At 36.5% G+C, this 115,343-nt stretch carries 116 protein-coding genes and 4 tRNA genes (2 of these 120 running past the window's edge); 45 read left to right on the top strand and 75 right to left on the bottom strand.

The window, feature by feature from the left end; genetic code table 11:
- The 8 genes in view from ACSSV9_RS11165 to ACSSV9_RS11130 are tightly spaced (at most 28 nt apart) and all read right to left on the bottom strand, a layout consistent with a single transcriptional unit that may run on beyond the window.
- A protein-coding gene (locus ACSSV9_RS11165) for a GumC family protein (RefSeq protein WP_437347336.1) crosses the window boundary here: on the bottom strand, positions 1 to 751 show its 5' portion. 1,481 nt of this gene lie to the left of the window's left edge; only the first 751 of its 2,232 coding nucleotides appear in the window; its start codon is at positions 749 to 751; its stop codon lies beyond the left edge, outside the window.
- A gap of 10 nt (positions 752 to 761) precedes the next feature.
- A complete protein-coding gene (locus tag ACSSV9_RS11160) occupies positions 762 to 1,280 on the bottom strand; it encodes an SLBB domain-containing protein (protein ID WP_437347335.1) in 519 nt (172 codons plus the stop codon).
- 18 nt (positions 1,281 to 1,298) lie between these two features.
- Positions 1,299 to 2,162: a cell division protein FtsX gene (locus tag ACSSV9_RS11155; RefSeq protein WP_437347334.1), complete on the bottom strand. Its 864-nt coding sequence runs from the start codon at positions 2,160 to 2,162 to the stop codon at positions 1,299 to 1,301.
- A gap of 11 nt (positions 2,163 to 2,173) precedes the next feature.
- Positions 2,174 to 2,632, bottom strand: coding sequence for a nuclear transport factor 2 family protein (locus ACSSV9_RS11150; protein WP_437347333.1), 459 nt, complete (start codon positions 2,630 to 2,632; stop codon positions 2,174 to 2,176).
- Between the two features lie 28 nt (positions 2,633 to 2,660).
- Positions 2,661 to 3,236, bottom strand: a complete 576-nt coding sequence (locus ACSSV9_RS11145) for a hypothetical protein (protein WP_437347332.1) — start codon at positions 3,234 to 3,236, stop codon at positions 2,661 to 2,663.
- On the bottom strand, positions 3,233 to 3,964 hold the full coding sequence (locus ACSSV9_RS11140; protein ID WP_437347331.1) for a class I SAM-dependent methyltransferase: 732 nt from the start codon (positions 3,962 to 3,964) through the stop codon (positions 3,233 to 3,235). Before ACSSV9_RS11140 ends, ACSSV9_RS11145 begins: the two co-directional genes overlap by 4 nt.
- Positions 3,964 to 4,560 carry a recombination mediator RecR gene (recR, locus tag ACSSV9_RS11135; protein WP_437347330.1) on the bottom strand — a complete coding sequence of 199 codons (597 nt, stop codon included), beginning with the start codon at positions 4,558 to 4,560 and terminating at the stop codon, positions 3,964 to 3,966. Before recR ends, ACSSV9_RS11140 begins: the two co-directional genes overlap by 1 nt.
- A 1-nt stretch (position 4,561) precedes the next feature.
- Positions 4,562 to 4,888, bottom strand: coding sequence for a YbaB/EbfC family nucleoid-associated protein (locus ACSSV9_RS11130; protein WP_437347357.1), 327 nt, complete (start codon positions 4,886 to 4,888; stop codon positions 4,562 to 4,564).
- 113 nt (positions 4,889 to 5,001) lie between these two features.
- Here ACSSV9_RS11130 and ACSSV9_RS11125 point away from each other — a divergent pair, with 113 nt between their 5' ends.
- From ACSSV9_RS11125 to ACSSV9_RS11085, 9 genes are all read left to right on the top strand, one after another.
- Positions 5,002 to 5,655, top strand: a complete 654-nt coding sequence (locus ACSSV9_RS11125; protein WP_437347329.1) for a phosphatidylserine decarboxylase family protein — start codon at positions 5,002 to 5,004, stop codon at positions 5,653 to 5,655.
- Entirely contained in the window at positions 5,648 to 6,385 is a 738-nt protein-coding gene (gene pssA / locus ACSSV9_RS11120; protein ID WP_437347328.1) for a CDP-diacylglycerol--serine O-phosphatidyltransferase, read from the top strand. Before ACSSV9_RS11125 ends, pssA begins: the two co-directional genes overlap by 8 nt.
- A 1-nt stretch (position 6,386) precedes the next feature.
- Entirely contained in the window at positions 6,387 to 6,647 is a 261-nt protein-coding gene (purS, locus tag ACSSV9_RS11115; protein WP_437347327.1) for a phosphoribosylformylglycinamidine synthase subunit PurS, read from the top strand.
- Between the two features lies 1 nt (position 6,648).
- Positions 6,649 to 7,344 (top strand): phosphoribosylformylglycinamidine synthase subunit PurQ, encoded by a 696-nt coding sequence (gene purQ, locus ACSSV9_RS11110; RefSeq protein ID WP_437347326.1) that lies wholly within the window; start codon positions 6,649 to 6,651, stop codon positions 7,342 to 7,344.
- A 12-nt stretch (positions 7,345 to 7,356) separates the two neighbouring features.
- Positions 7,357 to 7,575: a Sec-independent protein translocase subunit TatA/TatB gene (locus ACSSV9_RS11105; RefSeq protein ID WP_437347325.1), complete on the top strand. Its 219-nt coding sequence runs from the start codon at positions 7,357 to 7,359 to the stop codon at positions 7,573 to 7,575.
- 14 nt (positions 7,576 to 7,589) lie between these two features.
- Positions 7,590 to 9,020, top strand: a complete 1,431-nt coding sequence (gene gatA / locus ACSSV9_RS11100; RefSeq protein WP_437347324.1) for an Asp-tRNA(Asn)/Glu-tRNA(Gln) amidotransferase subunit GatA — start codon at positions 7,590 to 7,592, stop codon at positions 9,018 to 9,020.
- 80 nt (positions 9,021 to 9,100) lie between these two features.
- Complete coding sequence (gene sucD / locus ACSSV9_RS11095) at positions 9,101 to 9,994, top strand: succinate--CoA ligase subunit alpha (protein ID WP_437347323.1); 894 nt, start codon at positions 9,101 to 9,103, stop codon at positions 9,992 to 9,994.
- 16 nt (positions 9,995 to 10,010) lie between these two features.
- Positions 10,011 to 10,445 carry a nucleoside-diphosphate kinase gene (ndk, locus tag ACSSV9_RS11090; protein ID WP_437347322.1) on the top strand — a complete coding sequence of 145 codons (435 nt, stop codon included), beginning with the start codon at positions 10,011 to 10,013 and terminating at the stop codon, positions 10,443 to 10,445.
- 1 nt (position 10,446) lies between these two features.
- A complete protein-coding gene (locus ACSSV9_RS11085) occupies positions 10,447 to 11,457 on the top strand; it encodes a DUF6263 family protein (RefSeq protein ID WP_437347321.1) in 1,011 nt (336 codons plus the stop codon).
- Positions 11,458 to 11,550: 93 nt separating this feature from the next.
- Here the strand turns inward: ACSSV9_RS11085 and ACSSV9_RS11080 are convergent, their stop codons facing one another.
- The 19 genes from ACSSV9_RS11080 to ACSSV9_RS10990 all read right to left on the bottom strand — a co-directional run bounded on the left by ACSSV9_RS11080 (position 11,551) and on the right by ACSSV9_RS10990 (position 31,675).
- Positions 11,551 to 12,858, bottom strand: a complete 1,308-nt coding sequence (locus tag ACSSV9_RS11080) for an NfeD family protein (RefSeq protein ID WP_437347320.1) — start codon at positions 12,856 to 12,858, stop codon at positions 11,551 to 11,553.
- Positions 12,859 to 12,921: 63 nt separating this feature from the next.
- Entirely contained in the window at positions 12,922 to 13,812 is an 891-nt protein-coding gene (speB, locus tag ACSSV9_RS11075) for an agmatinase (protein WP_437347319.1), read from the bottom strand.
- A gap of 56 nt (positions 13,813 to 13,868) precedes the next feature.
- Complete coding sequence (gene yajC / locus ACSSV9_RS11070) at positions 13,869 to 14,186, bottom strand: preprotein translocase subunit YajC (protein WP_437347318.1); 318 nt, start codon at positions 14,184 to 14,186, stop codon at positions 13,869 to 13,871.
- Positions 14,187 to 15,335: a tRNA guanosine(34) transglycosylase Tgt gene (gene tgt / locus ACSSV9_RS11065; protein WP_437347317.1), complete on the bottom strand. Its 1,149-nt coding sequence runs from the start codon at positions 15,333 to 15,335 to the stop codon at positions 14,187 to 14,189.
- A 775-nt stretch (positions 15,336 to 16,110) separates the two neighbouring features.
- Complete coding sequence (locus ACSSV9_RS11060; protein WP_437347316.1) at positions 16,111 to 17,337, bottom strand: hemolysin family protein; 1,227 nt, start codon at positions 17,335 to 17,337, stop codon at positions 16,111 to 16,113.
- 3 nt (positions 17,338 to 17,340) lie between these two features.
- Positions 17,341 to 18,213, bottom strand: coding sequence for a decaprenyl-phosphate phosphoribosyltransferase (locus ACSSV9_RS11055; RefSeq protein ID WP_437347315.1), 873 nt, complete (start codon positions 18,211 to 18,213; stop codon positions 17,341 to 17,343).
- A 2-nt stretch (positions 18,214 to 18,215) separates the two neighbouring features.
- The gene (locus tag ACSSV9_RS11050) at positions 18,216 to 19,868 is read right to left on the bottom strand and encodes an acyl-CoA mutase large subunit family protein (protein WP_437347314.1); all 1,653 of its coding nucleotides are present in this window, start codon (positions 19,866 to 19,868) and stop codon (positions 18,216 to 18,218) included.
- A 20-nt stretch (positions 19,869 to 19,888) separates the two neighbouring features.
- Positions 19,889 to 21,733, bottom strand: a complete 1,845-nt coding sequence (gene mutL / locus ACSSV9_RS11045) for a DNA mismatch repair endonuclease MutL (RefSeq protein ID WP_437347313.1) — start codon at positions 21,731 to 21,733, stop codon at positions 19,889 to 19,891.
- Between the two features lie 12 nt (positions 21,734 to 21,745).
- Entirely contained in the window at positions 21,746 to 22,216 is a 471-nt protein-coding gene (locus ACSSV9_RS11040) for a dihydrofolate reductase (protein WP_437347312.1), read from the bottom strand.
- 12 nt (positions 22,217 to 22,228) lie between these two features.
- Entirely contained in the window at positions 22,229 to 23,155 is a 927-nt protein-coding gene (gene thyX / locus ACSSV9_RS11035; protein ID WP_437347311.1) for an FAD-dependent thymidylate synthase, read from the bottom strand.
- 11 nt (positions 23,156 to 23,166) lie between these two features.
- Complete coding sequence (locus tag ACSSV9_RS11030; protein WP_437347310.1) at positions 23,167 to 24,321, bottom strand: glycerate kinase family protein; 1,155 nt, start codon at positions 24,319 to 24,321, stop codon at positions 23,167 to 23,169.
- A gap of 9 nt (positions 24,322 to 24,330) precedes the next feature.
- Positions 24,331 to 24,843 (bottom strand): HIT family protein, encoded by a 513-nt coding sequence (locus tag ACSSV9_RS11025; protein WP_437347309.1) that lies wholly within the window; start codon positions 24,841 to 24,843, stop codon positions 24,331 to 24,333.
- A 99-nt stretch (positions 24,844 to 24,942) separates the two neighbouring features.
- Complete coding sequence (gene fusA / locus ACSSV9_RS11020) at positions 24,943 to 27,039, bottom strand: elongation factor G (RefSeq protein ID WP_437347308.1); 2,097 nt, start codon at positions 27,037 to 27,039, stop codon at positions 24,943 to 24,945.
- A gap of 37 nt (positions 27,040 to 27,076) precedes the next feature.
- Positions 27,077 to 27,454, bottom strand: coding sequence for a hypothetical protein (locus ACSSV9_RS11015; protein ID WP_437347307.1), 378 nt, complete (start codon positions 27,452 to 27,454; stop codon positions 27,077 to 27,079).
- Positions 27,455 to 27,463: 9 nt separating this feature from the next.
- Positions 27,464 to 27,886, bottom strand: a complete 423-nt coding sequence (locus ACSSV9_RS11010) for a YtxH domain-containing protein (protein WP_437347306.1) — start codon at positions 27,884 to 27,886, stop codon at positions 27,464 to 27,466.
- Between the two features lie 125 nt (positions 27,887 to 28,011).
- Complete coding sequence (locus tag ACSSV9_RS11005) at positions 28,012 to 28,593, bottom strand: Maf family protein (RefSeq protein ID WP_437347305.1); 582 nt, start codon at positions 28,591 to 28,593, stop codon at positions 28,012 to 28,014.
- 9 nt (positions 28,594 to 28,602) lie between these two features.
- Positions 28,603 to 28,995, bottom strand: coding sequence for a hypothetical protein (locus ACSSV9_RS11000; RefSeq protein WP_437347304.1), 393 nt, complete (start codon positions 28,993 to 28,995; stop codon positions 28,603 to 28,605).
- Between the two features lie 142 nt (positions 28,996 to 29,137).
- On the bottom strand, positions 29,138 to 29,572 hold the full coding sequence (locus ACSSV9_RS10995; protein ID WP_437347303.1) for a zinc ribbon domain-containing protein: 435 nt from the start codon (positions 29,570 to 29,572) through the stop codon (positions 29,138 to 29,140).
- A gap of 750 nt (positions 29,573 to 30,322) precedes the next feature.
- Positions 30,323 to 31,675, bottom strand: a complete 1,353-nt coding sequence (locus tag ACSSV9_RS10990) for an MATE family efflux transporter (RefSeq protein ID WP_437347302.1) — start codon at positions 31,673 to 31,675, stop codon at positions 30,323 to 30,325.
- A 418-nt stretch (positions 31,676 to 32,093) separates the two neighbouring features.
- On the opposite strand from ACSSV9_RS10990, the gene ACSSV9_RS10985 reads away from it, so the two are divergent.
- Positions 32,094 to 32,645, top strand: a complete 552-nt coding sequence (locus ACSSV9_RS10985; RefSeq protein ID WP_437347301.1) for a helix-turn-helix domain-containing protein — start codon at positions 32,094 to 32,096, stop codon at positions 32,643 to 32,645.
- A 1,171-nt stretch (positions 32,646 to 33,816) separates the two neighbouring features.
- On the opposite strand, the gene ACSSV9_RS10980 is transcribed toward ACSSV9_RS10985, so the two are convergent.
- Positions 33,817 to 33,889 (bottom strand) — tRNA-Ala (locus ACSSV9_RS10980).
- A gap of 112 nt (positions 33,890 to 34,001) precedes the next feature.
- Between ACSSV9_RS10980 and ACSSV9_RS10975 the strand changes: the two genes are divergently transcribed.
- Entirely contained in the window at positions 34,002 to 34,406 is a 405-nt protein-coding gene (locus ACSSV9_RS10975) for a c-type cytochrome (protein ID WP_437347300.1), read from the top strand.
- A complete protein-coding gene (locus ACSSV9_RS10970) occupies positions 34,390 to 34,854 on the top strand; it encodes a GIY-YIG nuclease family protein (protein ID WP_437347299.1) in 465 nt (154 codons plus the stop codon). The genes ACSSV9_RS10975 and ACSSV9_RS10970 overlap by 17 nt, the downstream gene beginning before the upstream one ends.
- Here the strand turns inward: ACSSV9_RS10970 and ACSSV9_RS10965 are convergent.
- On the bottom strand, positions 34,785 to 35,777 hold the full coding sequence (locus tag ACSSV9_RS10965; protein ID WP_437347298.1) for an NAD-dependent epimerase/dehydratase family protein: 993 nt from the start codon (positions 35,775 to 35,777) through the stop codon (positions 34,785 to 34,787). The genes ACSSV9_RS10970 and ACSSV9_RS10965 overlap by 70 nt on opposite strands.
- Positions 35,778 to 35,929: 152 nt before the next feature.
- Between ACSSV9_RS10965 and ACSSV9_RS10960 the strand changes: the two genes are divergently transcribed.
- Both ACSSV9_RS10960 and ACSSV9_RS10955 read left to right on the top strand, forming a co-directional pair.
- Complete coding sequence (locus tag ACSSV9_RS10960; RefSeq protein WP_437347356.1) at positions 35,930 to 37,069, top strand: aminotransferase class I/II-fold pyridoxal phosphate-dependent enzyme; 1,140 nt, start codon at positions 35,930 to 35,932, stop codon at positions 37,067 to 37,069.
- Between the two features lie 19 nt (positions 37,070 to 37,088).
- Positions 37,089 to 38,210, top strand: a complete 1,122-nt coding sequence (locus ACSSV9_RS10955; protein ID WP_437347297.1) for a hypothetical protein — start codon at positions 37,089 to 37,091, stop codon at positions 38,208 to 38,210.
- Between the two features lie 6 nt (positions 38,211 to 38,216).
- Here the strand turns inward: ACSSV9_RS10955 and porD are convergent, their stop codons facing one another.
- On the bottom strand, positions 38,217 to 39,113 hold the full coding sequence (gene porD, locus ACSSV9_RS10950; RefSeq protein WP_437347296.1) for a type IX secretion system protein PorD: 897 nt from the start codon (positions 39,111 to 39,113) through the stop codon (positions 38,217 to 38,219).
- A gap of 66 nt (positions 39,114 to 39,179) precedes the next feature.
- On the opposite strand from porD, the gene ACSSV9_RS10945 reads away from it, so the two are divergent.
- Positions 39,180 to 39,983, top strand: coding sequence for a hypothetical protein (locus ACSSV9_RS10945; protein ID WP_437347295.1), 804 nt, complete (start codon positions 39,180 to 39,182; stop codon positions 39,981 to 39,983).
- 13 nt (positions 39,984 to 39,996) lie between these two features.
- The gene (locus tag ACSSV9_RS10940) at positions 39,997 to 41,913 is read left to right on the top strand and encodes a ComEA family DNA-binding protein (protein ID WP_437347294.1); all 1,917 of its coding nucleotides are present in this window, start codon (positions 39,997 to 39,999) and stop codon (positions 41,911 to 41,913) included.
- A 40-nt stretch (positions 41,914 to 41,953) separates the two neighbouring features.
- Here ACSSV9_RS10940 and amaB read toward each other — a convergent pair whose 3' ends face one another.
- Positions 41,954 to 43,483 (bottom strand): L-piperidine-6-carboxylate dehydrogenase, encoded by a 1,530-nt coding sequence (amaB, locus tag ACSSV9_RS10935; protein ID WP_437347293.1) that lies wholly within the window; start codon positions 43,481 to 43,483, stop codon positions 41,954 to 41,956.
- A gap of 493 nt (positions 43,484 to 43,976) precedes the next feature.
- Here amaB and lat point away from each other — a divergent pair, with 493 nt between their 5' ends.
- Positions 43,977 to 45,284, top strand: coding sequence for an L-lysine 6-transaminase (lat, locus tag ACSSV9_RS10930; RefSeq protein ID WP_437347292.1), 1,308 nt, complete (start codon positions 43,977 to 43,979; stop codon positions 45,282 to 45,284).
- 82 nt (positions 45,285 to 45,366) lie between these two features.
- Here the strand turns inward: lat and ACSSV9_RS10925 are convergent, their stop codons facing one another.
- Positions 45,367 to 45,804 (bottom strand): hypothetical protein, encoded by a 438-nt coding sequence (locus tag ACSSV9_RS10925; RefSeq protein ID WP_437347291.1) that lies wholly within the window; start codon positions 45,802 to 45,804, stop codon positions 45,367 to 45,369.
- Between the two features lie 218 nt (positions 45,805 to 46,022).
- Between ACSSV9_RS10925 and rsmI the strand changes: the two genes are divergently transcribed.
- On the top strand, positions 46,023 to 46,733 hold the full coding sequence (gene rsmI, locus ACSSV9_RS10920) for a 16S rRNA (cytidine(1402)-2'-O)-methyltransferase (RefSeq protein ID WP_437347290.1): 711 nt from the start codon (positions 46,023 to 46,025) through the stop codon (positions 46,731 to 46,733).
- Here rsmI and ACSSV9_RS10915 read toward each other — a convergent pair.
- The 7 genes from ACSSV9_RS10915 to ACSSV9_RS10885 all read right to left on the bottom strand — a co-directional run bounded on the left by ACSSV9_RS10915 (position 46,718) and on the right by ACSSV9_RS10885 (position 53,198).
- The gene (locus ACSSV9_RS10915; RefSeq protein ID WP_437347289.1) at positions 46,718 to 47,239 is read right to left on the bottom strand and encodes an adenine phosphoribosyltransferase; all 522 of its coding nucleotides are present in this window, start codon (positions 47,237 to 47,239) and stop codon (positions 46,718 to 46,720) included. The two genes, rsmI and ACSSV9_RS10915, sit on opposite strands and share 16 nt — an antisense overlap.
- Positions 47,240 to 47,257: 18 nt before the next feature.
- A complete protein-coding gene (dusB, locus tag ACSSV9_RS10910; RefSeq protein WP_437347288.1) occupies positions 47,258 to 48,253 on the bottom strand; it encodes a tRNA dihydrouridine synthase DusB in 996 nt (331 codons plus the stop codon).
- A 2-nt stretch (positions 48,254 to 48,255) separates the two neighbouring features.
- Positions 48,256 to 49,425, bottom strand: a complete 1,170-nt coding sequence (locus tag ACSSV9_RS10905; RefSeq protein ID WP_437347287.1) for an MFS transporter — start codon at positions 49,423 to 49,425, stop codon at positions 48,256 to 48,258.
- 126 nt (positions 49,426 to 49,551) lie between these two features.
- Complete coding sequence (locus ACSSV9_RS10900; RefSeq protein ID WP_437347286.1) at positions 49,552 to 49,743, bottom strand: BF3379 family histone-like protein; 192 nt, start codon at positions 49,741 to 49,743, stop codon at positions 49,552 to 49,554.
- A 14-nt stretch (positions 49,744 to 49,757) separates the two neighbouring features.
- Positions 49,758 to 51,764, bottom strand: a complete 2,007-nt coding sequence (locus tag ACSSV9_RS10895; RefSeq protein ID WP_437347285.1) for a (Fe-S)-binding protein — start codon at positions 51,762 to 51,764, stop codon at positions 49,758 to 49,760.
- A 38-nt stretch (positions 51,765 to 51,802) separates the two neighbouring features.
- Positions 51,803 to 52,357: a biotin transporter BioY gene (locus ACSSV9_RS10890; RefSeq protein WP_437347284.1), complete on the bottom strand. Its 555-nt coding sequence runs from the start codon at positions 52,355 to 52,357 to the stop codon at positions 51,803 to 51,805.
- 10 nt (positions 52,358 to 52,367) lie between these two features.
- Entirely contained in the window at positions 52,368 to 53,198 is an 831-nt protein-coding gene (locus ACSSV9_RS10885; RefSeq protein WP_437347283.1) for an alpha/beta hydrolase, read from the bottom strand.
- A 111-nt stretch (positions 53,199 to 53,309) separates the two neighbouring features.
- Between ACSSV9_RS10885 and ACSSV9_RS10880 the strand changes: the two genes are divergently transcribed.
- From ACSSV9_RS10880 to ACSSV9_RS10855, 6 genes are read left to right on the top strand one after another with little or no spacing between them, the layout of a single operon-like run.
- Positions 53,310 to 53,597: a hypothetical protein gene (locus ACSSV9_RS10880; protein WP_437347282.1), complete on the top strand. Its 288-nt coding sequence runs from the start codon at positions 53,310 to 53,312 to the stop codon at positions 53,595 to 53,597.
- A 58-nt stretch (positions 53,598 to 53,655) separates the two neighbouring features.
- Positions 53,656 to 54,807, top strand: coding sequence for an acyl-CoA dehydrogenase family protein (locus ACSSV9_RS10875; RefSeq protein ID WP_437347281.1), 1,152 nt, complete (start codon positions 53,656 to 53,658; stop codon positions 54,805 to 54,807).
- Positions 54,800 to 55,555, top strand: a complete 756-nt coding sequence (locus ACSSV9_RS10870) for a 1-(5-phosphoribosyl)-5-[(5-phosphoribosylamino)methylideneamino]imidazole-4-carboxamide isomerase (protein ID WP_437347280.1) — start codon at positions 54,800 to 54,802, stop codon at positions 55,553 to 55,555. The genes ACSSV9_RS10875 and ACSSV9_RS10870 overlap by 8 nt, the downstream gene beginning before the upstream one ends.
- 8 nt (positions 55,556 to 55,563) lie before the next feature.
- Positions 55,564 to 56,112 (top strand): cyclic nucleotide-binding domain-containing protein, encoded by a 549-nt coding sequence (locus ACSSV9_RS10865; RefSeq protein WP_437347279.1) that lies wholly within the window; start codon positions 55,564 to 55,566, stop codon positions 56,110 to 56,112.
- Complete coding sequence (locus ACSSV9_RS10860; RefSeq protein ID WP_437347278.1) at positions 56,109 to 56,585, top strand: universal stress protein; 477 nt, start codon at positions 56,109 to 56,111, stop codon at positions 56,583 to 56,585. Before ACSSV9_RS10865 ends, ACSSV9_RS10860 begins: the two co-directional genes overlap by 4 nt.
- Before the next feature lie 18 nt (positions 56,586 to 56,603).
- Positions 56,604 to 57,368 carry an eIF2B alpha/beta/delta subunit family protein gene (locus ACSSV9_RS10855; RefSeq protein ID WP_437347277.1) on the top strand — a complete coding sequence of 255 codons (765 nt, stop codon included), beginning with the start codon at positions 56,604 to 56,606 and terminating at the stop codon, positions 57,366 to 57,368.
- Here the strand turns inward: ACSSV9_RS10855 and ACSSV9_RS10850 are convergent.
- Positions 57,358 to 57,957 (bottom strand): tetratricopeptide repeat protein, encoded by a 600-nt coding sequence (locus ACSSV9_RS10850; protein ID WP_437347276.1) that lies wholly within the window; start codon positions 57,955 to 57,957, stop codon positions 57,358 to 57,360. The two genes, ACSSV9_RS10855 and ACSSV9_RS10850, sit on opposite strands and share 11 nt — an antisense overlap.
- A gap of 143 nt (positions 57,958 to 58,100) precedes the next feature.
- On the opposite strand from ACSSV9_RS10850, the gene ACSSV9_RS10845 reads away from it, so the two are divergent.
- From ACSSV9_RS10845 to trpA, 10 genes are all read left to right on the top strand, one after another.
- Positions 58,101 to 58,688, top strand: coding sequence for a sigma-70 family RNA polymerase sigma factor (locus ACSSV9_RS10845; protein WP_437347275.1), 588 nt, complete (start codon positions 58,101 to 58,103; stop codon positions 58,686 to 58,688).
- A gap of 264 nt (positions 58,689 to 58,952) precedes the next feature.
- Positions 58,953 to 59,819, top strand: coding sequence for a sigma-70 family RNA polymerase sigma factor (locus ACSSV9_RS10840; RefSeq protein ID WP_437347355.1), 867 nt, complete (start codon positions 58,953 to 58,955; stop codon positions 59,817 to 59,819).
- Between the two features lie 102 nt (positions 59,820 to 59,921).
- The gene (locus ACSSV9_RS10835; RefSeq protein WP_437347274.1) at positions 59,922 to 61,397 is read left to right on the top strand and encodes an aminotransferase class V-fold PLP-dependent enzyme; all 1,476 of its coding nucleotides are present in this window, start codon (positions 59,922 to 59,924) and stop codon (positions 61,395 to 61,397) included.
- A gap of 900 nt (positions 61,398 to 62,297) precedes the next feature.
- A complete protein-coding gene (gene trpE / locus ACSSV9_RS10830; RefSeq protein WP_437347273.1) occupies positions 62,298 to 63,779 on the top strand; it encodes an anthranilate synthase component I in 1,482 nt (493 codons plus the stop codon).
- Complete coding sequence (locus ACSSV9_RS10825) at positions 63,757 to 64,326, top strand: anthranilate synthase component II (protein WP_437347272.1); 570 nt, start codon at positions 63,757 to 63,759, stop codon at positions 64,324 to 64,326. Before trpE ends, ACSSV9_RS10825 begins: the two co-directional genes overlap by 23 nt.
- Positions 64,320 to 65,333 carry an anthranilate phosphoribosyltransferase gene (trpD, locus tag ACSSV9_RS10820; protein ID WP_437347271.1) on the top strand — a complete coding sequence of 338 codons (1,014 nt, stop codon included), beginning with the start codon at positions 64,320 to 64,322 and terminating at the stop codon, positions 65,331 to 65,333. Before ACSSV9_RS10825 ends, trpD begins: the two co-directional genes overlap by 7 nt.
- 3 nt (positions 65,334 to 65,336) lie before the next feature.
- Complete coding sequence (gene trpC, locus ACSSV9_RS10815) at positions 65,337 to 66,140, top strand: indole-3-glycerol phosphate synthase TrpC (protein WP_437347270.1); 804 nt, start codon at positions 65,337 to 65,339, stop codon at positions 66,138 to 66,140.
- Positions 66,130 to 66,744 carry a phosphoribosylanthranilate isomerase gene (locus ACSSV9_RS10810; RefSeq protein ID WP_437347269.1) on the top strand — a complete coding sequence of 205 codons (615 nt, stop codon included), beginning with the start codon at positions 66,130 to 66,132 and terminating at the stop codon, positions 66,742 to 66,744. Before trpC ends, ACSSV9_RS10810 begins: the two co-directional genes overlap by 11 nt.
- Positions 66,745 to 66,833: 89 nt before the next feature.
- A complete protein-coding gene (trpB, locus tag ACSSV9_RS10805) occupies positions 66,834 to 68,033 on the top strand; it encodes a tryptophan synthase subunit beta (protein ID WP_437347268.1) in 1,200 nt (399 codons plus the stop codon).
- On the top strand, positions 68,030 to 68,809 hold the full coding sequence (gene trpA / locus ACSSV9_RS10800) for a tryptophan synthase subunit alpha (RefSeq protein ID WP_437347267.1): 780 nt from the start codon (positions 68,030 to 68,032) through the stop codon (positions 68,807 to 68,809). Before trpB ends, trpA begins: the two co-directional genes overlap by 4 nt.
- Here the strand turns inward: trpA and ACSSV9_RS10795 are convergent.
- From ACSSV9_RS10795 to hisG, 9 genes are all read right to left on the bottom strand, one after another.
- Positions 68,806 to 69,666: a sulfurtransferase gene (locus ACSSV9_RS10795; protein WP_437347266.1), complete on the bottom strand. Its 861-nt coding sequence runs from the start codon at positions 69,664 to 69,666 to the stop codon at positions 68,806 to 68,808. The genes trpA and ACSSV9_RS10795 overlap by 4 nt on opposite strands.
- Positions 69,667 to 69,751: 85 nt before the next feature.
- Complete coding sequence (gene hisIE, locus ACSSV9_RS10790; RefSeq protein WP_437347265.1) at positions 69,752 to 70,360, bottom strand: bifunctional phosphoribosyl-AMP cyclohydrolase/phosphoribosyl-ATP diphosphatase HisIE; 609 nt, start codon at positions 70,358 to 70,360, stop codon at positions 69,752 to 69,754.
- Positions 70,357 to 71,112, bottom strand: coding sequence for an imidazole glycerol phosphate synthase subunit HisF (gene hisF / locus ACSSV9_RS10785; protein ID WP_437347264.1), 756 nt, complete (start codon positions 71,110 to 71,112; stop codon positions 70,357 to 70,359). The genes hisIE and hisF overlap by 4 nt, the downstream gene beginning before the upstream one ends.
- Entirely contained in the window at positions 71,081 to 71,821 is a 741-nt protein-coding gene (hisA, locus tag ACSSV9_RS10780; protein ID WP_437347263.1) for a 1-(5-phosphoribosyl)-5-[(5-phosphoribosylamino)methylideneamino]imidazole-4-carboxamide isomerase, read from the bottom strand. The genes hisF and hisA overlap by 32 nt, the downstream gene beginning before the upstream one ends.
- Positions 71,815 to 72,402: an imidazole glycerol phosphate synthase subunit HisH gene (hisH, locus tag ACSSV9_RS10775; RefSeq protein ID WP_437347262.1), complete on the bottom strand. Its 588-nt coding sequence runs from the start codon at positions 72,400 to 72,402 to the stop codon at positions 71,815 to 71,817. Before hisH ends, hisA begins: the two co-directional genes overlap by 7 nt.
- Positions 72,399 to 73,277, bottom strand: a complete 879-nt coding sequence (gene hisB / locus ACSSV9_RS10770) for an imidazoleglycerol-phosphate dehydratase HisB (RefSeq protein WP_437347261.1) — start codon at positions 73,275 to 73,277, stop codon at positions 72,399 to 72,401. The genes hisH and hisB overlap by 4 nt, the downstream gene beginning before the upstream one ends.
- The gene (gene hisC, locus ACSSV9_RS10765) at positions 73,274 to 74,323 is read right to left on the bottom strand and encodes a histidinol-phosphate transaminase (RefSeq protein WP_437347260.1); all 1,050 of its coding nucleotides are present in this window, start codon (positions 74,321 to 74,323) and stop codon (positions 73,274 to 73,276) included. Before hisC ends, hisB begins: the two co-directional genes overlap by 4 nt.
- Positions 74,320 to 75,591: a histidinol dehydrogenase gene (gene hisD, locus ACSSV9_RS10760; RefSeq protein WP_437347259.1), complete on the bottom strand. Its 1,272-nt coding sequence runs from the start codon at positions 75,589 to 75,591 to the stop codon at positions 74,320 to 74,322. The genes hisC and hisD overlap by 4 nt, the downstream gene beginning before the upstream one ends.
- The gene (gene hisG / locus ACSSV9_RS10755) at positions 75,588 to 76,457 is read right to left on the bottom strand and encodes an ATP phosphoribosyltransferase (RefSeq protein WP_437347258.1); all 870 of its coding nucleotides are present in this window, start codon (positions 76,455 to 76,457) and stop codon (positions 75,588 to 75,590) included. Before hisG ends, hisD begins: the two co-directional genes overlap by 4 nt.
- Before the next feature lie 210 nt (positions 76,458 to 76,667).
- Between hisG and ACSSV9_RS10750 the strand changes: the two genes are divergently transcribed.
- Positions 76,668 to 77,498: a metallophosphoesterase family protein gene (locus ACSSV9_RS10750; protein ID WP_437347257.1), complete on the top strand. Its 831-nt coding sequence runs from the start codon at positions 76,668 to 76,670 to the stop codon at positions 77,496 to 77,498.
- On the opposite strand, the gene ACSSV9_RS10745 is transcribed toward ACSSV9_RS10750, so the two are convergent.
- Genes ACSSV9_RS10745 through ACSSV9_RS10735 form a run of 3 tightly spaced genes read right to left on the bottom strand, consistent with a single transcriptional unit; the run spans position 77,490 to position 83,719 of the window.
- Positions 77,490 to 80,687: a PEP/pyruvate-binding domain-containing protein gene (locus ACSSV9_RS10745; protein ID WP_437347256.1), complete on the bottom strand. Its 3,198-nt coding sequence runs from the start codon at positions 80,685 to 80,687 to the stop codon at positions 77,490 to 77,492. The two genes, ACSSV9_RS10750 and ACSSV9_RS10745, sit on opposite strands and share 9 nt — an antisense overlap.
- Positions 80,684 to 82,381 carry a PEP/pyruvate-binding domain-containing protein gene (locus ACSSV9_RS10740; protein ID WP_437347255.1) on the bottom strand — a complete coding sequence of 566 codons (1,698 nt, stop codon included), beginning with the start codon at positions 82,379 to 82,381 and terminating at the stop codon, positions 80,684 to 80,686. Before ACSSV9_RS10740 ends, ACSSV9_RS10745 begins: the two co-directional genes overlap by 4 nt.
- Before the next feature lie 51 nt (positions 82,382 to 82,432).
- Complete coding sequence (locus ACSSV9_RS10735; RefSeq protein WP_437347254.1) at positions 82,433 to 83,719, bottom strand: Glu/Leu/Phe/Val family dehydrogenase; 1,287 nt, start codon at positions 83,717 to 83,719, stop codon at positions 82,433 to 82,435.
- 391 nt (positions 83,720 to 84,110) lie between these two features.
- On the opposite strand from ACSSV9_RS10735, the gene ACSSV9_RS10730 reads away from it, so the two are divergent.
- From ACSSV9_RS10730 to ACSSV9_RS10720, 3 genes are read left to right on the top strand one after another with little or no spacing between them, the layout of a single operon-like run.
- Entirely contained in the window at positions 84,111 to 86,216 is a 2,106-nt protein-coding gene (locus ACSSV9_RS10730) for a prolyl oligopeptidase family serine peptidase (protein WP_437347253.1), read from the top strand.
- Between the two features lie 13 nt (positions 86,217 to 86,229).
- Positions 86,230 to 86,466, top strand: coding sequence for a PGPGW domain-containing protein (locus tag ACSSV9_RS10725; protein WP_437347252.1), 237 nt, complete (start codon positions 86,230 to 86,232; stop codon positions 86,464 to 86,466).
- Positions 86,444 to 86,884, top strand: coding sequence for a hypothetical protein (locus tag ACSSV9_RS10720; RefSeq protein WP_437347251.1), 441 nt, complete (start codon positions 86,444 to 86,446; stop codon positions 86,882 to 86,884). The genes ACSSV9_RS10725 and ACSSV9_RS10720 overlap by 23 nt, the downstream gene beginning before the upstream one ends.
- Positions 86,885 to 87,034: 150 nt before the next feature.
- Here the strand turns inward: ACSSV9_RS10720 and ACSSV9_RS10715 are convergent.
- Positions 87,035 to 87,125: transfer RNA gene (locus tag ACSSV9_RS10715), tRNA-Ser, on the bottom strand.
- Between the two features lie 182 nt (positions 87,126 to 87,307).
- Here ACSSV9_RS10715 and ACSSV9_RS10710 point away from each other — a divergent pair.
- Together ACSSV9_RS10710 and ACSSV9_RS10705 are read left to right on the top strand one after the other, a co-directional pair.
- Positions 87,308 to 87,394: transfer RNA gene (locus ACSSV9_RS10710), tRNA-Ser, on the top strand.
- A gap of 20 nt (positions 87,395 to 87,414) precedes the next feature.
- Positions 87,415 to 87,840, top strand: coding sequence for a surface-adhesin E family protein (locus ACSSV9_RS10705; protein WP_437347250.1), 426 nt, complete (start codon positions 87,415 to 87,417; stop codon positions 87,838 to 87,840).
- Here the strand turns inward: ACSSV9_RS10705 and mtgA are convergent.
- Positions 87,818 to 88,525 carry a monofunctional biosynthetic peptidoglycan transglycosylase gene (gene mtgA / locus ACSSV9_RS10700; RefSeq protein WP_437347249.1) on the bottom strand — a complete coding sequence of 236 codons (708 nt, stop codon included), beginning with the start codon at positions 88,523 to 88,525 and terminating at the stop codon, positions 87,818 to 87,820. The two genes, ACSSV9_RS10705 and mtgA, sit on opposite strands and share 23 nt — an antisense overlap.
- An 82-nt stretch (positions 88,526 to 88,607) precedes the next feature.
- Here mtgA and ACSSV9_RS10695 point away from each other — a divergent pair, with 82 nt between their 5' ends.
- The 5 genes from ACSSV9_RS10695 to ACSSV9_RS10675 all read left to right on the top strand — a co-directional run bounded on the left by ACSSV9_RS10695 (position 88,608) and on the right by ACSSV9_RS10675 (position 91,919).
- Positions 88,608 to 89,096 carry a ferritin gene (locus ACSSV9_RS10695; protein WP_437347248.1) on the top strand — a complete coding sequence of 163 codons (489 nt, stop codon included), beginning with the start codon at positions 88,608 to 88,610 and terminating at the stop codon, positions 89,094 to 89,096.
- A 78-nt stretch (positions 89,097 to 89,174) separates the two neighbouring features.
- Complete coding sequence (gene rpmB / locus ACSSV9_RS10690; RefSeq protein ID WP_014857469.1) at positions 89,175 to 89,414, top strand: 50S ribosomal protein L28; 240 nt, start codon at positions 89,175 to 89,177, stop codon at positions 89,412 to 89,414.
- A gap of 157 nt (positions 89,415 to 89,571) precedes the next feature.
- Entirely contained in the window at positions 89,572 to 90,318 is a 747-nt protein-coding gene (locus tag ACSSV9_RS10685; protein ID WP_437347247.1) for an electron transfer flavoprotein subunit beta/FixA family protein, read from the top strand.
- A gap of 9 nt (positions 90,319 to 90,327) precedes the next feature.
- A complete protein-coding gene (locus tag ACSSV9_RS10680) occupies positions 90,328 to 91,299 on the top strand; it encodes an electron transfer flavoprotein subunit alpha/FixB family protein (protein ID WP_437347246.1) in 972 nt (323 codons plus the stop codon).
- A 2-nt stretch (positions 91,300 to 91,301) separates the two neighbouring features.
- Entirely contained in the window at positions 91,302 to 91,919 is a 618-nt protein-coding gene (locus tag ACSSV9_RS10675; RefSeq protein WP_437347245.1) for a bifunctional nuclease family protein, read from the top strand.
- Position 91,920: 1 nt separating this feature from the next.
- Here ACSSV9_RS10675 and ACSSV9_RS10670 read toward each other — a convergent pair whose 3' ends face one another.
- The 21 genes from ACSSV9_RS10670 to ACSSV9_RS10570 all read right to left on the bottom strand — a co-directional run.
- Positions 91,921 to 93,405 carry a DUF2851 family protein gene (locus tag ACSSV9_RS10670; RefSeq protein ID WP_437347244.1) on the bottom strand — a complete coding sequence of 495 codons (1,485 nt, stop codon included), beginning with the start codon at positions 93,403 to 93,405 and terminating at the stop codon, positions 91,921 to 91,923.
- Positions 93,406 to 93,488: 83 nt separating this feature from the next.
- Positions 93,489 to 94,280, bottom strand: coding sequence for an orotidine-5'-phosphate decarboxylase (pyrF, locus tag ACSSV9_RS10665; RefSeq protein ID WP_437347243.1), 792 nt, complete (start codon positions 94,278 to 94,280; stop codon positions 93,489 to 93,491).
- A gap of 12 nt (positions 94,281 to 94,292) precedes the next feature.
- Positions 94,293 to 94,829, bottom strand: a complete 537-nt coding sequence (gene dcd, locus ACSSV9_RS10660; protein ID WP_437347242.1) for a dCTP deaminase — start codon at positions 94,827 to 94,829, stop codon at positions 94,293 to 94,295.
- 7 nt (positions 94,830 to 94,836) lie between these two features.
- Entirely contained in the window at positions 94,837 to 96,066 is a 1,230-nt protein-coding gene (gene rodA, locus ACSSV9_RS10655; protein ID WP_437347241.1) for a rod shape-determining protein RodA, read from the bottom strand.
- Positions 96,056 to 97,864, bottom strand: a complete 1,809-nt coding sequence (gene mrdA / locus ACSSV9_RS10650) for a penicillin-binding protein 2 (protein ID WP_437347240.1) — start codon at positions 97,862 to 97,864, stop codon at positions 96,056 to 96,058. The genes rodA and mrdA overlap by 11 nt, the downstream gene beginning before the upstream one ends.
- Complete coding sequence (mreD, locus tag ACSSV9_RS10645) at positions 97,861 to 98,349, bottom strand: rod shape-determining protein MreD (protein ID WP_437347239.1); 489 nt, start codon at positions 98,347 to 98,349, stop codon at positions 97,861 to 97,863. Before mreD ends, mrdA begins: the two co-directional genes overlap by 4 nt.
- Positions 98,346 to 99,176 carry a rod shape-determining protein MreC gene (gene mreC / locus ACSSV9_RS10640; RefSeq protein ID WP_437347238.1) on the bottom strand — a complete coding sequence of 277 codons (831 nt, stop codon included), beginning with the start codon at positions 99,174 to 99,176 and terminating at the stop codon, positions 98,346 to 98,348. The genes mreD and mreC overlap by 4 nt, the downstream gene beginning before the upstream one ends.
- Entirely contained in the window at positions 99,176 to 100,201 is a 1,026-nt protein-coding gene (locus tag ACSSV9_RS10635; protein WP_437347237.1) for a rod shape-determining protein, read from the bottom strand. Before ACSSV9_RS10635 ends, mreC begins: the two co-directional genes overlap by 1 nt.
- 25 nt (positions 100,202 to 100,226) lie before the next feature.
- Positions 100,227 to 101,744 carry a bifunctional phosphoribosylaminoimidazolecarboxamide formyltransferase/IMP cyclohydrolase gene (gene purH / locus ACSSV9_RS10630; RefSeq protein WP_437347236.1) on the bottom strand — a complete coding sequence of 506 codons (1,518 nt, stop codon included), beginning with the start codon at positions 101,742 to 101,744 and terminating at the stop codon, positions 100,227 to 100,229.
- Positions 101,745 to 101,748: 4 nt separating this feature from the next.
- Complete coding sequence (gene purN, locus ACSSV9_RS10625) at positions 101,749 to 102,360, bottom strand: phosphoribosylglycinamide formyltransferase (protein ID WP_437347235.1); 612 nt, start codon at positions 102,358 to 102,360, stop codon at positions 101,749 to 101,751.
- A gap of 25 nt (positions 102,361 to 102,385) precedes the next feature.
- Positions 102,386 to 103,885, bottom strand: a complete 1,500-nt coding sequence (locus ACSSV9_RS10620; protein ID WP_437347234.1) for a tetratricopeptide repeat protein — start codon at positions 103,883 to 103,885, stop codon at positions 102,386 to 102,388.
- A complete protein-coding gene (pyrG, locus tag ACSSV9_RS10615; protein WP_437347233.1) occupies positions 103,882 to 105,507 on the bottom strand; it encodes a CTP synthase in 1,626 nt (541 codons plus the stop codon). The genes ACSSV9_RS10620 and pyrG overlap by 4 nt, the downstream gene beginning before the upstream one ends.
- Before the next feature lie 94 nt (positions 105,508 to 105,601).
- Positions 105,602 to 106,486 (bottom strand): lytic transglycosylase domain-containing protein, encoded by an 885-nt coding sequence (locus ACSSV9_RS10610; protein WP_437347232.1) that lies wholly within the window; start codon positions 106,484 to 106,486, stop codon positions 105,602 to 105,604.
- Positions 106,487 to 106,640: 154 nt separating this feature from the next.
- Positions 106,641 to 107,951 carry a citrate (Si)-synthase gene (locus ACSSV9_RS10605; RefSeq protein WP_437347231.1) on the bottom strand — a complete coding sequence of 437 codons (1,311 nt, stop codon included), beginning with the start codon at positions 107,949 to 107,951 and terminating at the stop codon, positions 106,641 to 106,643.
- Positions 107,952 to 107,982: 31 nt separating this feature from the next.
- Positions 107,983 to 109,284 carry a hydroxysqualene dehydroxylase HpnE gene (gene hpnE, locus ACSSV9_RS10600; protein WP_437347230.1) on the bottom strand — a complete coding sequence of 434 codons (1,302 nt, stop codon included), beginning with the start codon at positions 109,282 to 109,284 and terminating at the stop codon, positions 107,983 to 107,985.
- A gap of 2 nt (positions 109,285 to 109,286) precedes the next feature.
- Positions 109,287 to 110,129 carry a presqualene diphosphate synthase HpnD gene (gene hpnD, locus ACSSV9_RS10595; RefSeq protein ID WP_437347229.1) on the bottom strand — a complete coding sequence of 281 codons (843 nt, stop codon included), beginning with the start codon at positions 110,127 to 110,129 and terminating at the stop codon, positions 109,287 to 109,289.
- Complete coding sequence (gene hpnC, locus ACSSV9_RS10590) at positions 110,126 to 111,001, bottom strand: squalene synthase HpnC (RefSeq protein WP_437347228.1); 876 nt, start codon at positions 110,999 to 111,001, stop codon at positions 110,126 to 110,128. The genes hpnD and hpnC overlap by 4 nt, the downstream gene beginning before the upstream one ends.
- A 78-nt stretch (positions 111,002 to 111,079) precedes the next feature.
- Positions 111,080 to 111,166 (bottom strand) — tRNA-Leu (locus ACSSV9_RS10585).
- A 28-nt stretch (positions 111,167 to 111,194) separates the two neighbouring features.
- Entirely contained in the window at positions 111,195 to 113,471 is a 2,277-nt protein-coding gene (locus tag ACSSV9_RS10580; protein ID WP_437347227.1) for a penicillin-binding protein 1A, read from the bottom strand.
- Positions 113,472 to 113,474: 3 nt separating this feature from the next.
- The gene (locus ACSSV9_RS10575; RefSeq protein WP_437347226.1) at positions 113,475 to 114,197 is read right to left on the bottom strand and encodes a UDP-2,3-diacylglucosamine diphosphatase; all 723 of its coding nucleotides are present in this window, start codon (positions 114,195 to 114,197) and stop codon (positions 113,475 to 113,477) included.
- Positions 114,190 to 115,343, bottom strand: partial view of a M1 family metallopeptidase gene (locus tag ACSSV9_RS10570; protein WP_437347225.1) — the 3' portion only. 514 nt of this gene lie beyond the right edge of the window; the window shows 1,154 of its 1,668 coding nt (coding positions 515–1,668); its start codon lies beyond the right edge, outside the window; the stop codon is at positions 114,190 to 114,192. Before ACSSV9_RS10570 ends, ACSSV9_RS10575 begins: the two co-directional genes overlap by 8 nt.

Raw genomic sequence — 115,343 nt, 5'->3', positions numbered from 1 at the left:
TAGTGGCATTCATTTTCGATTCGAAATCGGTCGTCTGTTCAATAAGCGCTTTTGCCTGTTCGGGCAGTTCCACAATTCCTTTCTCTTCCTGGTACAATCTCAGCGCTTCTTCTACCGCCGACAATTCCGCCAGCTTTTCCTCACGTTGCCGCGCCAGGAATTCTTTGATCGAAGTCAATTGCTGCCTGTTATATTTTAAATTAGTTTCTCTGTAAATATCCGCATAACAATTAGCAATTAATGACGCTTCATAAGGCGACCTGGATTCGACAGAAATTTCAATTATATCGAGTCCCCTCTTTTGCGATATATCGACATTCGATTCAAGAAGATCAATGATTTCTTCAACAGTAAGAAGGGAGGGTTTACTACTCCTATCCTCTTTACTAACTATAAGGGCAAATTTATTCTTGTCGCGGGATAATTTAAAAGAATCGATAAGAGATTGTGCCACCTGGTTGCGTAAGGAATAACTTTTGAGTATCTCAATTTCGTTTGCGATGAAACGGTCACTTCCAAAATCTTGAAATTCTGGAATTAAAGGAGCATCAAGAATATTGCCCTGAGGTTTTGTAATTTTTAATGCAGTAGTTGATTTATAAACGTTGGGCGCATTTAGAGCATAAACAATGGCTACGATGAGCGCAGTCAAACTTATGACTGTTATACTCCATATATTCAATCGAATCAGGTTAATATAATCTCGAAGCGAATTATTCTCCTGATAAAAATTATTATCGTTGTTATTCACGTTACCCTCACTAATTACCTGTTATATTTAATATAAGAATTGTCAAGGATATTAAAGCACTGAGAACGGAGACAATTATACTCACAGTTTCACGTGTATAAAGTCGTGGAGCGCCTGGAACAACCAGAACATCCCCCGCCTCAAGATGTGGTAGTTGAACCGACCTGGAATCGAGCTCCGATTCGTACATAATATCATTGTAGTTTACTTTAATCAGGCTTTGAGTTGAATCCGGATTAATACGGTATATTCTCAGATCGTCCAGATGAGCCGCATCGGTAGGTCCTCCAGCATACGATAAAAGATCCAAAACTGTCGTATAAACAGGCACAATATACTTCCCCGGATATTTTACGAATCCCCAGACCGCTACTTTAATATTGACAGATTCAGGATCTGATAGGTCAAAATAACCGGTCTGTTGATTATATCTTTGTAACATCGACGAACCTAATTCATAATCTTTAATTTGACTATAGGTATTCGATACAATGAATAACACTGTAATGAAAACAAAAATACTTTTCATGACCCTCACTTTCTTTTTTTAATCTGTTTGAAGGGACAACCGTTTAGATGAAATAAAGCTGCCCAATAATCCAAGAGAAATTCCGAGTATTAATATAAGTAAATAAATTACATTAAAAAACTTGACAAAATTAATATTATTTAAAATTTCATTCAACAGAAGCCCTAACAAATAGAGAATAAAAAGTGCCGATAAAGAAGAAAGAATTCCAACAAGAATGCCATAGAGGATAATCGGTATTTTCAATGTAACCAATTTTGCTCCAACGAGTTTCATCGTTTTATACAATTGATAATTAGCTTCAATCTGAAGCCGGCTATTGGTATAAACCAGATACACAGATAGGATAACAAGAGCCGCCGAAAAAAGATATATCAGAATCTGAAGCGAATCAAGATAATTGAATAGTTTCAGTACAAAATCATAATCGTAAATTACATCTGTCACACCGCTTATTTTTTTTATCCTTTCAATCTCCTTTTCAAAATTCAGTGGATTAATCCTGTCCGGATTAAATTTAACTACAAATGATCGTGGTAGTGGATTATCGCTCAGGATCTCTCTAAAATCTTCGCCCGTCTCCTTAATAAATTCCTCGGCAGCCTCGTCTTTGTCGATAAAACGTACCGAAGAAATTGAAGAGATATCATTCAAGAGCGATTTGATGTCATTTATCTGGCTTTCGTTTAGATAATCGTCGACAAAAACCGATACCTCAATGTTCCTCTTAATTTTATCTGCTAACTTCGATGAAAAATAGATCATACCCGCTGAAAAGCTGCACATGAGCACGGCTATTGTAGTGATTGAAACAATGACGATAGTTGCAAACGGAGAACGTTTGAAAATTTTAAAGGCTTCCTTAAAATAAAAAGAAATCATAATGAAAAATCCTAATAATTCGACTCATCTATCCAGCGATAGATTTGCCATTTGTTATTATTCTTAATGAGCTCAAGATTGACCTTACCATCAATATATTCGATATCAACTGGTGAAAATGCTACAGTCAAATTAAAACTTCTTACGATATGTGTTGAATCGCCGCTAATAATAATTATATTATTCCAGACAAGATCGAGCCTTTGAGTGTTCTGAAAAAGACCGTAAGTTGTTTTCATTTCCTCGTCTCTGCCCCAGCTGATGTCGTAACCTTTATCGTAATCGCGATAGGTAAAAATAAAATCGGGATGAAGCAATTGACTGTAGATCAAAGTATCTTTGAAAGTATATGCGTATTGAAAATTTTTAAATACTCCTTCAATATCGCTCTGGTTACTGATCAGGCGGTCGCCAGTACCGATCGACTCGTCTAATTTGGGTGCAAAAGGATTAACGCATGAGCTAAGCATAAGCAACAATATGTAAGCTATCGACTTATTAATTTGTTATTCTCCCTTTTAATTCGCTCCAACATTGAGAAGATTCACTTTTATAGTCCCGCCATTCAACAATAACCCACTGCTCGCGAGAATCTTTATAAACGCTCAGCTGAGAAGTTCCTTTATATTCTCCTGCGAGGGCTTTATTTGTTGTGTTAATTAGAAGCGTATAATCGAAGACGTAAATTGCGCTGTCGCTGAAACGGTTTTCGTTCAAGTTATTGAGTGATAAACTAATATTTTTCCCTTCGGATAAGTTAGCTTTCAAATTTTCCATAAAAAGGCGTTCGGAATTGAGATCCCAATTTAATAATGCCGGATTCGCTGCAACGGCCTGGCCAGCTGGAACAAATTTGTATTCTTTATCGAGAAAATTTTTGTCGACAAAACATGCCAGATAATTTTCGGTAATCTTTTCTTCAATTGATGATTCGAAATTTTGCAATAAAATTTCGGGTGAGGTAGCAGTTAAAAAACTTGAGCTCGGTTTTATCGGTTCTTCCGCTTCACGTGTAGTAATCAGATCGCATGACGTCAGTAGAATTAATATCGATATATATACGATGTATTTCATTTTTTGAAAAACATTATTAACCGAGGCGAATTGTCGGAGTAAGAACTTCCGTTATAATCGCCATATAAATTAACCAATTTGTACCCAAATTGCTCGAATTTCTTGATCAGTGTGTGTGAGCTGTAAAGTTTAACAGATTCGTAGAACGTTTTGATCTTATTTCCGTTATTAATTTCAATTTTTTTAATAACCCTTTTATTTCTGATCGACCGTTTTTCGGTAATTACCAGGCCGTTTATTTTCCTGATCGTTTCGGCTTCGAGATTTTTTTCAAGATATGTTTTATTTAAATAATCGAAAACGTACCATCCGTCGTTATTAAGAAATTTGTAGGACCTCTCGATAAAAGAAAAATTTTCCTCGTCGCTCTCAAAATATCCAAAACTCGTAAACAAATTCAAGATAAGATCGAATCGGACTTTGAAACAAACATATCTTATGTCTGTGCAAACCAATTTAAGATTCAAGCCCGATTTTACTGCTTGACTTCGGGCTTTGTCGAGGAATAATTTGCTCAGGTCAAATCCGATGACGTTGTATCCTTTCGATGCAAAAAAAAGAGCATGCCTTCCGAAACCGCACGCAGCGTCGAGGATAAGGGCATCTTCTTTCAGTTGTGTCTCTCTTAAAATTAAATTGCAGAGCAGACGCGCGTCATTTAAATCGCGATGATTATAAACGTTAAAGTATTCTTCAGACGAAAACCAATCTTTAAACCAGTTTTTCATTACAATTGAATTCTTCCGCTGAAAGCGCGTCCTATCGTTGCAGGGTCGGCAAACTCCAGATCGCCCCCTATCGGTAAGCCTCTTGCAATTCGACTGACTTTGATGGGATATTCTTTCAAAATTTTGGTTAAATAGAGCGATGTAGCATCTCCTTCGGCGTCGGGATTCAAAGCCAGAATTATTTCGTTTATTCCACCGGCTTCAATCCTTTTAATCAATTCTTCGATGTGGAGTTTGTCGGGTGTTATATCCGATAATGGATTTAACACTCCTCCCAGTACGTGATATACTCCGTTGTATTCGTTTGTCTTTTCAATAGCAATAACGTCACTTATATCTTCGACAACACACACAACAGAATGGTCACGTTTTGTACTTTTACAAATGTCACATTTTTCTTCAACAGAAAGATTGAAGCAAATTTCACAAAATCGGAGTTCTCTTTTTAGAGCGCCTATGGCATCAACAAGCGAGTCAACTGTAGCTTTGTCGCTCTTCAAGAGATGAAGCGCCAATCGTTGAGCAGTCTTCTTTCCAATTGAAGGGAGTTTGCTCAACTCGTCAATTACTCTTTGTAAAGGTTCGGCAATAAGCAATTTAGAATCCCGGTATATTCATTCCTGGTGGAATCATCCCTTTTGTAACGGAAGCTAATTCTTCTTCTGCCATTTTAGAAGCTGATTCCAGTGCTTTGTTGACCGCAGCGATAATCAGGTCTTCAATCATTTCTTTATCGTTGCTTTTAATGATTTCCTCATCTATATCGATCGAAATTATTTCTCTTTTCCCGTTGGCGGTTACTTTTACCATTCCGCCTCCGCTTTCTTCGGTCACGGTTTTATTGCCTAACTCTTCCTGCACTTTAGCCATTTCCGCCTGCATCTTTTGAATTTGCTTTAGCATGTTTTGCATGTTGAAATTCATCATTCCTCCTGTTTATAATATTCTTACCACAAAATTATCAAAAAAAATTAACACAAGAAATTAAGCAGATAAAATATTAGATTAGTATGGTTTATAAAAATCATTCTGATTAAATGATAACTAAATACGGGTTAAATACGTTCATCTTAATGGCGATAATTTCGTTGCTACTAATTATTGCTGGATTATTTGTTAATAATGGATGGATTAAGTACGGATTGATAATATTCGGTCTCTTTTTTTTGATATTCAATTTAAATTTTTTCCGTGACCCTGAGAGGACTCCACCGACCAGGGACGATGTAGTTGTGTCGCCTGCCGATGGAAAAGTATTATTTGTTAAGGAAGTCTACGAAAAAAGATTTATTGAGAGCGAAGCTATTCAGATTTCGATATTTATGTCGCCTCTGGATGTACATGTAAATCGAATCCCGATTGACGGCAAAGTTGAATACCTGAATTATGTTGAAGGAGATTATCTCATGGCATTTTACGATAAATCGGATTCGAGAAATGAACGTACTGAAATTGGGATCCAATCGAAATATGGCAAAGTACTTTTTACACAAGTGGCAGGTTTTATAGCCCGAAGAATCATCTACGAAATCAAAAAGGGCGACACTGTAAAAATGGGCGACCGTTTTGGTATGATTAAATTCGGCAGTCGTTCAGATATAATCGTGCCGAAAAAATTGACCCCTGTTGTAAAGCCAGGAGATAAAGTTAAAGCCGGCGAATCAATTTTATTTGAGTACAAAAATGATTAATTCAAAATCTTTTGTTGCCAATTTTGTGACCTCGCTCAATTTATTTTGTGGTTTCCTGTCGATTGTTAATACTTCGCACGGGAATTTTAAATTAGCTGCAATCTTCATTATTATGGCTGCAATTTTCGACACACTCGATGGAATTATTGCCCGACTTTTGAATACCTCAAGTAGATTTGGAGTAGAACTCGATTCACTTTCGGATGTTGTCAGTTTTGGAGCAGCACCGTCGTTTTTGATTTATAAAGCTTACACATACCAATTCGGACTACCGGGAATAATTGCCGGTTCACTTATACTGATTTTCGGAGCATTCAGGCTGGCGCGTTTTAACATTACAATCGGAGATCTAAACACAAAAGGAGATTTTACTGGATTGCCAATACCTCTTTCGGCATTAACAATTTCTACCTTAGTATTTTCTTATTCTTCCGATTCAGGCATGAACAAACCGTTCAACATTTTCATTATACCTCTGATATTGCTATTGTCATTTTTGATGGTTAGTAAAGTTCGATACAATGCTTTACCAAAATTGAAGGATAAGAAATTAAAAGAAAAACTCATTTTATTTTTCACATTGATTATTTCTTTAATTCTTGCATTTGCAACAAACGGAAGAATTTTGTTCTTCATTTTTCTATCTATAGTTCTCTTTGGTATATTTAGGCATCTTTATTTTTTCTTTTTTTCAAAAAATCAGATTTTAGAAACGACGCAGGAGAAGTAAAGTGTTCAAAGCAACTGTAATTGTTAAAAGAAGACCTACAATATTGGACCCTCAGGGTAAAGCTGTAGAACAGGGCGCCAGGTTACTCGGATTTAATAACGTAAAAAACACTCGCATTGGAAAATATATCGAATTTTATATCGACACAGACGACAGGGAAGCTGCAGAAAAAGAATTGAAAGAATACAGTGAAAAGCTGCTGTCGAATCCCATAATGGAAGATTTTGAATATCATTTAGAACAAGTAAACCTGAAAAATTAAAATGAAGATAAAATTTGGTGTTGTAGTTTTTCCAGGCGCTAATTGCGACCACGATGCTTATTATGCTGCAAAAAAAATACTCGGTTACGATGCCGAATTCTTGTGGCATAAGGAACCCGACTTGAAAGGTTCGAACGTTATACTTTTGCCGGGTGGTTTTTCATACGGCGATTACCTAAGAACCGGCGCAATTGCTCGCTTTTCCCCCATTATGGAAGAAGTGATTAAATTTGCAAAAAGTGGAGGAATAGTAATCGGGATCTGTAATGGATTTCAGATACTGCTGGAATCTGGTCTACTACCTGGCATTATGCAAAAGAATATCAATCTTAAATTTATTTGTAAGGATGTTTATTTAAAAGTAGAAAATAAGAATACTCTCTTTACAAAATTAGTTGACAAAGATGTAATAAAAATACCAATAGCGCATGGCGAAGGTAATTATTATGCCGACGAAAAAACACTGAACGAACTCGAAAAGAATAATCAAGTAGTATTCCGTTATTCCGACCGTAAAGGCGCTGTTACACCGGCGGCAAATCCAAATGGCTCGCTCAATAACATTGCAGGAATAATAAATAAGGAAGGGAATGTGCTCGGCATGATGCCACACCCGGAAAGGGCATGCGATACTGCTTTGTCCAGAACCGATGGAGCTCTAATTTTCAAATCGATTGCTGAAAGTATTTATAAATAAGGAGGAGGAATTATGTTTGGCAATTTAGGTGCATCTGAAATTATATTGATTGTGTTAGCAATACTTATACTTTTCGGCGCAAAAAAAATTCCAGAAGTAGCTCAGGGAATAGGTAAAGGAATGAGAGAATTCAAAAAAGCAATGCGAGAAGTGGAAGAAGATATTAAATCGATCGATAAAATCGATACAAAGAAAGAAACCGAAAAAGGAAAATCTGAAACTTCAAATTAATTACGGTGCTTAAATTGGCTCAATATAGAAATCATTTTGAGAAAATAGAATTAATTAAATCAGGAAAGATTTCCTTAAGAAAAAACATTGAAGAATTTTTGCATAAGGTTGAAGACAAAAAAGAACTCAACGCTTTTAATTTTGTTTTTGATGATGCTTTATTGCAAGCCGAAAAGGTCGAAGAAAAAATTAAGAAAGGTAGTGCAGGCAAACTTGCCGGCATGGTAATATCGATCAAAGACGTGCTCTCTATCAAGGGTCGCCCGATGACGTGTTCGTCGAAGATATTAAAAAATTACGAAGCAGTTTATACAGCCACAGCAGTTCAAAAATTACTTGATGAAGATGCAATAATTATTGGTAAGACAAACTGCGACGAATTTGCTATGGGTTCATCGAACGAGAACTCGGCATTCGGCGTCGTTCGTAATCCACACGATACGATGCGTGTACCCGGGGGCTCGAGTGGAGGTTCAGCCGTTTCGGTAGCTGCGAATTTGTGCGACGCCTCGCTTGGAACCGATACGGGCGGTTCGATACGTCAACCAGCTGCATTCTGCGGCGTATACGGCCTTAAACCTACTTATGGGCGAGTGTCAAGATACGGACTTACTGCATTTGCCTCTTCGTTTGACACTATCGGTCCTTTTGCTAAATCGATCGAGGATATTGCTTTGATAATGAGTGTTATTTCAGGAAAAGATCCGAAAGACTCCACAAGTCATGATATTGAAGTTCCAGAATTTACATTAAATGACGACACTGTAGAAAAATATCGTGTCGGGATACCGAAAGAATATCTCAATCCTTCAAGCGAGGGCGGGCTCGATTCGGAAATTAAAGAAGCCATCGAAAAACAAATCGGTCTTTTGAAAGAAAACGGCTACGAGATTAAGGAAATTTCACTCCCCCACACCGAATATGCAATTGCAACCTACTATATATTGACCACTGCCGAAGCTTCGTCCAATCTATCGCGTTTTGATGGTGCGCATTACGGTTTTCGTTCGGAAAAAGCCAATAACTTGTTCGATATGTACACCGAATCGCGAACCGAAGGATTTGGCAAAGAAGTTAAACGTAGAATTATGCTGGGAACCTATGTTCTTTCAGCTGGTTATTACGATGCTTACTATAGAAAAGCTCAGAAAGTACGTCGCCTGCTTAAAGAAGATTTCGATAAAGCATTTCAACAAGTTGATATTATATTGACTCCCACAACGCCTACAGTCGCTTTTAAAATTGGTGAAAAATCAGCTGACCCTCTTCAAATGTATTTGAGCGACATTTTTACAACGCCGGCCAACCTTGCAGGTATACCCGGAATCAATATTCCAGTTGGTAAGAACTCAGAAGGACTTCCTATTGGTCTACAACTGATGGCCAATCATTTTGAAGAATTAAAACTGCTGCGATTTGCCAAAAAGCTGGAGATGATGCAGTAAATTAAATCAATAAAATTCGGGTATATTTGAATTTCCTTTCTTAATTTTGTAAGAAATATAAACAAAATACGGGTAAAATTATGAGTATCCTTCTCGACAAAAGAACACGCGTTTTAGTACAGGGAATAACCGGTGGTGAAGGTTCGTTTCATACGCGACAAATGCTCGAATACAGAACCAGAGTTGTTGCCGGTGTAACTCCGGGCAAAGGCGGTCAGAAATTCGAAGATACCGACATTCCTATATTCAATACTGTCAAAGAAGCAGTTATCGAAACCAAAGCCACAGCGTCGGCTATTTTTGTACCCCCGGCATTTGCAGCCGATGCAATTTTAGAAGCGGCTGACGCTGGCATTAAATTGATCGTCTGTATAACCGAAGGAATTCCGGCGAGGGATATGGTTCAAGTCTATAATTCTTTGAAAGGAAAAGATGTACGTTTGATCGGTCCTAACTGTCCAGGCATTATATCGCCAGGCAAAGCTAAAATTGGTATTATGCCAGGCTTTATTCATAAAAAAGGAAAAGTTGGTATAGTTTCGAGAAGTGGAACTTTAACATACGAAGCAGTTAAGCAACTATCCGACCTCGGCATTGGTCAATCTACCTGTGTTGGTATTGGAGGCGATCCAGTAATCGGTTCTCGTTTTATCGATATTATTAAACTGATGAACGAAGACGAAGGAACAGAAGGAATTGTTATGATCGGAGAAATTGGAGGCACTGCCGAAGAAGAAGCAGCAGAGTATATCAAAAAATATGTGAAGAAACCTGTTGTCGGTTTTATTGCCGGTCGTACTGCTCCTCCAGGAAGACGGATGGGACATGCAGGAGCAATTATTTCTGGCGGAAAAGGTACAGCAGCCGAAAAAATGGCAGCTCTCAAAAAAGCTGGTATTTTTGTCGTTGAAAGCCCTGCTGAAATTGGAATTACAATGAAAAAGGCTTTAGAAAAAAAATTAAAAAAGAAATAAATAACGGAGGAATAAATTGAGCAGAACATTAGCTATTCTTAAACCGGATTGTGTTCGCAAAGAATTAATCGGAAAAGTAATTAGTCACATTCAAGAAGCAGGATTTAAAATTGCGGCAATGAAAATGGTTAAACTTACTGCTGATGCCGCAAAAGGATTTTATGAGGTACACAAAGACAGACCATTTTTTCAGGAATTAATTGCGTATATGACTTCAGGTCCGTGTGTACCAATTGTACTTGAGAAAGAAAATGCCGTTGAAGACTTCCGTAAATTGATTGGAGCCACCGACCCGTCTAAAGCCGAAGAAGGTACAATCAGAAAAATGTATGCCGAAAACATTCAGGAAAATATAGTACACGGCTCTGATTCAGACGAAAATGCTGCAAAAGAAATTTCTCACTTCTTTTCAAGAAAAGAACTTTTAGAAATTAACGGATGGGAAGAATAAAATGAAAAATATTTTAACCGCTCTGTTTCTCTTTGCACTGATTGCAGGATGTTCGGGCGAAAAGGAAAATAAACAAGAAGAAACAGAACTTAAACAGATCGATCTAAAAGGTCAGAATGTGACTATCGACTATAAATTCTCCAAAGGGGATGAGGTAAAATATAAACTGACTACAATTACAACAGCTAAAGAAACCATTCAAGCCGATACTCTCATTGAATCGCGATCGAATGAAAATACGGTTTACCAATTCGATATTAAAGTTATCGAAGTCGAACCCGACAACACTAGCGAACTGGACATTACAATTTCGTCATTAAAGATCAATGCGGATATCAACGGCCAGAAATTTGTCTACGATGCCAGCGCCAAGAACAATAAGGAACAGAATCAAAAATTCATTCAGTACTATGCAATTCATAATGTGCCATATCGTGCACGGGTTAGCAAAAAAGGTGAAGTGCTTGAAGTTTCACGTCTCGATAAAATGGTCGATAAAATGAATTCTTTACAACCTGAGAATCAGAAACTTACGACAGAACAAAAAGTTCAGCTTTCTAAAAGTATTGGTGATGCAATAATTCGTCCTCTTACTCAATTAATTTTCCGGGAGCTTCCGACTAAAAAACTGGCAAAAGACTCTACCTGGGTTAAGACCTACCCTTCTCAACTGAGTGTTTTTAACATCAACAACAATGTAAGATATAAAGTGGATGGTTTTGTTGAATATGATGGTAATCGTGCCATAAGTGTTAGCGCTAATTTAAAAACTACCTGGACGGGAAACAAAAGCGGCGAGGAAAACGGCATTAAGTACAATTTCGAAGATCCGAAAATTAACGGCGAAGGTAAAATCCTTTTCGATATCGACAGAGGTCTTTTGATTAAGTCGGAGACTGGAACTACAGTTGAATTAAAAGCAAATCTCGAAATGATGAATTCAATGCAAAAGAAAATAAAGACCGTACGAAAAGATATTACGACAAATAAGAATATTATAGAGTTGTTATAAAAAAGGGGCTGTCTAAAAATTAACTTATAAAAAAAGCCACTAATTCACGTATTATGACGAATTATTAATTGAGATTTTTAGACAGCCTTTAATTCAATTCTTTCTTTCCACAATTACTTTCATGCCTTCAACTGCTTTGACGATTATGGGGCTGTCCCGCTGTATATAATCGCCTTCTGAAATAACGTCCACTCTTTTGCCGTCAATTAATGCAGTGCCTGATGGTCTTAAATCGGTATAGGCAATCCCCTCTCGCCCAACTAAGTCTTTCAAAGCTGGCAGAGTTCCGTAGCCGGATTTTTGTTCCACTTTTTTATCCAGTACCAATTTAGTGACAACGCTTGTTTTCGGCAGGAATTTCAACATCAGCGTCATTATAACAAGAGTAGTAAAGAGGGTCAAAGCAAGTTGTATTATCGCAAATGAAATAATATCCCAATCGATCAAAGGGAAATCCGAAACAAGTCCCAGAAAAAGACTAATGATCATAAGAGCAATGCCGCTTACTCCAAAGACGCCGAATCCAGGGACAATAAAAATTTCGATAAGAAGGAGAATTATACCTGCAATAAAAAGAATTATTTCAAGAGCCGAAGCAAGTTCGAGAATATAGCCACTACCGAAAAAGAGAGCTAAGCTAATCAATCCAATTGTCCCAGGCAGTCCCCAGCCAGGAGTTTTAATCTCTGTATAAAGTCCTATTAATCCAATCATAATCAATAACGAAGATACAAGAGGATGGTTGAGAAACCTAATTAAATCCTCGGCCCAGTTCGATTCAACAGTAATTAAACTCACATTTTTATATCCGAAAGCTTCTTTAATTTCCTCGATAGAAGAAAGGATTGTATCAGCCATACCGAATTCAAGAGCTTCTTCAGCAGTTAAAGTGATCAATTTTGTGCTGTCGTCCTGCAGGTCGGCAACTACGATGGTTTCGTCAACCATTCCCTGAGCTATGTCTGTTCGCCTTCCGTTTTTTTCTGCAGTTGCTCTCATTTCCGAACGCATGTAGGACTGATATTTTTCAGATTGTTTTTGGCCAGTTTGATCGACTACTGTAGAAGCACCCATCGAAGCTCCGGGAGTCATTACAATTTTTTCGCACGAGAGGGCTATTAATGCTCCTGCGGAAATTGCTCGCTTGTCGATAAATGCTATAGTTTTCACTTTGCTATTGATAATGGCATCTTTAATTTGAGTGGCTGCATCAACCCTTCCACCGAAAGTATTAATACGGAAGATGATTGCATCTGCCGTATTCTGCTCGGCTTCTTGAACTATTCTTTTTACATAAGGCGCCAGTCCAAGATCGATATCGCCTTCTATATTTCCATAGTAAACTTTTTGTGCAGATATACTTGAAAGAAAAGTAAGAACCAGCAGTAGTATTTTTTTCAATTTACCCTCTCGCTCAAATTTATGTTACTCTTAAATAACCAAATAGAACGATTAATTCAATATCTATCTGCCGGTAAAAGCATAATTAAGTATTTTATAAACAAGTTTGGCTGCCACAAAATTTGATGCAGGATGATATTTCGAGGGCGCCAGTTCAACCACATCGAATCCGACAATATTTTTTTCGGCTCCAACAATTTTCAGTAAATTCATCGTTTCGTCCCAGAAGAGTCCACCAGGTTCCGGTGTACCAGTAGCTGGCAGCAGCGAAGGGTCAAATCCGTCGACGTCAAATGTAATGTAGACGTTTTCGGTTAAGTTATTTACAACCAATTCCTGCCAGTTTTCACCGTACATTCCGGATTTAATTTCTCTGGCGTAGAAAGTTTTTATACCATATTTTTTTCTTAAATCCACTTCTTCTTTGCACTGAGCGCGGATTCCCACCTGAATGATGTTTTTGTTGAATTCGGCAATGCGAGCCATTACAGAGGCATGCGAAAATTTACTGCCATTATAACTATCGCGCAGATCTGAATGCGCATCGATTTGAAGAATCGAAAGATTCGGGAAACGTTCACTAAAAGCCATTACAGGTGCCGAAGAAATTGAATGTTCACCACCCAACAAAACAACAAATTTACCGTTGTCAATTTGACGCGCGGTTTCTTTGTAAATTTTCTTGAGAGAGTTTTCGATCGATAAATTCTTAAATTCTAACGGCTCGAGCGTACAGATACCCTTTTCGAAACAGAGTTCACGCTTCATTTCTTCGTCATAAAATTCAACGTAATGGGAAGCTTTCAGAATCTCTTCTGGTCCAGCAGCAGTACCTCTGCCGTAGCTGACGGTTCTTTCGAAAGGCACCGAAAGGATAACAATTTCAGACTCATCATAATTCGAATATTCTTTTTCGATTGCGAGAAAATTTTTCTTGATGCCTAAAACTTTCATCCATCCTCCGTAAAAGAAATAAGTAAAGCCCCGTTTATATTCGGGGCATTCGATAATTATTTGTCGTCTCGTAATATGGTAGCAATTGCCGCGCGTTCGAATTTCATTTTGACATTATTGCCAACATCGATCAGAACGGTTTTCTCATCCAGGCCGGCAACTGTACCGTAGAGTCCGCTGCTTAAAATCACTTTATCGCCCTTTTGGACAGAGGAGAGTAATTTTTCCCTCTCTTTGGCTCTTTTTTGCTGCGGTCGAATTATCATGAAATAGAAGATTGCAAAGATGGCACCGAACATAATTAAAGTACTGATCAGTCCGCCCGATCCACCTTGTCCATTTGGAGGGGGAGCCATTGCTAATAATAAATCCATTTAATACTCCTTATTTAATTGTACATTTGTAGAAATAATTTCAACAATTTCTTTTTTCCATTCAACAAAACTTCCGTAGAGGATTTTTTCTCTGGCTGTTTTAACCAGATTTAGATAAAATGTCAAATTATGAATAGAAGACAACTCCAAAGCTAATATTTCTTTTGCATTAAATAAATGCCTTAAATATGACTTGCTAAAATTTTTGCACGTATAGCAATTGCATTGAGGGTCAAGCGGTGAAAAGTCGTATTTGTAAGCTGCGTTTCTTATCGACACGATGCCTTGAGAAGTAAAAAGATATGAGTTTCTGGCGTTGCGAGTAGGCATAACGCAGTCGAACATGTCCACGCCTCGTTCAATTGCTTCTAAAATATTTTCAGGACGACCAACGCCCATCAAATATCTCGGTTTATCTTCAGGCAAAAAATCGGTTGTGAAGTCAACCAATTCGTACATCATTTCAGTAGGTTCGCCAACGGCCAGTCCTCCGATAGCGTAACCGTCGAAATCCAATTTTAATAAATCCTTAGCTGACAATTCTCTTAAATCTTTATAAACGCTTCCCTGTATTATACCGAACAAAGACTGTGAATGACCATATAACGGCTGTGTCGATTCGAAAGCTTCCTTATTTAATATCGCCCATTTGCTTGTTAATTCAGTTGACTTTTTCGCATAATCATAGTCGCAAGGATACGGAGTACATTCATCCAGCGGCATCATAATATCCGAACCGATACTTCTTTGTATTTCAATTACTTTTCGCGGCGTAAAGTGGTGAATCGAACCGTCGAGGTGCGATCTGAATTCCACGCCGTCGCCTTTTAATTTTCTCAATTCTGTCAGGCTATAAACCTGGAATCCGCCACTGTCAGTAAGAATCGGCAACTCCCACGACATAAATCGATGCAATCCACCCGCTTGCTCCAATACATCAGTACCTGGACGTAAATATAAATGATATGTATTGGACAATATGATCTTTGCCTGAATTTCTTCTTTTAGAATTTTAGGCGAGACTGCTTTAACTGTGCCTTGAGTACCAACAGGCATAAAAATAGGTGTTTCGATTTCACCGTGCTCCGTGATTATCCTCCCTGCACGTGCTTTTGAGCCTTTATCCTTTTTTTCTAATTTGAAATCCATTATCCTCAAATATTTTTAGAGTCGAAATATATAAATATTTCTACCTCTTTTAATGAAAAATCAAATATAAATTTTGTGCAGATTTCAATTAAAGCCAAACTTAAGTACCCTCAATGAATAACAATTGTTTTTTCATTCATGCATTAACGACTACCTTATTTAATTTTTGCAAAGCAGTCGAAGAATATTCTAAAAAAGTCACTATATATTAACCTGAAATGATTATTAAATAAATCAGCGCAAGTCATTATATTTATTTAAGTTATATTTTCTTTTTTGATAATATTAATATCATTAAACTCATTATAAACTTCGGTCCATTTACTCACCATGACTTTGCAAGTCGATATAACTATGATCCCCAGTTAGGTCTGAAGTCCCCGCAATACTTCATAATTTTACCAGCTCATATAAATTAAACTGACTGAATACTGCTCTAATTTTTCGGAAAGGATTTAAATCAAAAAAATGATAAATATTTTTCAATTGTTGAAGTTATATGAGGTATATTCTTTTGGTATTTTATATAACTTCATTTTCATAGATAATGCCGTGCTCCCTTCGCAATCAAACAGATTTTTAACGTTTTTCTAATTTTCTTCTAAAAACCCTATATTTGAATCGAACGTCACAAATCTTCTTATAATTAAGATGTATGAGTTACATATTTTCTTGTAATATTCTCAATATGGAAGAATCTATAATTAGAATGGTGTCATCGATTAGATTACAAAAGCAAAACTTCACAATAGACTTACAAGTCATTATTATTCAATCAATTAGAATCTTTCACATAAAGTTTAACCAGGTCGATTTTCTTTTTATCCGATTTAAGAATCTGGATTGAAAAATTGTCGATGTTAAACGATTCATCTTTGCGAGGAATGCGACCAAGTTTTGTAGTTATATAACCCGCGAGGGTTTCGTAATCACCTTCTTCGATATTCAAATTAAATTCCTCGTTTAAGTAGTCTATTTCGACTTTCCCGCTCAGGATATAAGTTTGCTCCCCGATTTTTCTGGCAATAATTTCGTCGACGTCGTATTCGTCTCTAATTTCTCCAAAAAGTTCTTCTATCAAATCCTCAACAGTAATTATTCCGGCCGTGCCACCGAATTCATCGACAACCACAGCAAGTGAAAATTGTTTGCTTAAAAATTCATTCAGCATTTCAAGACTTTTTTTTGATTCGGGTACAAATGTCACATCACGCAATACAGACTTCAATTCTTCTGGCATTTTTAAAAAATCTTTAACGAGCACCATTCCTTTTATGTTATCGAGGTTTTCTTCATAAACAATCAATTTTGAATAACCCGATTCGATAAATGTCTCGAGCACTTCGTCAGTTGAAGAATTGATATCGACTCCCACGATATCCGTTCGTGGAGTCATGGCTTCGTAAACTTTCTGGTCACGGATTTCGATTATTTTATTGATTATATCGGACTGTTCTTCGTCTATTTTTTGTGCTTGACTGCTTTCAACAATTAAATTCTGGATATCGTCTCTGTCAATTTCATTAACTGCATCTTCTTCCTCTCTTGCATCAATTCGTTCAACAATTGAAGATATTCTGGAAGTAGCTGCAATGAAAGGAGAAAACAAAATTGACAAAATTCTTATTGGCACTGAGGACATAAGCGTCAGCGCGTCTGCCACTTCCCTACCGATATATTTGGGAATTAATTCACCAAAGAGTAACAAGAACAAAGTAGATATTATCAATATTTGGAATTCATTGTAACCAAAGTAATTCAACAAGAAATAAGATGAAATCGAAGCAAAGGAAATATTAACAATGTTGTCGGAAATTAAGATAGTAGAAAAAAATGCTGCAGGTTTCTGAACAAAATAAAATGCCGTTTTTGCATAATAATTTCCTTTCCTAGCCCGTATTTCAAGCTTAATTTTATTAGCGACGATATATGCAATCTCAGCCGAAGAAAAAAAAGCACTTGCAATTAATAATAAAATCAAAATCAGTAAATCATTTACCATAGATTAACCATAAATTATCACTATTACACATAAAATATACAAAATTGCGTTCAAAATAGTCGGAATATCAGACAATACAAGTTCGGCTGGGTCTTCTCCTCGGTTTTGTTTTATTGCCAGATAGAGATATCGGAAAACTCCATAGATAACGAATAATACTGTATACACGAGAGCTTTTGTGTCGAATTCTCGTAATGTATGTTCTGAAATTGAGTAGAGGGAGTAAGAAATAATTATTCCTCCGCCGGTTATTGCTATCAGTATATTGAAGAGTTCCATCGAATAATCGGCCAGAACTTTCCTCTTTAATTCTATTTTTTCATAAGTAGAATATTCAACCCTTCGCTTTATAACCGCCAGGAAGAGCGATATGAATACGGTAGCAAGTATCAGCCATCCAGACAATTCAACGTTGATTATTACAGCACCACCAGCCACTCTCAATAAAAATCCAAATGCTATTATCATCACATCCAGTATAACCATGTTTTTAAGGTAGAGTGTATATAAAAAATTTATGATAATATAGGTTGCAAGGATAAAAATAAATTGAGTATTAGAAGTGGATAAAATAAAAATCAACAGGATTAAAATTGTAGCTGCTATAAAAAGTGATTCTTTTATAGAGATTTTCCCGCAGGCAATTGGTCTGTCTTTTTTTACGGGATGTGAGCGGTCATATTCGACATCGAAAATGTCGTTTATGATATAAACAAATCCTGAAGCCAGTGAAAAAGAGAAAAATGCCATAAGCGCTAGCAATAAGCTGTTCGGGTCGAGTAAACTTTTCGAAAAAATTAACGGGACAAATACAAACAGATTTTTAATCCAGCTTTTGACCCGAACCAGTCTTAAGTATTGTACAAATTTATCCATAGTTAAAATACAGGTACGTCAGTATAAGTACCGAAATATTTTTTAAGTTCAGCGACCATTTCGCCGAGTGTAACATATTTTTCGGCTGCTTCGATTAACGGTGGCATAAGGTTCCTCCCGTCTTTAGCTGCGTTACCAATATTTTCGAGCGCTTTATTGACATCGTTTTGATTTCTGCTGTTTCTCAATTCTGCCAGTCGTTTCCTTTGCTCAATTTCTACTTCAGGTGGAATTTTGAGTATCGGAATATCGATACTCTCATCGGGATCGACAAATTCATTTACGCCTACAATTATTTTTTCTTTACTCTCGAGTTGAAGCTGATACCGATAAGCGGAATTGGCAATTTCTTTCTGGAAATACCCAGCTTCGATGGCTGGAATAACTCCACCGAGTGCGTCAATTTCTTGAAAAATTTTTTCGGCGCCGGCTTCCATTTCATCTGTAAGTTTTTCGATGAAATAACTGCCACCCAATGGATCAACTGTATTAATTACCCCGGTTTCGTAGGCGAGCATTTGCTGAGTTCTCAGGGCAATTTTCACAGCTTTTTCAGATGGGAGTGCTAAAGTCTCATCCATCGAATTTGTATGGAGTGACTGCGTGCCTCCGAGTACTGCAGCAAGCGCCTGATATGCTGTTCGGACGATATTATTTTCTGGCTGTTGTGCCGTTAATGTACAGCCAGCAGTTTGAGAATGGAATCGCAACCACCAAGAGCGTGGATTTTTGGCTTTATAGACTTCTTTCATACGTCGTGCATAAATTCTACGAGCAGCTCTAAATTTGGCAATCTCTTCAAAAAAGTCGAGGTGAGAATTAAAGAAAAACGAAAGTCTTGGAGCGAACGAATCGATATCCATACCCCGTTCAAGGCAAGCTTCGATATAAGCAAAGCCATCTGCTAAAGTGAAAGCCAATTCCTGAACAGCGGTTGAGCCGGCTTCTCGTATATGATATCCGCTTATTGAAATCGGATTCCATTTCGGTGTTTCTTTGCTACAATATTCGATCATATCGACAATTATTCGCATCGATGGCCGCGGCGGAAAGATAAATTCCTTTTGAGCAATGAATTCTTTCAATATATCGTTTTGAAGCGTGCCGCTGAGCGAGTCGAATCTCAATCCCTGCTTTTTTGCAACTGCAAGATAAAATGCAAATATCATTGCAGCGGGCGAGTTAATAGTCATCGAAGTCGAAACTTTGTCGAGTGGAATATCTTTGAATAGGATTTCCATATCGAGGAGAGATGATACAGAGACGCCACAAATTCCGACTTCTCCCCTGCTCATTTCAGCATCTGCATCCCACCCCATCAAAGTGGGGAGATCGAATGCAACTGACAAGCCCGTTTGACCTTTATCGAGGAGATACTTAAAACGTTGATTTGTATCTTCGGGCGTACCGAAACCAGCAAACTGGCGCATTGTCCAGATTTTACCCCTGTATCCTGTAGTATGAATTCCGCGAGTAAAGGGATACTCACCCGGAAAACCGATATCCGACAAATAATCTTTCCCTTCGATATCGTCGGGAAAGTAACATTCCTTTATGGGAAGGTCGGATACGGTTGAATATCTTCGAGGCACGGTCACCGATTCGGATAACCGGTCAAGATATCTTTCTTTTGCTTTTTTGTATTCGGATTCCATCGAAATCCTTTCTTTTTTTGTTAGGTTCTGCCGAAACGTTTATCGAATTCTTCGATCGGTATTTTAATTATTATCGGTCTGCCGTGTGGACAGACATACGGCATTGAAGTTGCAAAAAGTTTATCGACCAAGATGCGCATCTCTTTTTCATCGAGTTTATCGCCTGCCTTTATAGCTGCCTTACAGGAATATGATTTTGCAAGATTGTCTTTAACGTCGAGTATTTTCTCCTGCTGATTTTTTCTGTATTCGTGAAGAATTTCGAGGAGTGTATCGACTTCGTGTTCAGCTTTAAGATCCGAAGGGATGCCGATTATTTCTACACGATATTTTGGCTTGAATTTGAGTGTAAATCCAAGATTTGATAGATAAGGTTCAAGTTCTTTAGTTAGTTCATAATCCGCCGGATCCATATCAACTACCTGTGGAAAAAGGAGATGTTGTGAAAATGGGATATTTGCGTTAAATGAATTTAATGCCTGTTCGTAAAGGATCCTTTCGTGCGCCACATGCGCATCGATAATCATAAGTCCGCTTTTAATCTGAGAAAGAATATATTTGTTGTGAAGCAATACTATAAAGGGGGTTTCGCTTTCCCTTTCCTGAGTTGATTCGAATCTGTGGGTTATCTCCTTTTGCTGGGGTCTATTTTCAAACGGATGAGGTATCGATTCGGGGGCAGCGGCAGCATTAATCTCGTCGTCCATATGAAAGAGCCGCTTTAAGTCTTCTTCGCTATATTTTTTTGATTCCCTCTCAACTGCCGGTCGATCAGTAAAATCGTATCTTGCAATATTTCTAAAATTCTGAGGTCTTAACCTTTGTTCTAAAGTCCCGGTGTTATCTAAAGTAACCTGAGGCACAAGGTCATAACTACCGATTGTTTTTCTAATAACCGCATGAACGAACGCATAAATTTCTTTTTCGTCGTCAAATTTCACTTCGAGTTTGGAAGGGTGAACATTCACATCAACTTTTTTCGGATCGATTTCCATAAAAAGTACAAAGAAAGGATAGTCTCCTTTTTCGAGTATATTTTCGAATGCCGAAAAGACTGCATGATTAATTGTCTTATTAATCACGTAACGCTTATTCAAGAAAAAGTATTGTTCGCCTTTGCTCTTTCTGAGATAATTCGGTTTTGTAACATAGCCAGTAAGACCGATATAATCTGTAATTTCTTCGACTTCGAGCAGTGCCTCGTCGATATTGTCTGCAAAAACAGCTCTCATTCTGTCTATCAAATTCCCTTTTGGAAAATCAAACAACAGGTCATCATCGTTATAAAACTTGAATGAAATTTCTGGATGACTTAACGAAATGCGTTTAAAGGCCTCTATGATATGTTTCAATTCAGTAGCATTCGATTTTAAAAAATTTCTTCGGGCAGGTACATTGTAAAAAAGATTTTTAACTGTAACCGACGTACCTTTTTGAAATGCAATTTTTTCGACCAGCATTTCGCTGGAATCTGTAAATCTTATATAAGTTGCAAGCTGGTCTTCTTCACGTCTGGTTTTTATTTCGAGCTGGCTAACAGCAGCAATTGAAGCAAGGGCTTCGCCACGGAAACCATAAGTTGTAATTTTTTCGAGGTCGTCGATAGTACTAATTTTGCTGGTAGCATGACGCTGTGCACAAAGCTCAGCATCTTCTTGACTCATCCCATCGCCGTTGTCGATAACCTGAATGAGTGATTTTCCCGCATTTTTAATAATTACCTCAATTTCATTGGCACCTGCATCTATCGAATTTTCGAGCAGTTCTTTAACAACAGATTCGGGTCTGTTTACAACTTCGCCGGCAGCAATTTTATTGGCAATATTTTCCGGCAATATCTTTATTTTTTTAGATTTATTTCCCATTCGATCTTCACTTTAATTAATTCTAATATAATGATAAAGTAGGAAATCGTTAAACTCTTTTTTTGTCGTCGTCCATTCTTCCGGATGAAAAGGTGGGAATTGAGTATCCCCTTCAACATCAAATTTCATCTCCGATATGTACATTTCGCAAGCAATATCGATAAATGCTTCATAAACTTGCCTGCCGCCTATAATATAAATTTTCTCGTAACTATTGCAGTACTCCAAAACTTCATCTACATTATTTAACACAACCGTATTAACTATATTAATTTTATATTCCTTATTACGAGTTAACACAATATTGAGTCTGTTCTCGAGTGGCTTTGTAAGCGATTCCCACGTTTTGCGTCCCATTACAACGGGATGTCCATAAGTAATGTTTTTAAAGTGGTTTAACTCCTCTGAAGAATGCCAGGGTAATTTACCTTTATTGCCAATTATATTATTTCTCGATTTTGCAGTTATAATAATAATTTTCATGAAAAATAAAATTCATGCCCACGGTATTTGGATACCAAGCAAATTCAGTTTTTCTTCGAATTCGATTCTTTCTCTATTCCTTGCAAGACGGTTCTCGATTTTTTTAAGCCAGCCGTATTCTTCGGCCAGGCGTAAGACTTCATCCTTATCGCCTGAATTGATGGCTTTCAGAATGTTTAATTCAAGTGCTGAAAAATTAATACTGTTATAGATATAATCCATAAACGCTTCCCACGTTATTGGGCACCATCGGGCTACAATTTCCTTCCCGATAACCTCGGCATATTGACGGATCTCGTATTGTGCGTGCGAATCCATTCTTAAAGATATGAAGCGTAAAAGGTTGTGAAGGTCAATTTTCCAGTATGCTTCGGTGTATGTAGAAAGAGGCAAATCTTTACGGGCCTGTTCTCTTGCCACTCCTGCTTCTAATCTTTCTTTATAAATTTCACGTGCATAATTCTGAAATTGGATTTCTTTTTCCGAGAGAGTTTTACCAATTTCAGGGCTCAGAAAGCCATCGCTTCCCTGTTTATTATCTTTTGCCTGATATCTCCATTTATCTGGGTCAGTTCTTTGAGAAGCATCGATAGCAATTGAATACCGAGTGGAATATTCGTTAACGTTCGCAGTTCGATGTCGTATCCACTGGCGCCATGTATCCATCGGAACGCGCACGTGAAATTTAATTTCACACATTTCAAAGGGAGTGGTGTGGTGATTTCTTAAAAGATATCGAATTAGACCCCGATCTTCATTCACTTTCTTGGTACCCTTTCCATATGAAACACGAGCAGCCTGTACAATCGATTCGTCCGAACCCATATAATCAACCACTCGAATAAAGCCATCGTCTAAAACCGGGAATTTCTTTCCTAATATCAAATCCAGTTCTTTAACAGAAACTCGCTCTAAAATTTCATCTTTATTTTCCATCATAAATTCCGGTATTAATTTTTAATTGAAAATTGGTGCATAATTTCTTTCGATACAATTTTAGCCGCTATCAAAATCCCCTTCTCAATTTGTTCAATCGACTCTTCAAGAGTTTCGAAATATTCCGCCAGTTCAATTATATGAATATTTTCTTCTTCTGGTAAATCTCCTTCAGCTTCGCCGCACACGATGTAGACCGGAATTCCAGCACCGCTGAATTTATTCATTATTAAATACGCACCTTTTGAGTATTTACTCTGGAAATCGAATTTCCCCTCGCCTGTTAAAACTAAATCATAATGTTTGTCTTCTATATTGAGGTCTTCAAAAATAAAATTTTCAGCAGATTTTAATTTAGTGTCGAAGAACAATTGAAAAGCTGCAACCAGACCTCCACCAGCGCCATTGAGTTTTTCTTTCGTCTGTTCCTCGCAATTGAGTAGTTCAAGTATTTTTTCAAAACCTTTTTCTAAGACATTTAAGTCCCTCTCGGCAGCTCCCTTTTGACGAGCATATACCATCGTTGCACCTTCTTTGCCCAGAAGCGGATTGTTAACGTCGTGAACGATTGTAATTTTAAATGGGAATTCTTGTTTATTGTACTCAATTCTTTCCACTTTAAGAAAATTGGCTGGTATTGCTTCGAGCTTATTGTTATTTATATCGTAGAGTTCAAGTCCCAGGCAATTCATCATGCCAATCCCCATATCGTTCGTGGCAGTTCCACCAATACCAATTATCAATTCGTCTACATCAAGGAAACCATCATTCTTGCTTTCGATCAATTGTTCAATTAACTCGCCCATCCCTTTCGACGTAAGTAAAAGAGGATTCCTTTTATCGGCAGGCACTAAATTAAGTCCGAGAACCTGAGCAGATTCGATATAAACTTTTTTATCGAGAAGAGAATATCCGACGGGGCACAAAAATTTTTCGTCAGAATGAGGGAGTGTAATTTCGAAGTGAAGCAATTCCAGGCTAAAATAATTTTGTGCAACTTCCAAAAAGCCGTCGCCACCATCGCTTATTGGTTTATAATGAAACTCAATAACTTTTTTCAGGTCATCAGGAATAAGTCTATCAAATGCTGTTTGAAATAACGAAGCAATTTCGACGGAGTTAGCGCATTCTTTGAATGAATTGGGTGCAATTAAAATATTTTTTTTCATTTTGATTTCTTATTTCGAATTAGTTTTAAGTTTAGAATATGCTTCAATTAAATTCGACTTTGTATGGAGTAAATCCTGCGAAATTACTTTTACTTCACCGAGTACAGGGATAAAATTTGTATCGCCATTCCATCTTGGTACAATGTGAAAGTGGATATGCTCATCGATACCTGCACCAGCAGCTTTACCAAGATTTGCGCCAAAATTAAAACCATGCGGTTTCATTGCTAAATCGAGAGCTTTCATACTTAATTTAGTTACCTGCATAATGGTTTTCATCTCGTCGTCGGTTAAATCGTCGAAAGACGATAGATGTCGGTTCGGAATTACCATTATGTGTCCACTATTATACGGATACAGATTCAGCATTACATAGCATAAGTCAGTGCTAAAAACTTTCAGGGATTTTTCATCTTCGATTTTTTGATTTACGGCCTCGCAAAAAATGCATCGATTATCTTTCTTTTTATCCTTGAACGACTCGATATATTGCGAACGCCATGGCGACCACAGACGATCCATAAATCTCCTATAAATTTAATATAGAGGGAAAAAATAATTGACCCGTCAATCGGTAAAGTCGAATTGACGGGTCGTGAAATTGAGAACACCTTTGATTTATTATTCAGCCGCTTCTTCTTTATGTTTTTGATATTCTTCTATAATCTTAGCTTCCACTTCTTTTGGCACTTCTTCGTAGTGAGAGAAGCTCATCTTGAACATACCCCTGCCGGAAGTAAGACTGCGCAATTGGGTTGAATATTTATGCAGTTCAGCAAGTGGAACTTTTGCTTTTATAATCTGGAATGGAGATTCTGATTCCATTCCAAGTATTTTACCTCGTCGGCTCGAGATATCGCCCATAACGTCGCCCATATATTCTTCGGGAATTTTAACTTCCACATCATAAATTGGTTCGAGAATAACGGGTTTGGCTTCCATAAATCCTTTTTTGAAGGCCTGAGAAGCTGCAATCTTAAACGAAACTTCGTCGGAGTCTACAGTGTGATATGTGCCGTCGAACAAAGTAACTTTAACATCAACCACCTGGCTTCCTGTCAGAATTCCTTTCGACATAATTTCTTTCAAGCCTTTTTCGACCGCTGGCACAAATCTACCCGGGACCACACCACCTACGATAGCGTCAACAAATTCGAATCCCGCTCCTCGTGGCAGAGGTTCAAGTTTAAGGTGTACGTGACCATACTGACCCCTTCCACCCGATTGCTTTTTGTGTTTATATTCAGCGTCGTTGCAAACACCTTTTATTGTTTCACGGTAAGGAATTCTCGGTTCTACGAGGTCGACGTCAACACCATACCTATCTTTCAACAATTTTACAGCAAGATTTAATTGAAGCTCGCCCTGTCCGGCAATAATTGTCTGCGAAATTTCAGGGTCGTATTTCGAAATCAAAGTCGGTTCTTCTTCGTGTGCCGTATGCAAAGCAGCAGAAATTTTATCTTCATCGCCTTTAGCTTTCGGTTGAACCGCCATTCTTATTACCGGCTCCGGATATTCGATTTCCGGCAGAACAACCGTGAAATTCTTCGAACAAAGAGTGTCACCTGTATGACTGTCTTTCAGTTTAACGACAGCCCCGATATCACCAGCTTTAAGGCTACTTACTTCAGTTCTGTTGTGACCGTTCAAAATAAAGAGCTGCCCGATTCTTTCTGTTTTCTCTTTATGCGTATTAACAAGATCCATACCTTGTGTAACAGTACCTGAATAAACTTTGAAAATTGAAAGCTCGCCCACGTGTTGTTCGGAAAGAGATTTAAAGATAAACAATACTGTTTCGCCTTGCGGGTCGCATTTAATTTCAACCGGGGCACCGCTCTCTTTCATTTTAGCCTGGAATGGTTTTCTATCGGCCGGTGACGGAAAATACTTTTCAACAAAATCGAGGAATGTATTTGCGCCTACCCCTTTTGTAGCAGCCATAGGGAAGGCGGGAATCAGAGTTCCATTTATAATTGCTTTTTTAATTCCAACTACAAGATCTTCTTCGGATAATGTACCTTCCTCAAAAAACTTATTCATCAAATCTTCGTCGGATTCTGCAACTTTTTCGATTAATTCTTCTCTCAGTTTTTCTGCCTGTTCTTTTAGATTTCCAGGAATATCTTCCAGAGTAACCTTTTTCGAACCTGCATCGCCGTAGATGACAAGCTTCATTTTAATTAAATCGACAACAGTATTGAAATTTAGACCTTCGCTTGCTGGAAAAGCAACCACACTTACATCTGGCGAAAGTCTTTTCTTTGCAACTTCAATTGTTTCAAAGAACCTGGAGTGTTCATTATCAACTTTGTTAACAATTATTGCTGATGGAATATTATATTTTCTTGCGTACTCCCATGTCAATTCGGTACCGACTTCAATGCCTTCGGCACTTTTAATTACCGATACGGCAACGTCGGAAACATAAAGACTAGAAATTACCTGACCGATAAAATCGGGAAATCCGGGAGTATCGATCAAATTAATTTTTTTATTGTTCCACTCAATATGGAGTGGTGTAGCATAGATAGAAATTTGTTTTTCAATTTCATTCTGGTTAAAGTCAGATACAGTATTACCTTCTTCAATTTTACCAATTCTATTAATAGCGCCGGATGTAAAAAGGAGTAATTCGGAGATGGAAGTTTTACCGCTTCCGCCGTGTCCAATTAGTGTTATGTTTCGGATTGCATCTGGATTATACTCTTTCAAGATGAAGTCTCCTTATAATATTTATCAATCGAGAAATTTATTTTCGTGTAAGTGTAGACCAAAAAGCCCGAAGACCTTTCACAACGGCTCTTAAATTCGATATGAAATTAGCGGCTTTCTCTTCTTCTTTCAGAATTTTTGTCGTTTTAAATAAACTTACTTTTTCCTTGATCCTCTGAATTGACGAATCAATTTCCATCCAGTAGTCTTCAACATCTGTGATAATTTTTTTAGCTCTATCGACGGTATCGTTTAGATTGTCGACAGCTGGAATAGTCTTATCAATCAGCATCTCAATATCTTTACGAAGGGCTTTGAGATTTTCTGTAATTATCCTCAGATAGATAATCAAAAAAACGCACAAAGATATTGCCGCTAATATTAAAACACTCAATAAAATATCGATTAAAGTCATGATTAGCTATTAAGATTTCTTTTCTGAACGATAAGCATCTACACCTGCTTTAACGGCAGCTTTTAATTTATCGCTTTCTTGTTCCACTTTTTCAATGCCACTATGAACAACTTCGGAGGCTTTGGCTTTAGCGTCTGTCAAAACTTTTTCGGCCTCGTCTAAAAGCGCGTCTACTTTTTGTTTTGCTTCGGCCACCAATTTTTCGGACTTTTTCTTACCTTCATTTATCAACTGATTTGCCTTATCTTTTGCAACAGCCAGATACGATTCTGCGTCGTCCATCAAATCTTTTGACTTAAGGCGAATATCTTCTCTTAATTCTTTCCCACTTTTAGGTGCAAACAACAATCCCAACAATGAACCGATGGCTGCTCCAGCCAAAAGACCGATCAAAACTCCTTTTCCAAAACTTCTTGATTCGTCGTTATGCATATAATCCTCCTGTGTCTGTTTTTAAGTGTTGTAAAATAATAACAGACTTCTCTAAAATCAAGGTTTGAATGAGAATAGGGATCAATAATCAAAAAAAATAGTAATTGTAAAGCTCTATGAAAGCATCATTTAGCAATATCAAGAATTGCCCGATAAACTTTTGCAATTGGTAATCCAACTACATTATAATAACAGCCGTTTATTTTAGAAATAAAGAGGGCGCCGTAATCGTCCTGTATGCCATAAGCCCCAGCTTTATCCATAGGGCTACCACTTTCAATATAATTAATGATCTCTTTACGCTTTAATTTTCGAAACGTAACTCTGGTCTTTTCGTAATCAACAATTATACGTCCATTTGACAAATTCGCCACGACAAAACCTGTATAAACCGTGTGCGTCTTCCCGCTCAATTTCGAAAGTGTTTCAAATGCTTCCTTCTTTGTGCTGGGTTTACCGAGAATCTCTTTATTCAATACCACAATTGTATCTGCAGTAATTACAATTCCCTCATTTACTTTTTTTGAGGCAGCTCTGAATTTATCCAGAGCCAATCTTTTTACCGTTTGAACTGGATGTTCACCGTCTTTAACATTTTCTTTAACATCGACTGAGAACGACTTGAAATTAATATTAAGAAGCTTAAGAATTTTCCGCCTTCGCGGTGATTTTGAGGCAAGGTAAATAGGAATACTTTTAGGAATCATAGTGGACTTTTATCGGAACAATGCTTTAATACTGCCCCACGTACGTTTAACACTCGATACTCTATGAACTACATTATATGGAGCGCTGTAAGCCATTTGACCATCTTTGTCGACAATTTTCAGACGATAAGCATAAACGGCGTCAGTCGATTTAAATGCGGTCTGGTCGATATATTCATAACTCTTGTCGGGTTCTGGTTCAACTCTGGCAAGGAACATAAACTGACCACTTACCGTTCTACGTTCGATTTCGAAATGGCTAAGGTTGACTTCGCTTGAAGTTTTCCATGTAATTAGAACGTTATTATCCTGACTTTCTGCTTTAAATTCAAGGATGGTAGTCGGGGCATAGAGCAGGGTTGCGGAAAGCAATAGGGTCAATATGGTAAATTTTGTCTTCATATTTTCTTGTCAAATATATCGGAAGAGATTAAGATTGTCAAGTATTTATTTTTAATTGATTCTTGAAAGAACCTTTTAATGCTTTGAACTATTCTTCAATCATTATAATTGATCTTTTAATGAATATAAAAAACTACGAAAGTTAACCACGATCTTTAAGTATTTCATCGATAGCTTGCAAAGCTTCTGCTCGCCAGGAGTCACTGCCTCGTCTTTTCATCTTTTTCAGTTTATCTGTCGAATAATTGGAAAATTTATTCCTTAAGGATTCAATATCTTTCTCGTTTAAAATTGCCTTACCAATTTTTTTAGTTGTTTCCTCTTGACTATGAGATTCTCTTTCAATGATTGCGAGTTGAGAATTTATTTCATCCTCAGAAAATCGATGTCTACAAAAGGGGCATACTTTTGCTTCAAGTTTGATTATCTCTACACAATCAGGACACTTCTTAGTATGGAAAGAAATTTCATAGTGTGATTTAGTCCTATCCGATTTTTGGGTACTACATGCTTTGCTAAGTGGTGGTACTGCAATTAAAGATAGCAGAGCTATCAAACTGAAAACGAAACCCGACACAAACCAAGCAAAAGAATCACGTTTTTTTCCTTTTGCAATAAAAGAACAAAATGACCCAATAACTATTCATTGAAGAAAAAAATTATTATGGATTCCATTGTAATTTACTCCCTTTACAATCGTTAATTAGATGCAGCGAAACGCACAAATTGCAGCTTTTAAAAAACTTGTTTGTTAATGCTACTTAAATTCATGTGTCAGTTTAAAAAAACTTAGTTCTAACAGAACTATGATTTAGTAAACCTTGTAAAATCCTCATATTCACACCATTTTCACGCAGAACATTGCAAATGAATCTTCATACACATTGTAATATTTATGTGCTCTCACAGTTCAGGCATAATCTTTTTATTTGTGAAATAGTCAGATATGAAGAATTAATTACTATATAACCCTCCAGATAGATTACCTTATCAAAGGTAATTGATAAAGTTTTTTTTCCACGAAAAGTTTATCAATTTATTTTATTTATGTCAATAGCATAGCTTGATTTATTAAAAAAATTTAACTGCCACGTAATACCTAATATTACAGAAAAAAGCTTCTCATATAAGAAGAACATCTTATGGGTGATTTTGTTAAGGGGGAACCCAAAAAATTGATAGCTTTATGGAGCCTAAACTAATTAACCTCAGAAGAATCAGCAGTAAAATAAATATCAGTGTTAATAATCATAAAAGAGTAGCCGACATATAATGTATTAATAAGCAGCGGCAAAGATATTTTTTTATTGCACAGCTGGATATTCAATCATACTTTTTTATAAGTCTGCCAGTTACCGTACTTAAATTTAATGTAAATTATTCCCGCATACAGGATAACATAGAAAGGTAGAGCAAGCCACGCACCTATCAAACCCAATTTAAATACAACTCCAAGTAGATATGCAATGGGCACAAAGACCAACCAGTTTGAAATTACCTCAGCAACCATAACAAAAAATGTTTTACCTGATGCTTGCAATCCATTTGCAAGTACAACACCAAAAGAATAAAAAATCTGACCGAATCCAGCAATTCGAAGCGCTGGTATTGCGGTTTCAATTACATGGCTGTCATTTGTTGTTAGAATTAGAACTGCTCTTGGAAATGTTATAAATATTATACCCACAATTAAAGTATAAATAGCAGCAAGCTTACTGGTCTCGAAACCATAATGGCGAGAGCGTTCTATATCACCCCGCCCGAGATTATTCCCTACCAAAGTTTGCACTGCTATCCCAAATCCAAAACACGGCATTAACGAAATTAGAAGTGCCGTAAATACAACATTGCTTGCAGCCTGTTCCAGTGTACCAATTAACCCAGTAATCGATATAAAGCTTAAGAAACCGACGAGTATAAAAACGTTTTGAATAGAAACAGGCAACGAAATTTTTATAATCGATTTTGCTATTTGTGGTACAAAACTGAGATTTCTAAAATATTTATACGACCTTCTGTATGAAGGTAAAATTGAAACGCCAAAATAAAATAAGGCGTCGCACACGGTTGCTAATGTTGAGCCAAGCCCTGCGCCAGCCAGTCCCATTCCCTTAATTCCAAACATACCATATATAAAAATATAGTTGAAGATAATATTCAAAAAATTGGCTATAATCCCCGAATACATAAATATTTTCGTTTTGCCTATTCCGAAATAAAACCCTCTATAAGAAATAGTAATCAGGAAAAATGGAATCCCCATAAATCGATAATGAAGATATTCCCCGGCATAAAAAGCCACTTTGTTGTCCACAGCCAAAAAATTTGCAATTGTGTCTGCAAATATTATTACGAGTGAACTGATAAAAATACCAATCATCGTAGAGAGCACAAGCGAAGTATTTAGAACTTTTCCGCAACCCTCATAATTTTTTTCGCCGTATCGCCTGGCAATCATCACGTGTGTTCCTGTGGCAAGACTCGAGAAGAAACTGACTACAGCCCACGTTGCAAAAACTCCAATACCCATAGCTGCCAGATAATATTTGGCGTTAGGGAGTCGCCCTACCATAGCTGTGTCGACCATCGAAACAAGCATCTGAGTAGAAAGCCCAGCAATCGCCGGAAGGGCTATCTTGAGTATATATTTATCGTCTTCTGTAAAAGAAAGTAATTTCATGATTTCTAAAATATCGAAATAAGAATAACATTAAAAATATTTTATTTATTATTCCTTCGACACGGAACGTAAAAATAACCGGACTAATTAACTGGATCTGTACACAATAAGTATCTGAAAGAAAACATATAATAATATCTCGTTCTGGGTTCTCTTTAATATTCTACTATCTCGCAAAAATATCATCTCTTGGAGCTTCTAATTCCACCCGTTTTAAAAAAAGTAGATATAATTACATTACCCTACAAAGGCAAAAGAATCTAATATTCGATTAAATAACATGGGAGTAAGATTAATATCGACTCATAAATTTGATTAATCTCAAGATAGTGACAAATTTAGTATGTTCCCCCTTGCAATTTAAATATTAACTATTGTTGAAAATTTTACTATTTTGCAGACAAAACGATCCATATGAATGGACAGAAGAGAAGAAATATTAAATCTGATGAAGACGCTGGGAATTAGCATTAATAACCTGGCGAGTCAATTAGGTCTTCGAACCAATACACTCAACTATATACTTCACGATTCATCTGCACTTGACGACGAGTTATATACTCAAATCAAAGATGTTCTTAATAATTATCAATATGAATTAAGATTTTTCGACGAGACCGAAGATGATACACTTGATTTGTTCGACGAAGACGAGCAGCATCAATTCATTGGGGAAAGGATACGTTTGTTTGCACGAAGAAAATTTGGAACGTTGAAAAAACTCGCCGCAGCAATGGAAATTTCTCCGCAGCAATTACAGCAGTATATAAGCGGTAAAAGAGAACCTGGCTCCAGAATATTGATGAAATTTCTGAAGCTCGGTTGCGACTTAAACTGGCTGCTTGGCGGCAGAGAATCGAATGAATCTTACAGAATACAAAAACTCGAAACCCGAATTAAAGAATTTACAAAAGCACTTGAAGGGATATCGGAAAAAATCAATGATCTGCTAAGAAATCAAAATAGATAGATGAATTTAAATCCAATTTCCCCGCCATAGGCGTCGATTCGATTCATACAAATTTATACTTCACTAAACCTTATGCCACGCATCATCTTCCCGCCTATTTTATCACATTTAATTGTTAGCGGGATTTCGCTTCGCTCAACAATTCCATGGAGCCTGTCCCGCCGAAGGCGGGAGTTCGATTCATACAAATTTATTCTTCACTAAACCTTATGCCACGCACCATCTTCCCGCCTATTTTATCACATTTAATTGTTAGCGGGATTTCGCTTCGCTCAACAATTCCATGGAGCCTGTCCCGCCGTAGGCGGGAGTTCGATTCATACAAATTTATTCTTCACTAAACCTTTCGCTACGCATCATCTTCCCGCTTATTTTATCACATTTAATTGTTAGCGGGATTTCGCTTCGCTCAACAATTCCATCCCGCCGAAGGCGGGAGCTTGATTCATACAAATTTATTCTTCACTAAACCTTATGCCACGCATCATCTTCCCGCCTATTTTATCACATTTAATTGTTAGCGGGATTTCGCTTCGCTCAACAATTCCATGGAGCCTGTCCCGCCGTAGGCGGGAGTTCGATTCATACAAACAAAAATTAACTGAATAAGTTTCTTTAGTTCTTTGCTCTCAATTCCATTACGGTTCGATTCATACTGTCAAATTTGATGGCAAAATATTGCGATTTTTTATTAAAATCAAATATTTTTTTTCAACTCCACCAAAAAAATTTACGTGAACCTCTTTTTCTTTAAAAACCCTGGGAGGTTCAAGTTTCGATTTTGAGCTATTTTCGCAACTTTTGTGTGATTTGTGTGTCTTTTAACTAAAAAAGACACGAGGTTCACAAATCGAACCTCGTTTTTGGCTCGTTTTCGCACTTTTTAAAATGACATTTTTATGCCTCTTTTTATTGCTTCAAGCTATTTTATATCGACCTTTTGACTTTATTTAAAAGTATGTCAATATAAATTAGGAGTGAATTTGGAAGTGGTAGGTTCTCCTTTGTTTATAAATGCAATTAAAATTTTGAGGCATGTTAAACATAGATTTATAAAATTAGGCTTGACCGTTCTGATTGTCTTAATGTTAAAAACGGAAGAAATCTTTTACAAAGTTGAAATTAAAAAATATCTTTGGAATAATTTAGAAGTGGAGTTAGTGCTTCTTTGTGGAGCTGAGGGGATTCGAACCCCTGACCTTCTGAATGCCATTCAGACGCTCTCCCAACTGAGCTACAGCCCCATATTTCAATACGCAAAGATATAAATCTTTTCCTTTTTCTACAAAGTGTTGGTTTATGGATTTGTTTAATTCTTTTTATAAAAATATTTTTATAAATAAAAAACCAGTGAATATGAAAAGCAAATTAATTTCTTTAATCTTTATTTTGATTTTTGGCTCCACAATTTTTTTCAATTGCGACGATACGATCAATCAAAGCGAACTCGATTCCCGCCCAATACCATTATCAAATATTAGCTATGCCGAACATATACAACCTGTATTTGATGCCAAATGTAACTATTCAGGATGCCACAACGACGCCGATATGGCCGGTGGATTGAGCCTGACATCGCATCAAAATACAACCGCAAATTATTTAATTGTAGCCCAAGGTTATCCAGATAATAGTAGACTTGTGCTTGCAGTTGAAGGTCGCACGGTAAATCCCATGCCCCCCTTAGGCTACTGGCCTTTGACAGATAATCAGATACGCGCAATAAGGACATGGGTGAAAGAAGGTGCTAAAAATAACTGACGCAGTTACTAATTCAGGCATTTATTTACTGGAAATTTTTATTCCTAATCAATTTATCATAGACATAAAAAAATTCAACAGCCAAATTTTTCCCGATGGTTATTATTATTACGCAGGCAGTGCACAGAAAAATATGCGCAAGCGTCTACAAAGGCATCTTAGTAAAAATAAAACCATCTATTGGCACATCGATTATATTACCTGCCGTTTTGATATAAATAAAATTTTTTATTTCAACAATCGAGGTAAGGACTTCGAATGTAAATTGGTTTCTGAATTAGAGGAATATTTCGGATTGAAATCGATAGCACCGGGTTTTGGTAATTCAGACTGTCGAATATGCGAATCGCACTTACTTTATTCTAAATTGCCGATTGACTATAACCAATTCATTTCGCGGTACCATTCAATAGTCCGTTTCATACCTTCTTCCAAAGAAACTTTTTGATGGAAATCCAATTCCTTTACGGCTTTCGAGGCACTGCACGTCCATGCAGGTTGAACAAAGTCCTTTGCTTTTTCGATATTGAACGTTGCAGCCTTCTTGCTGAAGAATGAAAAAAATTCTGCAATTGCTGCCACAGTGTATACCAGAAAGTGAGGTATCTTAATTTTCAAAGCACCTCTTCCAAATGCTTTTTTTATTGCTTCGCTTACTTCATTCCAATCGTAAATTTTTTCGGATGCAATAAAATAAGTTTGCCCTTTTGATTTTTCGCTTACTGCCGCCAGATAAATCCCTTCTACAGCGTCTGCCACATGAATAAGGTTCAACTTTTTGTTGTCGAATCCCACTAAAGTCATCAATCCCATTTTGTATGTTTTAAATACTTGATAAATTTCCGTATCCCTCTCTCCATAGACTGCAGGCAATCTCACAATTGTTATCGGAAGTTTGCCCATATAACTTTTGGCAACTTTTTCCTGTTCAAGTTTGCTTCTACCATATGTGGTAATGGGATGTTCAGGTGTTTCTTCATCAACTGGTTTGCCATCGAGAGATGGGCCACAGGCTGTTTGACTGCTTGAAATAACCACCCTTTTAATCGAAGGATTTACTTTCAAGAGAACATCGAGTAAATTTTTTGTGGTCTCAACGTTACCTTTGAAATATCCTTCTTTTGTTTTCGACTTAACAACGCCGGCAATATGGAATAGGTAATCGGCGTCTTTTAAAACTTCTTCAAGTCCTTCTTTATCAAATAATCCTGTTGAAAAAATTTCTACTGGTTTATTTTCGAGCCAACGTCTTGAGCTTGTTTTTCTTATAATACATTTGACCTTGTGACCTTTAGTCAGTAAGTAATCAACTAAATGGCTCCCGACAAATCCGGAAGCACCCGTAACCACAGAGATAATTTTCGATTCCATAGTGTTGAATAATTCTTTATATTGTTTTAGTTAATTCAAAAAAATTATTTATAAATATAAGAAGATATAAATAACTAATAAAATACGGAGGTATTTTGGTAGATCTATTCAAAAAATGTTTCGATTTCACCCGAGCAGACGATATTAAAGCAATGGGTGTTTATCCATACTTCAGACCAATCGAAGAAAATGAAGGACCTGTAGTTCAAATTGAAGGCAGAAAAATTGTAATGGCAGGTTCCAACAACTATTTAGGTTTAACAGCTCATCCGAAAGTAAAAGAAGCTGCAATTAAGGCAATTGAGAAATATGGCACGGGATGTTCAGGTTCGAGATATTTGACAGGCACGCTCGATCTACACATAGAACTGGAAGAAAGATTAGCAAAGTTTTTTGGAACAGAAGCTGTACTTTTGTACAGTACGGGATATCAAACTGCACAAGGAGTAATAGCAACTTTGGTGCAGCGCGGTGAATATGTAATTTCCGACAAAGACAATCACGCGTGCATAGTTGCCGGCCAGATAATGGCACGTGGTGCTACAGCCGAATTAGTACGTTATAAACACAACGATATGAACGACCTGGAACGCGTTCTTAAAAAAGTACCTATCGAAGCAGGCAAATTAATTGTAAGCGACGGCGTTTTTAGTACGGGCGGTGAAATTGTCGACCTACCAACTTTAGTTGACCTTGCCAGGAAATATAACGCTCGCATTTTAATTGACGATGCACATGCCGTTGGCGTTATTGGAAAAGGTGGAAGAGGAACCGCCAGCGAATTCAACCTTGAAGAAGAAGTTGACCTTACAATGGGTACTTTCAGCAAAACATTCGCATCGCTCGGTGGCTTTGTTGCCGGCAAAGAACGAGTGATTAATTATCTTAAGCACCATTCTTCTGCACTTATATTTAGTGCATCGCCCACTCCAGCTTCGGTTGCTGCAGCGCTTGCAGCTCTTGATATTCTCGAGGCAGAACCATGGCGCGTACAAAAGCTAATTAATAATGCCAATAAAGTACGCACTGAATTAGCTGCAGCTGGATTCAATGTATTAGAAGGTAGAACTGCAATTGTACCTGTTATCGTAGGCGATGATGGCCTGGCATTCAAAATGTGGCGACGTTTATTTGACGAAGGCGTTTTTGTTAATGTCTTTATTTCACCAGGTGTTCCGCAAGGTAGACAAATGATGCGCACAAGCTATATGTCGACTCACGAAGATGAACACCTCGACTTTATTATAGATACATTTAAAAAAGTGGGTAAAGAACTGGGATTAATTTCATAATTTTAATGGAGTATCTTCGATGTCGGATATAACTATAAAAACAGTTAAATCTAAAAAGGATTTAATGAGATTTATAAAATTCCCGTGGGAAATTTATAAAGGTGATCCTTACTGGGTGCCACCATTAATTTATGACAAAAAGAAAATCCTGGATAAGAAAAAGAACCCATTCTTCGAACATGCCGACATTGAACTATTTTTAGCCGAAAGGGATGGTAAAATTCTCGGAAGGATAGCCGCAATCAGCAACCAATTACATAACCAATATCACAACGATAAAGTTGGTTTTTGGGGCTTTTTCGAATCGATTAACGACCAGGCTGTTGCCAATAAACTTTTTGACGCCGCTAAAGAATGGCTCAAAGTTAGAGGTTTCGACACAATGAGAGGGCCAGCCAATCCTTCTTCAAACGATGAATGGGGAATGTTAATAGACGGTTTTGAAGATACTCCAAGAATTTTAATGACTTACAACCCGCGCTATTATTTGACGCTTTGCGACAATTACGGCTTCAAAAAAGTTAAGGACCTTTATGCATACAAACTGGAACATGATAAGGTTGTTTCGTCCGATAAATTGAGAAGGGTTGCAGAGATTGCACGCACTCGCTCGAAAATTAAAATCACTCAGTTGAATATGAAGAACTTCAAAACAGAACTCGACAAAGTCAAATACGTTTATAACAAAGCGTGGGCTCCGAATTGGGGATTCGTTCCTATGACCGAAAAAGAGATAGATGCAATGGCTAAAGATTTGAAGCCTCTGGTTGAACCTTCATTGGTGTTATTTGGTGAAATCGACGATAAACTTGTGGGTTTTGCTCTGGTTATGCTCGATTACAATCAAATAATCAAAGATATGAACGGGAGATTATTGCCCTTCAATTTTATCAAGCTTTTTACACAGAGGAAAAAAATTAACTGGTGTAGAATCATAACACTTGGAATAATACCTGAACATCAAAAAAGGGGTTTAGACTCAGTTTTCTACTGGGAAATTGTAAACCGCGCTGCAGAACTTGGAATTTACCTCGGCGAAGCCAGCTGGATTCTTGAAGATAATGATATGATGAACCGTGGTGCTCACGTTATGAACGGAGAACTTTATAAGAAATACCGTATTTACGAAATGCCAATTTAGTCAGGATTAATCAACTTTCATCGCTTCGTCGTATTTTGAGATGTGAGGTGGATCGATCTTTTTCAAAGCTTCGAAGAGTGGTTTATTGTCTGGGTAATTTTTCAACAGTTCAGCAATTTCACCAGCTTTGGCATCGAAAAATACTTTAAGCAGTGGGCTTCGTGGGTCTAACTGATCCTTCACTTTGTCTAGATTTATTATCAATTTAACAATATTTTTGTAAGCTGCTTCTGGCTCTGAGCTAAGCAAATCCAATCCATTATAATGGTAATCATAAAAATCCATTCTAAACTGCTGATATTTGGCATTCATTAAATTTTCGACCAGACCTCTGCGACTGTAGAGAGTGCTCTTCGATTCCCAGCCTTCCATATACGCAGTGTTTATGCCTCTTATTGCAATATCGAGGGCTTTTGAAAAATAGGGAGTTCCTGTCAACTTGCCATACGAATCGCTGTCAAAACCGATTATTACATAAGCATAGAAATCGAGAAAACTGACTAAAGGATCGAAGTCGGATTGATTAAAATAGAGAGCTTGATTTTTTTCGTAGGTAAAACTCCAGGCATTATCGAATATATTTAACATCAAAGAATTTCTTTCCGAATTTTCTATTGGTCTTTGACTGGTAACAACGACCTGAGCTTTATATGTAGTTTCGTCGTCGGCAGCTTTAAGGAAAAAGATATTGAATCCACATCGAATTTTATAATCGCCCCAATTTTCAGTGGTAAATTTGGTATTGTTTAAGTAAGTTTCTATCTGACTTTGAAAATTAATTAACCTTTCCTTTGCAGCAACGGGCAGCTGTTCATAATTAACCGATACTGTAGCATCTAATTCTTGCGCTCTTATTGTTGATAATAAGAAGAGTGAGACAATTATAAAAATTAGTTTTTTCATTTATCTTCCTGCAAATTTAATGGCAAAATAAATAATTAAACAATTTTATACAATCATGGATGAACGATGAAGAAAATCAGTTTAATCCTTCAACTCCTGATTGTCGTTAATTGTTTCGGTCAATCCGATGCAGGCGCTCGCCGAACAGCCCTCAACTCTTCCGATATCATAAGTTGCAACGACCCATTTGCAATCTTTTATAATCCTGCATCGGCTGCATCGTGCAAGTCAGCTCAAATCGGTTTTTTCTATTCCCCATCCCCTTTTGAAATGAAAGAACTGTCAACATTTTATGCAGCTTTTATTCAACCTACTTCAATTGCTTCATTTTCACTCGGCTTTATGAAATATGGGTTTGAACTCTACAGTGTCAAACAGATTCAAGCTGGAATTGCATTTAACTTTTATGAAAGTTTTTCCGCCGGTATAAATTTTTCGATGCAAAATCTTTTTATCGAAAATTACGGCACACGCAATTTCTTTTTTGCAGATGCCGGATTGACTGTTAAATTAAACGAAAAAATAAGCACGGGAATATTTGTTAAAAATATAACCAGAACCTCAATTGACAATTTCGAAAATCAATTCCCAACAATTTTTAATGCGGGCATTTATTATAAAATTATTGACGAAATTAATCTTTATGCCAGCGCAAGGAAAGAATTAGGATATAAAATTGCTTTACAATACGGCATTGAGTTCAGTATAGTTGAGTACCTTAATTTGCGGGCTGGCATGTCAGACTTCCCCGAAACTTATAGCGGTGGAGTCGGAATCAATTACAAATCGTTCGAATTCGGTTACAGTATAAACTCGCATTTTGAACTCGGGCTCTCACATCAATTCGAAATAATAATTAGACCGTATTAATATGAGATACTTTTTGATAATCATATTTGTTTTGTTCAATGCGTTTATTTTGAAGGCACAAACCGATACTACATTCGAAGAGCTACTTTCTCAATTAATTGAAGATAACTTAGGCGAATTGGAAGAATCTGAAATCTTTGACGATATCGAAGAGTTGCTCGACAACCCGATAGATATTAATACCGCCTCTTTAGATGACCTTCTCAGAATACCAGCGCTCGACAGGCGCAAAGCCTCTGCTATTATCCAATACAGACAATCGCACGGAAGTTTTAAGAATAAAAACGAACTTTATCTTGTACCAGAATTGAATGATTTAACTGCGAGATGGATTTCATATTTTATTAAAATATCGAGTTCAGCTAAATCAGAAAGTATCTTTTCCTTTTCAAAAATTGCCCTTCGTTCAAGGATACAGAGCGACCTCCAGATTCGACAAGCTTACATTGAAAACAAATTTGCTGGCAATAGACTGAAATCTTATAACCGCTTACTTTATTATGGAAAATATATCAATGCAGGATTTGTTACAGACAAGGACCCGGGCGAAAAAAGTTATACCGATTTTACTTCCGGTTTTATCGAATTAAGGACAAAGACTTTTCTGAAAAAGATTATTGTTGGCAATTATACAGTTGAATCGGGATACGGATTAATTTTATGGTCGCCATATAATTATCGCAAAGGAAACGAAGTTACCGTTCCGATTTCCAATTTTAGAAGCGGGAGTCGCCCTTATAAAAGTTCGGGAGAATTCGGTTACTTCTCTGGAATATCGACAAGTCTCTCTGCAGGAATCATTGAATTCTTACCATTTGTTTCTTTAAAGAGAATTGATGCATCTCTCGATACAACAGGAAACATAAATTCATTTAAATACGACGGCTATCACCGTTCGTTGAATGAACTAAACTCGCATTCGAATACTAAAGAATATGCTTACGGTGCAGTAATTAAACTCAAGCCATCTCAGAGTTTGACTTTAGGATTAACGACTGTTTCTTATAAATATAACAGGGCAATCAATTCAGTCGGTTCGTCACGCTTGCAAAATCATACGATAAATTTTAGTTATGGCAATCCCTTATTCACAATTTCTGGTGAATCTGCACTTTATAAAAATCATCTCTCCTCGATAACGTCTGTCTTATTGACGCCGCTCGATAACCTAAAATTAAGTCTTTCATACAGAGATTATTCGCCCTATTTTTATTCTGTCATGGGTAATTCTTTTGGCGAGCGTTCAAATTCCACCAACGAGAAAGGGTTCTACACTTCAATTGACTTTAAATCCCGTATGGGCAATTTTTCTTTCTATTATGACATCTATTACTTTCCCTTTGTTAAGGGAAATTTCCCTGCAAAGGGGAAGGATTTTCTGTTCGTATATCAAAACAAATTAAGTAACACAAGTAAAATAAATCTATTATATAAAAATGAACGGGCTGAAATGCCTTCAAACGAAGAGTTATATCCTCGATTGGTTTTAAATTCAAGAATTCGTTACAGGATCGAATTGATTAATTATTTCAAAGACAGGATACGAACGAAAACCCGTTTTGAACTCGTACGTATTAAATCATCGGCGATAAAGGAAAACGGTTACTTAGTTTATCAGGATTTACAGTTAAAACCTCTAAACAATATCACGGTATACGCCAGAATCTTATTTTTCGATAGTGCTTCGTACGATTCCCGCATTTATGCATATGAAAACGACCTGGATGGTCTAATGACAAACGGCTTATTTTATGGAGAAGGGATTAAATGGTATTTATTACTAAAGTATACTCTTAATGGATTTAGTTTTTCGCTCAAGTATTCCGAATTGTACAAACCTTTTGAAAGACAATTAGGCAGTGGCTATACGGAAATTGAAGGTCACACGGACAATCGGATTTCATTTCAATTTGATTATGCCCTCAAATAAAAAGTGCCCAGACGTTGAAGTGGCATCGGGGCAGTGGAAATCAAATTTCGAATTTAATGCCCTGTGCAAGAGGAAGTTTTGTACCGAAATTGATAGTATTTGTTTGTCTGCGCATATAGAATTTCCATGCGTCAGAACCCGATTCACGTCCTCCTCCAGTATGCTTTTCGCCTCCGAAGGCACCTCCAATTTCAGCACCAGAAGTTCCAATATTTACATTTGCAATTCCGCAGTCGCTTCCCCAGGCTGAAAGAAATTCTTCGGCTTCTCTCAAATTGTTAGTAAAAATTGAAGATGAAAGTCCCTGTACAACATCGTTTTGAATATCTATCGCATTTTGAACTTCGCCGGAATATTTAATCATGTATAGTATCGGAGCAAAAGTTTCCTCTTGCACAATTCTATAGTGATTTTCGGCTTCTACAATTGCAGGCACAACATAACATCCCGATTCGTAGCCCTTTCCGGAAAGGACTTCGCCGCCGTATAGAATTTTTCCGCCTTCCTCCACAACCTGTTTAAGTGCATTTTTGAAATCTTCTACTGCAGCTTTATCGATAAGAGGTCCCACATGATTTTTCTCGTCGAGAGGATTACCTATTTTCAAACTTTTGTAAGCTTTAATTAAAGAATCTTTCACTCTGTCATAAATATCTTCGTGAACAATTAAACGGCGAGTTGTAGTGCATCTCTGTCCAGCTGTGCCGACGGCTCCGAATACAACAGCTGGAATCGCCAGATTGAGGTCGGCTTCTGGAGTAATAATAATTGCATTGTTGCCACCCAGTTCTAATATCGACCTACCAAATCTACCTGCAATAATGCCTGCTGCTCGTTTACCTACAGCAATTGAGCCGGTCAATGAAATGAGTGGTATCCTTTTGTCGTTCAATAATTTGTTGCCGATAGTCGAACCTTTACCAATTATCAAATTAAAGAGTCCTTCTGGCAGGTTATTCGATTTTATTACACCAGCCAAAATATTTTGTACGGCTATTGCTGATAATGGCGTTTTCGATGAAGGTTTCCATAAATTGACATCGCCACAAACAGTTGCAATCATAGCATTCCATGCCCAAACGGCTACAGGGAAATTAAAAGCTGTTATGATGCCAACGATACCGAGCGGATGATACTGTTCATACATTCGATGTTTTTCTCTTTCGGAAGCGATTGTTAATCCGTAAAGTTGTCTCGATAGACCTACAGCAAAATCGCATATATCAATCATCTCCTGCACTTCGCCCATTCCTTCCTGCAGCGACTTTCCCATTTCATAAGAAACCAGCTTACCAAGAGGTTCTTTATATTTTCTTAGTTCAAGACCGATTTGCCTGACAATTTCGCCTCTTTTGGGAGCTGGCACAGTACGCCAGTACTTGAACGCTTGCTCGGCTTTTTCGACAACACGCTCGTAATCTTCCTCGTCAGCTTGAATCACTTTTGAAATTACTTTTCCATCTACAGGTGAAACTACGTCAAATGCTTCTCCTTTTGTCTTGACCCAATCGGTGCCCGTCGATGCGCCGTTGTTCTTTTCAGTTATTAACAGTTGATTTAAGAATTCCATTTTTCTCCTCCCGCTTTTTCTTAGGGATTTTTAAGTGCATTTATAAAACTTATCCGAAAAAAATTTTTTCCACGAGATATTAATTCTGTATCGGACTCTTTAGTTTGATGTTCCAAATTGTCTTAATAATTACCGATTAAAAAGCATTTAGTGATATGCTCCCCCTCAATAATCCTTGATACAAAAACGATTTATGTAAAAATTGATTACTCTTTCGATTAATTAAAAGGGACTTCGTTCATCCCTTAAATTTGTTATCCAATTTAGTAAATTGAATATTATCAGTAAACCTGAAATCTTCTTATTAATAGTTCTTGATGAATATTTTTCCATTTGATATATTTGTTTGTCAACATCGATATAAGATGAAAAACTTCAAAAAATTAACCGGTCGAAACACACTCCGAAATTATATGGCATCCCGCTTCGAAGACGTCTTCTAAATTTTTTCTCCCTTCTCGCTCTATTATATTATTAAAACAGGGAGAAACAAATGATTACAAAAGAAAACGCACTCGACTTTTTACGTCGATATATGTTAATCGACGGATTTGATATTTTGCTCGATCTTTCTGAAAGCAAAGGAATTTATCTCGTTGATGCGAGAAATGGAAACAAGTTTCTCGATTTTTATTCTTTCTTTGCTTCATCACCTGTGGGCATGAATCATCCGAAATTATTCGAATCAGAGTTTCTTGAAGAATTGCAAAGAGCCGCTTTGTCCAAACCGTCGAACTCAGATATTTACACACTCGAAATGGCTAAATTTGTAGAAGCTTTTTCAAAGTATGCAATGCCAGCGGATTTCAAGCATCTATTTTTTATTGATGGTGGAGCGCTCGCCGTTGAAAACGCTTTGAAAGCTGCTTTCGACTGGAAAGTTAAAAAAAATTTCCAGAAAGGATATAAAGAAGAAAAAGGCACTCAGGTTATTCATTTCAAAAGTGCTTTCCATGGTAGGACGGGCTATACAATGTCGCTTACAAACACCGACCCAAACAAAACGGCATATTTTCCAAAGTTCAACTGGCCCAGGATATCGAATCCGAAAATAATTTTTCCGCTTCAGGAAAATCTCGATAAAATAGTTAAAGCAGAATCGGAAGCCATCGATCAAATTTACAATGCAATTAAAAACAATCCAGATGATATTGCAGCGCTTATCATAGAACCGATTCAGGGCGAAGGTGGCGACAATTTTTTCAGAAAAGAATTTTTCGAAAAACTACGTGATATAACACTCGAAAATGAAATTATGCTAATATTTGATGAAGTCCAAACAGGAATTGGTATAACCGGAAAAATGTGGGCGCATGAACATTATGTTCAACCCGATATGATTGCTTTCGGTAAAAAAGTGCAGATCTGCGGATTTATGTCGACCAATCGAATCGACGAAGTGGAAGATAATGTATTTAGAAAATCGAGCCGCATTAATTCAACCTGGGGTGGAAATTTAGTTGACATGGTGCGTTCACGAAAATATCTTGAAATAATCTCTCAAGAAAATCTTCTTCAGAATGCTGAAGCTACAGGTAAATACCTGCTCGAGCAATTAATACAAATAGAAAAAAAATTCCCGAAATTAGTATCGCAAGCTCGTGGATTGGGATTGATGTGTTCATTCGATTTACCAAATCCAGAAGTTCGTAAAAAATTTCTGGCAAAACTATTCGAAAAAAGAATGCTCATGCTTGGCTGCGGCGTAAGTACAGTACGTTTTAGACCGCCGCTTATTGTAAATAAAAATGACGTGGACAAAGGAATTGAAATAATCGAAGAGGTACTAAAATCTTTCTAAAAAAAGACTGACTAAAAAGTAGATCGACATTACCATCATCCTTGATTTAGGAGTGGATTGATTACTTTTTAGTCAGTTTCATTTAATAGCTGCCCATTCCCTGATCGTGCTTTTTACTCATATTTTTTACGAGTTTAAAGCGGATGGGACCGTTGAGTAAAGTGCTCGAATTCCAGAGCTTATAACCGCCTGCCATACTTAAGTCCTCGCCAAGCCAGGCATCGATATCGCCGTTGAGGTCACCCATATTTGTATCATTTAGCTGAAATGTAAAAATGGTATGTTTGTTTATAGAAGTACCTTCAAAATTAAATGTAATTGCATTCCAGCTGCCAGTGCCATAAACTTTGTTTCCTTCTTGTGTATAAAGAAGAATAACAACCGGCTCTTCAGAGGATGAGTTGTATGGTACCGATTGATATTGTCCACTGAATACGTCTGAATCGACGGGCTCGACAATCTTTTCGGCATTGCAGGCAATTAAGAACGGCAGCAAAAACAGAGCGATGAGCTTTTTCATAGTATCCTTCCTATGATTTTTATTGTTAAGAAAGTATCCTTACTTCTGCCCTATTATCGATCGCTGCCCTCTTTTTGTTTAGTATGTTTGTATTGAAATTAGAGGGATAAATTTTTCTTTAAATTAATTTTCATTCGATACGATAATTAATTTTATCTCCAGTTCGGACTAAACATTTAAAGGATTTTATTACATTTGCTCGAAAAAATGGTAATCTTATGGATGGAAAAAGTTCAGGCAAGTTATACGTTGTAGCCACACCTATCGGAAATTTACAGGATATAACATTTAGAGCCGTTGAAGTCTTGAAAAACGTTGAATTTATCGTTTGTGAGGACACCCGAGTTTCCGGTATCTTATTGTCGCATTACGGCATAAATAAACGGTTGAAAGTCTTAAACGCACGTAATGAAACAAAAGTATCGGAAGAAATAATTGAAGAAATTAAAAGTGGAAATGCATGTGCACTGATCTCTGACGCTGGTACACCACTGATTTCCGATCCTGGAAGTCAATTAATTAATAAAGCTGTAAGAGAAAACATAGTTGTGGTTCCGATTCCAGGTCCCAGCGCCTTGATTGCTGCATTAAGCATTAGTGGGCTTCCATCAAGTTCGTTTCTTTTTGAGGGTTTTCTGCCGCAAAAGAAAGGACGACAAAAAAAACTTGAACAACTATCACACGAAAACCGAACTATCGTCCTTTACGAATCAACTTATAGAATAGAAAAATTACTCAAAGAACTTTTGGAATATATGCCAGAGAGAACAATAGTGGTTTGCAGAGAATTAACAAAAAAATTCGAAGACGTATGGCGAGGTAAACCCTCGGAGTTACTAAAACAACTCCCCTCAAGAAATATTAAAGGGGAGTTTGTAGTAATCATTTCTCCTTTGGAATGGATTGAAGAAAATTATTCTGAATCGTAATTGATAAGAGAATGAATTTCGTAATTGGATAATTTATTCCGTCCATTCAAAAACGATAATTCGATTAAAAAAGAGATCTGCACAATTTTACCGCCAAGTTTTTCGACCAATTTACATGCAGCTTCCATAGTACCACCCGTAGCCAGCAAATCGTCGTGCATCAATACAATGTCGCCTTTTTCGATTGAGTCTTTGTGAATTTCAATTGTATCGGAACCGTATTCCAGTTCATAAGTTTCTGTCAATTTATCAGCGGGCAATTTTCCGGGTTTACGCACAGGTACAAATCCTGCTTTTAATTTCAAAGCCAGAGCCGCTCCTAAAATAAAACCACGCGATTCAATTCCAACAACCTTTGTAATCGCTTTGTCCTTACTTAATTCATACAACTTATCAACTGCATAATTCAAAGCCTTGCTCTCTTTTAGAAGAGTTGTCACGTCCCTGAACATAATACCTTTTTTCGGAAAATCCGGCACTGTGCGGATGTAATTTTTTAAGTCCATTTCTTTGTCCTTAATTTATTAATTGGAAAGCTGACTTTCGAATTTATTTAGTTCTTCTAAATAATTCATCAGCAAATTCTCAATTGGAGCGTATTCTGTAAATCTCATTATTTCCTGTTTAACTCTCGAAGAATTTTTTAGCCCTTTCAGATATCCCGACCAAAACTTTCGGAAGGGAATGATTGCGTTTTTTTCGTCGTTTTTTAATTCAATTGAATATTTAAGATGACGGAGAGCAATTTCGAATCTTTTCTCGGGAGTATCTTTGAATTTAATTTCACCATAATAAAGAAGTTCTTTTGCTTCCAAGAAAATCCATGGACGTTCAATGGCGCCCCGTGCAATCATCACGCCATCTGCCGGCGTAGTATCAAAGGCACGCTTAACGTCGTCAGCAGAAAAAATACCGCCGTTCAAAATAACTGGGATACTAACAACTTCTTTAACCTTTTCAATCCATGACCAATCTGGTTCTCCGCTGTGTCCCTGATTTTTAGTTCGGCAATGGATAGTTAATGCAGCAGCACCAGCAGCTTCAATCCTTTTGGCAATTTCCTGTATATTAATTGAATTTTCATCCCATCCAATACGGGTTTTTACTGTAACGGGCAATTTTACACTTTTTACAATTTCTCTCACCATCGTTTCCATATACTCAGGATCTTTTAATAGGCCAGCTCCTGCGCCTCTATTTGCAACTTTTTTCACCCAGCAACCAGCATTAATGTCGATAATATCGGGATTTAAGTCTTCTACTATTTTCGCTGATTCGACCATCGGCTCGAGATTTCCTCCGTAAATTTGAATTCCAACAGGACGTTCTTGATCTGTAATTTCCATTTTCCGGTAAGTTTTTTTATTAGAGCGCACCAATCCATCTGAATTAATAAATTCTGTATAAACTATATCCGCTCCTAATTCTTTGCATAATTTACGGAATGCAATATCTGTAACGTCTTCCATTGGCGCCAATAGCAAAGCTCTATTTAATTTGATATTTCCTACTTCTAACATATTCAATCGGTCCTTAAATAGTAATGTGTCAAAACGAGAGTAACAAAAGTAAAGAATGCACCTGTCAAAAACGGTGTATAATAGCCGAGATAATTAAATGAAAATCCACCCCAGAGCGGACCTAAAACGCGAGCGAGCGATGCCAGTGATTGATTAATTCCGAGAATTGCACCCTGCTCGTTTTCCGACGATAATTTTGAAACTAAACTTAGTATTGTAGGCTGTAAAATGCCAGTCCCAATCGAAAGAATGGTAACAACAATTGCCACCCCAAAAAAATTATAACCGTATGGAATTGCACCCAGACCAAACATCATCAATGTTGTTCCCCACAGAACTAATTTTCTTTCGTTAATTTTTCCTCCTGCCGATTTTACAAAAAATCCCTGCACCAGAACGCTAACAGCGCCCATTATTCCGTACAGAAATCCATTCTGCTGGTCGGTAAAATTGAAGTGTTTATACCCCAATAGAGCAAAGGTGCCGTAGAGATTTGCAATTGAAAAAATTATTATAAAAAAGAGAATTATTAATAAACCCACGCGCTGAATTTTCAATACCTTAGTGATGAATTTTATATCAACTAATTTTAAGGAGATCCTGACATCATTCGATTTTTTAAGATTCGATTCGGGCAGGAAAAAGATCGCAAAAAGAAAAGCTATGAATGAAAATGTAGCACTTCCAAAACCAGCAATATCATATCCAAATTTCGCAAGCAAAGCCCCAATTAATGGTCCAAAAACAAAGCCGAGGCCAAATGCAACGCCGATCAATGCCATTCCTTTTGCTCGATCTTCTTTCGAAGTCACATCGGCAATGTAAGCTTGTGCTACAGCGATATTGCTGCCGCCAATACCAGCCAGCATACGAGAAACCAATAGAATTATGAATGAATTGGCAAAACTGAAAATTATATACGAAACAGCTGTCATTAAAAGTGTGGTTGTTATCAGCGGCTTTCTTCCAATTTTGTCAGAAAGCTTACCCAATAGAGGATTAAATAAAAATTGCATCAAGGAAAAAACTGCTACAATTATACCAATACCGAAATCGGATATACCAAGTTGCTTGCTGGCAAAAGTGGGCAACAATGGGATCAGAATTCCAAAACCCATTAAATCGATAAAAATTGTAAAAAATACGATTACAAGAGCAGTTCTATTTTTCATATATCAGAAAATTCTTGAGAAATTAAATTCAAAGATAGGAATTTTTAACAAAAATAAGATGCGGGGTGTATTATGCGAAAAGAAGGGTGACCCGAAAATATTTTTCTCGGGTCTCCCCATGTGGTATTATTCTTTAGGAGCTTTTCTCTGAGCTTTTACTTCCTGAACTTCATTACGGATCTCTTGAGCCATTTTCTTCAGTTCGCTCAAGCCTTTTCTCAAACGAGTTCCTGCTGCAGCCTGCCCTTTTTCGTAAAATTTGACTACATCGGCTTCCAAACTTTTAACGAATTCTACCAGTTGTTGGTATTTTTGCATACTTCCTCCTTTTTTTAGTTAATGATTACATTTTCGAGTATTATTTCAGCAATATCTTTAACTTCTATTTCGTTAGATTTATCGAGACTTTTCATACCGTCGTTTAACATCGTCATGCAGAAAGGACATGCTGAAACGACTTTTTGAGCTCCCGTTTCAACAGCTTCTCGGGAGCGATTGATATTAATTCTTTCTCCTTCGTTTTCCTCCAAAAACATTCTGCCGCCTCCGGCTCCGCAACAAAAACCTTTGTCTTTTGAACGTTCCATTTCAATTAATTCAAGACTCCCAAATTTATTCAAAATTTCACGCGGTGGATTATAAATATTATTATATCTTCCCAGATAACACGAATCGTGATACGTCACTTTAATCTTTTCCCTGCTTTCATTATTTATTTTAATCTTCCCTTCTGCGATTAGTTTTATAAGTAATTCCGAATGATGCTCTACTTCGTACTTACCACCAAATTTGGGGTATTCGTTTTTTATCGTGTTGAAACAATGTGGACACGCAGTCACAATCTTCTTTACGCCATAATTATTTAGTGTTTCTACATTTTCTTGAATTAGCATTTGAGCCAGATATTCGTTACCGAGCCTTCTTGCCGTATCACCGTTACATTTTTCCTCAATACCTAGAATTCTGAAGTTAATATTTGCAATTTGCAGCAATTTTGCAATTGCTTTTGTCACTTTTTGATATCGGGCGTCGAAAGAACCCGCGCATCCTACCCAGAAGAGATATTCACATTCAGGGTCTTCTGCCATAGTTTTAATATCCATCCCTTCTGCCCAATTGGCTCTATCCTGCCAATTAAAAGCCCAGGGTGTGAAATTCGTTTCAATATTTTTGAAAACCGTATTGAGTTCCGGAGGGAAATTTGATTCCATCAATACAAGATTCCTGCGCATATCAATAATTGCATCGAGGTGCTCAATCGAGACGGGACATTCGTAAACGCATGCACCACATGTAGTGCATGCCCATAATTCCTCGTCGGTAATGTAATTATGCACCAAAGTTTTTTCTAATAACTGATTCTCATCATCGCCTTTTAAGATCAATGGCGCTTTCTCTTCTGTGCGATGACGAATATTGATGATAATTTCTCTTGGGGATAATTTTTTCCCTGTGTTTGCAGCAGGGCAAGCCGCTGTGCATCTTCCGCATTCTGTACACGAGAAACCATCGAGCAGCTGTTTCCAGGTTAAATGTTCAATATCAGCTGCACCAAATTGCTCTCTATTTTCATCTTCAAGGTCGATTGCTTTTGCAATAAACTTTTCGTTACCCAGTTTCGAAAAAAATACATTCGGAATCGAAGTAACAACGTGAAAATGCTTTGAATAAGGCAAAAAGTTTAGAAATAACAAAATTAAGCCGATGTGCATCCACCAGAAAAATTCGTAATAAGCTACATGGACATAATTAGAATCACTAAAAAACAATTTGCTGATAAACATCGATACAGGCTTAAACTCGAATAATCCATAACGAAAATCATTGTTTATAATATTAATTACATTCTGACCGAACATCGAAAATACAATACCAAATATCATTAGAAGAATAACAGCTGCATCGAGATTTCCTTTTTTACCCACATTTAAACGGGGAACTTTGATTATAAATCTCCTGTAAAGCGCTGCTAATACGGCAATCATCACAAAGAAGCCAAAGGTATCCTGTACAAACGTAATTAAAAGATAAATCCTTCCGAGGAAACTGAAATTAAAATCATAATAAAATCCCTGAATGATCGACTCGACTACAACCAGCAAAAAAAGCATAAATCCCCAGAATATTAAAAAGTGAATGATACCAGCTGCAGGTTCACGTAATAGCTTTGATTGCCCGAATGCAATTTTCAGTACATTTTTTATTCTTTCGGAAATATTATCAAATCGGTTTTCTGATTGCCCTATGCGCAGGTAAGAAAGGATTCTCCTTAAATTGTAGAAGAAGAATCCTATCGCAAATAAAAATAAGAAAGAAAAAATTACGCTTTTAATTCCCATCAATCACTTCTGTTTAATTTGAGAATGACAACCTGAATTTATTTCTTTTTCAGAGTAAAGAATAAAAGAGTGGCGCCAACTACTTTCAAGATATCCCAAAGGGTAAATAAGATCGCACCGCTAAATAAAGCTGTCCTTAGGTTACCTCCGAAGAAAATGGAAAGATAAAGTGCACCGGATAAAATAATCATTGCATCAGCCAGAAGAAATGTAATAAATACTTTTAATAAACCACTATTTCTTTCAAGCAGATAACCCGCCAAAAATGCTGCAAATGGGAATGCGAGCAAATAACCACCTGTAGGACCAAATAATTTCATGAAGCCAAAACTGAAACCCGCAAATACAGGAATACCAATTGCACCTGAAATTATGTATAAAATCTGGCTGTATGCGCCATTGCGTGCACCAAGAAAAGCTCCCGAAAGCAATACTATCATCGTCTGCAAAGTAAATGGGACGGGTTGAGTTGGGATTATAATCTGAGCACTTAAAAACGTTAAGACTGAAAAAAGAAGAATAAGAGTTGCTTCTTTTGATTTCGTCAAGGAAATCGGTGAAATAAAACGTTTTACATTTTCTTTGGTAATCATAGTATCCTCTTTATTTGAGATTATTATTAAAAAACGTCAAAGTTTTATCGAGTAATTTATCAAATTTTTCGTTTGATTGCTCAAAAGGATGAACAATTCCAAATGTATGGCCGGTATTGTTAATAATATAGAGTTCTGTTTTTTCTTTATTTGCCCAATTGTAAAGCTCCACTGCTTCCTCCAATTGAACAGCCACGTCCTGGTCGCCATGGGCAATTAACACAGGACGATTAAAATTGGCAATTGCTTTTTGAATATTGAGCAAACCTTCTCTGTTTTTTTCGATATCTTCCAGAAGGGAAAGGTTTAATTTAAGTTTTTGTTTTGTGCGCATATTCAAAACCTCTAAATAACCTTTGCTGCGCCACTCTTTTTTTTGTCTTTCTGAATAGCGATCTAATCTCGATATCGATGCCCAGAGTGCAACTGCTGGAATATCAACTCTGCGAGCTGCATTTAAAATTGAGATTGCACCTCCCCTGCTATGTCCGATATAACCAATTTTACCTTTGAAATTCAAATTCAGATAATCGTTATAGAGTGCATCGGTAATTTCATTTAGTTCTCGTATCTCGCGTGAAAAAGTATTTGCAGCGAATTTGTCGAGTTGTGTAAAATCATTATTTTCATCGATGCCGTTGTGTGAAAAGTTAAAGGCAATGGTTAGATAGCCATTATTTGCAAAAAATTCTGAAGCATATGGTCCAAACCCCCAATCCTTAAAACCTTTGAATCCATGAACAAGAACGAGTGCATTACCAGAAAATCGAGTTTCATTCAGGTATGCAGTAGCATTAATCTGTTCTTTGTCGGAAGTCGTAAAATTGAAATTTCTTATCATATTGCACGAAATATCAAGATTCGTTGGTCTAAAGTCAAGTAAATTTCTTTAAAGCTAAAGTCTTTTTACTTTTATCCGATTATTAAAGTAGAATAAATAAAGACTAGTGCCATGACTATTGAAGAAAAAGCAAAATGGTTTGACGTAGCAATGAGATTTGGATTGGAGGGTAAGATACATCTGGTTATGAAATCATATAAGGATGGGGTTGCAAAATGGGCTATAGTCGATACAGCCAGTAATAAGGTACTCAATTCAAATCTGGAATGGGAGCCTGAACCGCCGGCTAAAAAAAGGGATGAAAGTTTTTTAATACGTACGCGTTTCGATTTCGAAAGCGCAGTTGCTCTTTATAAACAATACAAAATGTTTGCCGTCGAAGCTTCCGAAGCGGTTTAATTTTCTTTTAGTATTCATTTGCGTATTTTTGACCTTCAAAAAAGGTCAGAAATCAATTATGTATCTAAAATTTACCGATGAACTCCAAATGCTCCGTCAAACCGTCAGGGAATTTGCATTATCTGAGATTAAACCGCTTGCCCGGCAAATTGATGAAGAAGAATCAATTCCTCGCAAATTAATCGAAAAAATTGCAGAAGTAGGACTACTTGGAACAGCTTTTCCAGAAAAATATGGCGGAGGCGGTTTCGGAGAAGTCGGATATTGTATTGCTCAAGAAGAAATTGCCAGAGCGTGCGGTTCGACTGCCACTTTTATCGGCGCTCACCAATCAATAGGAGCCAATGCTATTTTTATAGGTGGTTCTGAAGAATTAAAAGTTAAATACCTCCCTTCTTTAACATCCGGTAGTAAAATTGCCGCATTCTGTCTTACTGAAGCTCAAGCCGGTTCAGATTCTTTCAATATAAAAACATCCGCAATTAAAAAAGGAAATAAGTGGATTCTTAACGGAGAAAAATTGTGGATAACCAACGGCGCAATTGCGGATATATTCAGCGTATTTGCCAGGACAGAAAAAGGAATTACCGGTTTCGTCGTTGAAAAAGATTTTGGGGACGTTGAAATTGGTCCAAATGAAAAAAAATTGGGTATACGCGGTAGTGTAACCAACGCTGTCCGTTTTAACAATGTAGAAGTGCCGGCAGAAAATATTATAGGGAAAGAAGGTCGTGGCTTTCCAATTGCGATGAAAACTTTAGACGCCGGCAGACTAACCATTGGAGCCTGCTCGCTTGGCGCGGCAAAAGAGATGCTCGAACTTTCAGTTCAATATGCAAATCAAAGAGTACAATTCGACCAGCCGATATCACGTTTTGAAGCAATTCAATTTATGATTGCAGATATGACTTCAAAAATATATCTTATGGAAAGCATTTTATACCGCGCTGCACAAAAGTACGACGAAGGCCTCGATGTAAGTCAGGATGCAGCAATAGTAAAGTTATATTCTTCTGAAGCCGTTCAAAAAATAGCAGACATGGCACTCCAGATCCACGGTGGTATGGGGTATTCCCGGGAGTTACCGATTGAACGTTTTTACAGAGACGTCCGAATACTGAAAATTTTCGAAGGCACAAGCGAAATTCAAAAGTTGATTATCAGCAGAAAGACTATAAAAAATAACGGCAAATGGCTTATCGATGGTTAAAAAAATATTAATTATCCCTTCAATCGATATTCAAGACGGTAAAACTGTAAGAGTCGTTCAAGGCATACCAGAATTAAATTGTCCATCTTATGGAAATGACCCAGTTGAAATGGCACTTATCTGGCGCGCTGAAAACGCAAAGTGCCTTCACGTTGTCGACTTCAATTCAGCATGGTATCATTCACATGTAAACCATGATGTAATCAGACGAATATGCGAAAGTGTAATTATTCCGGTAGAACTCGGAGGAGGAATTAGCAACCTTGAAGATGCTGAAAGGGCTTTCGATTTAGGCGCTGCTCGAATTGTAATCGGTACACTTGCCCACGAGAATCAAAAAGAATACGTAAAAATCCTTGAAAAATTTTCGCCCAGTAAAGTTGTTGCAGCTATTGACGTAATCGAAGGTCAGGTGGTAACTCGAGGCAGAAGAGTTTTTACAGGCATTGATGCACTTGAATATGCAAAAAAACTGAAAGAACTCGGCACAGAACGTTATATTGTAACTGATGTAAGAAGAAACGGCATGTTATTGGGTCCGAACATTGAATTATCCAAAAAAATTGCCGAAATTACAGAAAAGAAAGTCACACATTCGGGAGGGATATCTGGTTATCAGGATCTGATACAATTACAAAAAGAAGGTGGCAACCATATTGATTCTGTCATAATTGGAAGAGCTTTGTACGAAAATCGTTTCTCCTGTCAAAAAATATGGCGTGTGGCAGAAGCTGGATTATTTAATTGAGTCGAAAGATGGAATCTAATATCAGAATACCTCAAAAAAGCAGTTTCTGGACAAATTTGTTCAAAAGTCCAACAGACAAAAACGAACTCGAAGAAGTACTGGCTTCAATACCACCTTTTAAAAAGTTGTCACCGAAATACCTGAAATTACTGATGAAACTCATACACAATCGTTTTTACAAAGCCAACGAATATATCTTTTACCAGAATGACCCCGGAATTGCTCTTTATATAATTGTCAGCGGCGAAGTATTGATTACACAGGAAGATGAAGAGGGGGAACAATTTGACCTGGCTCATCTAACTAGAGGCGATTTCTTTGGCGAGCTGGCTCTAATTGACGAAGAACGTCGTGCAGCAAGCGCTATAGCACTTAAAGATTCTTTTATAGCTGCAATTTTCAAACCCGATCTTGACGAATTTATAGAAGTTCATCCACTGGAAGGAATTAAAATTCTAAAAGGTCTTATTCATATAATTGCAACACGTTTGCGTAATGTTAATAAAGAATATCTGGAACTTTATAATCAAATTAGAACAAAGGAGAAGCAGCTATGAGTCTGATAAAAAAAATTTTGGTTCCGGTAGATTTTTCAGAATACTCTAAAGAAGCTTTGAAATATGCAGTCCAGTTTGCCAAACAATTCAATGCAAAACTTTATATAATCTACGTAATCGAACCAGTTATTTATCCCGCTGATTTTAGTATGGGACAGGTTGCAATACCTTCTCTTGAAAATGATATTAAGAAAAGAGCCGAAGAAGAAATGGACTCTCTAATTAAATCCTTTGTAGATCCATCTCTTGAAACAGACATAATAATTAAAACTGGCAAACCGTTTGTTGAGATTATTGAAACAGCTCGTGAGACAGACACCGACCTAATTATTATGGCAACACACGGACACACAGGAGTGGAACATCTTCTATTTGGAAGCACCGCCGAAAAAGTTGTTCGCAAAGCACCCTGCCCTGTTTTGACCATGCGTAAGCCAATTAAAGGATTCCAGTATAACAAGCAAAACAGTTAAGATTAAATTTACTTTTTTATGAAACAGGATTTTACGGAAGACAATATTTCAGGCAGCAGCGAATTGCTCCAGGAATTGCATGAACATTTAAAAACTCAGAAAAATATTCTCTCGCTTTTCCCTGATTTACTCGACAGTTTTGGCAAAAAATTTGCCGCTTTCGAAAACATCCAAAATTATTTGAATGAATTAAGAAGAGTAATCAAAACAAAAAAGAGCATAGACGAATTTTTTAAAAAATACGATAACTTGATATTAAACATATACGATAACATCTATAACAATTGCCGCACCATACTCATTAAACACTCTTCCTTTATAACAATATCGAACAGTAAAACTGTTTTCGAAATATTAAAACGATTATCAAAGGAAAATAAAGAACTGAGTGTAGTTGTTACAGAATCAAGACCACAATATGAGGGACGGATATTGGCTCGAAGGTTATCAAAAGAAGGAATTGAAGTTAAGTTAATTACAGAGGCAATGATTTATAATGAATCTTTAACATGCGAAGCAGGAATAATTGGTGCAGACACTGTATTAAAAAATGGGAATGTCGTAAATAAAACGGGTAGTGGTCTTCTTGCATTGGCATGCAAATATCGCAATATTCCACTATATGTTGTATGCGATAGACAAAAGTTTTCTAACAAAAACAAATTCACCAACAAACTAATGCCTTCCAACGAAATCTGGAAAACACGTTCCAGAATTAAGATCGAAAATTACTATTTCGAAGAAATCGACAAAAAATTAATCACACATATTTTTACTGATTAGTGGCTGATAGGCTTTCGAGAATCTCTTTTGCATTATTCGCAGCGCGACTATCGGGATGTTTTTCAATCAATAGTTTCCAGTATTTCTTGGCCTCTTTTTCGTTTCCTTTCACCTGTTGTATTACACCCATATTATAAAGTGCAAGCGGGTAATCATCATCCAATTTTAAAATCTTTCTTGTATACTCTTCTGCCCTTTCTAATTCGCCCATGTTAAAATAAATAAATGTCAACTGCAACATTGCATCGAATCTTTTGGGATCGAGGGTATGGAGTTTTTGATATAATTTTAGCGCCTCTTCTGGTTTATGGGACATGGTTAGCATATCAGCGTATTCTCTGATTCGGAGTGTATCATTCGGATTTTCTTCATATGCTCTCTTAAGCTCACTAAGTTTTTGAATAACCTCCTCCATCACATTTGAATCTGAAGGCATTTCCCCTTCTTGTCCTTTTAATCCTTTATGTATTTCGTCATCTGGCATATTAGGATGTAAATTCTTGGGTTCGTTATTTTGGGAAAGAAATACAACCGTAACTATAAATGCTATAAAGACCAATAAATATATATAAATAGATTTGAATTTCATTTTTTTCTGCTCCATAATTATGACTTCTCAAACATAGTAAATTCTATAATAATTAATTCTTTTTTTATAGACATGAGAATAAATGAACTAAAACTTATTCGCTTCTGTTAACGAGATATAATGTCATAATTTGAGGAAGAAAAATGGCTGACACAGGTAAAAACAGAAGAAAAGAATTTGATAATGAAATTGCCCCGCATATTTCAGCACTTAAGTCATATGCTTTAAAATTATCAAGAGATCCAGACGATGCTGAAGACCTATTACAAGACACATTATTGAAAGCATTCCGCTTTTTTGACCAATATGAAAAAGGAACTAACATAAAAGCTTGGTTATTCCAGATAATGAAAAATTCCTTTATCAATACCTACCGAAGGATAAAGCGGCAACCAGGGAAAGTAAATTATGACGATATTGAAAACTTTTACGAAAATATACGTTCCGAAGAAATTACTTCATCTCATGTTCAAAATGATGCTTTTAACGACATTATGAACGATGAAATCGCCAATGCACTGGCAAAACTTCCCGATGAATTTAGAACAATAATTTTCTTGAGTGATATTGAAGGATACACATACGAAGAAATAGCTGATTTTATCGATTGCCCGGTTGGCACAGTTCGTTCTCGTCTTCACAGAGCACGTAAAATGCTTTATTATCTTCTCTATTCATATGCTAGGGATAAATCGCTCATAAAAGAAGAAAATAAATTAATTTTAAATTAATATTAATATTTTATTATTTTTTTGTTGGACTATTAGAAAAATTTTATGTAATTTTGTGAGATGAAAAATCGAGCAACATATCTAAGAGCTACTATCGATAACCTGTATTTTACTATCACTAAATGCTTCTCTTTAAGAGGAGATATTAAATAGCAAATATAAAATAAATCACCCATATAAGCAGGCAAAATTTAATGCCGTGGGGAACTAGTGTGTATTTATTGAAGTCAAAAAACAGTGTAATTTAATAATATAAGGAGATATATAGAATTGAAGATAACCAAGCAATTCACGAACCGGGAAAGCAAATCTTTAGACCAATATCTTCAAGAAATCGGAAAAGTTGACCTCCTTACCCCGGAAGAAGAAATTGAATTAGCCAAACGAATAAAAAAGGGCGATAAGCAAGCCCTCGATAAACTTACGAAGGCTAATTTGAGATTCGTTGTCAGTGTAGCAAAACAATATCAGAATCAGGGACTTCCATTGGGCGACCTGATTAACGAAGGAAATTTAGGTTTAATTAAAGCTGGGCTTCGTTTTGATGAGACCCGCGGTTTTAAATTCATTTCTTATGCTGTCTGGTGGATTCGGCAGTCGATTATGCAAGCTATAGCCGAACAATCCAGAATGGTTCGACTGCCCTTAAATCGAGTAGGCGCATTAAATAAAATGGGCAAAGCTCTAAGCCAGCTCGAGCAGGAATACGAAAGGAAACCAAGCGCCGAAGAAATAGCAGAACAGCTCGACATGGACGTTCAGGACGTCAATTATGCAATGCAAATTGCCGGTAGACATATTTCAATGGATGCTCCCTTCGCTCATAGCGATGATAGTAATAACAGTCTACTCGACGTTATGCCCAATGAAGATCAACCATCACCCGACCATTCTTTGTTGAAAGAATCTCTCAAAACCGAAATTGAACGCTCTCTTTCAACACTTACCGAAAGAGAAGCTGAAGTAATCAGACTTTATTTTGGATTGGGCAAGGAACATTCTCTTACTCTTGAAGAGATCGGCGAAAAACTCAATCTGACGCGTGAACGCGTACGGCAGATAAAAGAAAAAGCTCTTATCAGACTACGTCATTCTTCCAGAAGTAAAAATCTTAAAGCTTACTTAGGATAATCTTCATTTCTACCCCCTTTTTGAGAGCCTCTCATTATTAGTATGAGAGGCTTTTTTTATCCTCCGTAAAAATCTTCTTATATTTGTAGAAAAAAAAGCTATATGAATTCACTTGAAAAATATTTTGAAAAATTTAGACTGAATATTACGGGCATCGACCAGACATTCGATAGTCCTTATGGCAAAAAAAAAATTATCTATGCTGACTGGATTGCTAGTGGCAGATTGTATAATCCTATCGAAAAAATAATGATTGAACGTTTTGGGCCATTTGTAGGAAATACCCACTCTGAGTCATCGGTCACTGGTACTTCGATGACAAAAGCCTATCGAGAAGCTAGGAATATCATAAAAAGACACGTGAATGCATCGAACAATGATGTTTTGCTCTTCGCTGGTTACGGTATGACGGCGGCAGTAAATAAATTTCAGCGTTTGCTTGGACTTAGAGTACCTGAACAGTTACAAAGACATATAAATATTCCGAAGGACGAAAAGCCCGTAGTTTTTCTTACACACATGGAACACCACTCCAACCAAACATCGTGGCTCGAAACAATTTGCGACGTTGTTTTGATACAACCTGACGATAAAGGGTTGGTCGATTTATCTCATTTCAAACATTTACTCGAATTGTACAGTCATCGTAAACTAAAAATTGGCTCTTTTACCGCAGCTTCGAATGTTACGGGAATCGAAACGCCTTACTACGAAATGGCTGAATTGATGCATGAATATGATGGATATTGTTTCGTCGATTTCGCAGCTGCAGCTCCTTATGTAAATATAAACATGCATCCCAAAAATCCAGCTCAAAAACTTGATGCCATCTTTTTTTCACCTCATAAATTTTTAGGGGGTCCCGGTACATCTGGAGTGCTGATTTTCGATTCTCATTTGTACAATCGACGAATACCCGACCACCCAGGTGGTGGAACAGTTGATTGGACTAATCCGTGGGGAGAACATAAATATATTCAGGATATTGAGACTCGTGAAGATGGAGGTACACCTGGTTTCCTTCAGGCTATTAAATCCGCACTTGCCATTAAACTGAAAGAGAAAATGGGAGTAGATAAAATACGCAAACGTGAGAACGAATTGCTGAAAAAAGCTTTCAATCGTCTGAAAAAAATTAATCGTCTTCATATCCTCGCAGCCGAACACGAAGAAAGAATCGGTGTAATCTCTTTTTATGTAGAAAATGTACACTATAACTTAATGGTTAAATTGCTGAACGATAGATACGGCATACAAATGCGCGGCGGTTGTTCTTGCGCAGGTACATATGGCCATTATTTACTTCACGTCGATCCAACACGGTCTAAGTATATTACCGAAAAAATTAACAACGGCGACCTCTCCGAAAAACCTGGTTGGGTAAGACTTTCACTACACCCGACTATGACCGACGAAGAACTTGATTTTATTCTCGATGCAATTGAGGAAATAATTCAGAATGCTGAAAAGTGGTCAAAAGAATACACATACTCCTCACGCACAAATGAATATACCCATACTTTCTATAATGAAAACGCCTGGCAACATATTGAGGAGTGGTTTGAGATTAGGGATTAGGGATTAGAGTTTAGGGGTTAGGGATTAGAATTTTGGAGACGGAATTTTTATATATAATTTCTTTATAAGATGAGAACATTGTCATATATTTTCGTTGCATATTTGCATAATTAAGTCCTTGCATGATATTTTATTGATGAAACACTACTTAATTTAATTCTGTTATATTTCATGCCGGGCAATTTGCTTTATTTTTTCCTGTATGCTTGCTTCCTGGATAATCATTCAAAATGTAAACTCTCAAGCAGCCGACTATTCATTATCAGCTCTCCATATTTAATTTCATTGACCAGATATTATTAAGTTTCAGAATAATTTTTTTGCCAAAATAAATTTTTAATAACCAGCTCTTATCGCATAGGTTTAACTTTTTTTGTGTAGAATAAAATTTAATGGCTTTAAGAAACAACCAAACAATTTTAATCCAAGCAATATATATCTAAGTTTTGATTTTTCATATAAGATAAGAATCAAATTACCACTTCAATTAGCTAAGGCAACACAATCTGAATAAATAATATGGTTTTAACCTTTATTATTTTTGGGTATGTTTATTTACCTGCACTCTGATTGATTTCCTTATTAACCACTATTATAAATAATTTTCAGCTTTTACAATATTAAGAAAATCTATTGCAGTGAGTATAATTATAAATAATGATGAATATTTATACATATTTTTTTCAAAGGATATTGACTTGATAGTTAATTTTTTTCTATCTTTGCTGCCAAATGATGAAAGTATATTTTACATATAACAATACAAACAATAATCACTGGTGGTGGTGGCGCAATTTTATATCCATCATCTCAGTGATAACATAAATTAGTTTAAATAATTAACAAAAGAAGCCCTTCTTAGTTATCACTGAGAAGGGCTTTTTGTTTTAAAGAGGTTTTATGGACTACGATAAATTTTTATTGCTGGCAGAAAGATATAATACCGTTCCAGTTTACGACAAACTGGCTGCTGACTTACAAACTCCTGTATTGGCATATCTCAAACTTCGCAAATATGCGAATTCATCCTTCCTGTTAGAATCAGTTGAAGGGATTGGTAGGCTGGCGCGTTACTCGTTTATCGGAATTGATCCTGAAATAATTATTTCTAACCACTACAAAAAAATAAAGATAGAAACTAATGAAATAACAGAAACAATCGAATCTAATCTATTCGAGTATCTACAAAAATTTATGTCACATCAGAATTATCCACTCCTCGATGAACTACCCTATTTTACCGGCGGTTGGGTCGGTTACATCGGATTCGACAATATTTCTTTAATAGAAGAGGTAATCGAATATAAAAATAATAATGGAGAAACTTTTCCGGACTCGATACTTGGTTTTTTTAAAACCGTGATTGTTTTTGATCATTTTAAGCATCAGTTAATTTTAATTGATAACGCAGATTGCACTGACAAATCGAAATTGAGAAATACATATAACTTATCGATCAACAAACTTCAAAAAATAAGAAAAATACTGAATGAAGAATTAAGCTATAAATCTGATTTCAATGTTGATGCTGAGGAAATCGATCAAAACGAAGAAGAAAATTTTTTAAGGTTAGTCGAAGACAGTAAAAGAAATATTTACAATGGGGATGTTTTCCAAATTGTTTTATCACATCGATTTTCAGCCAATTATAAAGGTGATCTTTTTAATGTTTACAGATCTTTGAGAATGATTAATCCTTCACCTTACATGTATTATATAAGTTTCGGCAATGAAATAAAAGTAGTCGGAACGTCGCCGGAAGATTTACTAAAAGTAAAGGACAGGAAAGCAGAAATTCTTCCTATAGCCGGTACACGTCGTCGCGGAAAGAACGAAGATGAAGACAAAAGGCTCGAAGAAAATTTGATTAACGATCCAAAAGAAATTGCCGAACACGTAATGTTAGTCGACCTTGCGCGAAACGATCTGGGAAGAGTTTGCAAAACAGGGACCGTAAAAATTAGCGAGAATATGAAAGTCAATCGATTCTCCCACGTAATGCATATTGTTTCAAGGGTGGAAGGAATTTTAAAAGATGAACTCGATTCAATTGATGCTCTTAAAGCTGCCTTCCCTGCCGGAACAGTATCAGGTGCGCCTAAAATAAGAGCAATTCAATTGATTAATCAATATGAGAAACAAAAGCGTGGCCTCTATGCCGGTTCAGTGGGATATATCGATTTTCGTGGTAATCTCGATATGTGTATTGCAATTCGAACATTGTGGGCAAATGATCGATCTGTTTTCTGGCAAGCCGGTGCCGGAATTGTTGCTGATAGCCGCCCCGAACTTGAACTTAAAGAAATTAAAAATAAATCCGCGGTTCTTTTGAACGCATTAAAATTAGCCGAGGTAATAGATGAAAATATTGATAATAGATAATTACGATTCATTCACTTATAATCTCGTTCAACTTGTCGGTATTTATGCGTCCAACATTATTGTAGAACGAAACGACAAAGTATCAATTAACGACATCATGAGAATGCAACCGGATAAAATAGTTATCTCACCCGGCCCTGGTAAACCGGAGGAGTCCGGAATATCGATCGAAGTTATCAAAACACTCGGACAGGATATTCCAATTCTCGGGGTTTGTCTTGGCCACCAGGCAATCGGATATTGCTTTGGAGGTAAAGTAATCAATGCACCCTCTCTTATGCATGGCAAAACTTCTCATATTCAACACGACGGGAAAACCATTTATTCTAACATCGAGCAAGGTTTTACAGCAGGCAGATATCACTCACTGGTTATAGATAAAAATACTCTTCCGGAGGTCCTCGAAATATCTTCAACTACAGCGGATGGAATTATTATGGGTGTTAGACATAAAACATTCCCTATCGAAGGCATTCAATTTCATCCAGAATCGATCTTAACAAAAGTAGGTCATTTAATAATTAAAAATTGGTTGGAAGCATGTTAAAAGAATACATTGAAAAGATTAGTAACCGAGAAAATCTTTCGTTCAATGAAGCTTATTCTGCAATGTCGCGCATCATGAGCGGCGAGTGTAATAACTCGCAAATAGCAGGTCTATTGACAGCCTTAAAAACGAAAGGCGAAACAGCCGAAGAGGTTGCGGGTTTTGCCGGAGCCATGCGTCAATTTAGTATTAAAATCGAAATTGAAGACGAAAATTTAATCGACGTATGCGGAACAGGCGGAGATAATTCAAACACATTCAACATTTCAACTGCCACTGCATTTGTGGTAGCAGGTGCCGGAGTTAAAGTTGCAAAACACGGCAATAGATCAATATCAAGTAAGTGTGGCAGTGCGGATGTTATTTCCCTTCTTGGCATTGATATCAATCTAACGCCCGAGCAATCGAAACGCGCCCTCGATAAAATCGGGATCGCGTTCTTATTTGCTCCCATTTACCACCCTGCGATGAAATATGCCGCTCCCGTTCGTAAAGAACTAGGCACGAAAACAATATTTAATATTCTCGGTCCATTGACCAATCCTGCAGGTACAAAAAAACAACTCATCGGCACGTTTAGTAATCGTACGTCTGCTTTGATGGCTGAAGCTGCTCAATACCTAAATATGGATTCCGCAGCTTTTGTATGCACGGCAAATCAATACGATGAAATTACTTTGACAGATGAGACCAACATAAAATTTTATAAAAAAGACAAGCCGATTGAAGATATTAAAATTGACAACACTCATTTCTCTTTCGAAAAGATAAAGCTAAAAAATATCACAAGCGATTCTCCGGAGAAAAATGCAAAGTTTATCCTAAGTATTATTCAAGAAAAACAAAAAGGCGACGCATATAATGTGGTGGTTGCTAATGCTGCGATGGCTCTTTTGATTGCTGGTGTGGCTGAGTCAATTGAAGAAGCCAAATCCATTGCAATCGAATCGATCGAATCCGGCAATGCATATAAAAAGTTACAGGACATAAGAAATTTCGGAAATTGAACTATGAGTTTCCTTAAAGAAATAATTAATAACAAAAAAAATGAAGTAACAAATCTGCGGAAAAAATACTCGCTTTGTTATTTCGAAGAGCAAGAGTTATTTCACGCCCCTCCGCTCAGTCTCATCGATTCTTTAACTCGATCGAAAACTATAGGTCTGATTTCCGAAATCAAAAAAGCCAGTCCGTCAAAAGGCATATTGCGCGAAGCTTTTAATCATATTGATATCGCAAAAATATATATGAACAATAAAGTAAATGCAATTTCGATATTAACAGATTCGAAGTATTTCCAAGGTTCAATAGATTATTTAAAGGAAATTGCGGGATTCAAGACCGTCCCTTTATTGCGTAAAGATTTTATAATTGATGAATATCAAATCTTCGAAGCGAAGGCTGCAGGAGCAGATGTTGTGTTGTTGATTGCTGAAGCATTATCAGCTGACCAATCCGATTCTTTAATTGCCGCTGCTCATGAATGCAATCTTGAAATATTATACGAAATCCACTCTGCCGACCAACTGGACAAAATTGATTTTGACAAAGTTAAATTAATCGGAATCAACAACCGCAACCTCGAAACGTTTGAAGTTGATGTTCGCACGACCAGGAAGATAGCTGACTTATTACCAGATGGAATAATTGCAATTTCCGAAAGCGGTATAACAACCCCAGACGATATCAAGACTATTTTACACAAAAAAGTAAAAGGTATTTTGGTAGGTGAATATTTTATGAAATCTAAAGACATAGAAATTGCACTCAAGAACTTTATTAATAATCTTGAAAAAATAAGCAATGAGAATTAAGATCTGCGGAATAACGAATTATAACGACGCCATTGCCGCATACGAAGCGGGAGCAGATGCTCTTGGATTTATTTTCTATAACAAGAGCAAAAGATACGTGGACCCAATTATTGCCTCTAATATTATTCGTAAACTACCACCATTTATAACAACTGTTGGAGTTTTTGTAAACTCCTCTTTAGAAGAGATAAACGGGATTGTAGATATCTGTAATATCAATATAATTCAATTGCACGGCGATGAAAGACCGGATATAATTCCTCTTCTTAAAAGACCTGTTATTAAGAGTTTTAGAGTTACTAATGAATTTCGTTTTGAAATTTTGGAGGAATATAAGAATTGTTTTTATTTACTGGATGCATACTCTGAAAATGAATACGGTGGAACAGGAAATAAATTTAATTGGGACATTATACCGGAAAATTTGAAAAGGAAAATTATTCTTGCTGGGGGAATTGGAAAAGATGATTTGCTAAGAATCAGAACAAGTATTAATCCTCCCGCTATCGACGTTTCTTCTTCAATCGAATTGGAACCAGGGAAAAAAGACATTATTAAATTAAAAGAGTTGATGGATGAATTACATAGAATTTACCCCAGATAGATGCATACACTCCGACCGGATCTTTGAGTCTGTTTACCAAACAGATAGAAGATCCGGCTTATTTATTAATAATTCAGGGATATCTAAAAATGAAAAACTATAACGTACCGGATAGAACAGGTAAATTTGGAATATACGGCGGAAAATTTGTGCCTGAGACATTAATAGGAGCACTCGAGACGCTCGAAAGAGTATACCTGGAATTAAAAAATGATAAAAATTTTTTAGAAAAATTAAATGAACTCCAGAGCGAATATAACGGCAGACCTACACCTTTAACATTTGCCAATCGATTAACCGACTATTACGGCAGAGCCAAAATATATTTAAAAAGAGAGGACTTATGTCATACAGGAGCTCATAAACTTAACAATGCTCTCGGACAAATTTTACTGGCAAAATATCTCGGCAAAGAAAGAATAATTGCAGAAACTGGCGCAGGTCAACACGGAGTTGCGACCGCTACAGTATGTGCCAAATTCGGCATGCAATGTATTGTATATATGGGCGAAGAGGATATCGAACGACAAAAACCAAATGTCTTTCGTATGAAACTACTCGGTGCCGAAGTTAGACCAGTTTCTTCTGGAAGCAAAACACTTAAAGATGCTACTAACGAAGCAATTCGCGACTGGGTTACCAATGTAAAAAATACTCATTACATTATCGGTTCGGTTGTTGGTCCACATCCTTACCCGATGATAGTGCGCGACTTTCAGTCAATTATCGGCATTGAAACTCGAGCACAAATTTTAAGTAAAGAAAATCGATTGCCTGACTATATAATTGCTTGCGTAGGTGGCGGTTCGAATGCCATCGGTATTTTTTATCCATTTATTAACGAAGAATCAGTTAAATTAATTGGAGTTGAAGCAGCGGGTGAAGGTCTCGATACGAATAAACACTGTGCCACATTGACCATAGGAACACCGGGTGTTTTTCAAGGAATGTACACATATCTTATTCAATCTGAAGAAGGACAAATTTCCGAAGTCCATTCAATTTCCGCAGGACTGGATTATCCAGGAGTTGGACCTGAACATTCTTATTTGAAGGATATGAGTCGTGTTCAATATAGAGCTGTGACGGATAAAGAGGCTCTCAAAGCAGCAAATCTGTTAACCAGATTGGAAGGCATATTGCCGGCACTCGAATCCGCACATGCAATTGCGTATCTGGAAAAAATGATCGGCACTACAGATAAAGACGATATTATTATTATTAACCTGAGCGGACGCGGCGACAAAGACCTTTCTACTTTAATGAATCACAGCAGGGATAAGTTATGAAAATTAAAAACACAATTGATACCATAACTCGAAATAGAAAAAAGGCTCTGGCTATTTTTCTTACTGCCGGTTTTCCAGACAAAAACAAATTCCTCGATTATGCGAAAGCCACTCTGGATGGTGGAGCCGATATATTAGAGATTGGAATTCCTTTCAGTGATCCTTTAGCTGATGGACCTGTCATTCAAAAATCTTCAACTCTGGCACTTAAAAAAAATTTCAGAATTAAAGACATTTTTAGCTATATCGAGGAAATCAGAAAATACTCCGATATTCCAACTATATTAATGGGATATGCAAACCCAATCAATAAATACGGTAAAGAGAAATTTTTAATCGATGCAGCAAATTGTGGTGCGGAAGGTCTAATAGTTCCAGATATACCACTTGAAGAATATGATTTCTTTTTTCCCGCTGAGAAGCATGGTCTTGAAATAATTCTACTAACAACCCCAACTTCTACGAACGAGCGCATTAAAGCTATCGATAATAAGAGTGAAGGTTTTCTCTATTGCGTAAGTGTGACAGGTACAACAGGAGCCGACAAAAATTTCGACTCCTCTACATTAGAAAATCTAAAACGTACATATTCGTTAATAACAAAAAATAGAATGATGATTGGCTTTGGTATCGGCAGACCTGAAGACATTCACACATTTTACAATTATTCCGATGGCTTTATTGTGGGAAGTAAAATAATTAAATCGATTATCGAGGGGATAGAACCTTCGGGAATTTCGGAAACAGTGAAGCAATTTAAATATGCATGCAATTAATGCATTCTTTTAGGATAACCTTGTTCGATTGGTAATGTGAGATCACGGGACCATTCGTTCCACGAGGCCAGATAATTGTATACTTTTTCATAGCCAGCCATTTTTAATGCAACGAAGAGATTCGATGTGCGGGCTCCTTTAAAGCAGTAAAGATATAATACTTTATCCTCAGAAAGACCAAACTTTTTGAACATTTCATTGAGTTGTTCTGGACTCTTAAACCACGGAATAAATCCTTTGTACTCCATAGTATTATACCATTCGATCCAAACAGAGCCGGGAATTCTTCCTTTGCGCGGTGTAAAATCGGGACCATATGGAGAAGAGCTTACTCCTACCCATTCAGCTCTATCTCGGCAATCTATTATTGTTATTTCTGGATTTTGAATTGCAGCGAGCATTTGCTTTTTATTCAAGATAATCGAATTGTCTACTGAAATTTCGAATTTCCGAAGTTCAGGATGAGGTGTATGTCTTTCCACATTCAAATTTTTATCGAGCCAGGCTTGATAACCTCCATGAAGAATTCTCACATTTTTGTGTCCCATATGATTAAAAATAAACCAGCCGCGGCACGAACGTCCATAACCGTTATCCATAGCATCTTCATAAACAACCACTTCTTTCGAAGAATCGATTCCCGCTAACCCAAATAAATTAGCGAAATGCTTTCTCAATTGTTCATAACCACCATTCGATTCGGTAGCAAGATAACTGAAAATATCGTAGATATTAACTGCTCCAGGAATATGGTCAATAAGATAATCCTCCGGCTCCCTTGTATCGACAATGATTAGATTATCTTCATGTAATTTATCGTAGAGTTCTTCAATTTCAATCAGGTATTTATTTGCCATATTAAGAAGTGCAACCTTTCAAGAATAATTTTTTGTACTATAGTATCGAATTCGTGGATTAATCTTTAAATAGGGCTTTGTGGTGTTACTTTTTTGTATGACGTTGAATTAAATTTTCCACTACTTCATCAAGTCCTATCTCGAGTTCAGCCATTAATACTAACAGATGATAAATCAAATCTGAAGATTCGTCAATAAATTCTTTTCTGTTTTTATTTTTAGCTGCAATTACTGTTTCAATCGATTCTTCACCAACTTTTTGAATAATTCTGTCGAGTCCGCTCTGGAATAATCTTGTTGTGTATGAATTCTCCGGAAGGTTTTTCTTCCTTTCATTTATAAGTTTGTAGAGATAGGAAAGAAACATGACATTATCTTTATCAATTCCGAAACAAGAATATCTGTTCAAATGACAGGTAGGTCCTTCTGGAATAGCATAAATTAGAAGAGTATCATTGTCACAATCGGTTACTATCGAATCGAGTTTGAGGTAGTTACCGGAAGTTACTCCTTTCGTCCACAATTCTTTTCTACTTCTGCTGTAGAACGTAACCAGTCCAGTATCAATTGTTTTTTTTAGCGCTTCTTTATTCATAAATCCGAGCATAAGAATTTGTCCAGTAAATTTATCCTGTACAATGGCAGGCACGAGTCCGCCTGACTTTTCGAAATTGATATTGTCGATGTCGATCATATTCTTATATTAATATTATTATCCAATAAATATTTTTTTAATTCTGGAATTGACAGTTCACCGTAATGAAAAAGACCAGCAGCGAGGCATGCATCAACATTAGCCAGGCGGAAAGCTTCAAGAAAGTGTTCTTTTTTACCAGCGCCACCGCTCGCAATAACGGGAACAGTAACGTTTTGAACTACCTTTGACAAGAATTCAACGTCGTAACCGCTACGAGTACCGTCGTGATCCATCGAAGTAAGAAGAATTTCTCCAGCTCCCAATTCACATACTCTTTTACACCATTCAAAACCTTCGAGATCAGTTTCTTCTTTACCACCTTTAATAAAAACTTTTTTTATGCCATTTACAATTTTGACGTCGATAGCGGCGACAATGGCCTGCGACCCAAAACGTTTTGCTGCTTCTGTAATAAGATCAGGTTTACGAACTATATATGAATTTAGCGATACTTTATCGGCACCCGCTTTCAACAATTCTTCTATATTGTTCAAATCCGATATTCCGCCGCCAACTGTAAATGGAATACGTAAAACCTTAGCTACTTCTCTAACCAATTCTACTAAAGTTTTCCTTTTTTCTTCCGTGGCAGTAATATCAAGAAATACCAGTTCATCCGCTCCTTCTCTGTAATATCTTTCTGAAAGTTCTACAGCCGAGCCGGCATCTTTAAGGTTTACGAAGTTAGTGCCTTTAACCACCCTGCCGTTTTTAACGTCAAGACACGGTATTATTCTCTTTGCTACCAATTTTTGCAAGATCCTTTATGTTTATTTTGTTTTCATAAATGGCCTTACCAACTACAACTGCATAGACATTCAATTGACTCAACATAAGCACGTCGTGAATCGAACCGATACCACCAGATGCAATTAATTTGATATCAGAATTGTATTCCATTATTTTTCGATAAAGTTGAGTATTGGAGCCAGTCAACGTTCCATCCCTGCTTATATCCGTACACAAAAAAATATTGATGCCGAGTTCTTTACAATAATTAATATGCTCGTAAATTGAAACCCCACTGTCTTCTGTCCACCCTTTAATAAATATTTTTTCATTGTATGAATCGAGTGCTACTACAATTTTTTCAGCTCCATACAACTCAACAATACGTTCAAATGTATTTTTATCTCTGATCGAAAGTGAACCGATAACAATTCTATCTGCCCCCGCCTTAAATACTTCTTCAACCTGAGATAAATTTCTGATACCTCCACCAAATTCTACTTTAATTCCAGTGTAATTTTTGATTTCTCTAATAATAGGCAATACATTAATTTTTTTATCCAGTGTAGCCCCAAGGTCAACAATGTGAAGCCACTGAAATCCTGCTTCTTCGTATTTACGTGCTATTGCAAGCGGTGTTGTATCGTAATATTTGGCTTTATCAAAATCGCCTTTTGTTAGTCTGGCAACTTTATTGTTAAGTATGTCGATTGCAGGTATTATTAACATTTTTCAATGAAGTTTTTTAAAATTTTTATTCCTTTCTCTCCCGATTTTTCAGGATGAAATTGCACACCGTAAAAATTATCCTTTTCAATGGCAGCAGAAAATTTTACACCGTATTCTGAAATTGCGATTGTATTTTCGTTTTGTGGCACATAGAACGAATGTGCAAAATAAAAATATGAATTATTTTCTATTCCATCGAAGAGAGGAGATTTACTAATAATTTCGACTCTATTCCATCCCATATGCGGTACTTTAACTTTCGAAGGCTCGAACATCTCTGTAGTGGTATCGATAATACTCAGGCAACAAACATTTCCCTCTTTCGATTTTGCGGTCAACAATTGCATTCCAAGACAAATGCCGAGAAGAGGTTTTTTTGTAATCCTTAACATCGTAAAGAGATTTAGAAGATGTAATTTTCTTATCGCAAAGGATGCTTCGCCAACACCCGGGAATATGATTTTGTCGCATTTCAAAATATCGCTCTCTCTGCTGGTTACAATATAGTCGACCTGAAGATCATCGAGGGCGTTTTTAACTGACTGAATATTCCCTGAGCCGTAATCAATCAAAGCAATCATAATTTACCCTTAGTTGATGGAAGTTGACCTTTCGCTCGTTCATCCAATCTGAAGGCTTCGTTTAACGACTTTGCAAACGCTTTGAACATCGATTCGATTTTGTGATGATCGTTTTTGCCTTTAGCTTCGAGATAAATATTTGCCATCATTCCAAGTGCCATCCCTCTAAAAAATTCTTCCGTCAATTCTGTTGGGAACTGCCCCACTTTTTCACGCTCAAATTTGCATTTGAAATTAAGATAGTTTCTGCCACTGAGGTCTATGGCACATTTAGCAATCGAGTCGTCCATCGGCAAAAAATAACCAAATCGTTTAATACCCTTTTTGTCGCCAAGCGCTTTCCTGATCGCTTCTCCTAATGCAATGCCTGTATCTTCCACTGTATGATGCTCGTCCACATTTAGATCGCCTTTAACCTTGACTTTTAGATTAATGTTTGAGTGGCGTGCTATTTGATCGAGCATATGATCAAAAAATCCAATACCGGTTTCAATCTTCGATTTTCCTTCGCCATCGATATCAACTTCAATTTTAATCTCGGTCTCTTTAGTTCTACGCTCAATTTTTGCGCTTCTACTTTTTTTCAATATCTTATTAACAATTTCTAACAAGCTCTTATTATTTTTACCCGTCGTAAAAACATTCCTCGTTGCCCTTCCTTTAATGAGAATTTTAATTGACGGTTCTTCTGGATTACACCTTAAAATTTGTAGATCGTTTCTGTTAAGAAAGTCGAGTATTTGTGGATTTATTTTTTCAGTATCGCTTTCAATCGAATATGAATATTCCTTTAAAAGCAATAAAGCTCTGAGTAGTCCTTGAGAGGCTTTTGTATTCATATAAAAAAAATCAGGGTCGATATAAATTTTCTTCATAATATTTCATCAAGCTTTTTTAAGAATAATTCGTTCTCACTCGGAGTTCCCACAGTCACTCTTAGATAGCCCTGGAAATTATACTGATTACTCCTATCTCTAATGATGACCCCGTTTTTTTCGAGATAATTGTATACTTCCCGGGGATTTTCGACTTTAAAAGAAATAAAATTGGTATCGGTAGGCAATACATTAATTACTTTTTTATTTCTTTTCAGTTGATGGAATAAAAATTCACGCTGTGCCATAATCTCTTTTACATATTGCTCTTTTAAGGCTGCATTATCAATAGCTTTTGTAACTGTCATAGCGGTTAATTTATTAATATTATATGGCATCTTTACTTTAAAGAGAAAGCTTATGATTTCCTCGTGGGCAACGCAATATCCACATCGCAGTCCAGCCATGCCCCATGCTTTTGAAAAAGTTCGCATAACAACTAAATTGGGTAGTGTTGTAGCTTCTTTTAGAAAGCCCTCATCGTTTGCAAAATCTATATAAGCTTCGTCAATCACAACAATTAGATTTAGTTCTGAGATTAATTTTCTGATTACATTTTTATCGAGTAAATTCGAAGTGGGATTATTAGGCGAACAAAGGAATAGAATCTTTGTATTATTATCTATGTGAGAAAGAACAGTTTCATATTCGACGTCATATTTATCATTCAATGGAGCGTTTATTACATCTACATTATTGATATCGCAAGCTACCCTATACATTCCGTATGTGGGCTCGCAGACAACAACATTATCAATTCGGGGTTCGCAAAAGGTGCGAATTAAAAGGTCGATAATTTCATCCGACCCGACTCCGAAGATGAGATTAGACTCTGAAATGCCAAGGTAATCACTTGTTTTTTTCCTCAACGCTTTCTGAAATGGATCTGGATAACGGTTGAAATTAGAACTCTTAAATTCATCTACTACGCTGCCAAAACTATTTTCATTTGCATCGAGTAATACACCTTCCATATGTGATTGTCGAGCAGAAGTATACGGTTTTAAATTGAGAATATTTTTTCTAACAAGTTTTTCGATATTCATTTTTTCAACCTTATTTTGATTGCATTTGCGTGTGCTTGAAGATTTTCTTTTTCAGCCATAGTAATTATTGTTGGAGCAAGATTAGTCAATCCCCGTCTGGATAATTTCTGAAATGTAACCGACTTCATAAACGATTCTACAGTGACGCCGCTATACGATTTTGCATATCCATAAGTTGGTAACGAGTGATTAGTCCCTGATGCATAGTCGCCGGCGCTTTCTGGAGAAAAAGCTCCGACAAAGACCGAGCCGGCATTTTTAACAAGGCGTTTATATTTTGTTGCATTTTTCAGGTTCAGTATTAAATGTTCCGGCGCATAATCGTTTGATATTTCGAAAGCAGTTTCAATTTTCGATACGACAATAATTTTAGAATGTTTTAACGCTCTTTGTGCAATCTCATTCCTTGGTAGATCTTTCAATTGGGCATTAATTTCTTTTGAAACATCGTGGGCAAGTTTATCGCTATTGGTAATCAAAAATACTTGAGAATCGGCGCCGTGCTCTGCCTGTGAAAGTAAATCGGCAGCAATAAATGAAGCTTCGGCATGTTTATCTGCAATTACCAAAACTTCGCTTGGGCCTGCCGGCATATCGATAGCGCATCCATCGGGATCAATACTTATCAACGATTTAGCCGCAGTTACAAATTGATTACCAGGCCCGAATATCTTGTCAACTTTGTGGACAAATGCCAGCATGCCTACTGCTTGAGCACCCCCAACATTATAAAACTCGTCTACTTTCAATTTGTAAGCTGCATAAGCTAAAGCTGGATCTATCTTATCTCCTACAGGAGAAGCGACAATTATTTTTTGGCAACCTGCAATATGAGCCGGAATTGCGAGCATCAGCAAAGTCGAGAACAAGACGGCGCTTCCGCCCGGAATGTACAATCCAACTTTTTCAATTGGGATGAAAGTTCTGCTGCATTCGACACCTGGCATAGTCTCGACTTTATAACCTGTGGGGTACTGTAACTTATGGAAACGTGTGATATTTTTAATTGCCGTATCAATTGCAGCTTTAGTCTTACGATCGAGTAACTCGGCCGAGCTTTTCAATTCACTTTTGGAGATCAGTAAATTTTTGTTTTTAATATTGTCAAACTTTCGTGCGTATTTGATAACAGCTTTCATTCCATTTTTTTTGATATCTTTCAGTACGGGTAAAATATATTCGTAGACATCGTCCGTTTTGATGGCCGACCTCTTTAATAATTTTTCCCGTTCTTCTTTTGTGAGCTTGTTATAATATAATATTTTCATACTATCATATTATCTATTGGTAATAATAAAATTCCTGATGCCCCAGCATCTTTAAGGTCCTTGTAAATTTCCCAGAATTTGTTTGTAGGAATCACTGCGTGGACAGCTACCATTTCCGGGTCTGCTAATGGTAAAATTGTGGGGCTTTTCAGTGAAGGAATAATTTCTTCAATTTTTTCAAGTGAACTTTTGGGAGCGTTCATCATTAAGTATTTCGATTTGCGTGCGGTAAGAGCAGAATCGATTCTTACGAGCAAATTATCAAGTTGTGATTTTTTCTCAGCGTCTTTCTCTATATACCTATTGGCAATCAAGACGGCCTGCGATGAAAAAATATCAATAGACTTTTTGAGTTTATTAAACTTAAGCGTATTCCCAGTTGAAACGAGATCACAGATATAGTCAGCTACTCCAAGAGAAGGTGCAATTTCTACAGAGCCGCTTATTTCCACTACAGTTGCATTGATATTATTTTGCGTTAAAAAGCTTTTAAGAATGTTGGGGTAGGAAGTTGCTATTCTTTTGCCGTTAAGGTCGGATATCTTTTCAAGTGTTTGATTTTCAGGTATTGCCAGTGAAAGCTGACATTTACCGTAACCCAATTTTCTGATTACGTCCACATTAGCTTTTTTTTCATAGAGCACATCCTCTCCTACAATTCCAATATCAGCAACTCCGTCCTTAACATATTCCGGTATATCGTCGTCTCGCAACAATAAAATATCAAGATTGTAGTTTCTGGCAGTGATTATTAGTCTGGATGAATATTCCTCAATATCGATATCACAGCTTTTGAGGAGATTAATTGACTTTTCCGTAAGCCTGCCGTTTTTTTGTAATGCAAGTTTAAGGTTTCCGTTTACCATTTTATCTCCCATAAAAAAAAACCCCGACATGCGCCGGGGTCAATTAAATTTTTCAGTATTTTATTTATAGCATACCGGCGCTACTGAAGTAGTAAAAGTAATGATGATGCCACTTACCGGTATGAATTTTTCTTTTCATAAATTTTTTTATTTTGGTACAAAATGTAACAAACTTTATATAAAGATACAAAACAAAAAAAAGGATTAACATTGGTTTGTTTCCATGTTTCCGATTTACACGGACGGATAGACCTCTACGATAAATTATTCTTTCGGATTATTAAGGAAAAGCCAAATGTAATTTTGATAGGTGGCGACATTCTACCACACGGAATATCGAGCCAAAACTTTATTACCGATTATTTTAAACAAAGGCTAATCGATTTAAGAAAAATAATAAAAAACGACTATCCAAAATTTCTCTTGATAATGGGCAACGATGACCCGAGAAGATTTGAAAAAGAGATCGAAGAATTGTCAAATGAAAATTTAATCTCCTACTTGAACCTTAGAAAGGAAACCATAGAAAAGTATGACTTTTATGGTTATTCATATGTCCCACCAACTCCTTTTCGAATAAAAGACTGGGATAAGTACGATGTTTCGAGATACACAGAACCAGGCTGTATATCTCCAGAAGATGGGTACTTTACAATTGAACGTGATGAATACGACTTCAAATATTCCACTATAAAAGACGACCTTCGAAGTTATCTCGGGAACAGAGACCTTTCAAATTCAATAATTCTTTTTCATACGCCTCCCTACAATACAAAACTCGACGTAATTAAATCAGTCAAAATAAATCATCTGGAAACTGACAAACATGTTGGAAGTATTGCTGTTCGAAAATTAATAGAGATAAAACAACCCTTAATAACATTGCATGGCCATATACACGAATCTTCTGAATTAAGCGGCTCGTGGAGCGATAGGATCGGCAGGACTTATTGTTTTAACGCTTCGTACCATAAGTCGAAATTATCGTTAATAAGGTTCGACCCGGCAGCACCCGAGGAAGCAGTGAGAATATTAATTTGACTTTTCAATTACTTTAAGAGGTCTTGCTGCATCTGTCAGTGTATTTATTTTAACGGCGTAGCTTGTTTTGTTTTTTATATCTTCGTCGGTTACGAAATGCACATCGAGAAGACCTTCCGTTTTAATACCTGTTCGCATAAAATTGAAGTGGCTCAAACATAAACTCCACCCTTGTAACCAGGCTTCCAATTCTTTTTTAGGACATTTTTTCTCGTCGATATGAATGATAAGGTCAATATCGCTTCCCGGTCCGGCGACTGCATTTTTAGTACTTCCGAACAAATAAACACCTTTAACACCCATTTTTTCGGCATCCAGCTCTTTTGCGAGATTTTCTGCCATTTTCATACGCCATCTCCAGTGGTCGCTTGAATTATAATTTTCGATAGCCGTTTTACTTTCGATTTCGCCAATTATTTCATTAGTTGGATCTGAAAAAATTGCAACAGCTTCTTCCATATCGGCGTTCATTAGTACTCGTAAAATCATCCCACCTTTCACCGAAGGCACATCGATAACCTTTACTACATCTTCCATATAAAAATACTCGGGTAATATATCCGAAAGGATATTTTTCGATTCATTAAAAAACTTTTCGTCGAAGACTATACCCGTGTCATCTGGATAAAGAGGGAGATATCTGATATTAGCTTCTACTAAGTCCTGAAAAAAATGGGTTCCAAATGATACGTCGGGAATATAATTACCCTTTTTACGAGCAATTTCAATTAACATTGCTGTATTGTTAATATCGGAATATGTAACACTGACCCCTAATTTAATATCACCACGGCTTCCCCATCTGCCTGGTCCAAGTAAAATGAACTTTCGTTTCGGAAGTATTTTATTCAACTTTCCAATTACTCTACCAATTTTCAACAATTTATTTTTGTCAGAAATTTCCGAGTATTTTTGTGGGTCAACATAAACTAAATGAGTGATTTCTGGCACTTTCCCATTTGAAACAAATTTTTTTGCGTTGAAAAGTATTCTTTCTTTTGGAATATCTTTCGGAATTGGATCGCCCGCTGTTTCGCGACTCCTGCTTTGGGGGCGGCATTGAAGTAAATAGAGATCGTTACCGTTAGATACAAATTCGATGTCAACGGGTGTTTTCATTTTTGTCTGTAATGTCTTGAGAATCGCATCCATCTTTCTTAAAAATTCCGTTTTTGTAAAAAGGCCTTCAAATGTAACAACATAATCGCTTTTGTCGTCGTCCATAAAAGAAGGCATTCTAATCATACCGCCGTCAAGCACTGAAAACACATTTTCAAATGAAGGATAATCACGCTTTACTTCCTTAATTAATAGATCGATATCGATTGTTTCAAATTGGTTAGTTCTTAAATTGATTACATCAATTTTTTTAGGTGAATATCGAATCACTTCCTCTGGAGTAACATTGACTCGAATGGAGGGCTGACCAGGAGAAATTAGAATCGGATAATCATCACTCAATCTGTCAACGGCTCTTGTGCCGAGGCCAGGAACAATTCTCAAAAGCCCGTCTTCCCTTTTAATACGTGGCGACCACCTGAATTCATTAACGCTGAATGCTACGCCGGCATAAGCAGGTATAAAATAATCTCCGACACGTTTACCTATCACTTCCTGAATCATTATTCCCATCTCTTCGTGAAAATCAAGTAGTCCTCGCTCTGCTCTGTATTCGATTGGGTCGGGACTGAATGTTGAAGCATAAACTTCAGCTATAGCATCCATTAAAGCAGCAAGGCGCTCGGACTTGCTCCCCTGATTAGCCAGGAATAAACTTTTGTATTTACCTGAAAACGAGGCATCCATCTGATCTTCAAGTAAACTTGAACTGCGAACTACAAGTGGCACGTCTCCGAAATCATCTAACGCAACTGACAAACCTTTTACAATATCCGTCGGAAATTCTGAATTTTTAAAGAGTTGGACTATATGAGGATATTCAATTCTAACCTCATCAATTTCTTTATATTTTTGCTCAAATACTTCCTCTAAGTTATTGTGTTGCATAAAATTAAGAATTCCATCTGAAGTAATATACCATGTGTTTGGCACTTTAATATTTTTCAATAATTCATTTTTTTCCGCTTCTTTTGTTAGGATATGGTAAGCAATAAAGAGACCCGCACTTTTTCCGCCAAGTTTTCCATGGCTTTGAGGTGGAAATATCATTTTGTCGATAAGACGATAGAAATCGGTTAATTTTACATATTCTTTTGCAATTGATATAAAATTAAGCTGGTCTGTAAAAAATCTACGAAGCAAAGATACTCTCAAACCCTTAATGGTTTGAGGTGGCAATTCAAATTTCTCGGGAGCAATGTGATAATATTTTCTGAGTGCTTCAGCAATTTCGGTCAATGATGTATCCTGATTATCCACTACTTTAATAAGTGCACTCGATTTATCTTCCTGTATCCACTTCTGAATTTTACTTAAAATAACTTCGTCGGGTAAATTTTCGTCCGCCAAGCGTTGAATTGTATCTACATATTCGTCGTAATTTACAATACGTTCCACCTTAGAGGGTTTATTTTCATCTTCTTCAATAATGTCGTCATTTAAACCAATTTTAATTTTTCGTGCAATACTTGTATGTTTCATCAAAAGTTCAGCTTCTTCTACACCCTTCCAGCATAAAAGATGAAGTAATTTCCGCATTAAACTCATGAATAAATTTGGATCAGTTTTGCGAATCATATCAAGTACAACTTTCCACTCGCCTCGTGCAGTCTTACCAACGGATTGACGTGCATTTTGGAGTTCATTAATGACATTTTTAAGTTTATTGTGAAGAATAAAATGTCCCAGTCTGTCGGCAATAATTCTAATTAAACGAATTTCTTCTTTTAAGAATAAGTTACCTTCTTTGACAGGAACGCCTTCCAGGTAATATACCTCAAGACGTCCAACAACTTTATCCTGAACTTTTATATCCTCAGAAATTTTCCATTTGCTTTCGGTAAATTCTTCTGTCTGATAAACTATATCGCCATAAACAATTCTTGCTTTACAATAATTTGAATAAAAAAAAGCTGAAGGGATCGCATTAATGACAGTCTGGAACGCCTGCCTCAGTGATATTTCAGACCTATTTAATGTATCTTCGATTGTGTAAAGGCAATTTAATTCTTTAGCTCTTTCCTGAAGTTCAGTCATCAAATTATCAATTGGTTTATTTTCCGTGCTCATCTTAGAATTACTCCCTTTCCTTTTTTACCGTCAACTTTTACTATTAATTTACTATCGGCTTTTATGTGTTTGACAAATTTCAATTCATCAATTGTTCTCTGTTTTTCAATCCATTCCCAATCGATATAATCAGTATCATAATTTAATGAAAAATAAGGAACATCCAAATTTAACAGGTTATGGAAAAAGTGAGAACCCTGACTGAATTCTACGTTTAGATTCATTAGATTAATTTCGATAATCACTTTTGCGGCGTTTACATTTGACCATTCAACAGGGATTCCGAGCCAGGGATCTGCAGTTCCCCACCTGCCAAAACCAATCAGTATATATTTTTTATATTCCTTGATAAATTTTTTATTCATCTGCGATATTTGATCTGCTATTATAGTCGAGTTCTTCATATCAAAATTTTCTCTTTTTACAATAACAATATCATCTATTCCCTCAATGATGCCGTTACCCAATACTTTATTTGATTTCAACACAACGTTGTCTACATTTAGTTCGAACTCCTCAATAGGATCTGTATATTTTTTCATGGGGCGCACCTGTAGAAAAGCAAAATTCAGTATGGAGTTTTTATAATCTTGCCAGCAAGCAAATTCAATCTCTACAGGAACTTTGTATTCTGTTTCAAAATTATTTAATAATATTTTCATAAAATCGTTGAAGCCATACATGTTCAGTTCAATCAAGGGTGAGAAATCAACTATTCGAGGGCCTTGATAACCTAAGCCCATAATAATTTTATCATCGTAAGTTACATAAGTAGAAGCAAGGTTCTTTAAAACATTATCATATTCAGCCGTAGATAGTTCTTCGTGTAATAAAAATTCTGTTTCTTTAAGAGGATCGTATTTTACTGAAGAACTTATATCAATTGCCCAGAATTTTTTTTGAGTTAAATTTAGCAGATCTTTATTGTTTTTATATGGCAACTTGTGTTTAGGGAATGCAGGAGAATACGACCAAACAATGTCTCCGTCCACAATTGTTTTACCCAGGCCCAATGCAAGATGAACGATTCCATCTACTGGACGAGCTTTGCCGAAGGGATAAAAGTTATAAGATTTGGCAACACCTGAAAAGTCTGGATAAAAACGATTATAATGTTTTTCTCCCGCAACTCTTTGTAATATTACTGCCATTTTTTCGCGCTCGATTGGATAACCTGAGACAGAAAAATAATTTTTAGCAGCTTCCGAGTAAACCGATGCATAAACAAATTTTATTGAGTCGATTAGTCTATTAAAGCGTAAATTCGGCGCGCCTGGTTGAGGATTAATCATTTTTGTTTTATAAATACCTGCTAATGGCTCATCTTGTGAGTCCTCCAGCAACCCCGAAGATCTGACTGCGAGGGGGAATTTTGCTTCGTTCAATATGCTATAAAGTTCCCCCAAATACTCATTTGGGAAAACAGAACTTAAAAATTTTTTATTCAGATATCTTTCGTCGTCCTCGTCAATTGCATACTCTAATAATTCATTACGTTCAATAAATTTATCGAATATGTCCGAAGCAATTATTACCATTCCAGGTATGAATAAATTGATAGTGGGAGGGATTTCTTTTTTTATTTTATGTAGAATAGAAGAAGCTGATAGAAGTCCTGCAGCTTTTCCCCCCACTTCGTCTTTTCCAATAATCAAGTGAGAATTATGAGAGAAAAATTTTGATATATTATTCATTTAATAAAAAGCCGGGCATAACCCGGCTTTATTAGTTTTCCACTTTAAAGATTAAACCCAGCCTCTATCTTTACAAGCTTGAGCCACTCTACTAACTGCAATTACATAAGCTGCATCACGCATATATAGCTTTTTATTACGAGCAAGTTCGCTTACAGATAAATAAGCGTTAGTCATTTTTGTATCGAGTTTTGCTAATACTTCTTCTTTTTCCCAGTAGTAATTCATATTAGATTGAACTTGTTCAAAGTAACTACATGTAACTCCGCCTGCATTTGCCAGAAAATCGGGGATAACAAAAATGTTTCTTTCTTGAAGCACCTTATCAGCTTCAATAGTTGTTGGCCCGTTAGCTCCTTCTGCAATAATTTTAACGCGTTTGCTGATTTTATTTACATTAGCTTCATGAATTTGATTTTCGAGTGCGGCAGGGATCAATATGTCAACGTCTTGTTCTATCCACGCTTCTCCATCCAAAATTTCGTAACCAAGTTCTTTGGCTTTAGTTTTATCTATACCACCGAACTTATCTGTAATGCGTAATAATTCATCGCGATTAATTCCATCCTTTTTTCTAAAGGTATAAGAACATTTATCCTGTTCATCCCAGCTGGCTACTGCAATAACTTTTCCACCGAGTTGTGTATACAATTCTATTGCATATTGTGCGACGTTTCCGAATCCCTGTACAGAAGCCAGAGTATCTTCGGGTTTGATATTCATTTCTTTTAGAGCTTCTCTTAGAGTAAAGATAACACCATATCCGGTTGCTTCAGTTCTGCCTAGAGAACCTCCCATTCCCACAGGTTTCCCTGTTATGAAGCCGGGGTATTTCCCGCCTGTGATTGTTTCATATTCATCAAGCATCCAGAGCATATGCTGTGCGTTGGTCATTACATCAGGTGCAGGCACGTCATTTACTGGACCTACATTTTTAACCATCTGGCGTACCCATCCGCGACAGATTTGTTCTTGTTCATTCATACTGAGATGGTGTGGATCGCATATAACACCGCCTTTTCCCCCACCTAATGGAATGTTAACGACTGCACATTTCCAGGTCATCCACATTGCTAATGCTCTTACAGTATCGACTGTTTCCTGGGGGTGAAAACGGATTCCGCCTTTGGAAGGTCCGCGCGCATCGTTGTGCTGTACACGGAATCCTCTGAATATTTTTGTAGAACCGTCATCCATTTTAACAGGAATACTGAAATGATATTCCCGAAGTGGATTTCTTAATAGTTCTCGTGTTGCCTCGTCTAAATTGAGTAATTCGGCAACTTTGTCGAATTGAGCTTGAGCCATTTCAAAAGGATTAAACTCTTTGGATTTCATAAAAACCTCATTATTTGAATATGTTTATTCAGGGATTATGTTTCCCTTTTTCTTTTATATCAAAAATAGATACGCTTATATTGTTAAGCAAACAAAATCAATAACAGAAATTTTTATCAAAAAAACTATGTTCACTTAATAATTATCGACTTGCTACAAATTAAGCATACTAAGTTAATATGCCTACTTTCTTTGCCTCTAATAATTAGTCCTGGCAGGTAATTCCTATAAAAAAAATAAAAAAGTACTTTTTTATATTTTTTCAACAAATATGTCATATTATATGGTAGAATTATTATAATTAAAATTTATTCAATAATTTGGATATTTTTAATTCTTCTGGTATCTTTAAGAAAGTTATCTCCTTAGGGTAACAATAAAGAGTTGAGTTATGAAAATAAAAACATCTATGCTTTCGTTTTTACTCTTATCTACTTCTTTTTATTTAGCGCAAGGTACTAACTATCCTGAATCAAAAAGAATAGATCATAAGGATTATTACCACGGAGTAGTTGTCGATGACCCATATCGATGGCTTGAAGATATGGAATCTGCCGACACAAAAAAGTGGGTTGAGACCCAAAACAAATTTACTCAGGATTATCTTGAGAAAATACCGTACAGAGAAAAGTTGCGAACACGATTAAAAGAATTATGGAATTATAAGCGTTACACCACCCCATTTATTGTTGGCAATAATTTAATCTATTCAAAAAACGATGGTCTACAAGAGCAAAATGTTTATTACATTCAGAAACCTGGATTCAATGAAGAAATACTATTGGATCCTAATAAATTTTCTGATGATGGTTCGGTTTCATTAACTGGACTCTATTTTTCTAAAGATCATAATTACATGAGCTATGGAATATCGAGAGGTGGCTCAGATTGGCGTGAATTCTATATCATGGAATTAAATTCAAAGAAAATTATCGACGATACTATTAAATGGGCAAAGTTCACTGGCAACGCATGGTATAAAAACGGATTTTTTTACAGCCGATACGACGAGCCTGAAAAAGGAAAGGAACTGAAAAGCGTGAATGAATTTCATAAGCTCTACTATCATAAAATTGGAACTCCTCAATCTCAGGACATTTTTATTTTGAGCGACTCAAATCCCAAACGCCTTTTGGACGCCGTAGTAACTGACGACGAAAAATATTTAGTTATAAATGTTTACGAGGGTTCTTCTTCAAATAATTTATTATGGTTCAAAAATCTGGAAAAGGATGGTACAATAGTAAAATTAATAAACGAATTCAATGCAGAATACGAATTTCTGGATGCAATTGATGGCCAATTTTATTTGCTAACAAACTTAAATGCACCAAATAAAAGAATAATTAAAATTAATCCCGAAGGTTTTGATGGTAAATTTGAAACCGTAATATCCGAAAGAAACGAACCGATAAAGTATGCCTCAATAATAGGCAATAAGATATTTGTTATTTATATGAAAGATGCAAGTGATGTGGTAAAAGTATATGATATTAAAGGTCATTATTTACAAGACATCGAATTGCCAACTATCGGTTCTGTCTACGGTTTTAGTGGTTCAAAGAAAGACTCCATTACTTTCTTTACTTTTACATCTTTCACCTATCCACCTACAATATATAAAGTGAGTACACTATCGCTGAAAAAGGAAATATTTATTGAATCAGAATTAGATTTCAATCCAGAAAATTATACAACAAAAAGGATTTTCTACACGAGTAAAGACGGTACAAAAGTGCCCATGTTTATAGTCCATAGAAATGGAATTGTAATGGATGGAAGCAATCCCACACTTCTATACGCGTATGGCGGTTTTAATATACCGATGTTACCTTCATTTTCTGTTCCTAATTTAGTACTACTTGAGAATGGATTCATTTTTGCAATGGCTTGTCTGCGAGGCGGAAGTGAATACGGTGAAGAATGGCATAAAGCCGGAATGCTTGAAAAAAAGCAAAATGTGTTCGATGATTTCATTGCAGCTGGAGAATGGCTAATAAAAAACAAATATACATCTTCAGAAAACTTAGCTATTCAAGGCGCTTCTAATGGAGGGTTATTGATAGGAGCAGTAATTAATCAAAGACCTGAGCTATTCAAAGTTGCCATTCCTATGGTTGGCGTTATGGATATGCTACGTTTTCATAAATTTACGATCGGGTGGGCCTGGGTTTCAGAATATGGATCGAGCGACGATCCTCAACAATTCAAGTATTTATTTAAATATTCACCACTGCATAATATTAAACCAGGGAGGAAATATCCCGCTACTATAATTACAACAGCCGATCATGACGATCGAGTGTTCCCTGCTCATTCATTTAAATATGCCGCTGCATTACAAAACGCCAACGCCGGCGAAAACCCCATTTTAATAAGAATTGAAACACAAGTTGGACACGGCGCCGGCACTAGTATTTCTAAATCAATCGACCTTTACACAGATTTATGGTCATTTCTATTTTATAATCTGAATGTTAAACCAATTTATAAATAATCATTGATATTCTATGACAAAGAAGAAATTAAAAAAATTAATTATTAGTCTAACAGGTGGGACATTATTGATGCTTGGGATTATAATGATTATTATTCCCGGACCTGCTTATTTAATTATACCTGCAGGTTTGAGTATATTAGGCACCGAATATTTATGGGCAGAGGAACTTAACAAAAAAATAAAGAATAAAATCAATCAATTTTTCAATAAGAAGAGGATAAATAGTGGAACTCAGTCTGATAGATAGAAGTAATTATTTCAAAGGTATTTTAATTCTAATCAAGAAAGACAAAAAATTAAGTAATGAAGAAAAAAATATGTTCAAGTCGTTAGGCAAAGCATTAGGTTTTGGAGAAGAATTTTGTGAAGAAGTAATGGAAGATTTGCTTGAGAACGAATATTTAATCGAAGACCCACCGCGTTTTGAAAATAAAGAAATTGCCGAATTTTTTTTCAAAGATGGACTAAAACTTGCACTGTCCGACGGCGATATTCACTTATATGAATTAAACTGGCTAAATCTTGTTGCCGAAAAAAATGAACTCGACAAACAATGGTGTTTGGATACTTACAACAAATTCAAAGAAAATTATGAAGGTTTCGACGGCATTTTTGAAATCGAAATAGTTCTAACTCACCAAGATTTATCTAAATATACGCGATAAGGAAAAGCTAAAGTTAATATGGTTATATAAAGGTTAATTTATCTCAAATGAATGTGAAGGTCGTCGTCAAAAACTTTAAGTATTTGTTGAGGAGCATCGTTAATTTTTAAGACTTTGAATTTCGGCTGTGTAGTATAATCAAATTTTACCTGGCGGAGAGGGAGGGATTCGAACCCTCGGTCCGCCTACGGCGGACAACGGTTTTCGAGACCGCCCCGTTCAACCACTCCGGCACCTCTCCAAAAAAATTTTCAAATACCCTGTATATGTTAAATTGTATCGCTTTGATGAAATTGTTTTATCTTCTATTGCAATTTCATTCTAATAGCGTCGTAAAGATAATAAAAAATTTGTAATCGTATATAGTGATAATTTGAAAAAATTAATATATTTGACCTTCGATTACAATAAATATTGAAATCCGGAAAGGTGCAGGAGTGGTTGAACTGGCACGCCTGGAGAGCGTGTAACCGTTTACGCGGTTCGTGGGTTCGAATCCCACCCTTTCCGCTCATTTTATTAAATGAATATTGCTTGACTTAATTTATATACTTCAATTGATAATTCTTTTGGCACAAACCGATGCCGAGAATTGGGTACCTGTAGAAAACTACAGGGAAAGTAAAATTTATGTGGACGCATCTTCACTTAAAAAATACGACGACGATTATTATGTATGGGTCTTAGAAGAGCACGACCCACCTATATCAATTGAATCAATCGACAAAAAAATATATAAAACTAAAACTTATCTTATTATAAACAAGCCTTCTAAACGCTACAGCATCATTCAAATTATTTTTTATGATATCAACAACAACGTATTGAAAAGCTACTCTTATAATATATCCGAACTTGTGAAGTATACGTCTCCCATATTAGAAGGCTCAAAAATAGAATCTGTTATGATTAAATGTATAATGCTGAGCGATATCAAAAAAGCGAAGAGCAATTAACATTTCTTTTTATAAATTCGACTCCTCCGAGTAATTTCATCTGTCTTATTATTTCACCCTGCCTTCTGAGTAAATAGGGAGTTACTCTGGAAGGATTCCTTTTATTAGGACTTGGCAATGTTGCTGCAAGAAGTGCCGATTGATTGATGTTAAGTCTATTGGGTACTCTACGAAAATATTTTAAAGCAGCTACTTTTACACCATAAACTCCTGGCCCGAACTCAGCACTGTTTAGATATATTTCCAAAATTCGTTCTTTGCTCCATAATAGTTCGATTAATAGAGTATAATACACCTCGATTCCTTTTCTAATCAAGCTTTTACTGCGAAACAAAAATAAATTTTTCGCAACTTGCATTGAAATTGTACTTGCACCCCGTGCAATTCTTCTTCTTTTATTTTCCTTTAATGCCTTTTGAATTTGCTTAAGGTCAAATCCCCAATGCTCGAAAAAGCGCTGATCTTCAGAAGCTACCACACTCAATTGCATATATTTTGAGATATTACATAAATTGACAGGCGAGTAATTTTCAGAATAGTCTTTCTTAAAAAATTCGTCCCACTGGAGTTCTTCATTTATAAATGCCGTTGATGCAGGATTAAAAAATCGAAAAAATAAAATAATCAATGAATTAAAAGCTGTAAACAAAACAAAAAATGTCAACAAGAATTTAATTATTTTCATAAATATCTCATGATAATGAACTAAATTTACTTAAATTTGTTAATAGTAAAAAAAATTTATTTACAAAAAAAAGAGGTGTAAAATGATTTCAGAAAAAATGGCAAAATCTCTTAATAACCAGGTTAAAGAAGAATTCTTTTCTTCATATCTATATTTATCAATGGCATCATATTTCGAAGTAGAAAATTGGCATGGTTTTGCAAACTGGATGAAAAAACAATCCTTAGAAGAATATGGACACGCAATGAAAATTTTTGATTACCTAAATGAAGTCGGTAAAAAAGTGAATCTGGAACAACTCGATAAACCGAAAACTGAATGGAACACTCCTCTCGAGGCATTCGAAGACGCATTAAAACATGAACTTCACATTACAAATAAAATTAACGAGCTGGCAAAATTAGCCGATGATGAAAATGACTTTGCTACTGCAAATTTCCTGCAATGGTTTGTAAATGAGCAAGTTGAAGAAGTAGCTTCTGTTAAATCGATAGTCGAAAAAATGAAATTTATTGGCGACCAGAAAAGCGGTTTACTCTTTCTCGATAGCGAGCTTGGAAACCGCAAATAATTTTTCACCCGAGCCTTTTTATAATTAAAAATAAATTATTAAATTTGCATCTCATAATAATGAATAATGAGGATAAAAATGGCGCGTAGATGTCAAGTTACAGGAGTTGGTCCCGTAAGTGGTCATAATATTTCGCACGCTCACAATAGAACAAAAAGAAGATTTTTGCCAAATTTGCAGAAAAAGAGAATCTGGGTTAAAGAACTCAACAGATTTGTTACAGTTAAATTGACCACAAGCGCACTGAGAACATTGGCAAAAAATGGTACCGGCGAATTGGCTAAGTTGATTACTTCCGGTAAAATCAAAGTTCGATAATTAAAAATATTTTTTTCTTTGTGTTTCAAAAGAGGCTTTTTTAAGCCTCTTTTTTTATTTTAAATATGCTTCTCAATAGTTTTTTAGTATATTGATTTTTGATTTTTCGACTCACCGTTATATATTTAAATGTCCTATAGAATTATTAGGAGGATAAATGAAAATAGCCGTTTGTCTTAATCATGTACCAGATACTGCCTCAAAAATTAGTGTCGGCCAAGACAATAAATCAATTGACACTGCAGGTGTGACCTTTGTCGTAAATCCTTATGACGAATTTGCCGTAGAAGAAGCTTTAAAAACAAAAGAAAAAGTGGGAGGCGAAACTGTTGTAATAAGTTTGGGTAACGACAACAACAAAGAATCGATTAAAAAAGCTCTTGCGATGGGCATAGATAATGCTGTATTACTAAAAACAGATGAAATATACGACTCCCTTTCCGTTGCTAAAATTTTAGCAACCGAAATTAAAGTTCAGAATGCGGAAATAGTTTTCTTCGGTAAACAATCGGTCGATTATGATAACGGAGCTGTAGGCCAGATGTGCGCTGAGTTGCTTGGGTACAATTCGGTATCAGTTGTTGTCGGCTTGGAAATCGATGGAAATAAAGTCAGAGCAGAGAGAGAAATTGAAGGCGGGCGAGAAATTGTTGAAACAGAATTACCGGTGGTTATAACAACTCAAAAAGGTTTGAACGAACCGCGTTATGCATCGCTTAAAGGTATTATGGCTGCAAAGAAAAAAATAATCGATGAAAAGATTCCTGAAAGTTGCTTAAACTATACCGAAATTATCAGCATGAGAAAGCCGCCGGCAAAACAACCTGGCAGAATTATCGGAACAGATGCTACAGCTGTACCCGAATTAATCCGACTGTTAAAAGAAGAAGTAAAAGTTATCTAAAGGTGACTTATGGCAAATAAAATTCTAGTTTTTCTCGAACAAAGAGATGGACAAATTAAAAAATCTTCATATGAAGTCTCCGTTGCTGCGTGGAAACTATCTAAGGACTTGAATGCAGAAGTTGAAGGTGTGGTTATTGGCAGTGAAGTTGAGAATCCAGATTTTGCAGGGAATTACGGACTAAGTAAGGTTTATCACATAAAAAACGAACAGCTTGCAAACTATTCATCCAGCGCTTATACAGATTCGCTCCTGGATTTGATTAAATCAATCGATGCTCAAATAATAATTTTTTCAGCCACATCGATGGGAAGGGATCTGGCACCGCGCATAGCCGCGAAACTTGATTGTGGGATTGTCAATGACGTTATCGATTGGAAGGTAGATAACGGCGAAATTATTGCTACAAGACCCGTATACGCAGGAAAAGCTTTAACAGATGTTAAAATTAAATCCGATAAGAAGATTTTTACTCTTAGACCAAATGTGTTCAAGGCAGAAAAAATTACGGAACAAGCTGCCACAATAGAAGTAAAAGGCGTAGAAAACCCAAATATTAGAACAAAAGTAGTTGAAATAATAAAATCAGATACTAAACTTGATGTGGCCGAAGCTGATATTATAGTATCCGGTGGAAGAGGTATGAAAGCGCCAGAAAATTTCAAACTTGTTGAAGAGTTAGCCGAGTTGTTAGGAGCGGCAACGGGAGCTTCCAGAGCAGTTGTGGATGCCGGGTGGCGACCGCATGGTGAACAAGTTGGCCAAACTGGCAAGACGGTTTCGCCAACACTATATATTGCGCTCGGCATTTCTGGTGCAATTCAACATCTTGCAGGGATGAGATCATCTAAGTATATTGTTGCAATTAACAAAGACAAAGACGCTCCAATTTTTCAAATTGCAGATTATGGAATTGTCGGTGACCTTTTTGAAATTGTTCCTGCTATGATTGAAGAAATTAAAAAAATTAAGAATTCTTAACTATGGATAAAGTTCAAGTTGAAATATTAGGATTATCTGCCAGCCCCTCTACTGGAGGGGCTTATGCCCTCTTATTAAAAGAAGTTTATGGTTTACGTAGGTTACCAATAATCATTGGTTCTTTCGAAGCCCAATCGATTGCCCTTGAAATTGAAGGAATTAAAGCACCGCGTCCATTAACACACGATTTAATGAAAATTCTTTTAGACCACTTAGGAGCTAGTGTTACCGAAGTTCTAATAGACGAATTAAGAGACAATACATTTTATGCCAAAATAAAACTTGAAGTCTCATCTTTAACGCATGAAATCGATTCCCGTCCAAGCGATGCAATTGCTCTTGCAGTTAGAACTGGTTCGCCTATCTATGTTTCGGAAGACGTTATGAGATTAGCTTCTTTCGTTCCTTCAAGTGAAGACTTAGAGGAAAGTACAAATCCAGAAGAAGAAGATGATGATGAATTTGAAGAACCAAAGCCAATGCCCGAAAAGAAACCTCTATCGAAAGAAGGAAGATTAGCCGAGTTGCAGGATCAATTAAGAGAAGCTATTGAAAAAGAGGATTACGAAAGAGCTGCTAAATTACGCGACGAAATAAATAGATTAAAAGGGAATAATTAGTTTATTCGAATACAACTTTACCGATCTCACATTCGAGGCATTTATTTTTAGAGCAATAATTCCTAAATAAGTCTATCATTCCCTGTGCATATACCGTTTTCTTAATTTTATCTTGCATTCCTAAAGCATTGGCCACATTATGAATTACCTGATTCTCATCCCTTTGTTCATAAATTCCATATGTTTTTACTAATTTATCTGTCAGTTGCTCGTGTCCGTATATCTTAAAATAAACTGCGAAGTATGGTAGTATAACATTAATCATTATTTCATCGGCACGCGAAACTCCCACAAAATATTTTATTTCAGTCGATGATGGCTCGCCCAATAATACATAATGTCGTTTCCAGTATCCGTCTGATTTTATTACAAAGAGCGACCTTATTGAATTTATAAGTACACTGAGATTATGAATCTCCCTGATCTTTTTAATAATAATTCCAATCAAATCGTTATGCAACAATTGATAAATAATTCTGGCTCCGCCTGCAATTCTAACAGTTGGAAAATTCTGCGGACGGATTCTAAAAAATTGCCACTGATTATTTTCCAAATAGTCACCGTCATAAAAAGGTTTAATGGAATCCCAGTATAACCTGGATTTATCCAGATAATCAGTTGTGTCTTCATCAATAACTTTGGGAAGTGAATTAAGCAACCCGGAGATATGCAGAAGAGCCGACTCGTATTTTTGTACTAATATGCCGTCTTTTTCAATCTTCAAAAGGAATTCTATATCGGCTTTTCTCGCCAGAGCAACCATTGGATTTTTATTTTTCGAATAACCCAACGCTTCGAATAGCAACTCGTATAATAATTGCTGCCAAACATCTTTACGATGGAAATCATTATAATGAAATTCTCTTTTCTGAAATTCTTCCGTTAAATCATAACCAACGACCGGCTCTTTAATACCTGCATCCTTCAAAAATTGAATCTCTTTCAGACGTTCATAAATTTTATTGCATTTTTTGTTAAAACGTTCAATTCCCAACTTGTACAAATGTGAATTACGCAATTCGGCGGGCGCATTTAACGCAACTGCAGAACACTTGAGAATGCCTGAAATATTATTCTTTTCTTCGGAGTGTGTTTCTTTAATCTTTTTAACCTCATCGCTGCTAATTAAACTTGCTATTGTAATCGAGGGAATTTTACGTCCGCTTCTCGTATAAACATATCCATGATTATTTTTATTTTCGAATGTAACGTGGAGTATAACGCTATTGTATTTACTGTCGATATTATGTCCATGAAGTTTCCAATCTGCATAGTCATAGTCGATTTCAATATCACCAACATATGTCAGATTGCCTATTCTGATTCTGGCATTTTTAAAATCCGGGCCGGCAGACTCATGGTTTGGTGTACCACAGTCGAGGACTGCAATTTCTTCTCCGTTAAGTGTTTCAAGAATTGTGTTGTGATCTAATTTCTGCCAGATTTCGTAGAGATACCCTTCATGAAATTTTGATTCTGAACCCATTGGTCCGCCAATTTTAATTGAGAATGAACTGATGATTCGATTGCTTATAAAATTAAGATATTATTTTAGTAAAATCCACAATTTTATAAATTGATATAGCTTATTATTTTCTCTCTCAATGTTTCTGGAAATTTATCAGTTTGATCGCAATAAAGCAATCCTCGACTAATATTTACAATGAAATTGCGCTTTCCTTTATTTCTGAATATCGACACCACCTCTTCGTAACTTCCTCCTTGAACACCTACGCCAGGCAATAGCACAGGCATATTGTCAAATGAATCGATAGCATTACGAAGTTCCAATGGATTGGTAGCACCAAATACAAGTCCTATATTATTACGGATATTCCACTTATTCAGTTTTTCAATAACAACGTTAAATAAAAATCTACCATCTGCAAGTTTTAGCTTTTCAAAATCTTCAGAACCCGGGTTTGAGGTAAGAGCTAATACAAAATTTAATTTATTTTCAAATTCGAAAAAAGGTTGAAGTGAATCAAATCCCATATAAGGGTGAAGTGTGATGGCATCACACTTAAAATAATTAAAGATCGATTCGGCGTAAAAATGGGAAGTGTTACCGATATCCCCTCTTTTTGCATCGGCTATAATAAGTATATCTTCAGGTATCAATTTTATTGTTTCGAGCAAATTTCTTACTCCCTCTAATCCATCTTTTTCATAGAAAGCAAAATTAATTTTATACGCTGCAGCATATTCATACGTATTTTCAATTACAGTTTTATTAAAAGCCAGTATAGGATTCGGTTCCTTCTTAAAGTATTCTGGTATTTTAGACAAATCAGTATCAAGACCTACACAAACATGGAGGCCTGAGTTTATTTTATTATATAATTTTTCCTGGGCAGTCATTTATATCTCATTTTATTTAAAGTTCTTGAACATCATCGATTCAACGGGATATACAGTACGCTTATTATACTTAGCGGAAGATTTTTTATTATATGAAACTTCAACCTGGCCGTCTAATTTGAAATAAATAATCTGTCCTATTGGCATTCCAGCATAGATTCTTACAGGTTGTTTTACACTTATTTCAAGTGTCCATGTATTACAAAAGCCCTCGTCGCCTTTGCCTGCTGTGGAATGAATATCAATACCTAAACGGCCGATGCTCGATTTACCTTCGAGGAATGGCACATAATTATAAGTTTCCGTGTACTCTTCCGTAACGCCGAGATATAACTTTGACGGAAGAAGAATAAAACCCTCGTCCGGTATTTCGAATAGAACAATTTCATTATGTTTTTTGGCATCAAGTATATCATCTTTATACACACCCAACCACTTCCCGAGGTGAACATCATAACTATTCGAGCCCAGATTTTCACGTTTGAAAGGTTCAATGACAATATTCCCTCTTTCTATTTCTTCTAATATTTTTTTATCTGAAAGAATCATAAGTACCTCAAGTATGTAATTTTCTGTTTTTATAGACGTTCATTACAATTCCAGCTAAAACCATATTTACCAACAAAGAGCTACCACCGTAACTTAAAAATGGTAACGGAATCCCAATCACTGGTGTTATACCCAGATTCATCCCGATATTAATGGCAAAATGGGAAAAATAAAGTGACAATGTTCCAATAATTATTAGCGAGCCGAATTTATCTTTAGATACAGACGCAAAATATAGCAGTCTCATAAAAACTATAAAGAAAAGGAGTAATACAATTGTGCTTCCAATAAAGCCGAACTCCTCGCCTATCACACAATAGATAAAGTCGGTCCATTGTTCTGGTATAAAACGTAACTGTGTCTGGTTGCCCTGCATAAAACCTTTACCGAATAAGCCGCCAGAACCAATTGCAAGTTTTGCCTGCAATGCATTATAACCTGCGCCAAGTGGATCTGCATAGGGATTAATAAATGTTTCAATTCTCTTTTGCTGATGAGGTTTTAATAAACGGAAACCGTATTCGAAAAAGAAGGACGCTCCTAAATTCAGCATAAAAATGGCTATACTGTTGAACAAATCTCTCTTAAAAATAATGAGGGCTATAATTACTGCTATTAGTGAAATTATAAAGTATACGGGTCCAAGTAACGAAGCAAAAACAACAACTATAGGTGAAAGTACAACGAATAGTGCAAACAAACTTATGCCGCTCCAGTAGACAATTGAAATGGTAAGTATGATAAATATTATTGAAGTACCCGTGTCTGGTTCCAATAATATCAGTAATGCCGGGAAAAACCCGATACCAATTGCTATTGCTATATCTTTAATGTTATTTATATCCCTCTCTTTGTAAGATATCCAGTAGGATATGCCCAGTATTATTCCAATTTTTGCAAATTCAGAGGGTTGAAATCCAATTGGGCCAAAATCGAGCCAGCTCCGGGCACCATAGACAGTCTTCCCTGCAAATAAAACCACAACCAACATTAATAACGAAACCACATAAAAAGATAAAGCCATATTTTTGAAAACTTGTTCTGGAAGATTATAAATTACCAGAAATGCAAGCAAAGAAATTAAACTAAATACTAACTGCTTCTCGAAATTCTGTGACGCAGTAGGATGATTTGCAGTTGAACTGTAAATTGCAGCCAATCCAAATAATATTAAAAGAAAAATAGATACAAAAAATAAAATATCGAATCGATCGTTTAATTCATAATCAATTTTCAATTTTGCTCACTCCTGCGACGATTTCATTTTTTATTATTTTTTTCTCTTTTTCAATACGATTTTTTAGATAAGCTTTAATTACGTCCCGTGCAATCGGAGCGGCAACAGTGCTACCATAGCCAGCATTTTCAACTACCACAGCAACAGCAATTTTAGGATTTTCATACGGCGCAAAACCAATAAAGATGGAATGGTCATCGCCATGAGGATTTTGAGCTGTACCGGTTTTACCTGCAATTTTTACATCCGGCAATCTAATATTAGTTGCTGTGCCAGCTCCGTTGACTACGAGATACATCGCATTTCTAACTATATCAAAAGTACTTTTACTAATTCCAGCATCATAATATTCAGGTTCAATTTTCTGGAATACTCCTTTTTTGTAGAAGCCTTTAACCAGATGCGGCTTTGCAGATTTACCATAGTTTGCAATTAGTGCTACATATTGTGCTAACTGGAGAGGTGTAACACTGAGCTCGCCTTGCCCGATACCCAAGCTCAACAAAATTCCTTTTGGCCACCGATCTTTGCCGAAAGCATGTTCATAATATTTTTTTGTCGGCAATAAGCCGGCAGTTTCTTCTCCTATATCAATTCCGGTTTTCCTTCCGAAACCTAATTTAGCCGCATACTTCGACCAATTATCAAGACCAACTTTAAGAGCCAGTTGATAATAGTATGCATTACACGATTTCTCAATTGAAGTTATAAGATCAACACTGCCGTGATAATGGAGACATTTAAAGAAACGATTTCCAAAATAGTAACCGCTATTACAATAGAAGCGACTCTTTTCAGTTATTATCCCTTCTTCAATTCCAGCTATTGCCGAAACCATTTTAAATGTAGAGCCCGGTGAATAGATTGACATTGTCGCCCTGTTAAACAAGGGTTTATCCTCGTCTTCATTGAGTTCTTTCCAAACCTTCGAAAAATCCATTGAAGAGAAATTTTCCAGATCGTACATAGGTGAACTAACCATAGCCAAAATTTCGCCTGTGCCAGGTTCAATTGCAACAAGAGCACCTCGTTTATCTGTAAACAACGACTCGGCAACTTGCTGGGTATATTTATCGATTGTAAGCATTAGATCGAATCCCTTAATGGGAGCTACATCGCTTTTACCGGAATTGTATCTGCCGATTGTTTTTTGATGAGAATCGACCAATAGGTATTTTATGCCTTTTTCACCGCGGAGTACTGATTCATATTTTTTTTCTATACCAACGTAACCAATTTCATCTCCTAAACTATAACCAGTCATTTTGTCCAACAGGTTTTTATTGATTTCTCTCAAGTATCCAAATAGATGAGATCCCCGAACTCCAAAAGAATAGTCTCTGCGCATTTCGATTACATAATCGACACCAGGCAGCTTTTCCGAATTTTCTTCGTACCAGGCTATAACTTTGTAATCTACATTTTTCGCTATTCTGATTGGTACGTAAGGCGACATATGTCTGTTCTTTTTGAGCAGACTTTTGATATAGCCTTTATCGAAACCGAGCATGGTTTCTAAATGACGATTAAGGGAGGTGTCGTACTTATCGGGTGTAATTCTCAATGTAAAAGATGGCTTATTTCCTACAAGTACATTTTTATTTCTGTCGTAAAATATACCTCTCGGTGCGGTCTCATAGATTGGTTTAATACTGTTTTCGTTGGCTTTGGCAGTATAAATGCTACCCTGTAACACCTGCATGTTAAACAATTGAATAAGTGAAATAACAAAGAATGCGATTATTACCAGAAATAATAATCGCCTTCGAACATCCTGTCCGAAAATTTGTTCTTTCATCTTAATTCCCTTTTAGGCATTGCAATTAATACAGGCAATGCAAAAACTGAAGTATAAACAGCAGGTAGAAAACCACCTTCGATCAAAAGAATAAATAGATTAAGCTCTGGTCTTGCCGCAGCAATTAGTGTGTATAAAAAAGAATAGACAGTAGCAACTATCAAATTTATATAGAAAAAATTCATCGTTGCGGTATTTATTTCAATTTTATTTTCATTATAAAAATAACCTGCGATAAAACCACTTATAGTCATGGCAAACATATTAACTCCTGTTACACCTCCTGAAATCAAATCAAACATAAGTCCAAGAGTAAATCCCAAAAGAATTGCAAAAGATTGACCGTTCTTCAAAGCATAAAATGTAATTAATACAATCAATAAGTTAGGTGCTATTCCTGATATACTAATAAGAGGTACCACTGTCATCTGTAAAGCAGCCAGCAAAGTAAATAAAAACATCAGTATTAGTATTTGCTTTATCATTTAGCTATAAGATTGAGTTTTATGTCTTCAAGTTTTTTATCCGGTACAATACGCATTATAAAAAGATTATAAAGTGCACGAATGTCGCTATGAGGACTTACTGTAACGTTATGTAAGGCTCCGACAGGTACATCTTCCCTCTCAATTACTTTCCCAATTGGAATATTTGGAGGAAAGATAGTACTAAATTCGGATGTTTCGACCGAGCTTCCAATCTGTACATCATATGTAGACGGAATATTTTTAATTATCAGTTGATTGCCGTCCCAAGTCATAATTCCGTTAATATTTAATGGCTTAATTGTAACGGCGATTTTTAGCTTAGTATTATAAAGATTTCTTATAACCGCATAGTCGTTTGAAATGTTTGTAACAATTCCGACCAGACCGCTGGAACACAAGGCAGGCATACCAACATAAATACTGTCATTCAAACCCTTGTTAATTATGAATGAACCATCAATATCGTTGACAGTTTTAGAAATAATGTCTGCGGCAACAAGTGGATAGTTCAGCGAATCTCTTAAATTAAATATTGCTCTCAATTCTTTATTTTCATCAACTCGATTTTTAAGTCTACTCAATTCAAGCATCAGTCTGGCATTTTCTCTTTTGAGTTCTTCTATTGATTCGCGTTTCTTGATAAACGAAATAGGATAATTTATTAATTCGCTTACAACCGCAAAATTTCCGAAGGCGAATTGTTTCAGTCGAATCAATTGTGGATTATCATTAAAAGAGAGTACAAGCAAACTAATTGTAGAAAGCAGAAAGAGCAGAAAATATTCTTTATAGCTATTAATTATCTTAAGCAAAAATCTTATCATCAGTATGTTCTTTTACGCAAAAAAACTTTCGAATATTTATTGATATTTTCCAGAGCTTTCCCCGTACCTCTCACAACCGCTGTAAGAGGGTCATCAGCAACGTGAACAGGTAAGTTGGTTTCCATTCGTATTCTTTCGTCCAGGCCTTTCAAGAGAGCGCCTCCGCCAGTCAACATTACACCTCGATCGAGAATATCTGCCGATAATTCTGGTGGTGTGCGCTCGAGAGTCTGTTTGACAGCATCGACAATTTGTATAATATTTTCATTGAGTGCTTCGCGGATTTCAACGGAACTTACTTCGGTTGTTTTCGGGATACCGCCCACAAGATCTCTTCCCTTAACCTGTATTGTCACTTCTTCTTTAAGGGGAACAGCTGACCCAACCTCGCATTTGATAGCTTCTGCAGTGCGTTCACCGATCAATAGATTATAGTTTTTCTTGAAGAATTGCATAATGGCATTATTCATTTCGTCGCCTGCAATTCTGATTGATTCCTCGTTTACAATACCGCCCAGAGCAATAACTGCAATTTCAGTTGTTCCACCGCCGATATCAATTATCATATTTCCCGCAGGGGCTTCTACGTCAATACCGATACCGATAGCGCCCGCCATTGGTTCGGCTATTAGATGAACTTCTTTTGCACCTGCATGTTCGGCCGCATCGCGTACTGCACGTTTTTCTACTTCAGTGACACCGCTGGGGACAGCAATAACAACTCTTTTGCTTGCAAAACTGCTCGATGTAACCCTTTTAATAAACGCTCTTATCATTCCCTCTGCAATTTCAAAATCTGCTATAACTCCGTCGCGCATTGGTCGAGTAACTCTTATATCCCGATGTTCTCTGCCCTGCATCTCCTTAGCTTTATTTCCAAGTTCTATTATTCTTTTGGTATTTCTGTCGTAAGCTACTATCGAAGGCTCGTTGAGCACAATTCCTTTACCCTTTATATAGATAAGAGTATTTGCGGTACCGAGGTCGATAGCTAGATCTGTCGTAAAAAAGTCGAATAATCCCATATATCCTCCCACCTCTCAATAGAGGTCAGTGTTTAAAATTTCTAATTCCTGTAAATATCATCGATAAATTATTTTCATTTGCTGCATTGATAACTTCTTCATCACGTACCGAACCTCCCGGTTGAATAACTGACGTGATTCCATACTTAGCAATTTCAAGCAATCCATCGGCAAATGGGAAGAAAGCATCAGATGCTGCCACTGCACCCTCGAGTTGATGTCCGAATTGATTAGCTTTTATTGCAGCAATTTTAGCAGAATCAACTCGTGACATTTGTCCAGCACCGACACCAAGTGCCTTGCCATCCTTTACAAAGACAATTGCATTCGACTTGGTATGTTTACAAACCGCCCACGCAAATTTGAGGTCCTCAATTTCAGATGGCGTCGGCTTTTTTTCTGTTACTACCTTTAACATATCATCGGAAATTTTTGAATTATCTTTATCCTGAACCAATAGTCCGCCAGGAACGCTCCTGATTACTTGCTGGTCATCAGCAGGATATTTTTTAATAAGTATTAATCTTCTGTTCTTTTTCTTTTTTAATTCATCAAGAGCTTCTTGGGTGTAAGAAGGAGCACAAATAATTTCCAGAAAAATATCGTTTAATTTTTGTGCAGTTTGAAAATCAACTTCATTATTGAATGCTACAATTCCTCCGAATGCAGATACTGGGTCGCCCGACAATGCTTTTTCGTATGCTTCAAGTACCGAGCTTGCAATCGATGCACCACACGGGTTTGTATGTTTTATAATAGCGCATGCCGTTTTATCGAATTCAGAAACCAGTTCGACTGCTGCTGTAAGGTCAATTATGTTATTGTAAGACAATTCTTTGCCGTGTAAAATCTCGAAGTATTCAGAAATATTACCAAATAATGTTGCTTTTTGATGTGGATTTTCTCCATATCTTAGATTAAAGGCAGTCTTGTAATTCAATCGTATTGCTGTCGGTTCGGATAAAAATTCTTTTTCGAAAAAGTTGGCAATAATAGTGTCGTACATCGAAGTATGAGAAAAAGCTTCGGCTGCAAGTTTGCTGCGTGTTTCAATACTAATTGTTCCTTTATTCAATTCTTCTATAAAGGAATCGTACTGGTTCGGATTAGTTAGTACTGATACATATTTATAGTTTTTCGCAGCAGCTCTAATCAAGCTCGGTCCACCAATATCAATATTTTCAATTTTCACTTCGAGCGAAATGTCTTTGCGATTAACAACTTCGGGAAAAGGGTACAGATTAACACAAACGATATCGATTGGCAAAATATTGTTTTCACGAGCTTGTTGAATATCTTCCTCGACATCACGGCGCATTAGAATACCGCCGAATATTCTTGGATTCAGCGTTTTTACACGTCCCGAGAAAATTTCTGGATAAGAAGTAAAATCGCTGATTTCTGTACACCTGATACCGTTATCCATCAAAGTCTTTGCTGTTTTGCCCGTTGCAAGTATGTCGTATCCATTGTTAATAAGTTCAGAAGCGAATTCAACTATTTTCGATTTATCCGAAACGCTTATTAATGCTATTTTATTCAATTTATTACTCCAAAATAATTACTCTGTTACCCTGAATGACAATTTTACCTTCGGCGAATTTTTGTACCACATATGGAAGGATTTCATGTTCAATTTTTAAAACCCTTTCAGCAATTTCGTGTGGAGATTTCACATCTGAAATATCAACACATTTTTGCATAATTATTTTGCCATTGTCATAAATTTTATCCACGAAATGGACTGTGGCGCCCGAGACTTTTGCGGATGAATTAAATACCGCATTATGCACATTAATTCCATACATTCCTTTCCCACCAAAAGAAGGAAGAAGAGCGGGATGTATATTGATAATCTTGTATTCAAAAGAATCTACGAACTTATCGGGTAGTTTTTTCAAGAAACCGGCGAGAACAATAAGTTCTATGTTTTTATCTTTAAATATATTTGTTAATTCATCGTAACTGACAAATTTGTCGGAAGACTTCTCGGCGACAAAGTATACCGGAATATTGTTTCTTTTTGCATAGTCGACAGCCTCGCAATCGATACGATTACTGACTAGAGCAACGATTTTAATTTTATCACCGGAAACTTTTTCGTTAATGGCTCTGAAATTTGAACCCCGTCCCGACACAAACACCGCAATATTAATCATACACAATCGATAAAATTACTTGCCATTATATACTTTTGTTTAGTTTTCTATTCAAATTTTCTATTAACGCTTCTAAGTAATCGACGAAATCATATTTATTGTTATCTTTAGCTAAAGTCAAGTAGTAAGAAGCTTTTTTATAATTTTTCTTCGAATAATGCGTAGCGGCAATTAAATAATACGATTTCGGAATAATCCATTTGAATTTGCTAAAATTAATTTTTGGGATATTCTCGGCATAATAAACAACTTCGTCGTATTTTTTTAAATGGTAAGCTGCTTCAGAAAGATAAAGAAAAGCAAAACCTTTTTTCACGCCGTTCAGTGAATCTGCATAAACACTCAAGGAATCATACACAATTTTATATTTGCCAGCATGTAAATTGTTATTCATTCGTATTAAGAATAAATCTTCATCAGTCACGCCTGTTTCTTTAAAATAAGATGCGAGTTTAATAGCATACGCATCTTCAAAAAGATCAGGATTCCCTTCACTAGTTCGATTGAGGTACACAAAAAATGAATCACTGTTTCCAAGAAACTTAAGACAGAGAGCAGATTTAAGAGAACTTTCGCTCAAATAGTCAGGTTCTCTTGCAGTTTGGTAAAACGAATCAAAATTCTCGAGTGCTTTAGAAAATTCGTTTTTATAAAAATAAATATTTGCTATTCTGAATCGAGCTAGTGCGGAAATTTGTGGGAATTGTTCTTTATTAATTTTGAGTACTTTATTGAATAAACCGAGCGCATAGTCAAGCTTGCGTTTATTAAACTGAATGAGAGCTTGCTGGTACAGGAATAAACTATTGGCGGGATATCTGGATACGAGATTTTTAATATAAATTTCAGCGCTGTCATATTCAGCAATATAATCGACATATATTTTCGAGAGGTGGAAGGCAGCTTCTGTTCTGTCGTATTTACCTTTGTCGTAAGCAAGTTTAATGTATCTCAGTCCCCTTGCTTTATTGGATGACAAACCTGCTATATTTAAAGTCCAACCCAAAAATTCGGGGACAAAGCTCATAGCATAATCGAAAAGGCCGAGTCCAAGATAAGCATCGTAAAATTTAGGATTAATTTCTAAGGTAGTATTGAAAAGTTTAACAGCTTTTTTACTATACCACAAGGCATCGACAGCCGAATTATTAATTGCATAAGACATGGCTCTTAGTGATGCCAAATTTCCTGCCATATAAGTATAAAAAGCATTCTTCGGATTTTTAGATAAAATGAAGTCTAATTTTTTTTCGGCCAATTCGGCAAATTTAAGGAATACATAGTATTGTCCAATGTCGTGACTAGCCAGAAAAGACCAGAAATAAAGTTGTGAAATCCTGAAATATCCGTCTGGTAAATCGGGATCAATGCCAATTACTTTATTATAAATTTCTTCGGCTGCTTTGAATTCGAGATTGTAAGCTTTATTCAGTCCCTGATTTAACAGCAGTTCTCTTTTACTATAAGAATATGTGTTTGATAAAAGAATGAATGAAAGGCAAATGAAAAATAATTTTTTGCTCACTTTCGCTCCCTGGAATAATTATATGCCGCTTTAACAAATTCCCTGAATAAAGGATGTGCCTTTGTAGCTCTCGATTTTAATTCCGGATGGAATTGGCAACCAACAAACCAGGGATGATCTTCAATTTCAATCATTTCAACTAATTTTTCATCGGGCGACAAGCCGCTGAAAATCATACCATGCTTTTCGAGGATATCTCGAAATTTATTATTAACCTCATAACGATGACGATGGCGTTCTGAAATTTTTTGCTTTTTATAAGCTTCGTACGCTTTAGTCTTCTTTTTGATTATACAGGGATAAGCACCCAGACGCATCGTTGCTCCCTTCATTTTCACTTTTGCCTGGTCGGGCATAATGTGAATTACATTGTAGGGATTTTTGCTCCGAAATTCCTGACTGTTAGCTGATTTAATGCCACACACATTGCGGGCAAATTCGATAACAGCACATTGGAGCCCCAGACAAATACCGAAGAAAGGTATTTTATTTTCTCGTGCGTACTGAATTGCTTTAATTTTACCTTCAATCCCACGTTCGCCAAATCCTCCTGGAATCAATAGTCCGTCAAAATCTTTTAATAAAGGCTCTGCTCCTTTTAGTTCAATTTCCTCAGAAGAAATAAATTCGGATTCAACTTTCAAATTATTTTCTGCACCAGCATGCACGAAGGCTTCGGATATACTTTTATATGCGTCCTTATTTTCAATATACTTACCACAGACAGCAATTCTAACTTTTTCTTCGGCATGCAAAACTTTATCAACAAATTCTTTCCAGCCATCGAGTTTAATAGTAATGTCCGGTAGTTTAAGCCTGTCTAATACAATTCTGTCTAATTCTTGTTCGTATAAGACTAAAGGGACCTCGTAAATTGTCGAGCAATCATAAGCTGAAATTACAGCTTCGGTTTTAACGTTTGTAAAGAGAGCAATTTTTTCACGGATTTCATGAGAGAGTTTTTCTTCAGACCTGCAAACTAGAATATTGGGTTGTATACCGAGTTCAAGTAAATTTTTTACACTGTGTTGAGTCGGTTTGGTTTTCATTTCGCCAGCTGAAGAAATATACGGCACAAGTGTAACGTGAACACTAATGGCATTCTTTCTCCCGTTTTCGAGCATAATCTGACGCATTGCTTCAATAAAAGGAAGACTTTCGATATCGCCGACAGTTCCACCAATCTCTGTAATAACAATATCGTATTTGCCAGTTTCACCCAGCAATCTCATCCTTCTTTTAATCTCATCAGTAATATGTGGAATGACCTGAACTGTAGCGCCGAGGTAATCTCCCCTGCGCTCCTTTGTAATTACTTCATTATAAACCTGTCCGGTAGTCGTATTATTTGCTCTGGACATATCAACGTCGAGGAATCGCTCGTAGTGTCCCAGGTCAAGGTCCGTCTCAGCTCCGTCATCAGTTACATAAACTTCGCCGTGTTGAAACGGATTCATTGTCCCTGGATCGACATTTATATAGGGATCAAATTTTTGAATTGTTACACTGTACCCTCTCAATTTAAGGAGGAGTCCGAGCGATGAGGCCGTAATTCCCTTTCCTAACGATGAAACTACCCCGCCGGTCACAAATATATACTTTACCTTCTTCTTATGTGCCATTTTTTTTAATTTTTCTATAAAATTTTTTGAAATGAAAAATAAAAAAAATTGTCTATATCTGTTGGAAATTTTTTATAAAAAAAGTGCAAAAAGACTACTCATCAGGAATTTTAATGCGATAGACCTTACCATTATGCGCGGGCAAATAACTATCCCGTAACCAGGGATTCAATAATTTGAGTTTTTTATATGTAGTGCCGTGATGTTCGGCAAATTCAGTGAGGTTCTTTATACCATACCTTACATTAACAATTTTGTATTTATACGGTTTATACAGATCTTTTTCCTCAAGAAAATATCCATATTTTTCTGGATGAGTCATAATTTCTTTTAAAGCCACAATACGAGCTACATAACGAAAAGTTTCCTGATTCAGGTAAAGTTCGTAGTAGTTACTGCTTTTTTGCCTTTTAATCTGGCGATCAATACCGTTAATACCATAATTATAAGAGGCGGCTGCCATCGTCCAGTTTTTATATTTTGCGTAAGAATCTTTGAGATATTTACATGCAGCTTCGGTAGCTTTTTCGACATCGTATCTTTCATCAACAGTATTAGAAATTTCCAATCCATATTTTTTTGCAGCTGGTGGAGTAATCTGCCAGAATCCCGCCGCGCCTGCGGATGAAACCATATTCGTTAAATTACTTTCAATTACAGCTACATATTTGAAATCATCAGGGACACCGTACTTTTTAAGAATCGGTTCTATTACAGGAAACCACCTGTTTGCTCTTTTAATATTTAGCAGGGTTGAAGAATTCCAGTAAATATTAACCAATATCTCACGCTCGACCCGTTCATAGACATCTGCGACTTGCATTGGAACGGATTCCCCGCAAAAATCGAGTTGAAGTGGAATTTCGGGAATAAAGATCCTGTAATCAGGATTTTTAAATTCTACGAATATTTTCAGATTTTCTTCTTTGCGTTTAATGAAAATTAAAGCCAAAGCCAGCGTTATTACCGCTACCGACATTAAAATTACTGGTAGGTAAAATAAATTTTCTCTTTTCATATATATAAAAAAGGGCTGTCCGTATAGTAAAAGCTCACTTAATTATTCGTTAAAAATCGTGTAATAAGTGTCTTTATCTCTCAAAGAGACAATTCTTAGACAGCCCCAGAATTCATTAAGATTTTTTTCCGAATGCAATTTCTTCCAGCATATCTGTTGTAACCGATTTGGGACGTTCAATCGGATAGCCGAGTCCACGTGCCCAGATTATATTGGAGCAAACTCCAAGAGCTCTTCCAATTCCAAAGAGAACCGTATAGAATTCGTATTCCCTTACTCCATAATGCCATTGAATAACACCCGACTGTGCGTCGACGTTTGGCCATGGATTTTTGGCTTTCCCCTGTTCCAATAAAATTGGGGGAACAACTTTGAATAAAAGGTCGACGTATTTAAATATCGGGTCATCGGGTAGATGTTTCAAACAAAATTCTCTTTGTGCCATATATCGTGGGTCAGTTTTTCTCAATACAGCGTGTCCGAATCCAGGTATTACTTTTCCTGATTGAAGTGTATCCCAGACGAACTTTTTCATTTCTTCTTCTGTCGGAATTTTGCCACCCATAGACTCCATTACGCCATGGAGCCATCTAAGTACTTCCTCATTAGCAAGTCCATGCAAAGGTCCGGCAAGACCGTTCAACATAGCACTAATTGAATAATAAATATCGGACAATGCGCTGGCGACAAGATGTCCTGTATGAGCGCTAACATTACCGCTTTCATGATCGCTGTGAAGTATAAAATAAAGGCGAGCTACGTCATCGTACGGTTTGTCGATGCCCATCATATGAGCAAAATTGCCTCCCATATCAAGATCTGGGTCGCTCGGGATTATATCGCCATTTTTATATTTCCATCTGTAAATATGAGCTGCAATTTCAGGAATTTTGGCAAGAAGATTCATAGCATCTTCATAGTATGCAGACCAATAATCGGACTTATGAATTCCCTTCCTATATTCCTTATCGAATACAGAATCGAGATGCATCGACATGATGGCTGTAGCAAACATTGTCATCGGATGAGAATCCTTGGGCATTGCATGGAGAATATCGAATACATATTGTGGCACTTTTTTCCGGGCATTAAATTCATTGTGCACTTCTTCAACTTCCTGCATTGTAGGAATATCGCCCGTCAATAAAAGATAAACAAATCCTTCGACATAAGGCATTTCAGCACCAGGGACTTTAGGAAGTTTTTCGAGGACTTCTGGAATAGTGAACCCTCTAAAACGAATTCCTTCGAAAGGATCGAGATACGAAATATCGGTAACCAGACATTTAATTCCTCTCATACCTCCAATGACTTGATTGATTTTTACCTCGTCTACCTTTACATCACCATACTCTTTTAGTAGACGTTCAGTTCGCGGTCTGTGCTGTAGAATCTTTTCTTCGAGTTTTTTCTTTAGTGACGACATAATCCCTCCGTAATTTATTTGAGTGTTTTATTCACAAACGGTCGTTTACTCGATATAAATTTTCAATATTGCGAGATATTATTTCTGCACTCAGAACAGCACTTTCAATCGTTGCTGGGAGCTCTGGTATAGTCCAATCGCCTCCTATAAACAAATTTTTTATATCCGAACCAAAAACGCTATTCTTTTTCAACCTATTATTATCTGGAACAAATGTTGCTCTTTTATCTTTCATGACCTTTACATTTTGCACTAATTTTCTGTTAAATATAGGAAAAAATAATTCTAAATTCGAGTATAATTCGGATAATAAATCCGCATTATTTCTTTTTATTAATTTTTCTGCAGAGCTGCTGGTAATCGATATATATTTGCCGTGATTGAAAAGCCAGTGGAAATCTGTCCCAAGCAAAGCATAGTATGGTTCAGTAAAAGGATTTTCTTTTAAGACAAGGTGAACGTTTAAGATAGGAGAATATTCAAATGCTGGAATATTTTTTAATTGATGCCCTCTAAATTTTATTTTATGGAGGGCATGCGCCGGTACTGCAAAAACTACTGAATCAAAATTATCATAAATTTTTCGAGTTGTAATAATCTTTTTAATTACTCCTTCTTCAATATCGCATTCAAGTACACGTTCGGACATGTAAATTGTGCCGCCATTTGATAAAATAAAGTTTTTTGATTTATCGATATACATCGTCCTTAAATTTTTGCGGGGGAGGATAAATTTGTATCCATCCGTTCCAGAAAAGAATATCCTCCTCAGTACATTTTTAAAAATCAAAGCTGAGGACTTTTTTATGTCTGAATTTAATGCACCCACGCACAATACCTGCCAGAAATATTCAATTGCCTCTTCAGTCTGACGATTTGCTTTTAACCATTGGTAAACACTCTCACTCTGTTCTGAATTACTTTTATCAAATTTAACTTTTAATAGAAGAGTAAAAATTTTTAAGCGACTTTTCCAATTAACTGTGGAAAAATTCAAAATTGCGTCTATTAAATTCAGCGGGTAAAAATCGTCTACGGCTCTTAGAAATGATATTTTGTTATTCGGCCCGATGAAAGGCACTTTTAGTGGTAGTAATTTAATTTCTGACTGGGCGCCAATAATTTTCAGGAAACGAATTGTTGAGCGATAACATCCCATTAATAAATGTTGGCCATTGTCGAATTCGACGTTTGAATCAGGATCGTAAATTGAATAAGCTCGGCCACCCAGTTTGGGAGAAGCTTCGAGTAAGGTAACATTGAAACCTTTTTCAGAAAGAAAAACAGAAGCGGCTAAACCGGTAAGTCCTCCGCCTATTACAATAATTTTCATAATCAATAAACGAGATTATACTTTATCCACGTTCCTAAAGAGAGGGCAATTTTTTCACCGGAAGAAACTCTAATATAATTATTCAGGACATCATAGTTAGCTTTTTGAATTTTTCTTAATAACTTTTCATAAATATGTTGCATTGCTCGGGCTGGAAACATCATGGGTTTATCTTCAAAATCCAGAGAATTATTTGCTTTTTGAAAATAATATTCCGCGCGTTGGCTTTCATATTTCATTAACTGAACAAATTTATCGTTATACTTTTTTCTTCTCAGATCTTCAATTGAGTAATCAAATTTATCAAGGTCATATCTGGGTATATAAATCCTATTGTTTTCAACGTCCTTACCAACATCACGTATAATATTGGTTAACTGTAATGCAATACCGAGGTTAATGGCATAATCTTTAGCGGAATGATTTTTATATCCAAATATTTCGATACACATTAGTCCTACAGTCGAGGCTACTCTGTAACAATACTGTAGAAGGTCATCAAAACTGAGATAACTTTTCTTTTGTAAATCCATTTCCATCCCTTCAATTAACTCAAAAAAGGGATCGATTGGGATATTGAATCTTCTTATAATCAGATTTAATTTATTGAGAAGAGGATAGTTCGAACAGCCGCGCAACCCTTTCTCAAATTCCAGGCGCCACATTCTTAGTTTTTCGTATTTAATATCATCAGGTTCAGTTGTTTCGTCAACTATATCGTCCGTTGTTCTGCAAAATGCATAGACTGCATTCATGGCATCACGTTTTTCTGATTCAAGCAGAGAGAATGCATAGTAAAAACTACTTCTGCTCTTTTGTGCTATTTGTTTGGCTTCGTCTTTCATTTGAATAATGCTCTAATAAACAACAGTATAAAATCGTAAACTTTCAATGTGGGTCTTTTTTCAATTGTATCATAATTATTTTTTTCAATATAATCTAAAACTTTATTCCCGCCAAGGAGCGTAAGTTTCAACTGACATATTAAACCTCTTGTGGCATTAGGGTGATTTCTCAGCGCCGGAATTAGATTTTTGCCATTTTCATAAAATTTTCTATTCCTCTCCACTTGTATTTTCATCAATTCCTTGAATCTAACTTTTTCTTCGTCATTAAAGAAAAGTAATTTATCCTGATCAAGTTGAAATTCTTTCATTTCATCGAGCGGAATATATAGCCTATCCTTCATGAAATCAATTGAAATATCCTGATAAAAGTTGGTCAATTGTAATCCCGTGCAAATTGAATCGGAATAGTTGAATATTTTATCATCACGAATATTAAACAATTCGAGAACAATTCTTCCGACTGGATTGGCAGAGTCTGAGCAATATTTCAGAATATCTTCAAAAGAATTAAATCGATTTACAGTTATGTCCAGTTCGAAAGCGGTTAACAAATTAAAAAAATTTCCTTCTGAAAGGTTAAAGCTTTTGATCGTGTTATCGAGAGCTGCCCAGAAGTTATCGTTATAATTACCTTCAAGGGCATTTGAAAATTTCAGACGGTAAAATCTTAGATTCTCGAGTCTTTCAGCAATTTCAGTATCGCCTTCGTCTGCAATATCATCAGCCATACGTGCAAATTTATAGACTATCGCAATATGTTTACGCAGGCGCTGAGGTAAAAGAATCGAGGCTACTGGAAAATTTTCATAGTGCTTTCGGGTAAATTCGAGCGCCTTTAAATACTCGCTATCAATTATTTTATTAATCACACAGCAACAAAATTATGGTGAGACAAGATAGCTAATTTCGGAGGAATAATAAATAAAATTGATTATAAACTCAGGAACTGGTGCCCGGAACAGGACTCGAACCTGCACTGGCGTAAGCCAACTAGCTCCTGAAGCTAGCGTGTCTACCAATTCCACCATCCGGGCAAAAATTACGGAACCAAATGTAAAAAATTTATCGAAAAATAGAAACGGTATCTTTTGATTCCAAAGTATCTTTAGTAGCATGTTTTTTTGGAATTTTTACGTAGTTGTCGCGCATGGAATCGTATGTACCCGGAATATCTCGAACGTTCGATATATCTGTATAGACACCATTCCTGCAATCTCTTGAGTAAAGTCTCGGATTGCCAAGTTCAAATATCGATTCCCTGCAATAATTTACAGTAACGATATTACCGTTTTCAGGCATTTGAAAATCCTCAAGGGGCAGATCGAGTTGTTGATAAACATCATGCATAAAAATTGCCCAAATCGGGAGAGCAGCTCTTGCACCCTGTCCGTAATCACCTGTAAAAGAAACCTGTTGATCGTCAAAACCGACCCAGACACCCGCTGCCAGTTGTGGTGTAAAACCGATAAACCAGGCATCTGCATAATCTTGTGTAGTGCCGGTTTTTCCTGCAGCCGGCCGTTGAAAATTAAAACGATATCTAATTGCAACTCCGGTGCCTTTGTCAACGGCGGTTCTCATCATGTCCGTCACTAAATATGCAGTCTCTTCGGGAATTGCCTCCCGTGTTTCGGAGGTGAACTTATCGATAAGAATACCGTCTTTGTCTTCTATTCTGAGAATAGATATTGGTTCATTGTAGATACCACGGTTGGCTAAAGTTGCAAAAGCCGTTGTTATTTCCAGAGGAGAAACAAGCGAAGTTCCAAGTGCTATCGATGGGAATAAATCGAGCTTACTTTTAATACCCATCTTTTCTGCAAAAAGACCGATTTTCCAGAGCGGCGCATAATCTTCAATTATTAATCGGGCAGCGACTATGTTAATAGATTGCGCCAGTCCTGTTCTTAAAGTTGTAAATCCTCCAGTTGATAAATCGAAATTACGAGGACTCCATCCATTGTAATTAAAAGGTTGATTCAATATCGGATATGCTGGATAAAGACCATTGTCGATGGCAACAGAATAAATAATCGGTTTAAAGGCAGAACCGGGTTGTCTTTTAATTTGAGTTACGTGATTTAAGCCGTAAAGAAATCTCTGATTGCGTCCTCCAACCATAGCTTTTATTTCACCGGTTTTAACATCAAGAACTACGAAACCAACTTCAATGCGTGTCGCTGCTTGTTTAACTGAATCGATAAACTTTCGATTGTATTTTAAACTGTTATAAATTTTTTTTCTTTCTTCTGCATTTTGAGCCGTTATATATTCAATTCTATTTTTGATTGCCTTCTCTATCAGTTCATTCTGATCACCTTTATAGGCGCTCCAATTCCAGCTTCTGTCAAACTGTTTTTGAAAATCATTCAGGTGTAATTCTACAGCTTTATTTGCTATCTCCTGCATTCTGCTATCAAGTGTAGTATAGATATTCAAACCGTCCCTGTATAAATCATATCCGTATTTTGCGGCAATCTTTTCCATCTGTCTTCTAATATGTTCCAGGAAGTGAGGAGCAATTGTACTTCTGATACCATTTTTTATTTTTTCGTATGACAATCTTATTGGCTTCAGTTTAAATTTATCGTAGTCTTCTTTGCTCAGGTAGCCCATTTCTACCATTTTTTCCATAACCAGGTTACGGCGTTGCAAAGCACGTTCGTAACGACTATAAGGATCGTAATAGACCCACGATTTCAGAATAGCCACAAGCATTGCAGCCTCAGGTACGGTAAGCTCCTGAACGCTTTTGTCAAAATAAATTTTCGAGGCCATACCAATGCCGTATGCTCCGTGACCAAACCATTGAACATTTAAATACATTTCAAGTATTTCGTCTTTAGTATAATTCTTTTCGATCTGAACGGCTGTAATCCACTCTCTAATTTTTCTTATGCCAGTATCAAAAAGAGTTTCGTTTTCAATCTTGAGGTCATACAGATTTTTTGCTAACTGTTGAGTGAGTGTGCTGGCACCTTCTCTCCTACCCAGTAGAACATTTTTAATCATTGCTTTTATAAACCTTTCGAGGTCAACTCCCCAATGGTCATAAAATTTCCTGTCTTCTGTTGCAATCAGAGCGTGGATTACATGAGGAGGAATGTCTTTTATACTTACTTCAATTCTATTTTCTTTAAAGAATTGTCCAATTAAAACACCATCGCTGCTATAAACATTACTTGCAAGCTCTGGTCTTGGATTTTCCAGCTCCTCAAGTGAGGGAAGACCTTCAATTATGTATTGAATAAAAAGTATTGAAGAAGCAAGCAGAATAAATCCTGATAAAATCAATAAATATCTTAGTGTCTTTCTTTTTTTCTTAATAGTTTTAGCCATATCTTACCAATCGATTATTTGAAATGTATCGGTGAATTTGCCGTAACAAGGTTTATCGAGCCATGAACCGAGATTGATATATTTTCCTTTTTTATATTCGAGCTCGGATCGAATGTGGGTGTGCCCGAATAGCACGTAATCATAACCTTCGTCAATTTTTTGTTTCGCAGTATCGATAAGACCATCGTTCTTGCCATAATCCTTTCTCGAAGTATATGTTCTGCTCGTTTTGCTTGTTCTGCTGGCAATTTTGATCCCGAGGTCAGGATGAATGGCGGAATAGAGTCGCTGTAAAAATTTATTTCTTAAAATCCACTTAAGAACTCTGTAACCCGAATCATTCGGTAACAATCCATCTCCATGTCCGATGTAAAATTTTTTATTATTCAATATAAAAGCCGCTGGTTCTTCGTATAAAATTGCTCCGATTTCCTCACGAAAAAAGTTACGATGGAGGAAATCGTGGTTCCCGATAAAATAATGAATCTTTTTACCTGACTCGGAAAATTCAATCAAGGCGGCAAGAGTTTTATAATATCCTTTCTGAATTACACGCTTGTATTCAAACCAATAATCGAACAGGTCACCGAGAATAAAAAGTTCGTCACAGTTTTCAACTGCATAATTTATAAGCTTTACTAATTTTTCTTCCTTTTCTCTCTCTTTCTCTTTTAAGCCGAGTCCGAGATGAACATCCGATATAAAAAAATAGGTGGAATCAATCATTTTTCTTTTCTACCGTAAACTTAGCAAGTAATTTTGATTCTGGATCTAAAATAATTTCAACAGGTTCGAAATTAGTGACCAGTTCAAAATACTTAAATCTATTGTCAATATAGAGTTTTTCGAGTTTAATGTCCGATTCTTTTTTCCCGACCAGTTTTAATTGCAGCGGGAAGATATAGTTTTTGTAACCACTTTGTAACTGTTCGATAAAAATTTTGTTCCTGTATTTATCCTCAAATTTATGACTTTCCCATCTAATTTCAGCTTCTATAATGCCCCTGCCTTCGTAAACCCATTGTTTAAAAAAATAATCGAGATTCATACCAGTAGTATTTTCGCAAATGTTCTGAAAATCTCTTGTTGAAGCGTTTTTATATTTATATTTATTCAAGTAATTCCTGAGAGAAGCAAAAAATAGGCTATCGCCAATTTCATTTCTAAGCATATGAAGTACCCAGGCGCCTTTATCGTAGATAGTTCTACTGAATAATCTAAAACCGGGATTATAGAGAGGTGTATCGTTGAAATTAGATATCTTTGAATTCATTGTAGAAATCAGAGCAGACTTTCCCGCCTTAGCTTCCCAGTAAAGAGCTTCGGAATAAGTTGCAAAGCCTTCATTAAGCCAGATATCCCTCCAGGTGGAAGGACTAACAGCATTTCCCCACCAGTGATGAGCCAGTTCGTGAATCAGCATATCCTGAAAGAATTTTCTGCCGGTTATAAAATTGGAACCGATACCAGTAAGAGTTTGGTGCTCCATTGCACCGTATTTCCATAAGAATTCCGCAACAGCATACTTTTCTTTTGTAAACGGATAAACGCCGAACAATTTTTCAAAAATTTTCAGGTAGTCAGGGTGGTCTTCGAAATCTTTCAAAGCTTTTTCAAAATTATTCTTGAGTGAATAGTATTGAAGGCTGAGTGTATCACCACCAGTAGAAATATAATTAGTAAAATACGATTGATAATCCCCTGAATAAATAGCGATCAAATAAGTTGAAATAGGATAATAAGTTTTCCAGTGATAAATTTTTTTATCGGCATTTTTATTTACTTCGATCAACTTACCGTTGGAAAGCGAAACATAATTCGAATCGTTCTCAATATAGATATCAACCAGCGCTTTGTCGTTTGGGCGATCGT

Origin of the sequence: Melioribacter sulfuriphilus, assembly GCF_051488685.1 — a bacterium.
Lineage (GTDB): Bacteria > Bacteroidota > Ignavibacteria > Ignavibacteriales > Melioribacteraceae > Melioribacter.
The sequence above is the reverse complement of the archived record's forward strand: the minus strand, read 5'-3'. Positions and strand labels throughout refer to the sequence as shown.

Coding starts and splice junctions, on each gene's coding strand:
- ACSSV9_RS11160 (WP_437347335.1), bottom strand. CDS start 1,280: ATGAAAAGTATTTTTGTTTTCATTACAGTGTTATTCATTGTATCGAAT.
- ACSSV9_RS11155 (WP_437347334.1), bottom strand. CDS start 2,162: ATGATTTCTTTTTATTTTAAGGAAGCCTTTAAAATTTTCAAACGTTCT.
- ACSSV9_RS11150 (WP_437347333.1), bottom strand. CDS start 2,632: ATGCTTAGCTCATGCGTTAATCCTTTTGCACCCAAATTAGACGAGTCG.
- ACSSV9_RS11145 (WP_437347332.1), bottom strand. CDS start 3,236: ATGAAATACATCGTATATATATCGATATTAATTCTACTGACGTCATGC.
- ACSSV9_RS11140 (WP_437347331.1), bottom strand. CDS start 3,964: ATGAAAAACTGGTTTAAAGATTGGTTTTCGTCTGAAGAATACTTTAAC.
- ACSSV9_RS11130 (WP_437347357.1), bottom strand. CDS start 4,888: ATGAATTTCAACATGCAAAACATGCTAAAGCAAATTCAAAAGATGCAG.
- ACSSV9_RS11125 (WP_437347329.1), top strand. CDS start 5,002: ATGATAACTAAATACGGGTTAAATACGTTCATCTTAATGGCGATAATT.
- pssA (WP_437347328.1), top strand. CDS start 5,648: ATGATTAATTCAAAATCTTTTGTTGCCAATTTTGTGACCTCGCTCAAT.
- purQ (WP_437347326.1), top strand. CDS start 6,649: ATGAAGATAAAATTTGGTGTTGTAGTTTTTCCAGGCGCTAATTGCGAC.
- ACSSV9_RS11105 (WP_437347325.1), top strand. CDS start 7,357: ATGTTTGGCAATTTAGGTGCATCTGAAATTATATTGATTGTGTTAGCA.
- sucD (WP_437347323.1), top strand. CDS start 9,101: ATGAGTATCCTTCTCGACAAAAGAACACGCGTTTTAGTACAGGGAATA.
- ACSSV9_RS11085 (WP_437347321.1), top strand. CDS start 10,447: ATGAAAAATATTTTAACCGCTCTGTTTCTCTTTGCACTGATTGCAGGA.
- speB (WP_437347319.1), bottom strand. CDS start 13,812: ATGAAAGTTTTAGGCATCAAGAAAAATTTTCTCGCAATCGAAAAAGAA.
- yajC (WP_437347318.1), bottom strand. CDS start 14,186: ATGGATTTATTATTAGCAATGGCTCCCCCTCCAAATGGACAAGGTGGA.
- tgt (WP_437347317.1), bottom strand. CDS start 15,335: ATGGATTTCAAATTAGAAAAAAAGGATAAAGGCTCAAAAGCACGTGCA.
- ACSSV9_RS11060 (WP_437347316.1), bottom strand. CDS start 17,337: ATGGTAAATGATTTACTGATTTTGATTTTATTATTAATTGCAAGTGCT.
- ACSSV9_RS11055 (WP_437347315.1), bottom strand. CDS start 18,213: ATGGATAAATTTGTACAATACTTAAGACTGGTTCGGGTCAAAAGCTGG.
- ACSSV9_RS11050 (WP_437347314.1), bottom strand. CDS start 19,868: ATGGAATCCGAATACAAAAAAGCAAAAGAAAGATATCTTGACCGGTTA.
- mutL (WP_437347313.1), bottom strand. CDS start 21,733: ATGGGAAATAAATCTAAAAAAATAAAGATATTGCCGGAAAATATTGCC.
- ACSSV9_RS11040 (WP_437347312.1), bottom strand. CDS start 22,216: ATGAAAATTATTATTATAACTGCAAAATCGAGAAATAATATAATTGGC.
- thyX (WP_437347311.1), bottom strand. CDS start 23,155: ATGATGGAAAATAAAGATGAAATTTTAGAGCGAGTTTCTGTTAAAGAA.
- ACSSV9_RS11030 (WP_437347310.1), bottom strand. CDS start 24,321: ATGAAAAAAAATATTTTAATTGCACCCAATTCATTCAAAGAATGCGCT.
- ACSSV9_RS11025 (WP_437347309.1), bottom strand. CDS start 24,843: ATGGATCGTCTGTGGTCGCCATGGCGTTCGCAATATATCGAGTCGTTC.
- ACSSV9_RS11015 (WP_437347307.1), bottom strand. CDS start 27,454: ATGACTTTAATCGATATTTTATTGAGTGTTTTAATATTAGCGGCAATA.
- ACSSV9_RS11010 (WP_437347306.1), bottom strand. CDS start 27,886: ATGCATAACGACGAATCAAGAAGTTTTGGAAAAGGAGTTTTGATCGGT.
- ACSSV9_RS11005 (WP_437347305.1), bottom strand. CDS start 28,593: ATGATTCCTAAAAGTATTCCTATTTACCTTGCCTCAAAATCACCGCGA.
- ACSSV9_RS11000 (WP_437347304.1), bottom strand. CDS start 28,995: ATGAAGACAAAATTTACCATATTGACCCTATTGCTTTCCGCAACCCTG.
- ACSSV9_RS10990 (WP_437347302.1), bottom strand. CDS start 31,675: ATGAAATTACTTTCTTTTACAGAAGACGATAAATATATACTCAAGATA.
- ACSSV9_RS10985 (WP_437347301.1), top strand. CDS start 32,094: ATGGACAGAAGAGAAGAAATATTAAATCTGATGAAGACGCTGGGAATT.
- ACSSV9_RS10975 (WP_437347300.1), top strand. CDS start 34,002: ATGAAAAGCAAATTAATTTCTTTAATCTTTATTTTGATTTTTGGCTCC.
- ACSSV9_RS10965 (WP_437347298.1), bottom strand. CDS start 35,777: ATGGAATCGAAAATTATCTCTGTGGTTACGGGTGCTTCCGGATTTGTC.
- ACSSV9_RS10960 (WP_437347356.1), top strand. CDS start 35,930: ATGGGTGTTTATCCATACTTCAGACCAATCGAAGAAAATGAAGGACCT.
- ACSSV9_RS10955 (WP_437347297.1), top strand. CDS start 37,089: ATGTCGGATATAACTATAAAAACAGTTAAATCTAAAAAGGATTTAATG.
- porD (WP_437347296.1), bottom strand. CDS start 39,113: ATGAAAAAACTAATTTTTATAATTGTCTCACTCTTCTTATTATCAACA.
- ACSSV9_RS10945 (WP_437347295.1), top strand. CDS start 39,180: ATGAAGAAAATCAGTTTAATCCTTCAACTCCTGATTGTCGTTAATTGT.
- amaB (WP_437347293.1), bottom strand. CDS start 43,483: ATGGAATTCTTAAATCAACTGTTAATAACTGAAAAGAACAACGGCGCA.
- lat (WP_437347292.1), top strand. CDS start 43,977: ATGATTACAAAAGAAAACGCACTCGACTTTTTACGTCGATATATGTTA.
- ACSSV9_RS10925 (WP_437347291.1), bottom strand. CDS start 45,804: ATGAAAAAGCTCATCGCTCTGTTTTTGCTGCCGTTCTTAATTGCCTGC.
- rsmI (WP_437347290.1), top strand. CDS start 46,023: ATGGATGGAAAAAGTTCAGGCAAGTTATACGTTGTAGCCACACCTATC.
- ACSSV9_RS10915 (WP_437347289.1), bottom strand. CDS start 47,239: ATGGACTTAAAAAATTACATCCGCACAGTGCCGGATTTTCCGAAAAAA.
- dusB (WP_437347288.1), bottom strand. CDS start 48,253: ATGTTAGAAGTAGGAAATATCAAATTAAATAGAGCTTTGCTATTGGCG.
- ACSSV9_RS10905 (WP_437347287.1), bottom strand. CDS start 49,425: ATGAAAAATAGAACTGCTCTTGTAATCGTATTTTTTACAATTTTTATC.
- ACSSV9_RS10900 (WP_437347286.1), bottom strand. CDS start 49,743: ATGCAAAAATACCAACAACTGGTAGAATTCGTTAAAAGTTTGGAAGCC.
- ACSSV9_RS10895 (WP_437347285.1), bottom strand. CDS start 51,764: ATGGGAATTAAAAGCGTAATTTTTTCTTTCTTATTTTTATTTGCGATA.
- ACSSV9_RS10890 (WP_437347284.1), bottom strand. CDS start 52,357: ATGATTACCAAAGAAAATGTAAAACGTTTTATTTCACCGATTTCCTTG.
- ACSSV9_RS10885 (WP_437347283.1), bottom strand. CDS start 53,198: ATGATAAGAAATTTCAATTTTACGACTTCCGACAAAGAACAGATTAAT.
- ACSSV9_RS10880 (WP_437347282.1), top strand. CDS start 53,310: ATGACTATTGAAGAAAAAGCAAAATGGTTTGACGTAGCAATGAGATTT.
- ACSSV9_RS10875 (WP_437347281.1), top strand. CDS start 53,656: ATGTATCTAAAATTTACCGATGAACTCCAAATGCTCCGTCAAACCGTC.
- ACSSV9_RS10870 (WP_437347280.1), top strand. CDS start 54,800: ATGGTTAAAAAAATATTAATTATCCCTTCAATCGATATTCAAGACGGT.
- ACSSV9_RS10865 (WP_437347279.1), top strand. CDS start 55,564: ATGGAATCTAATATCAGAATACCTCAAAAAAGCAGTTTCTGGACAAAT.
- ACSSV9_RS10860 (WP_437347278.1), top strand. CDS start 56,109: ATGAGTCTGATAAAAAAAATTTTGGTTCCGGTAGATTTTTCAGAATAC.
- ACSSV9_RS10855 (WP_437347277.1), top strand. CDS start 56,604: ATGAAACAGGATTTTACGGAAGACAATATTTCAGGCAGCAGCGAATTG.
- ACSSV9_RS10850 (WP_437347276.1), bottom strand. CDS start 57,957: ATGAAATTCAAATCTATTTATATATATTTATTGGTCTTTATAGCATTT.
- ACSSV9_RS10845 (WP_437347275.1), top strand. CDS start 58,101: ATGGCTGACACAGGTAAAAACAGAAGAAAAGAATTTGATAATGAAATT.
- ACSSV9_RS10835 (WP_437347274.1), top strand. CDS start 59,922: ATGAATTCACTTGAAAAATATTTTGAAAAATTTAGACTGAATATTACG.
- trpE (WP_437347273.1), top strand. CDS start 62,298: ATGGACTACGATAAATTTTTATTGCTGGCAGAAAGATATAATACCGTT.
- ACSSV9_RS10825 (WP_437347272.1), top strand. CDS start 63,757: ATGAAAATATTGATAATAGATAATTACGATTCATTCACTTATAATCTC.
- trpD (WP_437347271.1), top strand. CDS start 64,320: ATGTTAAAAGAATACATTGAAAAGATTAGTAACCGAGAAAATCTTTCG.
- trpC (WP_437347270.1), top strand. CDS start 65,337: ATGAGTTTCCTTAAAGAAATAATTAATAACAAAAAAAATGAAGTAACA.
- ACSSV9_RS10810 (WP_437347269.1), top strand. CDS start 66,130: ATGAGAATTAAGATCTGCGGAATAACGAATTATAACGACGCCATTGCC.
- trpB (WP_437347268.1), top strand. CDS start 66,834: ATGAAAAACTATAACGTACCGGATAGAACAGGTAAATTTGGAATATAC.
- trpA (WP_437347267.1), top strand. CDS start 68,030: ATGAAAATTAAAAACACAATTGATACCATAACTCGAAATAGAAAAAAG.
- ACSSV9_RS10795 (WP_437347266.1), bottom strand. CDS start 69,666: ATGGCAAATAAATACCTGATTGAAATTGAAGAACTCTACGATAAATTA.
- hisIE (WP_437347265.1), bottom strand. CDS start 70,360: ATGATCGACATCGACAATATCAATTTCGAAAAGTCAGGCGGACTCGTG.
- hisA (WP_437347263.1), bottom strand. CDS start 71,821: ATGTTAATAATACCTGCAATCGACATACTTAACAATAAAGTTGCCAGA.
- hisH (WP_437347262.1), bottom strand. CDS start 72,402: ATGATTGCTTTGATTGATTACGGCTCAGGGAATATTCAGTCAGTTAAA.
- hisB (WP_437347261.1), bottom strand. CDS start 73,277: ATGAAGAAAATTTATATCGACCCTGATTTTTTTTATATGAATACAAAA.
- hisC (WP_437347260.1), bottom strand. CDS start 74,323: ATGAATATCGAAAAACTTGTTAGAAAAAATATTCTCAATTTAAAACCG.
- hisD (WP_437347259.1), bottom strand. CDS start 75,591: ATGAAAATATTATATTATAACAAGCTCACAAAAGAAGAACGGGAAAAA.
- hisG (WP_437347258.1), bottom strand. CDS start 76,457: ATGGTAAACGGAAACCTTAAACTTGCATTACAAAAAAACGGCAGGCTT.
- ACSSV9_RS10745 (WP_437347256.1), bottom strand. CDS start 80,687: ATGAGCACGGAAAATAAACCAATTGATAATTTGATGACTGAACTTCAG.
- ACSSV9_RS10740 (WP_437347255.1), bottom strand. CDS start 82,381: ATGAATAATATATCAAAATTTTTCTCTCATAATTCTCACTTGATTATT.
- ACSSV9_RS10735 (WP_437347254.1), bottom strand. CDS start 83,719: ATGAAATCCAAAGAGTTTAATCCTTTTGAAATGGCTCAAGCTCAATTC.
- ACSSV9_RS10730 (WP_437347253.1), top strand. CDS start 84,111: ATGAAAATAAAAACATCTATGCTTTCGTTTTTACTCTTATCTACTTCT.
- ACSSV9_RS10725 (WP_437347252.1), top strand. CDS start 86,230: ATGACAAAGAAGAAATTAAAAAAATTAATTATTAGTCTAACAGGTGGG.
- mtgA (WP_437347249.1), bottom strand. CDS start 88,525: ATGAAAATAATTAAATTCTTGTTGACATTTTTTGTTTTGTTTACAGCT.
- ACSSV9_RS10695 (WP_437347248.1), top strand. CDS start 88,608: ATGATTTCAGAAAAAATGGCAAAATCTCTTAATAACCAGGTTAAAGAA.
- rpmB (WP_014857469.1), top strand. CDS start 89,175: ATGGCGCGTAGATGTCAAGTTACAGGAGTTGGTCCCGTAAGTGGTCAT.
- ACSSV9_RS10685 (WP_437347247.1), top strand. CDS start 89,572: ATGAAAATAGCCGTTTGTCTTAATCATGTACCAGATACTGCCTCAAAA.
- ACSSV9_RS10680 (WP_437347246.1), top strand. CDS start 90,328: ATGGCAAATAAAATTCTAGTTTTTCTCGAACAAAGAGATGGACAAATT.
- ACSSV9_RS10675 (WP_437347245.1), top strand. CDS start 91,302: ATGGATAAAGTTCAAGTTGAAATATTAGGATTATCTGCCAGCCCCTCT.
- ACSSV9_RS10670 (WP_437347244.1), bottom strand. CDS start 93,405: ATGGGTTCAGAATCAAAATTTCATGAAGGGTATCTCTACGAAATCTGG.
- pyrF (WP_437347243.1), bottom strand. CDS start 94,280: ATGACTGCCCAGGAAAAATTATATAATAAAATAAACTCAGGCCTCCAT.
- dcd (WP_437347242.1), bottom strand. CDS start 94,829: ATGATTCTTTCAGATAAAAAAATATTAGAAGAAATAGAAAGAGGGAAT.
- mrdA (WP_437347240.1), bottom strand. CDS start 97,864: ATGAAAGAACAAATTTTCGGACAGGATGTTCGAAGGCGATTATTATTT.
- mreD (WP_437347239.1), bottom strand. CDS start 98,349: ATGATAAAGCAAATACTAATACTGATGTTTTTATTTACTTTGCTGGCT.
- mreC (WP_437347238.1), bottom strand. CDS start 99,176: ATGATAAGATTTTTGCTTAAGATAATTAATAGCTATAAAGAATATTTT.
- ACSSV9_RS10635 (WP_437347237.1), bottom strand. CDS start 100,201: ATGGGATTATTCGACTTTTTTACGACAGATCTAGCTATCGACCTCGGT.
- purN (WP_437347235.1), bottom strand. CDS start 102,360: ATGATTAATATTGCGGTGTTTGTGTCGGGACGGGGTTCAAATTTCAGA.
- pyrG (WP_437347233.1), bottom strand. CDS start 105,507: ATGGCACATAAGAAGAAGGTAAAGTATATATTTGTGACCGGCGGGGTA.
- ACSSV9_RS10610 (WP_437347232.1), bottom strand. CDS start 106,486: ATGTCGGTAGCGGTAATAACGCTGGCTTTGGCTTTAATTTTCATTAAA.
- ACSSV9_RS10605 (WP_437347231.1), bottom strand. CDS start 107,951: ATGTCGTCACTAAAGAAAAAACTCGAAGAAAAGATTCTACAGCACAGA.
- hpnE (WP_437347230.1), bottom strand. CDS start 109,284: ATGAAAATTATTGTAATAGGCGGAGGACTTACCGGTTTAGCCGCTTCT.
- hpnD (WP_437347229.1), bottom strand. CDS start 110,129: ATGAAAGACGAAGCCAAACAAATAGCACAAAAGAGCAGAAGTAGTTTT.
- ACSSV9_RS10580 (WP_437347227.1), bottom strand. CDS start 113,471: ATGGCTAAAACTATTAAGAAAAAAAGAAAGACACTAAGATATTTATTG.
- ACSSV9_RS10575 (WP_437347226.1), bottom strand. CDS start 114,197: ATGATTGATTCCACCTATTTTTTTATATCGGATGTTCATCTCGGACTC.